The following is a 113,684-nucleotide window of genomic DNA, read 5'->3' as shown; positions in this document are numbered from 1 at the left end:
GACTTCCCCGACCCGGTGACCATCACCCTCCCCAAGGGCCAGACGCCCGCCTTCGCGCTCGCGCTGGAGGCCCTCGGGGACGGCAGCGCCACCGTCGGCGTCGTCAAGGACGCGGGCGACGACCCCGACGTCACCCACGGCGCCCTCGTCCGCGCCACCGTGCGGCCCCTGCCCGCCGGTGCGGGCGTCGTCTTCCGCGCCGGGCCCGGCGTCGGCACCGTCACCCTGCCGGGGCTGCCGCTGGACGTCGGCGAACCGGCCGTCAACCCCGTGCCGCGCCGCATGATGCGCGAGCACGTCGCGCTCGTCGCCGACCGCCACGGCGGAACCGGCGACGTGGAGATCACCCTTTCCATCGACAACGGCGAGGAGATCGCCCGCTCCACCTGGAACGGCCGGCTCGGCATCCTCGGCGGCCTGTCGATCCTCGGCACCACCGGGATCGTCGTCCCCTACTCCTGCTCCGCCTGGATCGACTCCATCCGGCGCGGCGTCGACGTCGCCCGCGCCGCGGGCCGCACCCACGTCGCGGGCTGCACCGGCTCGACGTCCGAGAAGACCGTCGTCGCCGAGTACGGCCTGCCCGGCGACGCCCTGCTGGACATGGGCGACTTCGCGGGCGCCGTCCTCAAGTACGTCCGCCGCCACCCCGTGCCCCGGCTCACCCTCTGCGGCGGCTTCGCCAAACTCTCCAAGCTCGCCGCGGGCCACCTGGACCTCCACTCCGGCCGCTCGCAGGTCGACAAGGGCTTCCTCGCCGACCTCGCCCGCCGGGGCGGCGCGTCCCCGGAGCTGGCCGAGGCCGTCGCCACCGCCAACACCGGCCTCGCCGCCCTCCAACTCTGCACCGCCGCCGGTGTCCCCCTCGGCGACCTCGTCGCCGCCGAGGCCCGCGACCAGGCCCTCGCCGTCCTGCGCGGCGCCCCGGTCACCGTCGACGTCCTGTGCGTCGACCGCGCCGGCACCATCGTCGGCCGCACCCCCGACTGACCCCCGCGCCGCGCCGGGCCCTCCGCGCTCCCCCGCGCCCCGCCCGTGCGCCCGTGCCTCCGCCGAGTCCTCTTGCCGGACGCGATCCGCACTGCCACGGTGTCGCCCATGGATTCCTCACAGTTCGACGGATTAGTCCGGAAGGGACCGGTGGACACCCTTCCGATCCCGGACGCGGCGCGGCAGCTCGAAGCCGTCGCCCGCTACGTCACCCAGGCCCAGGAGGACCTGACCGAGCGGGAGAAGGACGGCGACTCGCCCGCGCTCGACCCCGAGCAGGCCCTCTCCTTCGCCCAGACGGCCAGAGCGATCTCGCTGACGGACGCCCACGGCGACACCGTCGCCGTCGTGGTCTCCCCCGCCGTGCTCGCCGTGCTGGAGGACGCCCTCGGCCTGCTCCAGGGGCGGCTGGACGAGGAGCAGGGCACAGCGGCCCCCCTGACCACCGACGAGCTGCGCGACCAGCTCGACGGACGGATGTCCTCGTGAGCACCCGCGTGGAGTGGGAGCGCACCGCGCGGAACGCCCTCAACCGGTACGCGAAAGACGATCAGGCCGGCGTGGACCAGGTCCTCGACAGCGTCGACCTCCTCGCCCGGGACCCCCAGCCCTCCGGTGCTCTGGACTGCGGAGGGGGCAAGTACCGCATACACGTCGGCCGTTACCGCGTCTGGTACACGATCAAGCAGCAGAAGCCCGTCGTCATCGCCGTCGACGTGGTCGGGCGCGTGCGCTGACCGCCACGCGGCGCGGAGACGGCCTGAGAGCGGCCTGCCTGGCGGCGGTCAGTCGGCGCAGCGGTCGCGGTCGGCGGAGTAGAGGTGGCTGTCGCGGAACTGGGTGGCCGCGAGCGTCCGGCCGACGATGATCACGGCCGTCCGCACGATCCCCGCGTCCCGCACCTGCTCCGCGATGTCGGCGAGCGTGCCGCGCAGGACGAGCTCGTCGGGCCGGCTGGCCATCGCGACGACGGCCGCCGGGCAGTCCGCGCCGTAGTGCGGCGTCAGCTCCGCGACGACCCGGTCCGCGTAGCGCGCGGCCAGGTGCAGGACGAGCAGGGCCCCGCTGCGTCCCAGCGTCGCCAGGTCCTCGCGCTCCGGCATCGCCGTGGCCTGCTGGGCGACGCGGGTGAGGATCACCGTCTGGCCGACCGTCGGCACGGTCAGCTCCCGCTTCAGCGCGGCGGCCGCCGCCGCGAACGCCGGGACGCCCGGCACCACCTCGTACGGCACCCCGGCCGCGTCCAGCCGCCGCATCTGCTCGGCGACCGCGCTGAACACCGACGGGTCGCCCGAGTGCAGCCGCGCGACGTCCAGCCCCTCCGCGTGGGCCCGGACCAGCTCGGCGGTGATCTCGTCCAGGTTCAGCCGCGCGGTGTCCACCAGACGGGCCCCCGGCGGGCACTCGGCCAGCAGCTCCGGCGGCACCAGGCTGCCCGCGTACAGGCAGACCCGGCACGCGGCGAGCGTCCGCGCACCGCGCAGGGTGATGAGGTCGGCGGCGCCGGGCCCGGCGCCGATGAAGTACACGGTCATGCGGGGAGGTCTCCTGACGGGCGAGGGGGCTTGACGACGGCCCACTGGGTGACGGGCATGGCCTGCCGCCAGCCGGTGAAGCCGCCGACGGGCACGGCGTGGGCGACGGCCAGCCGGACGAGGTCGCCGCCGTGCCGCCGGTACCGCTCGGCGAGCAGCGCCTCGGACTCCAGCGTCACGGTGTTGGCGACCAGCCGGCCGCCCGCCGGGAGGGCGTCCCAGCAGGCGTCGAGCAGCCCCGGCGTCGTGAGCCCGCCGCCGACGAAGACGGCGTCCGGCACCGGCAGTCCGGCCAGCGCCCCCGGCGCCGTCCCCCGGACGACGCGCAGCCCGGGCACGCCGAGTCGTTCCGCGTTCCGGGCCATGCGGCCGGCCCGCTCCGCGTCCCGTTCCACCGCCACCGCGCGGCACGACGGGTGAGTCCGCATCCACTCGACGCCGATCGAGCCGGACCCCCCGCCCACGTCCCACAGCAGCTCTCCCGGCGCCGGGGCGAGGGCGCCCAGCGTGGCGGCCCGCACGTGCCGCTTGGTGAGCTGGCCGTCGCTCTCGTACGCCTCGTCCGGCAGCCCGGGGACGGCGCCGAGCCGGGGGGTCACGCCGTCCCACCGGCACTCCACGCCCACGACGTTCAGCGCGTCGCCGGCCGGGTGCGGCCACGCCTGTGCCGTCCCCTCCACGCGGCGCTCCTCCGCGCCGCCCAGCCGCTCCAGGACGTACATCCGGCTGGGCCCGAAGCCCCGGTCCCGCAGCAGCTCCGCCACCTCGGCGGGCGTCCCCGCGCCGGCGCTGAGCACGAGCACCCGGCGGCCGTCGTGCAGCGCGGCCGCCAGCCGCGCCACCGGCCGTCCGACAGCGGTGACGACCTCCGTGTCCTCCACCGGCCACCCCAGCCGGGCGCACGCGTGGGCGACGGACGAGGGGTGCGGCAGCACCCGCAGCCGCTCCGCGCCCAGTTCCTCGGTCAGCGCCCGCCCGATGCCGTAGAAAAGGGGATCCCCGCTGGCCAGCACGGCGACGCGGCGGTCCGCGTGTGCGGCGAGCACCCCCGTCACGGCGGGTCGCAGCGGCGAGGGCCACGCGACGCGCTCCGCCCCGCACTCCGCCGGCAGCAGCCCGAGCTGCCGCGCGCCGCCGACGACGACCTCGGCCTCGCGCAGCGCGGCCCGCGCCGCGCCGGTCAGCCCGTCCCATCCGTCGGCCCCGATCCCCACGACCGTCACCCCGGACGGTGCCGGACGTGCGGGGAGTGCGCTGCTCACAGCCGTTGCCTTCGGTCTCGGATCGGGGACCCCCGCACTCTACTGACCCCCCACCCGCACCCCGACGACCAGGTCGTTCAGCACCCCCCGAGCCCGGTGGACGTCCGGCGTCAGGCGGGGTGGGTGGGGGTGCGTTCGGCGGTGTTGCGGACGACGCAGAACTCGTTGCCCTCCGGATCGTGGAGGACGGCCCAGCCGGAGCCGTCGGTGCGACGGCGGTCGTCGGCGAGGGTGGCGCCGAGGGTCAGGACGCGTGTGATCTCGGCGTCGCGCGTCGAGCCTGCGGCGGCCTCGATGTCCAGGTGGAGGCGGTTCTTGACCGTCTTCCCCTCGGGGACGGTCAGGAACAGCAGCGTCGCCCCGTCGCACCTGACGGTCGCCTCGGGGTCGCCGGGGTGGTCGTCGTCGGCGAGGGTGCCGCCGAGGACCTCGGCCCAGAAGACGGCCAGCCGGTACGGGTCGCGGGAGTCGACGGTGACGGAGTGCACGCGAGAGGTCATGCGGACACTCTCACCGTCCCCGCGACGGCCTGTCCACGGGAATACGCGGACCTCAGTCCTTGAACTCCGCCGGGCCGCGGTCCATGCGGAAGACGCCGTCCGCGTAGAGGACCGGGCGGTTCTCGGAGTGGCGACGGCTGTACTTCTCGACCTGCGAGATGCGCACGCCCGAGGGGTCGGTGAAGTCGACCAGGGCGATGGCCACCCAGTAGGCGTTGGCGTTCCTGGAGTAGAGCGGGACGGTGACCGTGGAGCCGCGCCCGTCGCTGACGACGGCCTTCGCGCCGAAGCTCCGGAAGCTGCCCACCCCGTTGCCCAGCGCGCTGTAGGCACAGATCAGCACGTAGCCCTGGGTGTCGGGGCGGCGGATGCGGACCGTCTCCTGGCCGGGCTCCTGGGCGTCGCCGTCCAACTGCAGGTGGGGCGGGTGGTCGAGGCCGCCGAGGTGGTTCCAGTAGACGGCGCCGTGGGCCGGGTCGTCGTGCACGGCGTCCTCGGCCGCGAGGCGCTCGTCGTCCGTCAGGCTCGGGCGGACCGCTGCGGCGGGGACGAACAGGGCGTACAGGTCGAGGTCGGCGGCACGACGGCCCCGGGTGCCGCCGTCCCACCGGAGCTCGGCGGTGACGAGGACGTTGGGGTCGCGCTTGTCTAGGCTGATGGTGGCCGCGCCCGCCTTGGTCAGCTCGACCTTGCCCAGCGGCACCGGCGCGGCAGGGGCGGCAGCGGCGGGCGGGGCGGCGGGGGCGGGGGCGGCGGGGCGCTCCTCGTCGTCCACGACGATGCCGAAGTCGGTCGCCAGGCCGGCCAGCCCGTTCGCGTACCCCTGCCCCAGCGCCCGGACCTTCCATCCGCCGTCGCGCCGGTAGAACTCGACGAGCAGCAGCACCGTCTCCCCCGCCGTCAGGGGCTGCGGGGCGAACGTGAGGCCGTCCGCTCCGCACTCCACGGTGACGCTCGGGGTGGAGGCGGCGTCGAAGACGGCGCCGGGCGCGTCGACGTCGACGCTTGCCACGCAGACGACGCTCCGCACGTCACCGGGGATGCGGGCGAGGTCGGCCTCCACGGTGCGTTCCCGCACCCGGACGCCGTCCTGTTCGGGGTGGTTGAAGAAGACGAGGTCCGTGTCGGCCCGGACCTTGCCGTCGGCGGTCAGCAGGACGGCGGACACGTCGACGGACGCCTCGGTGTGGACGTGAGCCGTCGCCCGGCTGCCGTTCAGCGCCCTGTTGCCGCCCTTGCCGAGGGTGTCGCTCACCACTGTCACGAACCGTGCTCCTCATGCCACTTGACCGGAAAGCCCCAGTCTGCCCGCGCCGCCGGACGGGCGGAAGGGCCAGGGCCGGGGCCAGAGTCGGGGACGGGTCGGAGCCCGGAGGTTAGGCGGCGGGCGTTCCGGATACACGTTCACCCGTCCGTGGCCGGTCGTAGGGCGTGCATCGTCCGTGGGGAGTTGTGCGTGCTCGATCTGCTGGCCGGTCCGTGGCCCCTTGGCCAGAGCATCGCCCTGTTCGTCCTGGCCGGCGGCCTGACGGTCGTCGGCAGCGTCCGGCTGGCCGGGATCGGTGACGTGCTGGCGGACCGCACGGGGCAGGGCGAGGCCCTGTTCGGCGCGGTGTTCTTCGGCCTGGTGACCTCCCTCTCCGGCATCGTGATGACGGCGGTCACCGCCGCGAACGACCAGCCGCAGCTGGCCTACAGCAACGCCGTGGGCGGGATCGCGGCACAGACCCTGGCCGTCGCCGTCGCGGACGCCGCCTATCGCCGCGTCAACCTGGAGCACGCGGCGGCCTCGATGTCGAACGTGCTCTTCGGCAGCCTGCTGATCGCGCTGCTCGGCGTCTCCCTCATGGCGTCGTTCAGCCCCGACGTCTCGCTGCTGGGCGTGCACCCCGCCTCCCCGGTCATCGTGGCGTTCTACTGGGGCGGCCTGCGCCTCGTGCACGACCGCAGCCGCACGCGCCCGATGTGGGAGGCCGTGCACACGCGCGAGACGGTGCGGGACGTGCCGGACGAGACCGACACCGGCGGACGGCGGACCGGGGCGCTGTGGGCGGACTTCGCCCTCGCCGCCGCCCTCGTCGTGGTCGCCGGGTGGGTGGTCGCGCGGGCGGCCGGGACCCTCGTGGAGAGCACCGGGCTCCAGGCGGGCTTCGTGGGCGCCGCGTTCATGGGCGTCGTCAACGCGCTGCCGGAGACGGTCACCGCCGTGGCGGCCGTTCGGCGCGGGGCCCTCACCCTCGCCGTCGCGGCGATCATCGGGGGCAACTGCCTCGACGCGCTCAACCTCGTCGTCGGCGACCTGGCCTACCGGGGCGGCTCGCTCTACCACGCGGCCGGATCCGACCAGTTGTTCCTCACCGCCGGCGCGCTGGTGATGACGACGGTCCTGCTCGGCGGCCTGCTGGTGCGGCAGAAGCGCGGGTGGTGGCGGCTCGGCTTCGACGGTGTCCTGCTGATCCTCGTCTACGTGACGATCATCGCCACGCTGGCCTTCTGAAGGGGGCTGACGCCCGCCTGGGCGGGTACGCCGTGGTCCGGGCGGGACGATCGGCCCGGTCACCCGGACGTCCGCCGCCGGGCGCCCCGGAGGGCGGCACCGACGGCGGACGTCGCGCGGGGGATCAGAGGTCGAACTCGCTCGGCGGCAGCTCCAGCGTGTGGCACGCCTCGCGGACGACGGCCTGCTCGTCCTTGTCGAAGTTGCCGTCGGCACCGCCGATGACGATGCCGATCTGGATGACGGCGCGGGCCTCCACCGGCTTCTTCTTCACCTTGCCGATGTCCTGCAGCACGGCGATCTTGCCGAAGTCGAAGTCGGCGGTGAGCTTGTCGACGTACGCGTCGAACCGGCGGCGCAGTTCGTCGGCCGGGAAGTTCCGCAGCGTGTCGTTGCTCGTGATGAGCGACGCCACGCGCTGCCGCTCCGCCGGGTCGACGGAGCCGTCGGCCGCCGCGACGAGGGCGCACATCGCCATGCTCGCGTCCCGGAAGCCCCCGCTCTTCAGCTCGTTCTTCTTGGACTCCAGCTGACCCTGCATCTGCTGGGCGGATTCCTTGAGGCGGTCCCACAGTGCCATGGTGGTTCGGTTTCCCTTCGTCTGCGGATGTGCGGGACGGCCCGGCGGTGGTGCCGGGCGGTGGTGCCGGGCGGTGGTGCCGGGCGGTGGTGCCGGACGGGCGGGCTCAGCCCTCGTCCTCGTCGCCCTCGAAGGCGTCGCCGATCTCGTCGACGACCTCGGCGGCGACCATCCCGCCGACGACACCGACCGCGAGCCCGGCCGCTCCCGCCGCGATGGCCGTGCCCATGCCGGGCCCGGAGCGCCCGTGTTCGCCGTGGTGCTCGTCCTTGTACGCGTGACCACCGTACGGGTCGCCGTGCCCGCCGAAGTGGCCTCCGTACGGCGCGCCGTGGCCCGCGTGGGACGCGCGGGCGTCCACGAGGGTGCGCACCCAGGCGTCGACCTCGGCCGCCCAGTCCCGCTGCTCGACGCCCTCGTGCGGCACGGTGTGCCGGTTCAGCGCGTCGCCGCCGCCGAACTGCCCGAACAGGCCGGAGCCGCGCTTGTCGGCCTCCAGGATCACCTCCAGGCCGGCGGGCGAGGCCAGGAACGTCACCTCCAGCTCGTTCAGCGCCCCGGCGTACTGCGGCGCCGGGCTGAGCTCGATCTCCTGGTAGAAGGGCAGCTGCTGGCCGGTGCCGTGGATGTGGCCCAGCTCCAGGTCGGCGGAGGCGAAGCCGAAGCCGAGCTGACCGAGCGCCTCCAGGACCGCCGCCTGCGCGGGCAGGGGCGCGACGGCCAGCGCGTCCAGGTCGCCCTTGTCCTTGGCGCCGGACACCTCCAGCTCCGTCCGCACGCCGAGGACGACGCCGAGCGGCTGGCCGTGGAGCTCCGTGACCGGCGTCTCCCACGGCAGCGTGACCGCGAAGGGGACGGTCTGCTCGGCGCCCTCGGCGAGCCGGAACCCGCCTCCGACCGAGACCCGGTCGAACGCGACCGTGCCCTCGGCCTCGCCGTCCTCGTGCTCCGCCTCGACGCGGGCGACGAGTTCGAGGGTGATCTGCTCGATGTCGTAGTCCGCGTTGCCGCCCTTGAGGCGCACCTCACCGCGCAGGGTTCCGCCGGGCAGGGCCGCCACCGGCTCGAGCACCGTGTCGACCGTGGGCGCACCCACGCCGAGCGACCCGAGTAGCCGCTTGAAAACCATGGGAACAGTCCGCTCCTTCTTCTCTCACTACCTCACGACGCACACGGTGTGCGTCGCACTGATGACGGTAAGTACATGTTCCCGGGTGTGACGCGGCCCACGCGGGGCCGCGCCTTCCCGGTGCTCAACGGCCGCCCTTGAGGCGTTCCACGGCGGCGACGCCCGCGGCGGCGAGACCGACCTGGATGGCCAGTTCGATCCAGTCGATTCCGTCGGTGTCGGCCACGCCCACGGCGGCGGCGACGGCCGTACCGACGAGCGCCGCCACGACGCCGACCGCGATCGTCAGCAGCACGCCGATGCGCTGGCGGCCGGGCAGGACCAGGCGTCCGAGCACGCCGATGACGACACCGATGATGAGCGCGGTGATGATTCCCGAGATCTCCATGACCGTCCTTCCTGTACGCGTTCCCCGGTCCGTCTACCCCGTCGGCGGCGTTTGTCCCGGCCCCCGTTCACGTCGCCGCCGCCGCGGGCGCCCCGCCGGTGCCGGCGCCGGCACCGGCGTCACTGCGGGTGGGTGAGCCGGGCGATCAGGTCGTCCAGGCTCACCAGGCCCAGCAGCCGCCCCTGTTCGTCGCGGATGACGGCCAGCGTGGCGCGGCGCTGGCGCAGCACCTCGATCGCCCGGGCGACCGTGTCCTGCGGGCCGACCTCGGGCACCGGACGGGCGAGGCCGCGGGCCGTGCGGCTGCGCGCCCCGGCGCGGGCCACGATCGCGTCCCGGGCGTGGACGGAGCCGAGCACCCGGTCCCCGTCGCGGACCAGGAGGCGCGTGCGGTCGTGCGCGGACGCGGTGGCGAGGACGGCGTCGGCGTCGGCGTCGGCCGGGACGGCGTCGATCCGGTCGGCCGGGACCATCAGCGTCCCGACGCGCTCCTGGGGGGCGGTCAGGCTCCGCTTGAGCAGGCCGGAGTCGTCCTGGCTGATGAGGCCGAGACGCTGGGACTCGGTGATCAGGTGCGCCAGCTGCTCCCGGTTGTGGACGGACGTCAGCTCCTCGCGCGGCGTCACCCGGCACAGCCTCACCAGACCGTTGCTGATCTTGTTCAGCACCCAGATGAGCGGCCGGACGAGCAGCGTGACCCCGCGGAAGGCCGGAGCCAGCAGCATCGCGGAGCTCTCCGGGTGGGCGATGGCCCAGGACTTGGGCGCCATCTCACCGATCACCATGTGGAGGAAGACGACGATGGCCATCGCGAAGACGAAGGCGATGCCGTACGACAGCCCGCCGGGCAGGCCCCACGATTCCAGCAGCGGCTCGACGCGGTGGGAGATCGCCGGCTTGGAGATGCTGCCGAGGCCCAGCGTGCAGACGGTGATGCCGAGCTGGGCGCCCGCGAGCATCAACGACAGCTCCTGCATGCCCGCCAGCGCCGCCTTCGCCCCCCGTCGGCCCTGGTCGGCGTAGTGCTCCATGCGGTGGTGCTTCGCGGCGACGAGGGCGAACTCGGCGGCCACGAAGAAGCCGCTGGCGATGAGCAGCAGGACGGTGACGAACACGGCGGTCAGCGGACTCATGCGCGCTCCCCCTCGTCCTGCGTCGCGTCCACCCGGGTCAGCCGGAGGCGCTCGGGCACGTGCCGGTCCAGGGACAGCACGTCGACGACGGCCGCACCGCCGGTGGACAGCTCCACCGTCACGCGGTCGCCGATCGTCGGGAACCGGCCGAGCCGGTCGATGACCAGGCCGCCCACCGTCTCGTAGTCCTCGGCCTCGGGGAGGTGGACGCCGGTGGCCTCGGCCACCTCGTCCGGCCGACGGCCCGCGTCGACGATCCAGCCGTCCCCCTCCGCGAAGGCGGTGAACTCCGGCCGGTCCGACTCGTCGGCGATCTCACCGACGAGCTCCTCGGCGATGTCCTCGTAGGTGATGATTCCGGCCAGCCCTCCGTGTTCGTCGAGCACGACGGCGAACTCCTCGTTGCGGTCGCGCATCTGGGACACGGCGTCCGGGAGGGGCTGCGTGTCGGGCAGCAGCAGGGCCGGGCGGGCGAGGGCGCCCGCCGTCGTCCCGGCGAGCGCGTCGGCGTCCCGGCGCATCAGTTCCCGCACCCCGACCACGCCGACGACGTCGTCCGGACGGTCCCCGAGCACCGGGTAGTTGCTGTGCCCGTAGCGGGCGATCAGCTCCACCACCTCCGTCGCCGGGGCCCCGGCCGCGATGAACGCGGTGTTGACGCGGGGCACCATGACGGCCCCGGTGTTGCGGTCGCCGAACTCCAGGGCGTGGTCGATCAGGAGAGCGGTGTGCTGCGGCAGGTGGCCCTGCTCGTGCGCGGCCTCTATGAGGTGGCCCAGCTCCTCCAGCGTGGCCCCGTGGTGCAGTTCCTCCACCGGCTCGATGCCGATCCGGCGCAGCAGCCGGTTGGCGGCGCTGTCGAAGACCCGGATCGCCGGTCCGGCCACCTTCAGGTACCCCAGGGTGGAGACGGCGAGCGACTTGGCCAGCCGGTCCGGGACCGCCAGCGCCAGGTTCTTCGGGGCCAGTTCTCCGACGACCATCTGCAGCGCTGTGGCCAGCACGAACGCCGTCACCAGCGCGATGCCTCCCACCGCCGCGTCCGGCACGCCGATGCCGGTGAGCACCGGACGCAGCAGCTCGGCCATGGCCGGTTCGGCGAGGAAGCCGACGACCAGGCCCGTGACGGTGATGCCGAGTTGAGCCCCCGACAGCATGAACGACAACCGGCTGAGCACCCGCACGGCGCGGGCGGCGCGCTTGTCACCGGCCGCCGCCTCGCGTTCCAGGGCCAGCCGGTCGGCGGCCACGTAGGCGAACTCCTGGGCCACGAAGTAGCCGGTGCCGAAGGTGAGGACGACGACGGCGAGGAGGCCGAGCCACGCGCTCACGGCTCACCGCCCCCACGCTTCGGTGCGCGGCGGCAGGCCGGGACGGGCCGTCGCCGAGGTCGGGGAGACAAGAAGGGGCTCCTACGGTCGGGCGGTGGTCGCTGGTGCGGCAGCCGCACTTCCTGGAAATCTACAGCACTGTAGAAGTTGACGGGGAGGGCCGCCCTGCGCCCGGCTACGCTGCACCGATGGTAGGCGCGGGTCCACCGCGCGGAAGGGGTGCGAGGTGACCGACCACCGACAACCGGCCCGGCGTCGCGGCCAGGGCGAACTGGAGGCACAGGTCCTCCTCGCCCTGCGGCAGGCCCCCGGCCCCGTGACGGCGGCCTGGGTGCGGGAACGACTGGGCGGCGACCTCGCCTACACCACCGTCCTCACCATCCTCACCCGGCTGCTGGCCAAGAACGCCGTCAGCCGCGAACGTATGAGCAGGGCGTTCCTGTGGACCTCCACCGCTGACGAGGCCGGGCTCGCCGCCCTGCGCATGCGCCGCCTCCTCGACGGCGAGGCCGACCGGGAAGCCGTCCTGGCCAGCTTCGTGACGTCCCTGACGCCCGAGGACGAACGCGTCGTCCGCGAACTGCTGAACGAGGCGGGCCAGGACCGGGACGGCTGACCGTGGGCCTCTTCGTCTTCCTCCCCCTCGTCCTGCCGCTGACCGCGTGGCCGATCGCACGCCTCGCCGAGCAGCACCTGCACCCCCGGCGTGCCACCCGGCTGCTCGCCTGGCTCAGCGCCGTCATGGCGGTCTGCAGCACCCTCTCCCTCGCCCTCATCATGGTCGTCGGCACCGCGCAGCTGCCGCACAACCCGCTGCCCGACGGCTGGTCCGACCCGGAGGTGCGCGAAGCCGTCCCCTACGACGACGTGGCCGGGACGGCGGCCATCCCGGCCCTCACAGCCGTCACCGTGCTCGGCACGGCGACCCTGTGGCGTCACCACCGGGTCCGGCGCCGCGCCGCACAGGCCCTGGACCACCTGCCCCGGCGGCCCGTCGCCGTCGTCCGCGACGCGCGGCCCTACGCCTACGCGCTCCCGGGCAGGCCGGACCGCGTCGTCGCCTCCACCGGGATGCTCGCCCGTCTCGACTCCGCCGAGCGGCGCGCGCTGTTCGCGCACGAACGCGTCCACCTCACCGCACGCCACCACCGCTACCTCCTCACCACCCGGCTCGCCGCCCGGGCCAACCCCTTCCTCCGACCCCTGCACCACGCCGTCGCGTTCGGAGCCGAGCGCTGGGCCGACGAGGAGGCGGCCCGACTCCTCGGTGACCGCCGCCTCATGGCCCGCGCCGTGGGCAAGGCCGCGCTGGCCGGCCACCGGACCCCGAGCCCCACGATCGCCGGTCTCGCCGCCCCGGGCCCGGTGCCCCGTCGCATCGCCGCCCTGCTCGAACCGCCCCCCGCACCGTCCGCCTGGCCCGCGCTGTGGACCGCCACGGGGCTGGCCGCCTGGACCGCCGCCGCGGGCACCACCGTCTCCGCCCTGGCGTCCGCCAACTCCGCGTTCGCCCTGATCACCCTCCTCCACGCCGCCACGCCGCTGTAGCGGTGCGGCGTTCTACAGGACGGCGAGCACGGTGGCCAGCGCGAGCAGCGCACCGCCGACGAGGACGCAGTCGACGGCCCACCCGATGAGCGCGTACTTGCGCCGCGCCGTGCGAGTCAGCCGGTCCAGCCGGGCGAGCTGCCGCACGGGGTCGTGCGCCGTGGCGAGGAGGTGGTCCGTGGTGAGCTGCGCCGTGTTGCGGGGGCGGACGGCCCGCAGCAGCAGGACGGCGGCCACGGCCAGCACCGCCACCGCGCACCCACCGGTCACCCGGACCGCGACGTCCCCCGGCACCTCCTTCGCGGCACCCGCGACGACCGCGAGCAACGCTCCGTCGAGGGCCAGCAGCAGGCTCGCCTTGGTGTCGGCCCGGGCGAAGAGCTGCTGCACGTCGTCCAACGCCCGCAGGTGCGCGGCGGCGTCCGGCGCGGGCGTGGGGGGTGTCGGGGCGGCGGGCGTGGGCGTGGGCTCAGTGGTCACCGCTCAACCTCCTTCGGGACGTGCCGCGTCCGGTACCACGGACACGGGCGCAGGGGTCACCGGTTCGCCCGCCGACCGCCGGCGTCACGGCCCCGCCGGGGGTCACAGCGTCCGGCGCATACAGACGCGGGGCCACCGGTCCAGTCCGTGCGCCGCCTCCCGCGCCCGGATCTCCCGCAGCCCCGGGGAGAGCTCCCCGTCGTCCAGGCGCCCGAACCCGCACCGCTCGTAGTAGGGCGCGTTCCACGGCACCTCCGCGAACGTGGTCAGCGTCAGCGCGGGCGCCCCGACGGCCCGGGCCTCACCGGCCAGATGCTCCAGCAGACCCCGCCCGACACCGCGCCGCGCCCAGGCCGGGTGGACCGACACCTGCTCGACGTGGAGGTTCCCGTCAACGCGGTCCGCGAGCGCGTAGGCGACCGGCCGATCCGTGCCGTCGACCGCGACCCAGGCCGCCCCGGCCCGGCGGTAGCGGTCCAACTCCGCGACGGCCAGCGGCTCGTCGTCGGCGATCTCGGCCATGCCGATGTCCCGGAAGCACCGCCCCGCGGCCCTCTCGATGTCCCGCAGCAACTCCAGCTCCCCCCGCCGCACACCCCGCACCCGCATACCCCCATGATGCGCTACGCGAAAATTCCCGGGCTCGGACCGCTAAGCACGTGACGCCAGTGAGTGTTTGCCGACTTGCCGAGCGCATGATGGTTGGGCTAGGAAATTATCTCAATTGGCTCGGTAAGCTGTGGGTTGTGGTGGGGATCGTTGAGCGGCTGGTGCCGGATGAGTTGTGGGAGTTGTTCCAGCGGGTGGTGCCGGAGGCGCCTTCGCGGCCGCAGGGTGGTGGTCGGCGCCGCCACGGTGACCGGGAGGTGCTGGCCGCGATCGTGTTCGTGGCGACCTCGGGGTGCACGTGGCAGCAGTTGCCCGCGGCGTCGTTCGGGCCTTCCGGGGCCACGGCCCACCGCCGGTTCGCCGAGTGGACGAAGGCCCGGGTGTGGGCCAAGCTGCACCGCCTGGTCCTGGATGAACTCGGCTCCCGGGGTGAGCTGGACTGGTCGAGGTGCGCGATCGACTCGGTGAACATGCGGGCCCTGAAAAGGGGGACCTGACAGGTCCGAATCCTTTCGACCGGGGCAAGTACGGGTCGAAGATCCACCTGATCACCGAGCGGACGGGTCTGCCCATCTCCGTCGGGATCTCCGGCGCCAACGTCCCCGACAGCCAGGCTCTGATCCCCCTCGTGAGGGGGATACCGCCCATCCGGTCTCGCTGAGGCCGCCGTCGACGCAAGCCCGGCAAGCTTCACGCTGACAAGGGCTACGACTACCGCAACCTGCGGAAATGGCTGTCCCGGCGTGGCATCCGACACCGCATCGCCCGCAAGGGTGTCGATGCCTCACATCGCCTGGGCCAGCACCGCTGGACCATCGAACGCACCATTGCCTGGCTCGCCGACTGCCGCCGACTACACCGCCGATACGAACACAAGGCCGACCACTTCCTCGCCTTCACCAGCATCGTCTGCACGCTCATCTGCTACCGCAGACTCGCCAAATGAGACAAGCTCTAAGGGATGGATGGTCGGGTGGCCCGGAGGGGGCTCATCTCCGGGCCACCCGACCGCTGTAGTGTCAGGCCAACGGGCAGGTACCACAATCAGGTTGGAACAGGCTCAGCGTGCAGGGCGATAATTGGACAGTCGGGTGGGATTGCAAAGTGGGGGGGCGACGCGCGTGCATCTGAGCCGGATGGAAGTCAAAGGTCTGCGCGCGAGCGCCGAGTCGGAGATCGTCTGCGATCTTCCCGGCCGGTTCAGTGTTTTGATCGGCGCGAACGGTGTCGGGAAGACTACCGTCACTGATGCCCTGTACTTGGCTCATCCCAGCCGTTTCCCCAGCCTGCCGCGCCCTAGTGCTACTGCGCTGGGCGGCGGTGAACGCAGCATCACGGTCCAGTACTCCCTGGACTGTGACCCTGACGCCGAAGGGGCCCTGGGACGCCAGCTCCACGCCATCCACCACGGTTCGCCCGGCACTGTCGTGCAGCGCTGGAGTACGAATTTGACCCGAAGTCTGGGCAGCATCCAGGCGCAGGCAGGTCAGCGCCAGGGACCACTGGACACGCTCGACCCCTTCAAGATCCTTTACCTGCCCGCGTGGCGTCACCCGCTGGATGAGCTCGCCAGACGTGAGGTCCGCATCTTGATCGAATTGCTGCGTGCTCAGCAGGAGCGCCTGAACGGGCAGCGCAGTTTGGTATCGCTGCGGGCGCGGGCGTCGCAACTCCTAGAAGGGCTGGCCAAGGACGGCATCATCGAAGCCGTTGAGGAGCGTATCGGCGCACACCTCTCGGCGATGACGGCGGGCGTGGGTCGGCAGTGGTCCTATGTTCGCGGGCAGGTCATCAACGACAACTACCTAGCGCGCGTTCTGGAGCTGATGCTCGCGGTGATCGAGGGCCGGGCTCAGGCACGCCCATTGGAGGTATCCGGCCTGGGCTACGTTAACCTCCTCCACGTCGCCGTCACGCTGGCCGCAATCCCCGACCCCGCCAAGCGCGCCACAGGCATGCCCGACGGCCCGGGTATGGGGATTGCGCCCGGGCCTGGTGACGTGGAGGAGGCTGCGCGTCAGGCTCACGAGCAGCTCGTGCAGGCGCAGGCCGAGGCCGAGTCCGCAGAAGACTCCTTCTTCCCGCCAGATCCTTTCCATGCCACCGTGGTCATTGAGGAGCCCGAGGCTCACCTGCACCCGCAGCTTCAGCATGCACTAGTCCGCTACTTGCGGGGCGTCACCGCTCGGCGACCAGAACTGCAGATCGTCCTGTCCAGCCACGCCACCGACGTCATAGCGTCCTGCCGCCCAGAGCATATCGTCGTGTTGCGCCGGACTAGCGACGGACGCCGGGTGTGCCGCCCCATCGCCGCCTTGCCGATGGTCGAGCGCGACAAGACGCTGCGCATGACGCGGCTCCATCTAGACACCAGCCGCTCCGCCGCATTGTTCGCTGAACGTCTGGTCCTGGTCGAGGGTGTCACCGAGGTGGCCGTAGTGCGCGAGTTCGCCCGTGCCTGGGCCGCTCAGGACGCAGACAAGCAAGCGTTCGTCGAAGCCCTGAGCGTCGTGCCCATGGGCACCAAAGTCGGAGCGTGGGCAGTGCGGTTGCTCGCGACTAAGGGCGCGGAGTTGTGCACCAAGATCGCCGTCCTGCGCGACAGCGACCTGGCCTTCGACGCAGTCCCCGCTGACCCGACTTGGATCACCGCTCATGACCCCGATGTAGCCCAGGCGTTTATCAGTCACCCCACGCTTGAGCCAGCCATCACCGCAGGCAACGAAAAGCTGATCGCCGATGCCTTGGCCGACTTGTCCCTGCCCGTACCGGAGCCACTGGATCCCGAGTCAGTCCATGCCCTGTTTCGCAGCGCTCGCAAGGCCACGGACGGAAAGGGCGCCACACCCGCTGGCGCGGGGGCCAAGCGCAAGGCGGAGTTCGCGCTCGCACTCGCCCAACAACTCGCCGACGCCAACGAAGCAATGATCAACCCGGTCGTCCCAGACCATCTGCAGGCAATGTTCGACTTCTTGTACCCGGTGCCACCTGCCACCACCAAGCCGGACGACCGTCCCCAGCCGAGTGGGGACGACAGCGACGTACCAGGTAAGTCCGACGAGTCGGGCGACGTTCTGCCTCCTACTGCTAACCCCCGGTTCGGTCCGGAACTCGACGTCACCAGCTGGGGCGAGCACCGTGGCTGAGGCTGCTCTGGAGCGGCTGACCCCCGAACAGCTCATCGCCGCTGGCACACCCCTCCCACGCCTTTACATTGAAGCCGCCCCCGGCTCCGGAAAAACCACAGTGTCCGCACACCGCTTCGGCGTGCAGCGCTTCGCCCTGGCAAGCGACCCGCGCGCGGTGGTCGCAGTCAGCTTCACTCGCTCCGCCACCGCGGAACTGCGCGCACGCGTCCGTGCCACCTGGGGCCGCGCCGCGATCAATCCACCGCACCGCATCGTCACCCTGGACACCGTCGTCTACGACCTGCTCGCCCATCTCCTGCACAACAACAAGCTCCACTGGCCCGGCGGCCACACCGACCTTGAGGTCCTGGATACCTGGAAGGCCCACTACCCGACCCGCTATACGGCCCGGGAGCCGGTCCTCACACTCGAAGGTCGCCAGATCGTCACTGCCCATACCTACGGCCATACCAAGGACAACCACCCAGTCCAGCCTGACTTTGACGCCGCCGTGCACGACGGCCAATGCACCCACGACAACGTCCGCGCGATCCTCGAACAGGCCCTGGACGAAACGGACATCACGAGCTGCCTCATCGACTACCTCGCCACCACCACGCGAGCCCTGATCGTCGACGAGATCTTCGACGCCAACAGCCTCGACCTGGCCGTAGTCAAACTCGCAGCACAAGCTGGGCTGCACATCACCGTCGTCGGCGATCCCTGGCAAGCCCTGTACGGCTTCCGAGGCGCCCGCCCCGACCTCGTACCCACCCTCGTGGAGCGCGCCGAGATGGCCACCCTCCAGCTGACCACGTCCTTCCGCTGGCGCACGCCCGACCAAGAACACCTCGCCACGGCCCTGCGCCGAAGCGAACCCATCACGGTGCCCGGCGCCGCGATGGACGGTGTCGATGTTGTCCTAGCCCGCGAATGGAAGCCCCTGTGGGATACGCACCCCCGCGTACTACCCCTCGCCTTCCGATCCGCCAGCGGCAACACCCAGGAGGCCGCCTCCACCCTGTTGCTCGACCGGCTCACTCGCAGCGCCTTCGGCGAGCACGCCACCTACGCGGCCGACGCGGCCGCCACGCTACGCCTAGGCTTTGAAGCTCGCGCCCGACTAGAACCCCGCCTAGACGCAGTTCTCGCGCGGCTCACCGACAGCGACGACCTGCCTGCCACGCTCGCGTACCTCACGGCACAAATCGCAACTGAGTCGTCCGCCAAAATCCCCCGGAGGCACCGCGACCACATCAATCGCCTCCAACAGTTGCGCACCCGCCTCCTCCGCCCCTTAGACGACCTCGTTCTCGGTCTGACCACGCATCAGGCCAAGGGACGTGAGTGGGACACCGTCGCTGTGCGACTCGAGGACAGCGATACACGAGCCCTACGCTGCGGCCTGGACCGGGACAACGAAGACCACCGCAAGCTCTACGTGGCACTCACCCGCGCTCGCTGCCGATCACTCGCCATGTGACGAGGGAGTCGCGAGTGCCCGATGGACGACGGCCCGATGCGCGGTCCACCGCCGGGACCATGCTGCTGTTGCTTAGGCTCTGGATGTCGTCGTCGACGCCATCACGGGATGGGAGCCTGACGGTTCAGCACGGATACGAGCCCGGTGCATGCACGTCATCGGACCCATGCTGAAGAACGTTGGTGACGCGCTCTGGCGCCCCGGGCCGGAGACGAGCGAAGAGAACAGAGACTGCTTGAACGAGGGACCCCAGGCCGCAAGTGAGATAGAAGATCACGAAGGGTCCGCCGCACCGCCACACGTGATGCCTCGGTGTCTGGCCTCGGGCCAGAGCGCGGAGAGGGTCCTGTCCAGCTGAACTCTATTAGAAGCGAGCCAACCCCTCCATAGCGGTCTTCAGAGAACCTGGTGACACTCGCGCTCACGCAAAGCGGCCGATGACGACGGAGCGCCTCAACCAGAAGAAACTGTCTGAGGCGCTCCGGTGCAGGTCAGACGAGGTTCCCCTCCCTGCTTCGAGTAGGCCGTGTGGGACTCGAACCCACAACCAATGGATTAAAAGTCCACTGCTCTGCCAATTGAGCTAACGGCCCGGGGTGTGCTGGGTCGAGCATAGCCGGGCGGGGGCCGGAGGGCCGAGTGGGTATCGGGGCCCGGGCGCGTGGGTGTCGCCCGGGCCCCCGACGCGTCAGCCGTTCTGCTTCCAGCGGGGCTTGTCGGTGCGGCGGCCGAAGGAGCGGCTGCCGGTGCTGGGGGCGGCGCGGTGGTCGTCGCGACGGCCGTAGGGGCGGCGGTCGTCGGAGCGACGGTCGCGGTTGAACGGACGGTCGTCGTAGCGACGGTCGTCGCGGCGGTAGCCGCCGCGGTCGTCCGAGCGGCGGTCGCGGTTGAAGCCGCCGCCGCGGTGGCCGCCGCGGTCGTCGGAACGTCGGTCGTCGGAACGTCGGTCGTCGGAGCGACGGTCGCGGTTGAACGGACGGTCGTCCCGGCGGAAGCCGCCGCGGTCGTCGGAGCGGCGGTCGTCGCGGCGGTCCCGGTCGCGGTTGAAGCCGCCCCGGTCGTCGCGGCGGTCGCGGTTGAAGCCGCCACCCCGGTGGCCGCCGCGGTCGTCGCGGCGCGGGTAGTTGCCGCCCTCGCGCTTGCGGTCCTCGCGCTGCTGGGCCGCCTTGCGCTCCTGCTCGGCGGCACGGGCCGCTGCGGCCTTGACGGCGCGCTCGGCCTCCTCGACGGCCGCGCGGTCCATCTCCTCGGTGAGCCGGGCGACGGCCTCGTCGGCGTCGGCGCCCCGGTCGCGGGCGGCACGGGCGGTCAGGCGGCCGGCCTCGTCGCGCAGTTCCTGGGCGCGCCGCTTGGCCTCGTCGAGCTTGCGGGAGAGGTTGGCGACGTCGCGGTCGGCCTGGCGGGCGGAGTTCGCGGCGGCCTCGGCCTGGACCTCGCTGAGGGAGCGGGCCCCGGTGATGGCTGCCACGTCGTCGTCGAAGACGTCACCGCGGCCGATGAGGTGCCGGGAGGCGTCGACGCCGGCGTCCTCCATCAGGCGGAACGTCTGCCGCCGCTGGTGCGGCAGGGCCAGGGAGACGACGGTGCCGGACTGACCGGCGCGGGCGGTGCGGCCCGAGCGGTGCAGGTAGTCCTTGTGGTCCCCGGCCGGGTCGACGTTGAGGACGAGGTCGATGCCGTCGACGTGGATGCCGCGCGCGGCGACGTCGGTGGCGACGAGGACGTTGACGTGCCCGTCCTTGAAGTCGGCCAGCGTGCGGGTGCGGGCGCCCTGGGTCATGCCGCCGTGCAGGGCGTCGGCGCGCACGCCGGACTCGCGGAGCTGCTCGGCGACGCGGTCGGCCCCCATCTGGGTGCGGACGAACGCGATCGTGCGGCCCTTGCGGGCGGCGATGGCGGCGGTGACGGGTGCCTTGTCCTGCGGCTTCACGATGAGGATGTGGTGCGTCATCGTCGTGACCGCGCCCTGGGCCGCGTCGACCTCGTGGCTGACGGGGTCGACGAGGTAGCGCTTGACGAGGGTGTCGATCTCGCGCTCCAGCGTGGCGGAGAACAGCATGCGCTGACCGCCCTCGGGAACGAGGTCGAGGATCTCGGTGACCTCGGGCAGGAAGCCGAGGTCGGCCATCTGGTCGGCCTCGTCGAGGACGGCGACCTCGACGTCGTCGAGCGAGCAGGCGCCCCGGTTGATCAGGTCGCGCAGTCGGCCGGGGGTGGCGACGAGGACGTCGACGCCGCGCTCCAGCGCGCCGATCTGGTTGCCCATGGAGGTGCCGCCGCAGACGACCTTCAGCTTGAGGCCGAGCACGTCGCCGTAGGGCTGGAGGGCGTCGGAGACCTGCATGGCGAGCTCACGCGTCGGCGTCATGATGACGGCGCGCGGGCGGTGCCGGGCGGTGCGGCCCCCGGCGAGCCGGGCGAGCGTCGGGAGGCCGAAGCTCAGCGTCTTGCCGGAGCCGGTGCGGCCACGGCCGAGGATGTCCTTGCCGGCCAGGGCGTCCGGGATGGTCGCGGCCTGGATGGGGAAGGGGCTGGTGACGCCGTTCTGCGCGAGCTTGCGCACGACGTTGTCGGGGAGACCGAGGGCGCCGAAGGTCGTCGTGGGCTCGTCCGCGACGGCGTCCGCGGCCTCGGCGTCGACGGCCAGGGCGTCGACGGGGGCGTCGGCCTGCGCGTCGACGGGGGTGTCGACCGCGACGTCCGCCACGGTCTCGGGGGAACGCTCGACGTCGTCCGTGAGAACGGAGACGGTTTCGGGCGTGGAAACAGACATGCTGATGCGAACCTTCCGGAGTTCATCGGCACGCGCCACAAACTTCCGTGAATTCGCAACAGGACCGCCTTATGCGGTCAAGCCCACGGCTAAGCAACGGAACGCGCCACGCGGCGCGCTTCAATTGGGCGCCGGGTCAAATGGGATCAAACGATCTACCACCATACGCACCTCCCCGTGCATCGTGCAAACTCCCCGCCGGGGTCGGGGCTGTGGGCTCGCCCACTCCGTCCCCTACTCCGCACGCCCTACTCCTCAGGCGCCTCGCCCCCGCCGCCGGACGGCCCCGGGGACGTGGTCGGCGGCTCGGGCTCCGGGGTCGTTTCCGGATCGGACGGCGACGGCGTGGGCGTCGGGTCGGGTTCGGGGTCGTCGTCGCCCGGCGGCTCCGGCCGCCCGGGGCCCCCGCCCGGGTCGTCGGAGGGTTCCTCGGCGCCGGGCCCGGGGGGCGGGTCGGCGGGTTCCGGGGCACGGTCCGGGTCCTCGCCGGGGCCGGGCTCCTCGGCCGCGTCGTTCCGCTCCTCCGCGTCGTCGGCCCCCGACGAGGGCGTGTCCTCCGCCGCCGCCTCGGACCGCCGCCCGTCCGGCCCGACCGGGGCCCGGGGGCCGCCCTCCGGGGCGCCGTCCTCCGCCGAGCCGGACGGCGAGGGGGCGGAGGTGTGGCCGGCCGGTTGGGGGACGGGCGGGCCCGGGTCCCCGCCCACCGTCATGCACCCGGCCACGCCGAGCAGGCCGAGCGCCACGAGCCCGGTCCGCACGGTGGGGACGAGACGGGACACGCAGGGGCGCACGGCGCTCAGCACCGGCGTACGGGGGCGGTCTTCCGGCGTACCGGGGCGAGCGGCGGGAGCAGGGCGCACGGTCGGACTCCTCCGAGGGCGGGCGGGCCGGGCGGGCCGGCGACGGACTCCCCAGGGCGGCTCCGGGCGGGCCGGCGACGGGGCGGGCCTCCTGCCCAACTCCGTTGTCCGCGTCAAGGACACGCCCCCGCCGCACCGCCGCCCCGGCTCACCCCACCCCGGCGCGCACCACGGAGAGCCCGAGCGCCACCGCGCCCAGGCCGACCACCGTCGTCCCCAGCACGTTCGCCACGGCCGGGCCCGGCCGTCCCCGCTCCACGAGGCGCAGGCACTCGTAGGAGAACGTCGAGTAGGTGGTGAGCGCACCGCACAGCCCGGTGCCGATCCACGTCTGGGCCGCCGTGCCGAGCCCGCCGCCGCGCACCGCGCCCGTCAGCACCCCGAGGAGCAGGCACCCGGCGACGTTGACGGTGAAGGTCCCCCAGGGGAAGTCGGACGGGTGCCGGGACTGCACCGCGCGATCGACGAGGTACCGCAGCGGCGCGCCCACGGCGGCCCCGGCCGCCACCAGCAGCCACGTCACCCGGCCGCCCTCCCTCCGCCGAGGACGCGCCGCCCCAGGGTGACGCCCGCCCACACCGCCGCCAGCGAGAGCAGCAGCGTCCCGGCGAGGTAGGCCAGCGCCGTCCCGGGCGCACCGGCGTCGAACAGCAACGTGCCGTCGAGGGCGTAGGCGGAGAAGCTGGTGAAGCCGCCCAGCACGCCGACGCCCAGGAAGGGCCGCAGCAGGGGGTGCGCGTCCCGCGCCGCGATCCACGCCATCAGCAGGCCGAGGAGCGCGCATCCCACGACGTTCACGCCGAGGAGCGCTGCCGGGAACTCCCCGGACCCGGCGGGCCACCACCGCACGGCCGCGTAGCGGGCGAGGCCGCCCGCCGCGCCGCCCAGCGCGATCGCGGCCAGCACCGCCCGGCGACGCCCCCCGGCCGTCTCGGCCCGGTCGGCCGGGACGTGCAGGTCCACGTCCGGGTCGACGGCCCCCGCCACGCTCCAGGCGTCATCCGGGCCGCCGCGGCCCTCCGCCGTCTCGCGGCTCACCCGTAGCCCAGCGCGTGGAGCCGCTCGTCGTCGATCCCGAAGTGGTGCGCGATCTCGTGCACCACGGTGATCTCGACCTCCTCGACGACCAGCTCCCGCCCGCCGCCCTCCCGCTCACACAGCCGCAGCGTGGGGCCCATGTAGATCGAGATGCGGTCCGGCAGGACGCCCGCGTACCACTCGCCCCGCTCGGTCAGCGGCGTGCCCTCGTACAGGCCGAGCAGTTCGGGATCGTCGGGGGACGGCTCGTCCTCGACGAAGACGGCCACGTTGTCCATCAGCCGGGTCAGCTCGGGCGGAACCCGGTCGAGCGCCTCGGCGACCAGCTCCTCGAACTCCTCGCGCGTCATCTCCACCACCGGGCCATTGTCGGTCACGCGGGGCCGGGGCCGCATACTCGGTCACCGGCTGGGCACATGCCGAACATGGCCCGTGCCCCGCTCAGGTCGTTCGGCGCCGCCGTCCGCAGCTTCGGCAAGGCCGTCGGACGCCGCGGAACCGCCGCCCGCGCCCTGCTCCGCCGTCCCGACCGCCCCGGCGCCCCCGGGCAGCCCGCCCGGCGCCCGCTCCGGCGCGCCCCGGAGCGTCACGCGGGCGTCCTCCCCGAACTGGCCCGCGAGCGCCGCGCCCGCCCGTGGCTGCGCGCCCTCGGTCTGACCGCCGTGACCGTCCTCGGCGCCTGGCTCGGCCTCCTCACCGTGGGCAACGTGCACAAGCCCGTCGGCCCGATGGACACCACGATGACGCTGCGCCCGTCGATCGAGGGCGGCACCCGCATCAACGTGGCACCGCTCGGCGCGCTGGAGCTGGAGAGCCACACGGCACCCTTGCGGCTCGACGTGGACGTGACCCGGCTGGACCCGGAACGCGTCGGCTTCCTCGTGGACCGTCCGGAGACCATCGACGGGCTCCAGGACCGCGTCACGGCGGACGTCGAGTCCGGCACCCGCGACCTGGCCGTACGCTCCTCCCTGGCCGTCGTCCTGGGGGCGACGACCCTGGGCCTGGCCGTCTACCGCAGGCCCCGGCGCGCGCTGGCCGCCGGCGGCCTCGCCCTGGCGCTGCTGGCCGCCTCCGCCGGGACCGCCGCCGCCACCTGGAACCCGAAGGCCGTCCTGGAACCCAAGTTCTCCGGCCTCCTCGCGGGCGCCCCCAGCCTGGTCGGCAACGCGCGCAGCATCGCGTCCGACTTCGACGTCTACCAGAAGGAGCTGGCCCGGCTCGTCACGAACGTCACCAAGCTCTACAACGCCGTCTCCACGCTCCCCACCTACGCGCCCGACCCCTCGACGATCCGGGTCCTGCACGTCTCGGACCTCCACCTCAACCCGGCGTCGTGGTCGATCATCGAGTCCCTCGTCGACCAGTACGAGATCGACGTCGTCATCGACAGCGGCGACACCATGGACCACGGCACCGCCGCCGAGAACTCCTTCCTGGACCCGGCCGCCGAGCTCGGCGCCCCCTTCGTCTGGGTGCGCGGCAACCACGACTCGCTGACCACGCAGCAGTACCTGCGGGAGATGGACAACGTGCACGTCCTCGACAACGGCGAGCCCGTCGACGTCGCGGGGCTGCGCATCGCCGGGATGGGCGACCCCCAGTTCACACCCGACCGCTCCGTCATCGCCGCCGGCGACCCCGCCGAACGGGCCTCGGGCCGCGCCCTGGCCGAGATCCTGCGCCTGCACGCCGAGGCAGGACGTCCGGCGGACATCGCCGTGGCCCACAACCCCGTCCTGGCCGAGGAGATCGACGGAGCCGTCCCGCTCGCCCTCGCCGGGCACACGCACAACCGCAAGCAGCACGACCTGCCGCGCGGCACCCGGCTCATGGTCGAGGGCTCCACCGGCGGCGACGGCCTGCGCGCGGTCGAGGGCGAGGCACCGGCGGACGTCCAGGCCTCCGTCCTCTACCTCAACCAGGACACCCGCCGTCTCCAGGCGTGGGACGAGATCACGCTCGGGGGGCTCGGGCTGACGTCCGCCGAGGTCCGCCGACACTACGTCGACGACCCGCTCGCCGAACCGTCCGACGCCCCCTCGGCCCAGCCGTCCCCGACCGGCTCCGCACCGTCCGGCACCGCCACCCCGGAGGACCCGCCCTCGCCGCCCGCCCGCGAACCCGCGTCCACCGCCACCCCGAACTGACCGGCCCGGCCGCCACCGGCGCCACCACCGGAAATCCGTTTTGGCGAACCGTCGCGGTATCCCATATGCTTCTCACGTCCCCGACGCGCTGACGAAGCGCCCAGGTGGGCCATCAGCCCTCATCGTCTAGTGGCCCAGGACGCCGCCCTTTCAAGGCGGTAGCACGGGTTCGAATCCCGTTGGGGGCACGCACCACCCGTGCGGAATCCGTTCCGCACACGCTTGGTCCTGTGGAGCAGTTTGGAGTGCTCGCCACCCTGTCAAGGTGGAGGCCGCGGGTTCAAATCCCGTCAGGACCGCTGCAGCCCCTCGGGGTTGCGTGGCTGGGTAGCTCAGTTGGTACGAGCGTCCGCCTGAAAAGCGGAAGGTCGCCGGTTCGACCCCGGCCCCAGCCACCAGAGCAGGAACGTCCCGGATGACGGCATGCCGTCATCCGGGACGTTTTCGTTGCATACTCCCTGTGAAGAACAGCTTCCGGCGACAATCGCCCCTCAGAGGCATCCGGTGCTGACGTGTCAGCACCGGATGGCTGAGTCCCGCTTCTCCCGCGTGCGACACCCCTCGCCCGACGTTCTCGCACCCTTGCGGCCAGAACACCCGCCCGACGGACCCAGCGACGGGGGGCCACCGGTCCATCAGAGGGCAGCCTCGCCGACGGGGCGACGCCTGCGGCTCACCTCCTCCGTGCCGCCGCTCGTGCCTGCACTGATCCCGTCCGGTATCGCGGTCATATCTGATACCAGCGCGGTATCATGCCTGCATGGCGATGACGCTCCGACTCCCCGACGACCTCGACGCCAAGCTCACCGCGCGCGCCGAGCGCACCGGCCGCAGCAAGCAGGCGCTTGCCATCGAGGCGATCCGCGACGCCGAAGCCCGCGCCGAACTCAACGTGCACGAGATCCTGGCCGAGCTGACGGACACCGACTCGGAGATCCTGGATTACCTGAAGTGAGCGAAGCCCGCTACGTCCAACTCGACGAGATCCTGGTGATCGCAGCCAAGATCAACGGCAACGAACACAGCGTGCGTGACCTCGGCCTGCTCGTCTCGGCCATCGAGCGGCCACGCACCAACGTGTTCGGCGCCGTGCTGTACCCCACCCTCCACGAGAAGGCGGCAGCGCTACTGCATGCCATCGCCCGCAACCACGCGCTGATCGACGGCAACAAGCGCACCGCCTGGATCGCCATGCGCTTCTTCCTGCGCGTCAACGGCCTGCCCGCCGGGCATCCGGTCCCGCCGGCCGAGGAGGCGGGCCCGTTCGTCGAGGCCATCGCCCAAGACCATCTCGACGTGCCCGTGATCGCCAAGCGGCTCATGGAGTGGTTCCCGGTCCAGTAGATTCCGGACATCTCAGCGGTGACGACCGCCCGCTCTCCGCGCTGACACGTCAGCACGACGGGCGGCCCGACCGGAAGGGCCCGAAGAAGAGCCGCCCGGCACGGGGAAGAGGCGTTGGGCGACTCCGTGGCCTTGTCCATCCGCACTCCGCACCTTTGATTCCAAGGGCGCAAGCGAAACGAGGTGCGTGGTTGGCGACCTTGAAGGCCGTACGGCGCGCGGAACGGCGGGTGTGACTCCCCTCACCGGCTGAGATGCCCTTCGACGGCCGGGGCGACACTGGATGCAGGCGCCTTCGATTGCAAGGCGGCTGGTCGGGTCGCCGTCGCGGCGACACCGGGCCCGGTGGTGAGCGCAGGGAGGCACTGCGTGCCACCTTCGGGACGTCCGCGGGCGCCGCCGGGACCGAGGTATGGCACGCGGGGACGGGTAACGTGGCTCCACCAACGACCTGAACCCGCGTCAGAAGGGTCGCGGGTCTCCCGCGGGGCTCGCGAACGTCGGGCCGGGACAGGGAGGTTGGCTGTGGCCGATCCGAAGGACGAGGACGGCCGCGACAGGTGGAAGGAGCTCAAGGCACGGCTCCAGTGGCTGACCTTGGGCTGGGCGGTCTTCCGGATGATCCGGGAGATCCTCTCCCACCTGTGACCAGGGAGCCCCGGCTCTGCGGCCGAGGCTCCCGTCGCTGTGGGGAACCTCGCCCCTGTCGGTTGCCACACTCCGGGGGTGGGGTTCTCCGCGTGCGCGTCCCGACTCGGTCGGCACACACACCATGGGCCCCCGGGCCAGCGTGTGTCCCACGGGAGCGGTGGGTCCCATACTGCCCGGTCCGTGAGGACGGGTCGAGCGTTCACCGACTGTGGACGGGCGGAGCGTGCGCCGGATGTCCCCTCCGTCCCGGCCGGACGACCCCGCGCGTGACGTACGACACGGCCGCAGCGCCGGTTCGGGAGCCGGGCGGCGCCGTGCCGTGCCGTGCGGCGGTTGTCGGTGGGCGGGCCTAGGGTCGTCGAAACGGGTCTCGGAGGGAGCGTGCGATGGTGCGGCGGTCGCGGAACAAGGAGACGGTGGAGCGGTACCTGGACGGCTTCCGCCGCAACGACCACGCCCGGATCCTGTCCTGCCTGACCGACGACATCGAGTGGACCGTCTTCGGGGCCTTCCAACTGACCGGGAAGCAGGCGTACGCGGAGGCCATCGAGGGGCCCGGGTTCGTCGGTCCGCCGCGTCTCGACGTCGTGCGGATGGTCGAGGAGGGCGACGTGGTGATGGCTGAGCTGACGGGCGTGGTCCCCGGGGAGGGCGGCGCGGAGGCGCGGCTGTCCATGGCGGAGGTCTTCGTCATGCGGGACGGGCTGATCGCCGAACGGCGGGCCTGGGTGGTCGGACTGGAGGAGAACGACTTCCGCTGACCGGCCCCGTCGCCGGCCCGGCCCGGCCCGGCGACGGTAATGCGCTCGCCGGTTCCGGGCGGCGGGTGGGATGCTTGGGGGCGTATGTCTGCTGCGCCTGCCCTCACCCTGCCCGCCCTGCTGGAGCGGGTCTCCGAACTGATGCCGCGCGACGAGCGGCGGCTGGGCCGCCGTCTCGACGGTGTTCGGCGTGTCCGCAAGCCGGAGGCGAGGGAGGCCGTGCTGGCCGAGATCGCCGCCGAGGTGGAGCGGGCGGAGGCCCGGATCGCCGCCCGGCGCGCGGCCGTGCCCCGGATCAGCTACCCGGAGGCGCTGCCCGTCAGCCAGAAGAAGGACGAGATCCTGGCCGCCGTCCGGGACCACCAGGTGGTGATCGTCGCGGGCGAGACGGGCTCGGGCAAGACCACGCAGATCCCGAAGATCTGCCTGGAGCTGGGCCGGGGCGTCAAGGGGCTGATCGGGCACACGCAGCCGCGCCGGATCGCGGCGCGCACCGTCGCCGAGCGGGTGGCGGACGAGCTGGGGACGTCGCTCGGCGAGGCCGTGGGCTGGAAGGTGCGGTTCACCGACCAGGTGAAGGACACCACGCTCGTCAAGCTGATGACGGACGGCATCCTGCTGGCGGAGATCCAGACCGACCGGGAGCTGCGCCAGTACGACACGATCATCATCGACGAGGCGCACGAGCGCAGCCTCAACATCGACTTCCTGCTGGGGTACCTGGCGCAGCTGCTGCCCCGGCGCCCGGACCTCAAGGTGGTCATCACCTCCGCGACGATCGACCCGGAGCGGTTCTCCCGGCACTTCGGCCGCTTCGCGACCGTGTCGGCCGGCCCGCGCGCCGAAGCGGGCGGGGAGGCCGGGGACGGCGCCGGGCCGGGCGCCCCGATCGTCGAGGTCAGCGGGCGGACGTACCCGGTGGAGGTGCGGTACCGGCCGTTGCTGGAGGAGGACGGCGAGGAGGGCGACCGCGACCAGGTCACGGCGATCTGCGACGCGGTGGACGAGCTCCAGGCCGAGGGGCCGGGCGACATCCTGGTCTTCCTGTCCGGGGAGCGCGAGATCCGCGACACGGCGGACGCGCTCGTCAAGAAGAGACTGCGGTCCACCGAGGTGCTGCCGCTGTACGCGCGGCTCTCGCACGCCGAGCAGCACCGCGTGTTCCAGGCGCACTCCGGTCGGCGCATCGTGCTGGCCACGAACGTGGCGGAGACGTCGCTGACGGTGCCGGGCATCAAGTACGTGATCGACCCGGGCACCGCCCGCATCTCCCGCTACAGCCACCGCACGAAGGTGCAGCGGCTGCCGATCGAGCGCATCTCGCAGGCCAGCGCCAACCAGCGCAAGGGGCGCTGCGGGCGGACCTCGGACGGCATCTGCGTCCGGCTGTACTCGGAGGAGGACTTCCTCTCCCGGCCGGAGTTCACGGACGCGGAGATCCTGCGGACGAACCTGGCGTCCGTGATCCTCCAGATGACGGCGGCCGGGCTCGGCGACATCGCGCGCTTCCCGTTCATCGACCCGCCGGACCAGCGCAGCGTCAAGGCGGGCGTGCAGCTCCTGGAGGAGCTGGGGGCGCTGGACACGGCGGAGAAGGATCCGCGCAAGCGGCTGACGGAGACGGGCCGGAAGCTGGCGCAGCTGCCGGTCGACCCCCGGCTGGCCCGCATGGTGCTGGAGGCGGACCGCAACGGCTGCGTGCGCGAGGTCATGGTGATCGCGGCGGCGCTGTCCATCCAGGACCCGCGCGAACGGCCCGCGGACAAGCAGCAGCAGGCGGACCAGCACCACGCGCGTTTCCGGGACGAGACGAGTGACTTCCTCGCCTTCCTCAACCTGTGGAACTACGTGCGGGAGCAGCAGCGGGAGCTGTCCTCGTCGGCGTTCCGCCGGATGTGCAAGGCGGAGTTCCTGAACTACCTGCGCATACGGGAGTGGCAGGACATCTACGCGCAGCTGCGGCAGGTGGCGAAGACGCTCGGCGTCACGATCGGGGAGGCGGAGGCGTCGCCGGACGCCGTCCACCGCTCGCTGCTGGCCGGTCTGCTGTCGCACGTCGGGCTGAAGGACACCGGCGGGGAGAACGGCAGGGCGGCGGCGCGGGGGAACGAGTACCTGGGGGCGCGGAGCGCGAAGTTCGCCCTGTTCCCGGGCTCGGCGCTGTTCAAGAAGGCGCCGCGGTGGGTGATGTCGGCGGAGCTGGTGGAGACGTCGCGGCTGTGGGCCCGCGTCAACGCCAAGATCGATCCCGACTGGATCGAGCCGCTGGCGCAGCACCTGGTGAAGCGCACCTACAGCGAGCCGCACTGGGAGCAGAAGCAGGCGGCGGTGATGGCGTACGAGAAGGTGACGCTGTACGGCGTCCCGGTCGTCGCGCAGCGGAAGGTCAACTACGGCCGGATCGACCCGGAGACGTGCCGCGACCTGTTCATCCGCAACGCCCTCGTCGAGGGGGACTGGCGTACGCACCACCAGTTCTTCCACGACAACCGCAAGCTGCTCGGCGAGGTGGAGGAGCTGGAGCACCGCGCCCGGCGCCGGGACATCCTCGTCGACGACGAGACGCTCTACGACTTCTACGACCAGCGCGTCCCCGACCACGTCGTCTCCGGCGCGCACTTCGACTCCTGGTGGAAGCACCGGCGGCGCGAGGATCCGGACCTGCTGAGTTTCGAGAAGTCGATGCTCATGAACGAGCGGGCCGGGGCCGTCACCAAGGACGACTACCCGGACGTGTGGCGGCAGGGCGGGCTGCGGCTGAAGGTGACCTACCAGTTCGAGCCGGGGACGGACGCGGACGGCGTCACGGTCCACGTGCCGCTGCAGGTGCTCAACCAGGTGCGGCCCGAGGGCTTCGACTGGCAGATCCCGGGGCTGCGGCGCGACGTCGTCACGGAGCTGATCCGCTCCCTGCCCAAGCCGATCCGGCGCAACTGCGTGCCGGCGCCGAACTTCGCCGAGCGCTTCCTCGCCGGGTACGCGACGCTGGCGGACGTGCCGCTGGACGAGCCGCTCGCCGCCGTGCTGGGCAGAGCGCTGCACCGGATGACGGGCGTGCCCGTGGCGCAGGACGACTTCGACTGGGCCAAGGTCCCCGCCCACCTGCGGGTCACCTTCCGGGTGGTGGACGAACGCGGCCGGCCGGTGCGGGGCAAGGCCGCGGCGGAGGCCGAGGACAAGGATCTGGAGGCGCTCCGGCTGCGGTTCAGGCCGCAGGCGCGGGAGGCGCTCTCGCGGGCCTTCGAGGCCTCGGCGGGTCAGGGCGGGCGCGGCGGCCGCCGGGGCCGCGGCGACGCCGGGACGGGCCCGCGGGACGCCGGTGGCCACGGCGAGCGGGCGGCCGGACCGGAGGCCGGGACGCAGCCGCGCAGCGGGCTGACGGCCTGGACCATCGGCACGCTGGAGCGCACCTTCGAGACCAGGCGGGCCGGGCAGCCGGTCAAGGCCTTCCCGGCGCTCGTGGACGACGGCGCCTCGGTGTCCGTGCGGCTCTTCGACACCGAGGCCGAGCAGCAGGAGGCCATGTGGCGCGGCACGCGTCGGCTGATCCGGCTGAACCTGCCCTCGGATCCCGGGAAGTTCGCCCAGTCGAAGCTGACGAACCAGCAGAAGCTGGCGCTGGCCGCGTCCCCGCACGGCAGCGTCCAGGCCCTGTTCGAGGACTGCGTGAGCGCGGCGACGGACCTGCTCGTCGCCGCGCACGGCGGCCCCGCCTGGGACGAGGAGGGCTTCCGCAAGCTGTTCGACGCGGTGCGCACGGACGTCGTGGACGCGACGCTGAAGACGGTGCGGCAGGTGCAGGAGGTGCTGATCGCCTGGCAGTCGTGCGAACGCCGCATGAAGTCGCCGCCGTTGGCGCGCAGCGCGACGTTGCTGCCGTCGCTGGCGGACGTCCGGGAGCAGCTGGCCGCGCTGATGTGCCCGGGCTTCGTGACCGCGCACGGCGCCCGGCGGCTGCCGGACCTGCTGCGGTACCTCACGGCCGTCGACCGGCGGCTCCAGCAGTTGCCGACGCACGCGGAACGGGACCGCAGCCGCATGGCGAAGGTCAGGGAGATGCAGGACGAGTACGCGTGGCTGCTGGAGCAGTTCCCGGCGGGACGGCCGGTGCCGGCGTCGGCACGCGAGATCCGCTGGATGATCGAGGAACTGCGGGTCAGCTACTTCGCCCACGCGCTGGGAACGGCGTACCCGGTCTCGGACAAGCGGATCGTGAAGGCGGTGGACGCGGCCGCTCCGTAGGGCGCGGCCGGGCGTCCCCGCTCAGGGCCCACACCGGCCGCGGGCGGTCCCGTACGGGGGCGGGGGACGACGGATTCGCACAGGTGGGCCACGCTGCTGTACAGTCTGGTCTCGCGCCGGTCGAGCAGATCGGCGCGATGGTCCTGTGGAGCAGTTTGGAGTGCTCGCCACCCTGTCAAGGTGGAGGCCGCGGGTTCAAATCCCGTCAGGACCGCTGGAGTCGAAGGGCCCGGATCTCGCCAGAGATCCGGGCCCTTTCTCGTGGCCGGAACACGGTCCGCGACGCAGGCGGGGACGCGGGCGGAGGGTGCGGGCGGGAACGCGAGCGGGGCCATGCCGTCTTGACGCCGCTACGGAGCGCGAGTACCCCTGCTACAACGAAGGGGGGCGCCCATGGGATCGGTGGAGCGCGGACGGCGCCGGGAGACGGCCGCCCTGCTGCGGGCCCATCTGTCCGCCGCCGCGCACCTGTCGCTGAACGCCCGCTACCGCCACGTGACGCGGCGCTGCCCGGTCTGCCACCGGTTGCTGCTCCTGGCCCAGGAGGAGGCCGGTGAACGCCCGTCGGGCGGTGCCGAGCGGCCCTCCCGGTCGACGGGTGACGAAAGTCCCGGGACGTCGTGACGAAAGCCCGCTCCGGCGGGTCCCCCGAGGTGGGAGGGTGGTCGTGGGCAGGCGGCCGTACGGGCGGACGGAACACCGAAGTCCCATTACCGCACAGTACGTTGGGGCGGCAAGAACACGTTCGTGTGACGGGAGTCACCGAAATGGGTGGTGAGAACGGGGACTTTATACCACCCCTACACGCGATCAATTTAATATGTGCAATTGCACGAAGCCTTCAACCAACCCTTCGTGTGCCCGCGCCGGGCAGCGGCACACTCCCCTGACGGGCCCGGTCCGGGCAGCCACCGAGCCGGCGCGAGCCCACCCGGGGGCGGGCACCGGTCCGACCCCGAGGGCGTCGCGGGGATGATCGAGGGGAAGGCAACTGCCCGCACAACGCGAATCGCGCCGGACCCGGCGGAGTCCGACGCGATCGTCGACGAGCATGACCAGGCGCCGCAGCGCGGCGTCCTGACGTGTTTCGTGGGGGCGGTACGCCACCGGGAGTCATCCCGGTACGTCCGTTATGCGGTTGTTCAGACCTCGCTGCGCTGCTGCGGGATACCCGCGAGCAGTGCGCGCACCTCCGCCTCACGGTAGCGGCGGTGACCACCGAGCGTGCGGATCGACGTGAGCTTGCCCGCCTTTGCCCAGCGCGTGACCGTCTTCGGGTCGACGCGGAACATGGTGGCGACCTCAGCCGGGGTCAGCAGCGGCTCGGCATCAGGGGTGCGAGCGGTCATGAGCGGCCTCCTCGGGAGAACCGAACCATCACGGTTCTTTCCTCTAAATTCTGCACCTTGGCCCGCGTTGCCCGAAATGGCGCACGCGGGACGAGTCGGTTATAGGACGAACGGCTTGTCCTCGGCACTACAACTACACCATCGGTCCAGCCACGTCGGCCAAACTGACGGAATTGCCCTCTCCGGGGCGCAACCTCGACGGATGACGATGGACCGCCCTATAACGGGCGGTCACGGCCGTGTGACAATACGTCACAATCCCAGACGAGGTGGCACCAACGTGAACAAGCGGTGCGGTACCGAAGTATCCGAAGTGTCCGCCCCCAGGAGGACGGAAGGAGACCGTCCGGACTCCTTGTCCTATTTTGACACGAGGAGTGGGCTTGCGGGCAAGGGGCTCTTTACGCACACTTGCGTGCCATCCGTCACGCTTGAGCCCATTGACCCGGTTCGGGACCAAGGTCCCGGTACCCTACCGTCACGCACCCGCACGGCGGGAGTCCCGACGGGGGCCGGGGACGCCCGTCAGCTCGCGAACTGCCGCTCCTGCACCGCACGCCACCGATCGGTGAGCACCTCGAAGCACTCACCCGCGCGCTCGGTGTCACCCTCCCGCAGGGCGGCGATCCCCTCGGCCGCGTCCGCCGCCGAGTGGTCGGCCGCGAGGTCGTCCTCGGAGATCGTATGCACCAGCCCGCCGTAGTCCAGCTCAACGAGTGAACGGGGATGGAACTCCTCCAGCCACCGCCCCACATCTACCAGGCCGTCGACGAGCGGCCCCTCCTGCACCTCCGTGCGCAGCGTCCGCAGGGAGCGCGCGAGCCGGCGCCGGGCCTGCACCATGGGCGTCCGGTAGCGCAGCATGACCGCCCCGTCGCCCTCGCCGGCCCCGTCACCAGGACTGTCACGGTCGCCGTCGCCGCCCGGCTTGCGGTACTCCCGCTCCTCGTCCGAGAAGAGCAGGAACCACCGGACCGGGACGTGCCAGAGCGCGGAGCGCAGCCACGGGCGGGCGTCCGGGTTCCGCTCCCGCCAGCTCTCGTAGTCGGCCTCGGCCTGTCGGCGGACGACGGACGGCAGCGCGGCCTCCAGCAGCGGTGCCGGCAGCTCCCGGTCGGCCTCGGCCAGGGCGAGCCAGGCGCGCAGCCGCGTCCGCCACGGGCAGACGCACACCACCCCGCCGATCTCGGCGACGAACGCGTCGCCGCTCTCCTGCTCGGGGACGGCGAGCGGTGGCACGGGCAGCAGGCCGGCCAGGGCCCGACGCAGCTCGTCCTGGGCACCGGGGCGGCGCTCCGTGCGGGCGTACCGCGCCCAGTGGGTGCGCTCCGGCTCGGGGAAGGCGGCCAGCGGCTCGTACACGCGCAGATACGCCGTGTACGGCACGGGAACACCGGGGGTCGGGCCCACGCTCGCCCCTCCTCTCGACGCGCTCGGCGGCCCGCTCAGGGGCCGGTACCGCAGGTCCGCGGGACGTGCCCGCGGGACATAGTGGCACTCCCCATGATCGGACGACTCCACACTCCACCGCGAGGTCGTACTCTGCTGCCCACAGGCCCTCCCCACCCACAGGAGGGCGTCCACCGCGACTACAGGAGTCACCACCGTGACTGACGTACGTAGCGCCGCCGTCAACGTCGACGGCGTGCACGGAACACCGACCGACGCCGTGCTGGCCGGGCTCTTCCGCTCGGAGCTGGGTGGTCACGAGCAGGTCGTGTTCTGCCAGGACCCGGCGAGCGGCCTCAAGGCCGTCATCGCCCTCCACTCCACCGCGCTCGGTCCGGCGCTCGGCGGCACCCGGTTCCACGCCTACGAGGGCGAGGACTTCCCCGAGGCGGCCGCCGCGCAGGACGCCCTCGACCTCGCGCGGGGCATGTCGTACAAGAACGCGCTCGCGGGCCTCGACCACGGCGGCGGCAAGGCCGTCATCATCGGTGACCCGGAGAGGATCAAGAGCGAGGAGCTCCTGCTCGCCTACGGGCGCTTCGTCGCCTCGCTCGGCGGGCGCTACGTGACCGCGTGCGACGTCGGCACGTACGTGCGCGACATGGACGTCGTCGCCCGGGAGTGCCGCTGGACGACGGGCCGCTCCCCCGAGCACGGCGGTGCGGGCGACTCCTCGGTGCTGACCGCCTTCGGCGTCTTCCAGGGCATGCGGGCCAGCGCGCAGCACCGCTGGGGCGCGCCGACGCTGCGCGGCCGGACGGTGGGCGTCGCGGGCGTCGGCAAGGTGGGCCACCACCTCGTGGAGCACCTGCTGGCGGACGGCGCCGAGGTCGTGGTCACCGACGTGCGGGAGGAGGCGGTCGAGCGGGTGCGCACCGCCCACCCGGAGGTCACGGCGGTGGCCGACGCCGACGCCCTGGTCCGCCTGCCGGGGCTGGACGTGTACGCCCCGTGCGCCCTCGGGGGCGCCCTGAACGACGCGACGGTGCCGGAGCTGACGGCCACGGTCGTCTGCGGCGCCGCGAACAACCAGCTCGCCCACCCGGGGGTGGAGAAGGACCTCGCGGACCGTGGCGTGCTCTACGCGCCGGACTACGTCGTGAACGCGGGCGGCGTGATCCAGGTCGCCGACGAGCTGCACGGGTTCGACTTCGCGCGCGCGAAGGCGAAGGCGGAGCGGATCTTCGACACGACCCTGGAGATCTTCCGGAGGGCCGACACCGAGGGGGTGCCGCCGGCCGTCGCGGCCGACCGCATCGCCGAACAGCGGATCTCGGCCGGGACGCGCCTGCCGGGCGCGGTGGGCTGAGGCGGGAGACCCGCCCGGCGTCGCCGCCGTCACGGTGGGTGACGGGTGGTGGGGGAGATTTCTCTCACCACCCCCCGGCGGGTCTTCCGCTCGGGGGACGGTAAAATACCTTCTGACCAGCGAAGCATCGGTCACCGGGCGTGCCGGGGACCTGCCCGGTCGCGCGGACGGCGTACCGTACGGGCGCGGAAGCAGGTACCGTTGAAGCTCTAAGAGCCGGTCTCTCCACCGAGAGTCCGCTCTCCACCATGAACGCGTGTCAAGACTCTGGGGCCGTCGAGCCCCGTCGTTGAGGGGGTCGAGCCATGGGGCGCGGCCGGGCCAAGGCCAAGCAGACGAAGGTCGCCCGCCAGCTGAAGTACAACAGCGGCGGGACGGATCTCTCGCGTCTGGCCGAAGAGCTGGGTGCAACGCCGGCGCAGCAGCCGCCGAACGGTGAGCCGTTCGAGGACGACGAGGAAGACGACCCGTACGCACGGTACGCCGACCTCTACAACGCCGACGACGAGGACGAGGAGTCCCAGCGGGACGACTCGCCCCAGCGTCGCCGCGCGTGACGTTCGCCGGTTCCGCCGGAACAATCGCTGGACGAGCGCCGCGCAGGGCGTAAAGGATTTCCGCCTGTGAAGGGCCCCACCTGTGGTGGGGCCCTCAGGCATGCGCGGAGCACGCCCCCGGGGCGCGGGCGGCCCGGGCGGGGCCGCGCCCTCCGGCAGGCCCTCCGCCGGAGCGGTCGGGGCGCGCAGGAGAGCGCGGTGGGTACGGCGTCTGACCGGTCAGGCAGGCCAGGCGGGTCGGCCAGGCGGGTCAGACGGCGTAGTCACCGGTGAGGGTGACGGCGGCGGCCGCCGCGTCACCCGTCGAACCGGCGTCCGGGTCACGGTCGGTGATCTCCCCCGCCACCCAGGCGTCCACACCCCGGTCGGCGAGCGTGGTGAGCGCCGCGTCGGCGGCCTCGCGCGCCACGACGGCCACCATGCCGACGCCCATGTTCAGCGTCTTCTCCAGCTCCGCGCGGGTGACCCCGCCGACCCGGCCCACCGCGTCGAACACCGGGCCCGGCGCCCAGGTGGCGCGGTCCAGCGTCGCGTGCAGGTGGTCCGGCACGACGCGGGCCAGGTTCCCGGCCAGGCCGCCGCCGGTGATGTGCGCGAAGGCGTGCACCTCGGTGGTGCGGGTGAGGGCGAGGCAGTCCAGGGAGTAGATGCGGGTGGGCTCCAGCAGCTCCTCGCCCAGCGTCCGGCCGAACTCCGGCACGTCGCGGTCGAGCGCCCAGCCGGCCCGCTCCAGGAAGACGTGCCGCACCAGGGAGTACCCGTTCGAGTGAAGTCCGGAGGAGGCCATGCCGATGACGACGTCACCCGGACGGATGCGCTCGGCGCCCAGCAGCCGGTCGGCCTCCACGACGCCGGTGGCCGCACCGGCGACGTCGTACTCCTCCGGGCCCAGCAGCCCGGGGTGCTCGGCCGTCTCGCCGCCGACCAGGGCGCAGCCCGCCAGGACGCAGCCCTCGGCGATGCCCTTGACGATGGCCGAGACCCGCTCGGGCACGACCTTGCCCACGCAGATGTAGTCGGTGAGGAACAGCGGCTCCGCGCCGCACACCACGATGTCGTCCACGACCATCGCGACGAGGTCCTGGCCGATGGTGTCGTGCACGCCCATCCGCTGGGCGACGGCCACCTTCGTGCCGACGCCGTCCGTGGCCGAGGCGAGCAGCGGACGCTCGTAGCGCCCCAGCGCCGAGGCGTCGAACAGTCCGGCGAATCCGCCGAGGCCGCCGAGCGACTCCGGACGCTGGGCCTTGCGGACCCACTCCTTCATCAGGTCGACGGCGCGGTCGCCGGCCTCGATGTCCACGCCCGCGGTCTTGTAGGAAACGGGTTCGTGGGAAGCAGCGTCAGTCATGTCTCTCCCGTGGCGGGGCGCCGTGGTGCGGCGGTGGTCGGCCGGATCGGACGTCAGGGGCGGCGCAGCGCGTCGGCGCCGCCGGGCCCGGTCAACAGGGTCTGCACGCCGTCGGCGTCGGGACGCGCGGTGGTGTCGGCGTCGGACTCCAGGAAGTGCTTGCCCAGCAGCTCCGGGTCCGGCAGGTCCATGGGGTACTCGCCGTCGAAGCAGGCGCGGCAGAGGTTCGGCTTGGCGATCTTCGTCGCCTCGATCATGCCGTCGATGGAGATGTAGGAGAGCGAGTCGGCCCCGAGGGAGGTGCCGATCTCGTCGACGGTGAGCCCGTTGGCGATCAGCTCGGCCCGGGTGGCGAAGTCGATGCCGAAGAAGCACGGCCACTTGATCGGCGGCGACGAGATGCGGACGTGCACCTCGGCGGCGCCCGCCTCGCGCAGCATCCGCACCAGGGCCCGCTGGGTGTTGCCGCGCACGATCGAGTCGTCGACGACGACGAGCCGCTTGCCGCGGATGACCTCCTTCAGCGGGTTCAGCTTGAGCCGGATACCGAGCTGCCGGATGGTCTGCGACGGCTGGATGAACGTGCGTCCGACGTAGGAGTTCTTCACCAGGCCCGCGCCGAACGGGATGCCGCTCGCCTCCGCGTAGCCGATCGCGGCCGGGGTGCCGGACTCCGGGGTCGCTATGACGAGATCGGCCTCGGCCGGGGCCTCGGCGGCCAGCCGGCGACCCATCTCGACACGCGACAGGTAGACGTTGCGGCCTGCGATGTCGGTGTCGGGCCGGGCCAGGTAGACGTACTCGAAGACGCAGCCCTTCGGCCTGGCCTCGGCGAACCGGCTGCTGCGCAGACCGTCCTCGTCGACCGCGATCAGCTCACCGGGCTCGATCTCGCGGATGAACGACGCGCCGCAGATGTCCAGCGCGGCCGTCTCGCTGGCGACGACCCAGCCGCGCTCCAGCCGGCCCAGCACCAGCGGGCGGATGCCCTGCGGGTCGCGGGCGGCGTAGAGGGTGTGCTCGTCCATGAAGACGAAGGAGAAGGCGCCCTGGACGTGGGGCAGCACGCGCGGTGCCGCCTCCTCGACGGTGAGCGGCTTGCCGTCCTCGTCGGTCTGCCCGGCCAGCAGCGCGGTGACGAGGTCGGTGTCGTTGGTGGCCGCGACCTGGTTGGCCCGGCCGCTCCGGCGGCCGTCGGCGAGCGCGGCGACCATCTCGGCCAGCTCGGCGGTGTTCACCAGGTTGCCGTTGTGGCCGAGCGCGATCGACCCGTGGCCGGTGGCGCGGAAGGTGGGCTGCGCGTTCTCCCACACCGAGGCGCCGGTCGTCGAGTAGCGGGCGTGGCCGACGGCGATGTGGCCGCGCAGCGAGCCCAGCGACGTCTCGTCGAACACCTGGGAGACCAGGCCCATGTCCTTGAAGACCAGGATCTGCGAGCCGTTGCTCACCGCGATGCCGGCGGACTCCTGACCTCGGTGCTGCAGCGCGTACAGCCCGAAATAGGAGAGCTTGGCGACCTCTTCACCGGGGGCCCAGACGCCGAAGACGCCGCAGGCGTCCTGCGGACCTTTCTCGCCGGGAAGAAGATCGTGATTGAGTCGTCCATCACCACGTGCCACGCCGCCGAGTCTAGACGCGGCGGCCGGATACGCCGAACCGGGGAACCGGCGCGCAGCCGCTGACCAGGCCGGGAGGGTTTTCCTACGAGACGGACGTCACGGCGGCGTCAGCGATTCGCACGAGCACAGGGGCCGGGGCGGGCCCGGGCCGGGTCGGGGCGGGCCGTCAGCGCATCACGGGCAGGTGCGCGGAGAGGTCGGCACGGGCCCCCGTCGCCGTCACCGCGTGCGCGCTCACCGCGCGGTCCCACGCCAGCCGGCCGGTCGCCAGCCGCACCCAGGTCAGCGAGTCCGTCTCGACGACGTTGGGCGGAGTGCCCCGGGTGTGCCGCGGGCCCTCCGCGCACTGCACGACCGCGAAGGGCGGCACCCGCATCTCGACGGCGCCGCCCGGTGCCACGGCCGCCAGGGCGTCGGCGAGCACCCGGACGGTGGCGGCGAGCGCGTAGCGGTCCAGCGTGACGGGGGCGGCGAGGGCGCGGGCCAGGTCGTCGGAGTGGACGATCAGCTCGACGAGCCGGGTGACGGCGAAGTCCAGCGCCCGCATGGCCCCGAAGCGGTGCGGGAGCAGGACGTCGTCGCGGACGGCCATCTCCAGCACCGGCTCCAGCTCCTCGGTGGCCGCGTCGATCAGGGCGGCCGGGTCCCCGGCGCCGGCGGCGTCCTCCCGGGTGCGGGCGTCCAGCAGCTCGGAGATCCCCGCGGTGGAGGTGACCCAGGCCGTCAGCCCGGCCTGCGCCCGGTCGGCCTTCGGCGCCGGCTCGGCCAGCAGGCGCGGCACGGCGTCGATCTGGCCGGCGAGGTGCACCAGCAGGTGCCGGACGTCCCAGCCGGGGAGCGCGGTGGGCCGCGTCAGCTGGTCGCGGCTGACGCGGTGGGCGGCGGCGCGGACCGTCTCGGCCTGCGCGGCGAGCGCGTTGCGGACCCGGAGCGGATCGTAGGCGCGGGGCTTGCGGGAGGCTGCTGGCGGCATGGGGGGAGCGTAGCGGCCGGGCCCCCGCACTCCTCGCCTCCGTAGGCAGCACGGGTGGCGTGTGCCAGGATTCCGGCATGGCTGGCATCGCTGATCGGTATCTCGCGGACGACGAGGAGCTGGTGCACCTGACGCGCCAGCACTGGATGGAGACGGTGAGCGAGTTCGTGCTGCTCTGCCTGATCTGGTGCGGCGCGGGGCTGCTGCTGTGGGCCGTCCCGCAGGACGCCGGGTGGAGCGGTGGCGCGTCGCTCGTCGTGCTCGGGGCGGCGGCCGTCGCGTCGCTGTGGTGGGCCCTGGTGCCACTGCTGCGGTGGCGGTTCACCGTGTACATCCTCACCACGAAGCGGATCTACAAGCGGTCGGGCTTCCTGACGAAGCGCGGCCGGAGCATCCCGCTGGTGCGGGTGAACGACGTGTCGTTCCGGGCGCACCTGTGGCAGCGGCTGCTGGGGTACGGGACGCTGACCATCCAGTCGGCCTCCGAGCAGGGCGTGATGACGCTGCGGCACGTGCCGGACCCGGAGAGTCTGAAGGCGCTGATCTACCAGCAGGTGGACGAGGAGCAGCGGGGCGACGGCGTCCTGCGGTGATCGGCCGCCGGGCCGCGCCGCCCCGGGGACGCGCCCGGAACGCTGACGGGGCCCGGCGCGGGAGGGTCTCCTCCCGCGCCGGGCCCCGCTGCCGTGTGCCGTCGGGCCGGTGCCGTCGGGGTCAGGCGGCCGTCAGGCGAACAGACCGGGGATCGTCGCCTCCCACACCGAGCGCAGCTCGCTCAGCGGCAGGGAGAACTGGCCCTGGAGCTCGACCGCGTCGCCGTCGACCACGCCGATCCGGGTGGCGGGCAGGCCGCGTGCGCCGCACATGTCCGTGAACCGCAGCTCCTCGCTGCGCGGCACGGAGACGACGGCCCGGCCCTGCGACTCGGAGAACAGGAACACGAACGGGTCCAGCCCGTCGGGCGTGACGAGCCGGGCCCCGGCGCCGCCGCGCAGGCAGGACTCGACGACCGCCTGGACGAGGCCGCCGTCGCTCAGGTCGTGCGCGGCGTCGATCATGCCGTCCCGCGAGGCGGAGATCAGGATCTCCGCGAGCAGCCGCTCCCGCTCCAGGTCGACGGCCGGGGGCCGGCCGCCGAGGTGGTCGTGGACGACCTGGGACCAGGCCGAGCCGCCGAGCTCCTCGCGGGTGTCCCCCAGCAGGTAGAGGAGCTGGCCCTCCTCGGCGAACGCCATCGGGGTGCGCCGGGTGACGTCGTCGATGACGCCGAGGACGCCGACGACCGGCGTCGGGTGGATGGCGACGTCACCGGTCTGGTTGTAGAGCGAGACGTTGCCGCCGGTCACGGGGGTGCCGAGGACCTGGCAGGCGTCGGCCAGGCCCCGGCAGGCCTCGGCGAACTGCCACATGCCCGCCGGGTCCTCCGGCGAGGGGAAGTTCAGGCAGTCGGTGACGGCGAGCGGCTTCGCGCCGGTCGCGGCGACGTTGCGGTAGGACTCGGCGAGGGCCAGCTGGGCGCCCGCGTACGGGTCGAGCTTGGCGTAGCGGCCGTTGCCGTCGGTGGAGACGGCGACGCCGAGGTTGGTCTCCTCGTCGACGCGGATCATGCCGCTGTCCTCGGGCTGTGCCAGGACGGTGTTGCCGAGCACGTACTTGTCGTACTGCGCGGTGATCCACGACTTGTCGGCCTGGTTCGGTGAGCCGACGAGGCGCAGGACCTGCGCGCGCAGCGCGTCGCCGTCCTGCGGGCGGGCGAGCGCCTCGGCGGCGTCCGCCTGGAGGGCGTCGAGCCACTCGGGGCGGGCCATCGGGCGCTCGTAGACCGGGCCGTCGTGCGCGACGGTGCGCGGCGGGACGTCGACGATCTGCTCGCCGTGCCAGAAGATCTCCAGCCGGTCGCCGTCGGTGACCTCGCCGATGACGGTCGCGGTGACGTCCCACTTCTCGCAGATGGCGAGGAAGCGGTTCACCTTCGACGGCTCCACGACGGCGCACATGCGCTCCTGCGACTCGCTCATGAGGATCTCCTCGGGCGAGAGGGTCGCGTCGCGCAGCGGCACGTCGTCCAGCTCGACGCGCATGCCGCCGGTGCCGTTGGAGGCCAGCTCGGAGGTGGCGCAGGAGAGCCCGGCCGCGCCGAGGTCCTGGATGCCGACGACCAGCTCCTCGGCGAACGCCTCGAGGGTGCACTCGATGAGCAGCTTCTCCTGGAAGGGGTCGCCGACCTGCACGGCGGGCCGCTTCGAGGGCTTCGTCGAGTCGAAGGTCTCGGAGGCGAGGATCGACGCGCCGCCGATGCCGTCGCCGCCGGTGCGGGCGCCGTAGAGGATGACCTTGTTGCCGACGCCGCTGGCCTTGGCGAGGTGGATGTCCTCGTGCTTCATCACGCCGACGCACAGCGCGTTCACCAGCGGGTTGCCCTGGTAGCAGGCGTCGAAGACGACCTCGCCGCCGATGTTGGGCAGGCCCAGGCAGTTGCCGTAGCCGCCGATGCCCGCGACGACGCCGGGCAGCACACGGCGGGTGTCGGGGTGGTCGGCGGCGCCGAAGCGCAGCGGGTCCATCACCGCGACCGGGCGGGCGCCCATGGCGATGATGTCCCGCACGATGCCGCCGATGCCGGTGGCCGCGCCCTGGTAGGGCTCGACGTAGGACGGGTGGTTGTGCGACTCGACCTTGAAGGTGACGGCGTAGCCCTGGCCGACGTCGACGACGCCCGCCTGCTCGCCGATGCCGACGAGCATGGCCTCGGACGCGGGCGCCTTCTCGCCGAACTGCTTCAGGTGGACCTTGCTGCTCTTGTACGAGCAGTGCTCGGACCACATCACCGAGTACATGGCGAGCTCGGCGCCGGTGGGGCGGCGGCCGAGGATCTCGCGGATCTGCTCGTACTCGTTCTCCTTCAGCCCCAGCTCGGCCCAGGGCTGGGGGGCGTCCGGGGTTCCGGCCGCGTGCTTGACGGTGTCGAGGGTCATCAGGCGTTCACCAGCTGCTTGAGTACGGAGGTGAAGAAGGGCAGCCCCTCGGTCGTCGGCCCGGTGAGGGTCTCGACGGCGTGCTCGGGGTGCGGCATGAGGCCGACGACGTTGCCGGCGGCGTTGGTGATCCCGGCGATGTCGCGGCGGGAGCCGTTGGGGTTGCCGTCCAGGTAGCGGACGACGACGCGGCCCTCGGCCTCCAGCTCGTCCAGCGTGCGCTCGTCGGCGACGTAACCGCCCTCACCGTTCTTCAGCGGGACGGTGATCTCCTGGCCCGCGCGGTAGTCACGGGTCCAGGCGGTGTCGGCGTTCTCGACGGTGAGCCGCTGGTCGCGACAGACGAAGTGCAGGTGGTCGTTGCGGGTGAGGGCGCCGGGCAGCAGGTGCGACTCGCAGAGCACCTGGAAGCCGTTGCAGATGCCGAGGACGGGCATTCCGGCCCGGGCCTGCTCGATGACCGTCCCCATGACGGGCGAGAAGCGGGCGATGGCGCCGCAGCGCAGGTAGTCGCCGTAGGAGAAGCCGCCCGGCAGGACGACCGCGTCGACCTGCCGCAGGTCGGTGTCCCGGTGCCACAGCTTGACGGGCTCGCCACCCGCGATGCGGACGGCGCGCAGCGCGTCGGCGTCGTCGAGGGAGCCGGGGAACGTCACGACTCCGATCCGCGTGGTCATGCCGGGGCTCCTTCCTGGGCCCCGGCAGCCTCGACGCGGACGGTGAAGTCCTCGATGACGGTGTTGGCCAGGAACGTCTCGGCCATCTCGCGGACGCGGGCGAGCGCGGCGTCGTCCACCGGCCCCTCCACGTCCAGCTCGAAACGCTTCCCCTGACGGACGTCCTTGATGCCCTCGAAACCCAGCCGCGGCAGCGCGCGCTGCACGGCCTGACCCTGGGGGTCGAGGATCTCCGGCTTGAGCATGACGTCGACTACGACGCGAGCCACAGGTACTCCTGGTGGTGTTGATCTTGGCTGCCCGGTGCCGCGTCCCGCCGGGGGCCTGGGTGAGCCCCTCGGTTCCTGCGCGACCGCAGCTTCAGCGTACCGGGCGAGAAATTCTACGCGGGTAGATATCATCCGTCATTTATCACGTTCACATCTCGGGGGCCAGAAACCCTGCACGAAACGACGGGAAAAACGTAGGGTCCGATAGCGGCATGACACGCGGAGGAAATTACGCGGGCTTCACCATGCAATGATGGCCGCTGTAGAAAGGAATACGCGGCGTCCGCTCGCCCGTGATCCCCCGCGTCGCCGCACGTCAGATTGGGTTTGCCGACCCACTGAGGCAGGGATCCTCCCGAAAGGACCGATATCCGTGGCACAGCGCGTTGTGGTCACACTCTCCGACGATCTGGAAGGCGGGGAAGCCGTCGAGACCGTCACGTTCGGACTCGACGGGAAGACGTACGAGATCGATCTCAGCACGGCAAACGCCAAAAAGCTGCGTGGTGCGCTGGCCCCCTATGTGCGGGCCGGCCGGAAGCGGGCACGGACGGGGAAGACGTTTCGGCACACGGCACTCGCCCCCGACCCGCAGACGGTCCGCGCCTGGGCGCAGTCCAACGGGTACGACGTCCCGGCCCGCGGCAGGATCCCGAAGAAGGTCTACGAGGCGTTCAGCTCCGCGAGTTGAGCCTCCACGCGGCGGCCCGGGGAAGCGCCCGCCCCGGCGGGCGCCGGCCCCCCTCCGGCAACCGGGTGCGACGGAGGCCCTCTTGCCGACCCTGGGCGGAACGCCGCCCACCGCTCCGCCCGGCGCCGACTTGCATCCGCCCCCGGGTGATCGGCTAGAGTCTGGAACACGCCGCGAGGGCGGGCCGGAAACGGTCCGACATCGCAGGTCACGCGGGTGTAGCTCAGTAGTAGAGCGCCCTCTTTCCAAGAGGGAGGCGCAGTGTGCAATCCCTGTCACCCGCTCCGCGTACTCAACCGGTCCTCGCGATCGGGTAGAGTATCTGTTGCGCCACTCGGTGAGAGCCGGGTGGAAGCGTGCGGACGTAGCTCAGTTGGTAGAGCGCAACCTTGCCAAGGTTGAGGTCGCGAGTTCGAGCCTCGTCGTCCGCTCCATCGAGAAGGCCCCGCCCTCCCAGAGGTCGGGGCCTTCCGCATCTTCTCGTTTCCCTCTCAAGCCCTCCCCTCCCCCGGTGGGCGCGGGCGGGCTGACATTTGTCATCCCGCCCGATGACAGCCCGCACTGCTCGCCGCCCCCGCCGCAGGAGAGGCTTCGGGTATGCGGCATCAGGAACAAGCGATCGAGGTGAGCGGGCTGTGGCGGCGCTACGGCCCGAAGGGTGAGGGCGGTTTCGACGCCGTCCGCGGACTGGACTTCACCGTGGCGCGCGGCGAACTCTTCGCGCTGCTCGGCACGAACGGCGCGGGCAAGACGTCCACCGTCGAACTGCTGGAGGGGCTGGAGCGACCGAGCCGCGGCACCGTCCGGGTGCTCGGCCACGATCCGTACGGCGAGCGACGGGCGGTCCGTCCGCGCATCGGCATCATGCTCCAGGAGGGCGGCTTCCCCGCCGACCTGAGCGTCCGCGAGACCGCCCGCATGTGGGCGGGCATCACCACCGACCCCCGCGACATCGGCGAGACCCTGGACCTGGTCGGCCTCGGGCGGCGCGAGAAGGTGCGGATCAAGCAGCTGTCCGGCGGCGAGCGGCGGCGCCTGGACCTGGCCCTGGCCCTGCTCGGCCACCCCGAGGTGCTGTTCCTGGACGAACCCACGACGGGGATGGACCCGGAGGGACGCCAGGACACCTGGCGACTGGTGCGCGAACTGCGTGCCCGGGGCACGACGGTGGTGCTGACGACGCACTACCTGGAGGAGGCCGAGGAGCTGGCCGACCGGCTGGCGATCATGCGCGAGGGACGCATCGTCGTCGCGGGCACCCCCGCCGAGGTCACGGCGGCGCGGCCGTCCCGCATCCGCTTCGACCTGCCGGAGGGCGTGCTGCCCGCGCGGCTGCCCCTGTCGGTGCCGGCCGCCGTCGACGGACGCCGCGTCGAGGTGCGCACCGACCGGCTGCAGGAGGCGCTGACCGAACTCCTGCTGTGGGCCCGCCGCGAGGAGCTGACGCTGGAAGGACTCGACGCCAGGTCGGCGACGTTGGAGGAGGCGTTTCTGGAGATCGCCCGCGGTGGCCCGGGGGCCGACGCACCGGGCGGGCACGAGCACGCGGAGGTGGCGGCATGAACACGGTGGTCATGACACGGATGCGGGCGCTGGGCCGGGCCGAGATGACCCTACTGCTGCGCAACCGCACGGCGCTCTTCACGGCGATGCTGATGCCGCTGCTCTTCGTCCTCTTCACGCGCATGTCGGTGACGGAGGAGGCGCTGGACGCCACGGGGTTCAGCGTCGGCGGGCTCGTCCTGTCGGCCGGGCTGGGCATCGTCCTCGTCCTCGTCGTCTACTCCAACCTCGTCGCCTCGTTCGTGGCCCGCCGCCAGGAGTTGACGCTGAAGCGGCTGCGCACCGGGGAGCCCTCAGGCGCGGAGATCCTCGGGGGCACGGCGCTGCCCTCGGTCGCGATCGGCCTCACGCAGTGCGCGGTACTCGTCGTCGCCGGGGTGCTGGCGCTGGACGTGCGGGCACCGGCGCGGGTGGACGTGCTGCTCGCCGGACTGCTGGTGGGCGTGGTCATGATGACGGCACTGGCCGCCGCGACCTCGGCGTTCACCAAGAGCACGGAGAGCGCGCAGCTGACCGTCCTGCCGCTGATGATGCTCTCCCTCATCGGCTCGGGGCTGATGGTGCCGCTGGAGATGCTGCCCGACGGCCTCGCGGCGGTCGCCCGGCTGCTGCCGCTCAGCCCGGTCATGGAGCTGGTCCGGCACGGCTGGCTCGGGGAGGGCGACGGCGTGGACGTGCTGCGGGCCCTCGGCCTGTCGGTGGTCTGGTGCGCGCTGGCGGTGTTTGCTGTACGGCGGTGGTTCCGCTGGGAGCCGCGCCGCTGAGCGGCGCCGGGGCCGACGGTCGCGGGCGGTCGCAGGGGACGCGAGACGATGCCGGCGATGCGGGCAGTTGCGGGCGATGAGAACGGGAAGAGGCGGATGGGCACGGTGTCGCCGAGGGTGCTGACGGCCTGGTGGGACCGGCGCAGCGATCCGGCCCGGATCGAGCTGTACACCCGCTGGACGTTCCACTTCTTCTTCGTCTGCGAGGCGTTCGGCTTCGCGCCGACGGCCGTGCTCGCGGCCTCCGTCCTGTGGGCGAAGGGCGTGCTGGCGGGCACGGTCGTCGTCCACGCGGTCCTCGGCGCGGTGGCCACGTCCCGCGCGCTGGACTGGGCGCTCGGCCGCCGCGACCGTCCCACCGGGCTCCTCGCCACCCAGGGCGTGCTGGCCGTGCTCGTGGGGACGGCGTCGATGGTGCTGCACGGCATCGGTCGGCAACCGGACTTCGGGGTGGCGATGACGCTGTGCGGCGGCCTCCTGGCGTTCGCGGCGACACCGCTCGTCATCAACCTGCGCCGGGCCCGGCAGGTCCTGTGGCTGGTGTGCGGGGCGACGGCGCTGGCGGCCGGCCTGGCGCTGGCGGTCACGGGCGCGCTCCGTGGGCTCGTCGCGGCGGCGGTCTTCACCCTGCTGCTGACCGGTGCCATGGCGTTCACCGGGCGCTTCTCGGCCTGGCTGCTGGGCGCGGTGCTGGAACTGGACGCCGCCCGCGAGACGCAGGCGCGGCTCGCGGTCGCGGAGGAGCGCCTGCGCTTCGGACGGGACCTGCACGACGTGCTCGGGCGCAACCTGTCCGTCATCGCGCTCAAGAGCGAGCTGGCCGCGCAGCTGGCGCAGCGCGGGTCGGCCGCGGCGGTGGAGCAGATGGCCGAGGTGCAGCGCATCGCGCGGGAGTCGCAGCGGGAGATGCGGGACGTCGTGCGCGGCTACCGCGAGGCCGGGCTCGACGCCGAACTGGCGGGGGCGCGCGGGGTGCTGGAGGCCGCCGGGATCAGCTGCCGTATCGACACCGGCCGGGAGGCCCGGCTGCCGCAGCCGGTGCAGTCGGCGCTGGCCTGGGTCGTCCGGGAGGGAACGACGAACGTCCTGCGGCACGCGGACGCCGCGCAGTGCACCATCACGCTGCGGGCCGGGACCGGCCGCACGGTGCTGACCATGGAGAACGACGGGGTGCGGCACCGGCCGCAGGCGCGGACGACGGGCGTCGGCACGGGCCTGCCGGGGCTGCGCGAACGGCTGGGCCCGCTGCACGGGACGCTGACCGCCGGGTCCGTCGCCGACGGGCGGTTCCGGCTCACCGCCGAGCTCCCCACGCACGACACGGCGTGGGACGACGAAGGGTGCCGATGACGATCCGGGTCCTGCTCGCCGACGACGAGCACCTCATCCGTGGCGCGTTGGCCGCGCTGCTCGCCCTGGAGGACGACCTGACGGTCGTGGCCGAGGCGGCGTCGGGCCCCGAGGCCCTGGCCATGGCCCGCGCGCACGCGCCGGACGTGGCGGTCCTCGACCTCCAGATGCCGGGGACGGACGGCGTCGCCGTCGCCGAGGCCCTGCGCACGGACCTGCCCGGCTGCACGACGATGATCGTCACCGGGCACGGTCGGCCGGGGCATCTCAAGCGGGCGCTCGCGGCGGGCGTGCGCGGCTTCCTGCCCAAGACGGTGTCGGCGCAGCGGCTCGCGGAGATCATCCGCAGCGTGCACGGCGGCGACCGGTACGTGGACCCGGAACTGGCCGCCGACGCCATCAGTTCCGGCGACTCCCCGCTGACCGCCCGCGAGGCGGAGCTGCTGGAGCTGGCCGCCGACGGTGCTCCGATCGCCGACATCGCCCGGCGCGCGGCCCTGGCCCAGGGCACCGTCCGCAACTACCTCTCCTCGGCGGCGGCCAAGCTGGGGGCGGAGAACCGGCACGCGGCGGTGCGCGCGGCCCGGGAGCGCGGCTGGGTGTGAGACGGCGGACGTCCGGCGGGGCGGACGTCCGGCGGGGCGGGGGCGGCCGTGCGGGACACGGTGGGTGCCGGCGCGGGTGTGGCATATACTCGGCTGCGCGCCGCAGGGCGCAGTGCGGACGTAGCTCAGTTGGTAGAGCGCAACCTTGCCAAGGTTGAGGTCGCGAGTTCGAGCCTCGTCGTCCGCTCCGCAGGGTGCAGGGCCCCGGCATCGCCGGGGCCCTGCGTCGTGTCGGCACCCCGCCCGCTCCCCCCGCGTCCCGGGGCGGCCGGAGCGGAAATCCGGCCGCACCTGGGCCGGAGCCTTCGCGGTGATCGCCGGGCGCACTACGCTGGCCGGACGACGCCGTCCGCCGCTCCGGGAGTCAAGTTGGCCTGTGATCTCTGGCTGGTTCCGCTCGTCGACGTGCTGTGCCACAGTCCCGACAACCCGTTGGCCGAGGAGATCGCCGCCTACGACAAGGCCCTGCACCAGGCGGGCCTGCCCCCGGTGCCCGTGCACGGCTACATGCCCGGCCTGTCCGGGGACGTCGCGCCCGTGGCCGGGTTCGACTACGACGCCCTGCACTTCCTGCGCCGTGCCTACCTGCTGCACCTGCACGGCCTCCAGGTGACGCCGGTGGACTCACTGGGCAGCGACTACGAGCAGCTGCTGGAGATGTTCGAGGCGACCGCCAAACAGTCGCACCTCGTGTGGCACTACGACCACGCGGGCGCGTACGTCCCGCTGGACTTCGCGGCGCCGCTGACGGGCGGCGAGCTGATGGAGTCGGGCGGGCCGCTGGGGTCCAGCCACGGGCTGCTGCGGGAACTGCACGCCGTGGCGCCCGTGCTCGGGATCGACCCGGACAACCCGCCGCCCGCCCCGCCGCCGCCCGCCGGGCCGACGGAGCTGAGCGAGCCCGCCGCCGCTCCCCCGCCCGAGCTCGCGGAGGGGCCGTTCGCCCGGGAGCGGCACGTGTGGCTCGGTCTGCACGCCGCCACGACGCGCAGTCTGGCGCAGGGGTCGATGATCGTCTTTTCCTGACGCCCCGGGGCACCGGGCCGGCGAGTCACCGGGCCGGCGGGCTATCGGGGATTCTCGGGTGGCCGCTGCCGGGGCATGTTGGGTCGGGCCCCGGGCGGCGGGACGGAGAAGCGGGCGAAGCCGCCCGGTGTGCTCGGCTCGTGCCGGGCGGAGGACCAGTGTGCCGGGGGCGCGTGCCGGTCCGGGCGCGGCACCGGGCCGGCGCGGAACCGCTCCATCCACTCGGCGGTCTCGTCCCGCACCAGCTCCGTCAGGTCCTCGCTGAAGCGCCGGAGGAGGGCCAGGCAGCGATCGGCCGCCTCACCCGCCGTGCCCTCGGCCGGGCCGAGCACCTCCCGGACGGCCTCGGCCGCCCAGTCGTACTGGAGGGTCTCCAGGCGACGTTGGACGGCCTGGGCGGTGGCGACGTCCCGCATCCAGCCCGCCGTACAGCCGAACCAGCGGTCGGCGCCGAAGCACACGGCCGCGCCGATCAGAGACAGGAGACCCCAGGCGGCGCTCTCCGGCCGGACGCCGGTGAGCTCCAGGGCGGGCAGGACCGCTCCGCCGACGACGCCGAGCGCCGTCCCGGCCCGCAACAGGCGCGCGCCCCGCCGCTTCCACGCCCGGTCCGCCAGGTACCAGGCGACGACGTCGAGCGCGCGCTGCTCCACCCAAGGGAACAGCTCGTCGAGCCGCTCGGCCGGCTCCCCCCAGTCCCCCGGCGGGAAGGTGCGCCCGAGCAGGTCGCCCCGGCCCTCCCGCCCGCCACCCCCGGGCTCCTTCTCCGGCTGACTCACCCGCCACTCCCAACCACAGGCCGCTCTCGCACCTCACCAAGCACTCCTTCCTACCGTCTGGCGCACGGCCGTTCAGGCGCATTTCCCTCGGTTTCGGCGCCGAAGGGGCCTCCGGTCAGGTAAGGCGTCCCCACGTCACTCACCCGAACGAGTGGGTGACGCACGGCCGCCGACCTTGCCGTCGCCGTGGTCGCCGTCGCAGCCGTCGCAGCCGTCGTGTTCCTGTGGTGTCCGTCACCGCGCTCGGACGGCCCCCGGTGGACACGTTCGGCCCACCGGCCGGTCACCGCATAGGCTTCGGTGCGTGAAGGTCCTCGTCATCGGCGGCGGCGCCCGCGAACACGCCCTGTGCCGCTCCCTCTCCCTCGACCCTGACGTCACCGCGCTGCACTGCGCTCCCGGCAACGCGGGGATCGCCGAGGTGGCGACCCTGCACGCGGTGGACCCCCTCGACGGCACGGCCGTCGCCGAACTGGCCGGTGCCCTCGGGCTCGGCGGCGGCGACCTCGTGGTCGTCGGCCCGGAGGCCCCGCTCGTCGCCGGAGTGGCCGACGCCGTCCGCGCCCGTGGCGTCCCCGCCTTCGGCCCGTCCGCCGAGGCGGCCCGGCTGGAGGGGTCCAAGGCGTTCGCGAAGGACGTCATGGCCGCGGCCGGCGTCCCGACGGCCCGCGCGTACGTCTGCACGACCGAGCCGGAGGTCGACGAGGCGCTGGACGCCTTCGGCCCCCCGTACGTGGTGAAGGACGACGGGCTCGCCGCCGGCAAGGGCGTCGTCGTCACCGGCGACCTGGCCGCCGCGCGCGCCCACGCGCTCTCCTGCGAGCGGGTCGTCATCGAGGAGTTCCTCGACGGCCCGGAGGTGTCGCTGTTCGCGGTGACCGACGGCGAGACCGTCGTGCCGCTGCGGCCCGCCCAGGACTTCAAGCGGGCCCACGACGCCGACGAGGGCCCCAACACCGGCGGCATGGGGGCCTACGCGCCGCTGCCGTGGGCCGACCCGAAGCTGGTGGACGAGGTCGTCGACACCGTCCTCCAGCCCACCGTGGACGAACTGCGCCGCAGGGGGACCCCGTTCGCCGGGCTGCTGTACGCGGGGCTCGCGGTGACGTCGCGCGGCGTGCGGGTCATCGAGTTCAACGCCCGCTTCGGCGACCCGGAGACGCAGGCCGTGCTGGCGCTGCTCCGGACACCGCTCGCGGCCCTGCTGCACGCCGCCGCGACCGGTGAGCTGGCCGCCTTCCCGCCGCTGCGCTGGACCGAGGGCGCCGCCGTCACCGTCGTGGTCGCGGCCAAGGATTACCCGGCCGCGCCGCGCACCGGTGACCCGGTCGAGGGCCTGGACGAGGTGGCCGCCGAGGACGCCCCGGACGCCTACGTGCTGCACGCGGGGACCAAGCGCTCCGACGACGGCCGGATCGTGAGCGCGGGCGGCCGTGTGCTGTCCGTGACGGCCACGGGGCCGGACCTCACCGTGGCGCGCGAGCGTGCCTACCGCGCCGTGCGCCGGATCTCCCTGGACGGCTCGCACCACCGCACCGACATCGCCCGCGCGGCCGCCGAGGACGCCCGGGCCGCCGGGCCCGTCGGCTGACGCCTGCGGGCCACGTCCCGGGCCACCTGTGGGCCGCCTGTGGGTCCCTGGGGGAGTACCGCCGGTAACGGAACCAATCGGGGCACCTACGGCAGCGGGCCGTCCGCAAGAGCTCTACCCAAAGCCATTCCATCGAGTGACCGTCGCCCGTGACCCGCTGACGGGCGGGCACCGGCCGCACTAGGGTTCCGCGCGGCGGGCACGGCGTGACGTGCGGCACCGACGGGCCCTCGGCCCGCCGTCGTCGCAGGTCACGCCACGTCCGCGCCCGTCTCGACGCGGTGCCCGGGCGGCACCGGGGGGTGGTCGGTCAACTGGCCCACCGCACATTGCGGTGTCGGTGCCCGGTGCCACAGTGGGTGGATGTTCGGAAATGCGGCAGCAGGTCGTCCCGGCAGGGGGTGAGCGGTCCATGGCAGGAGTTGCAGCGGGCGGTGCACGGTCGGCGCGGGAGCACGCACTGGCCGTCCTGCGGGTGCGGGGAGCGGCCTTCGCGGCCGTGCTCCTGCCCGGTGCCGTGGCCGTCGTTCTGCTCACCGCCGTCGGCACCGGCCACCTCGACGGCGTCTGGGCGGCGCTGCGGCTGCCCGCCGTCCTGCTGGCCGTCGCGGTGGCGGGGGCGGGGGCGGCCGTCACGGCCGTCATCGCCCGGGCCCGCACGGCGGTCTCCCCCACGGTGCCGGTCGAGGAGCGGGCCGCCCCGGACCTCTACCGGATGGTGCGGGAGCTGGCCGGGGAGCTCGACGTCCCCGTGCCCTCCGGGGTCGCCCTGACGCCCGACTGTGACTGCTGGCTGGAGGAGCACGGCCGGGCCGGCTCCACGCCCCCCGTCCTCGTCGTCGGCTCGCCGTTCCTGTGGTGGATGCGCGTGGCGGAGCTGCGGGCCCTGCTCGCGCCCGTCGTCGCCGGCACGGGCCCGGCGGCCCACCCCGACATCGCGGCGGCCCGCCGCTTCGTCCGGGCGCTGGACGCGGCGGCCGTCCGACCGCGCGTCGGCCGCCTCGCCCGGCTGCTGCTCCGCGCGTCCGGCGGGCACGCGGCGGAGATGGAGCGGCTGGTGGCCGCCGCCGTGGCGGCCCGAGCGGCGGACGTCGAGCGCGGGCCGCGGCTGCGCGCCCAGGAGCAGGTGGGTCTGGCCTACGCGGGCTGGGACCGGCTGCTGACGCGGGTGGCGCTGCCCGCCTGGCGGGCCGGGCGCTGGCCCTCCCGGCTGGACGTGGGCGTCGTCTCGGCGCTGACGGAGCTGTCCCGGCGCGACCGGCTGGCGGAGGGCTTCACCTCGCGGCTCGGCGAGCGTCCCGCGTGCGACCTGCTGGAGGATCCGGGCGAGGTCGACGAGCGGGTGTCGCTGCTCGCCGCCCGCCTCTTCTACGGCGCCCCGCCGCCGGAGGGGCCCGCCTGGTCCCCGGTGGACTGGCCGGCGTATCCGCGCGAGGTCGTGGACCCCATCTGGCGCACCGAGGCGGCCCGGCTGTTCCGCGCGCTCGACGCCACGGAGAGCCCCGAGTCGGCGCGGCGGGCGCCGAGCGTGGTCCCGGCGGAGCGCCCCGGCCCCGGTGGCCTCGCACCCCGGACCGGCCGGGATGAGCGTTCGGGTTCGGCCGGGCGCGGCGCGGGGGCGACGCTGGAGCGGGTCATGGACCGGCTGGCCGGGGAGGAGTCCCGTGGCGTGGTCGCCGCCCGGATCACCGCGGACGCCGCGCGGGACGAGCGGCGCGCCCCGCCCCCCGTCCCGGCGGGCCTGATACCGGACGTCACCGGGGACACCGGGCCGCTCGGGCTGCCCGCGCCGACCGAGCGCGGCACCCGTGAGCTGCTGGCCGACCACATCACCGCCGTGGTCTGCTGCGCCGCCGTCGACGGCGGGAGCGGCGCGCCGGGGCTGGACTGGCTGGACGGCCCCGCCCTCCTCGTCGAGGGGGAGCGTCGCACGGATCTGCGGCAGCCGGTGCTGGCCCTGGCCGAGGAGGGGGACGCGGGCCCCCTGCGGGACTGGCTGACGGCGGCGGGTCTGCGCCCCGACCGGCCCGTGCGGCTGGCCTGAGCCCCGGCGGTGGCGCCCGCGCGGTCACCGTGCGGCGGGGCCGGGTGCATCGGCGGCCACGGTGCCGGGACGACGCCAATCGCGACGAACAGTGACGGATCCGCTGCTCCATGTGATGTGCTGTAGAGGCGGAGAACGGAGGGCGGCGGTGGCGATCGAGCAGATTCGGCGCTGGGAGTCGGGGGCGCTCGCCCACGCGGTGACGGACCCCTTCGGGCAGGGCCCGCTGCCGTGGCTGCGGGGCAGCGAACACTACTTCGACAACGGCAGGGTGGTGCCCTGGTACGTCGACAGCACGACGCTGGCCGCCGACGGGCGCATTTTGCCGGCCCCGCGCGGCGGCGGTGGCCGGGCGACGCACACGGCCGACGACGTGGGCTGTCAGATCAAGGGTTTCGCCTCGACGGGCTCGGTGGCGCCCGGGGAGTCCATCGACTTCCGCGTCACCGTCAACCCGCCCCAGCCGTTCGGCGTCGACGTGTACCGCATCGGCCACTACGGCGGTGCGGGCGCCACGAAGATCACCACCAGCCCGCGCCTGTCGGGCACCGTCCAGCCCGGGCCGCTGGTCGCCGAGCGCACCGTCTCGTGCCACCACTGGTGGCTGTCCTGGCGGCTGCCCGTCCCGTCGGACTGGAGCACGGGCGCGCACGTCGCCGTCCTGACCACGGCGGACGGCCACCGTTCGCACATCCCGTTCACCGTGCGCGACACCCGGGCCGCCGACCTGCTGCTGGTCCTCCCCGACATCACCTGGCAGGCGTACAACCTCTTTCCGGAGGACGGCCGCACCGGGGCGAGCCTCTACCACGCCTGGGACGAGCACGGGCGGCTCGTGGGCGAGAAGGAGGCGGCCGTCACCGTCAGCTTCGACCGCCCCTACGCCGGGGCGGGGCTACCGCTGCACGTGGGGCACTCCTACGACTTCATCCGGTGGGCCGAGCGCTACGGCTACGACCTGGCCTACGCCGAGGCCCGGGACCTGCACGCCGGCCGCGTCGACCCGGCGCGGTACCGGGGCGTCGTCTTCGCCGGGCACGACGAGTACTGGACGGTGCCGATGCGCCGGGCCGTGGAGCGGGCCCGCGACCACGGGACGTCCCTGGTGTTCCTCTCGGCGAACACGATGTACTGGCAGGTCGAGTTGGGGCACCTGCCGTCGGGCGAGCCGGACCGGCTGCTGAGCTGCCGCAAGCGCCGGGGGCCCGGCCGCTCGTGGCTGTGGCGGGAGCAGGGCGAGCCCGAGCAGGCGCTGCTGGGCATCCAGTACGCCGGCCAGGTCGCCGCGCCCGCCCCGCTGATCGTGCGCAACGCGGAGCACTGGCTGTGGGAGGGGACGGAGGCCGCCGAGGGTGACGAGCTGCCCGGTCTGGTCGCGGGTGAGGCGGACCGCTACTTCCCCCGCGCCCCGCTGCCGTCCCACACGGGGCGCATCCTGCTGGCGCACTCCCCCTACCGGGACTGCGGAGGAGCCCGCCGCCACCAGGAGACGTCGCTGTACCGGGCGCCCGGCGGCGCCCTCGTCTTCAGTTCCGGCACCTTCGCCTGGACGCCCGCCCTGGACCGCCCCGGCCACGTGGACGCCCGCGTCCAGCGTGCGACGGCGAACCTTCTGGACCGCATCTGCAAGCACGGCTGACGCCCGCCCGGTGCCGGGTCCGGCCACCCGTCCGCCGTGTGCGTCCCCGGCCGGGGAGCCGCCGAACGCCCCCCTGCGCGCCGGGGCGGGCAGGGTGCGGGAGAATCGGGGGGTCGTCGCACTCTCCATGGAGGACCGGTGTCCGGATTCGTCGAGAAGCCCCAGCCCGTCGCGGTACCGGGTTTGGAGCATCTGCACACCGGCAAGGTGCGTGACCTCTACCGCGACGCGGACGGCCACCTCGTCATGGTCGCCAGCGACCGGCTGTCGGCGTACGACTGGGTGCTGCCGACGGAGATCCCCGACAAGGGACGCGTGCTCACCCAGCTCTCCCTGTGGTGGTTCGAACAGCTGGCCGACCTGGTGCCGAACCACCTGGTCTCCACGGACGTCCCGGCGGGCGCGCCGGCGGACTGGGCCGGGCGCGTCATGGTGTGCCGGGCGCTGACGATGGTGCCCGTGGAGTGCGTGGCGCGCGGCTACCTGACGGGGTCGGGGCTGGTCGAGTACACCGCCTCCCGCACCGTCTGCGGGCTGGCCCTGCCGGAGGGCCTGGTCGACGGCTCCGAGCTGCCCGCGCCGCTGTTCACGCCGGCCACCAAGGCCGACGTGGGCGAGCACGACGAGAACGTGTCGTACGAGGAGGTCGCGCGCCGCGTGGGGGCCGAGACGGCCGCCGAGCTGCGTCAGCTGACCCTCGCCGTCTACGGGCGGGGTCGGGACACGGCACGGGAGCGCGGCATCATCCTGGCCGACACGAAGTTCGAGTTCGGCCACACCGCCGAGGGCGAGCTGGTGCTGGCCGACGAGGTCCTGACGCCGGACTCCTCGCGCTTCTGGCCGGCCGACCGATGGGAGCCGGGCCGCGCGCAGCCGTCGTACGACAAGCAGTTCGTGCGGGACTGGCTGACGTCCGACGCCTCCGGGTGGGACCGCCGGAGCGAGCAGCCGCCCCCGCCGCTCCCGCCGGAGGTCGTGGAGCGGACGCGGGCCAAGTACGTCGAGGCGTACGAACACCTCACCGGCCTGCCCTGGACGTAGGGTGTGTTCCGAACGGGCGCGTCAGCCGCAGGCCAGGGCGCGTCCCAGGGCGAGGGCGTGCGCGTTGTACGCGGTGATGACGCGCTCGGCGCCCGCCACGTCGCCCTGTTCGATGGCGGCGACGAGCTCCAGGTGTCCGGCCCACAGCAGCCCCCGCAGGTCCTCGCCCCGCGCCCGCAGCAGCGGCACGGTGAAGACCCAGCACTGGACGCGCAGCCGGTCCAGGAACTCCGAGACGTACGGGTTGCCGACGAACTCGCCCAGCTCGCGCCAGAACCGCAGGTCGTAGCCGATCAGGACGTCGAGGTCCCCGGCCACGGCGGCGCGGCGGGCGGCCTCGGCGCGGCGCCGGACCGACGCCAGGGCCTGCGGCGTCCGCTCGAGCCCCCCGGCGAACGCGACCGTGCGGAAGATGCCCTCGATCACCAGCGTGCGGGCCTCCACCATCGCCGTGAAGTCGGCGAGGGTGATCTCCTGGACGCGGAAGCCCCGGTGGTGGTCGGCGTCGAGCAGCCCCTGCGCGGCGAGGTCGACGAGCGCCTCCCGCACGGGGGTGGCGGAGACCCCGTACTGCTCGGCGATCTCCTTGACGGTGAACGGCCGGCCCGCCGGGAGCCGCCCGGCCAGCACCTCGTCGCGGAGGGCTTCCGCGAGCTGCTGGCGCAGGGTGCTGCGGGTGATGGGCGCGGACGGCATGGCGGACACCCTACGCGGCGGGGGTCGCCCCCGCCGTGGTGTGGGCGTCGGCGGCGGCGAGGGCCTCGTCGAGGATCGCCAGCCCCTCCTCGACCTCGGCGGCGTCGATGGTGCAGGGCGGCACGACGTGCAGCCGGTTGCCCGCCACGAGGGGCCACAGCCCGCGCCGTTTGCAGGCGGCGGCGAGCTCGGCCGTCGGCCGGCCCTCGTCGCCCCGGGGCTGGTAGGGGACGAGCGGCTCGCGGGTCTCGCGGTCGCGCACCAGTTCCAGGGCCCAGAAGACGCCCGTTCCGCGCACCTCCCCGATCGAGGGGTGCCGCTCCGCGAGCGTGCGCAGGCCGGGCCCGAGCACGGTCTCGCCGATGTGGGCGGCGTGCTCGACGATGCCCTCCTCGGCCATGGCGCCGAGCGTGGCGACGGCGGCGGCACAGGCCAGGGGATGGCCGGAGTAGGTGAGCCCGCCGGGGTAGGGCCGGTCGTCGAAATCGGCGGCGATGGCGGCGGAGATCGCGACGCCGCCGAGCGGGACGTAGCCGGAGTTGACGCCCTTGGCGAAGGTGACCAGGTCGGGGGCGGCGTCCTGGTCGAGGTAGTGGTCGAGCGCGAACCAGCGGCCGGCGCGGCCGAAGCCCGCCATGACCTCGTCGAGGATCATCACGATGCCGTACCGGTCGCAGAGCGCACGGACGCCGGGGAGGTAGCCGGGCGGCGGGAGCAGGATGCCGGAGCCGCCGGGGATCGTCTCCAGGACGACGGCGGCGACGGTGTCCGGGCCCTCCAGGACGATCGTCTCCTCCAGGTGGGCCAGCGCCCGTTCGCACTCCTCGCGCTCGGTGGTGGCGTGGAAGGAGGAGCGGTACAGGTAGGGGCCGCGGAAGTGGACGACGCCGGCCGTACCGGTGTCGCTGGCCCAGCGGCGCGGGTCGCCGGTGAGGTTGATCGCGGTGCCGGTGGCGCCGTGGTAGGAGCGATAGGCGCTGAGCAGCTTGGGGCGGCCGGTGTGGAGCCGTGCCATGCGGACGGCGTTCTCCACAGCCTCGGCGCCGCCGTTGGTGAAGAAGATCTTGTCCAGGTCGCCGGGGGTGCGCTCGGCGACGAGCCGGGCGGCCTCGGAGCGGACGTCGACGGCGAAGCCGGGGGCGACCGTGCACAGGTTCGCGGCCTGCTCCTGGATGGCGGCGACGACCTTGGGGTGCTGGTGGCCGATGTTGGCGTTGACGAGCTGGGAGGCGAAGTCCAGGTAGCGGTTGTCGTCGTAGTCCCAGAAGAAGGAGCCGGCCGCGCGCCGCACGGGGAGCGGGTCGAGGTGGGCCTGGGCGGACCAGGAGTGGAAGACGTGGGCCCGGTCCGCCGCCTTGACGGCCGCCTGGTCGGCGCGCTCGATGCTCATGGTCCGGGTCCCTCGCTGCTCGCCCGTCACGGTGTCAGGAGGTTCAGGGTAGCGGCCGCGCGGTGGGCGGTGCCCGGGCCGGGGACGCACGTCGCCGCCACCGGTGGGGTGGCGGCGACGGAGGAGGCGGCGGGGGAGCGCGGTGGGGGCCGGGACGTCCCGCGCCGGTCAGCTCTTGATGGTGGCGAAGGCGACGATATTCGCGTCATACCCGTCCTTCTTCGTCCAGGTGCCACCGCAGGTGATCAGGCGCAGCTGGGCCGTCTTGGTGGGTCCGTAGACCCGGGCGTTGGGGAAGTCGTCCTTGGCGTACTGCTCGACGGAGTCGACCGCGAAGGTCACCGAGGAGCCGTCCTCGCGCTCGACGACGACCTCGGCGCCCGGCTTCAGCGAGCCGATCCGCGCGAAGGCGGCCGGCCCCTTCACGCTGTCCAGGTGTCCGACGAGCAGGGCGGGGCCCTGCTGGCCGGGTGAGGGGCCGCCGCGCCACCAGGCGGCCCGGTCCGCGTCGTCCTTCTCGGGTACGGGAGGGGTGCCGTCCGGCTCGGCGTCCGCGCCGAAGACCTCGATGTCCGCGTCGAGCTGCGGGAGGTACAGCCGGGTCGGCGCGGACCGGGGCATGACGAACGGCTCGGCCTCGGGCGGCTCGGTGTCCACGGCGTCGGGACGCGAGACCCCCTCGGCGACCATGGTGAGCCCCGCGCCGCGGTCGTCCCGCTCCGCGCCGCGCTCGGCGGGAACGGCCGCGCACAGGGCTCCTGCCACGAGCACGGTCACGGCGGCGGCCACCGTCTCCAGACGGCGACCGCGCGCCGCGATCCGCTGCTGACGAGTCGTCATGGATATCCGGGGTATCCGGGGGCGGCTCACGCCTGGTCCCCGCCGGCCCGGCGGCGCCAGATCAGGAAGTACCCGGCGGCACCGGTGACGGCGAGGCCACCGGCGACGGCGGCGGCCGTCGTGGTGTTCGGGACGGCGGACTCCGAGCCGGCCGCGAGGCCGCCGAGGCCGGCGTTCGCGGCACCGCCGACGCCACCGGTGAAGGTGAACGTGCCGGTGAGCCGCTCGTGGTTCTTGCAGTAGCCGGTGACCTCGTACTTCTTGCCCGGCGTCAGGCCCTCGTGCATGACCTTGGCCGTGGCGAAGACCCGGTGGTGGCGGTCGTCGTGGCGCGGGTCGCCACCGGTGTTCTTGCCGTCGTCGTGGTGGCGGCCGTCGTGGTGCCGGTCGTGGTGGCGGTCGTGGTGCCGGCCGGTGTGGGCCTGGCTGGTCTCGAAGGCGTCCGAGGCGACGGTGCCGTGGCCGCCGTCCCGGCACAGCGCCTTGACCTCGACGACGGTGCCGGGACCGCCGGACGACGGGTGGAGCTTCAGACCGCCGTGGCCGCTGTCACCGCCGGCGAAGGCCGGAGCGGCCATCCCGACGACGATCACCGCGGACGCGGCGGCGGTGGCGAGAGAACGCATCTTCTGCATGAGGAGCGTGACCTCCGGTCAGCTGGCGCGCGTGCCGGGGCTGTTCCCCGGCGGCTGCCGCGCGCCTCGGTCCCCATGCCAGCAGCGCCCCGGGCGCGCCGCACTTCGGGTACCGCCCGGCGGGTGCCGCCTTGGGCCAACGGAGGGCGGGTCGCCCCGGCCGTCCACCCGGACGTCCCCCGGGTGAGCGGCGTCGCGGGCGCGACCCGCCGGGCCGACGTCCCGTCAGGTCATCTCCAGGTCGCGGCGCCGGAAGCCGGCCAGCCCGACGGCGAGCAGCGCCGCGGCGACGAGGGTCAGCACGAGCAGTGGCGTCCAGGCGACGGACTCGGCGGGCAGCCGGGGCACGTGCCCGAAGGGCGAGAGCCGGGTCGTCCACTCCGGGAGCTGGAGGATCGGGCCCAGGTAGTCGACGACGAACGCCCCCAGGGGCAGCGCCCAGGCCAGCGCCGTCGCGCGCGGCAGCCATCCGTAGAGCACGGCGGCGACCCCGACGGTCACCCACAGCGCGGGCGCGTACGCCAGCGCGGCGGCCGTCAGCTCGGGGACGAGTGCGGCGTCGTCCGTCGTCGCGGCGCCCAGAGCGCCGAACCCGAGCCCCGACAGCGCCATCACCGCCGTGCTCCCCACGAGGGCGACGGCGAGGTGGCTCCCCATCCACCGGCCGCGCGACAGCGCGGTGGCGAGCAGCGGTTCGGCGCGGCGCCCGGTCTCCTCGGCGCGCGGACGGGCGGCGGCGAGCACCGCGTAGACGGCCGCCACCACGGCGAGGACGATCATGACCATGGCGGCGAAGGACTCGGCGACGCTCGCGCCGCCCAGCGCCGCGAGGGCGTCCTCCAGGGCGGCCACGTCCCCCACCATCTCCTCGGCGTCCCCCAGCACCGACCCGTAGGCGACGCCGAGCACGAACAGGGCCACGGCGAAGCCGAACAGCAGCCCCCGGTGGAGCCGCCAGGCGAAGCCGAGGGGGTGGGTGAGCACGGCGCTCGCCCGCGCGGGCCCGCCGCGCGCCGGACGCAGCCCGGCGCCCAGGTCGCGGCGGGCGGCGAGCCGCACGGCGAGGGCGGTCGCCGCGACGGCGACGGCCAGGGACAGCAGCAACGGCCACCAGCGGTCGTCGACGTAGACGTAGGTGCGCTGCGCCCAGCCGATCGGCGAGAGCCAGGACAGCGCGTCGGTCCCGACGTCCCCGGCGGCGCGCAGGATGTAGGCGAGGCCGAGCACGGCGAACGCCATACCCGAGGCGCCGCGCGCGTGCGGGGTGATCTGCGCCGTCACGGCGGCGACCGCCGCGAAGACGAGGCCGACGGCCGCGTGCGCGCTCCCGTAGAGGAGGGAGCCGCCCCAGCCGATGTCGGGGATGCCCGCCCCGGTGAGGGCGACGGCCAGGCCGAGGGCGAGCACGACGTTGGCCAGGACGGCCGTCGACAGCGCGGCGGCGAGCGGCGCGTAGCGCCCGACGGCGGCGGACCGCACCAGCTCGGCGCGGCCGGTCTCCTCCTCGGCGCGGGTGTGCCGGGTGACGGTGAGGATGCTGAACAGGGCCACGAGCACGGCCGTGAATCCCAGCATCTGGTGGGCGAGCATCGCCCCGTAGGTGTAGTCGCTCAGGAAGTGCTCGGGCCCGGACATGGCGAGCGCGGCGGGGCTGCTGTTGGCCTGCCGGGCGCTCTGCCGGGCCTCCTCCGTCGCGTAGAGGTCGGGAAAGCTCCCGGCGGTGGACGACGTGCCCAGGACCAGGGCGACGATCCACACCGGGAGCCGCACGCGGTCGCGGCGCAGGGCGAAGCGCAGCAGCGTGCCGGTGCCGGTGAGCGGGCCGGCGCGGCCGGGGTCGCGGTCGGACGTGCGGCGGGCGGCGGGCGGTGCGGTGGCGGCGTTCACCGGGCGGCCTCCGTCGTGCTGTCCGAGCCGCCGGGGCCGTCCGGGCCGTCGGGGCCGTCGCTGCCGTTGGTGCCGCCCGTCGCGTCCCCGTAGTGACGCAGCATCAGCTCCTCCAGCGTGGGTGGGTGGCTGACGAGGCTGCGCACCCCGGCCCGGGCGAGCAGCCGCACGACGTCGTCCAGCCGGGCCCCGTCGACGGCGCAGTGCACTCGGCCGTTCTCGGTGCGCAGGTCGTGGACGCCGTCGAGCGCGTCGAGCCCGTCGACCGGGCGCTCGGTCTCCGCCTCCACCGTGGTGCGCGTGAGGTGCCGCAGCTCGGTCAGCGACCCGGACTGCACGACGCGGCCCAGCCGCACGATGCTGACGCGGTCGCACAGCTTCTCCACCTGGGCGAGGATGTGACTCGACAGCAGGACGGTGCGGCCCGCGGCCTTCGCCTCGCCGATGACGCCCTGGAAGACCACTTCCATCAGCGGGTCGAGCCCGGCGGTGGGTTCGTCGAGCAGGAGCAGCTCGGCGTCGGAGGCGAGCGCGGCGACGATGGCCACCTTCTGCCGGTTCCCCTTGGAGTAGCTGCGGCCCTTCTTCGTGGGGTCGAGGTCGAAGCGTTCGATCAGTTCGTCGCGGCGGCGCCGGTCGAGGCCGCCGCGCAGCCGGGCCAGCAGGTCGATGGCCTCACCGCCGGTGAGGTTGGGCCACAGCTCGACGTCGCCGGGGACGTAGGCCAGTCTGCGGTGGAGGGCCACCGCGTCGCGCCAGGGGTCGCGGCCGAGCAGCCGGGCCGCGCCGGAGTCCGCGCGCAGCAGGCCGAGCAGGACGCGGAGCGTCGTCGACTTGCCGGCGCCGTTGGGTCCGAGGAATCCGTGCACCTCGCCGTCGGCCACCGTGAGGTCGAGACCGTCGAGCGCGCGGGTGCGGCCGAAGGACTTGACCAGGCCCGAGACGGAGATCGCGTTCGTCATAAAACGGACGCTACGCTTGTTTCACACCTTTGCGAAGTCAGGAGAACGTCAAAACCGTCCTTCGCCCGCACCCGCGTTCACCTGCGAGGATGATCCGCGTGTCCCCCAACGCACCGAAGCAGCCGGCCGACCCGGCGATCCTCGAATACCCGGCCCCGGTGGCCGCGTTCGTCGAGCGGCTGGCGGGCGACCTGACCGACGCCGGGATGCAGCGCATGGCCGCCCGCGTCTTCGCGTGCCTCCTCGCCTCCGAACAGGGCGCGCTCGGCTCCGCCGAGCTCGGGGAACGGCTGCGCATCTCCCCCGCCGCGATCTCCGGCGCCGTCCGCTACCTCGCTCCCCTGCACCTCGTGACGCGGGAACGCGTGCCCGGGTCACGCCGCGAGCGGTACCGCGTGCACGCGGGCGTCTGGTACGAGTCCATGACCAACCGCGAGGCACTGCTCAACCGCTGGCTCACCACCTTCGACCACGGCCGCGCCGTGCTCGGACCGGACTCGGCGGCCGGCCGGCGCATCGGCGAAAGCGCCGCGTTCCTCAGGTTCTTCCAGTCCGAGCTGGTGGGGATCATGGAGCGCTGGCGGGAGTACGAGGAGCGGGGGGAGGGCGGCCCCGGGCCGCGCCCGTCAGGACAGGGGCAGGGTCAGCCGCAGGGCTGACGGCGACACCGTCCACGTCCGGGTGCGGAACTCCGGGCCCGACACCGTGACGGCCCGCGCCCGCGCCCGCACCGGCGGCACCGCCCCGGCCGCCCGGGGGGCGTCCGCCGGGAGCACCACCACCTCGGCCAACCCGCCGCCCGCCCCGCCGGGACCCGTCCGCACCGAGACCTCCGCCACCGGGCTGCCCGGATCGGCCAGCACCACGCCGTCGGCCTCCACCCGCAGCCGGGGCAGCGGCAGCGCGCCGCCGCGCAGCCCCGGCCACACACGGGCGGCGCAGCGTCCGAGCGGGCCCAGCACCGAGGCCGAGGCGGCCGGCACCGGACGTCGCCGGAGCCCGCCCGCCGGGGCCGCCGGAATGCGCACGCCACCCAGCAGCACCGCCCCCGCCTCGTCGACCAGCAGGTCCACCGCCCGGTCCACTCCGGCCAGCACCGCGCGCGCCGCGGTGACGGCGTCCAGCGGCAGCCCCATGCCCTCCGCCAGCTTCACCGCGCCGGGCGGGCCCACCGGAACGACGCCCAGCGCGACGGCCTGCGCCCCGGTGCCCTCGCGGTGCAGCTGCTCCACCGCGCACAGCAGGGCGGTGTCGTCACCGACGAGGACCGGACGGCGGCGCCCCCGCCGCCCCACCACCCGGCCGATCTCCTCCCGGGTCCGGGGCAGGCACACCTTGACGCCGCCCGGCCCGGCGCTCAGGACGTCCCTGGCGATGCGGACGGACTCCCCGTCGATGTGCCGGGCAGCCGGATCGACGACCACGAGCAGGTCTGGAGCCGACACGTTCGTCCTTCCTCAGGTAATCTCTCGGTGCAAGAGCCCCTGCCGCTGTTGCGTCAGGGGCTTCGACTATCCGGGGCACCGGTTCACGGCTCTTGGTGGTGGCGCGTGCGCCGCACGTCGCGCAACGACGCGTGACGCGGCGGCGCCGAAGCGGTTCGCCCACCATTCCGCACGATGGACATGCCCCGCCCGAAAGGGGTGTACGCCTGTGCCCGCGCTCGTGCTGCTCGGTGCTCAGTGGGGTGACGAAGGGAAGGGAAAGGCCACCGACCTGCTCGGCGGCTCGGTCGACTACGTCGTCCGGTTCCAGGGCGGGAACAACGCCGGCCACACGGTCGTCGTCGGGGACCAGAAATACGCCCTGCACCTGCTGCCTTCCGGCATCCTCTCCCCGGGCTGCACCCCGGTCATCGGTAACGGCGTCGTCGTCGACCCCGCCGTGCTCCTCGCGGAGCTGCGCGGTCTCCAGGACCGCGGCGTCGACACCTCCAAGCTGCTGCTCAGCGGCAACGCCCACCTGATCACGCCGTACCACACGGAGATCGACAAGGTCACCGAGCGCTTCCTCGGCAAGCGCAAGATCGGCACCACCGGGCGGGGCATCGGCCCGACCTACGCGGACAAGATCAACCGCGTCGGCATCCGGGTGCAGGACCTGTTCGACGAGTCGATCCTGCGGCAGAAGGTCGAGGCCGCGCTCGACTTCAAGAACCAGGTGCTCGCCAAGCTCTACAACCGCCGGTCGGTCAGCATCGACCAGGTCGTCGAGGAGCTGCTGGGCTACGCCGACCAGCTCTCCGGGTTCGTGTGCGACACCACGCTCGTGCTGAACAACGCCATCGACGACGGCAAGGTCGTCCTCTTCGAAGGCGGCCAGGGCACTCTGCTGGACGTCGACCACGGCACCTACCCCTTCGTGACGTCCTCCAACCCGACGGCGGGCGGTGCCTGCACCGGTGCCGGCGTCGGCCCGACCCGCATCAGTCGCGTCATCGGCATCCTCAAGGCCTACACAACGCGCGTGGGCGCCGGCCCGTTCCCGACGGAGCTGCTGGACGAGGACGGCGAGAAGCTGCGCACCATCGGCGGCGAGAAGGGCGTCACCACCGGCCGCGACCGCCGCTGCGGCTGGTTCGACGCGGTGATCGCCCGCTACGCGACCCGGGTCAACGGCCTGACCGACTTCTTCCTCACCAAGCTCGACGTGCTCACCGGCTGGGAGGAGATCCCGGTGTGCGTCGCCTACGAGGTCGAGGGCCGGCGCGTCACCGAGCTGCCGTACAGCCAGAGCGACTTCCACCACGCGAAGCCGGTCTACGAGTACCTGCCCGGCTGGTCCGAGGACATCACACAGGCCAAGTCCTTCGCCGACCTGCCGAAGAACGCGCAGGGGTACGTGAAGGCGCTGGAGGAGATGTCCGGCGCGCCGATCTCCGCGATCGGTGTCGGCCCCGGCCGGGACGAGACCATCCAGGTCCGGTCCTTCCTGGACTGAGGTCCCGCTCCACCATCGGCACCCGAGGCCCGTACGGCACGCCGTGCGGGCCTCGCGCACGCCGTGCGGACGGACCCTCTACGGGCGGCGGATCACGTCCAGCAGCACGCCGAACGCGGGCCGCGTCGGGTGGAAGGCCGCGTAGTGCCCCACTCCGGGCAGCAGGTGCAGCCGGGCCCCCCAGTCGGCGGCGTAGCGGCGGGACAGCTCGATGGGCACGTCCCGGTCCGCCGTGCCGTGCACCAGCTCCACCGGCACCCGGGGCAGCAGCCGCATCGGGTCGGCCTCCGCGAGCAGCGGACCGACCCGTTCCGGGCCGCCCAGCAGCTCGGCGACGGCGCCCTCGCTCAGCCCCAGGTCGTGCGCGCGCGAGAGGTCCGCGACGGGCGCGACGGCGACCACCCGGTCCGCCGCCCGCTCCCGCCGGGCCGCCGCGCACAGCGCCAGGTGCCCGCCCGCCGAGTGGCCGACCAGCGCCTTCGGCGGCCCGCCCAGGTGGTCCAGGGCCGCGTCCACGTCCTCGAAGGTCGCGGGCCAGCCGCCGTCGCCGCCGACCCTGCGGTACTCCACCAGCTCCACCGCGAAGCCGCGCTCCGCGAGGGCGGCGGCGAACGGCGTCAGGTAGCCGCGGTCGTACCGCTCCCGCCAGAAGCCGCCGTGCAGGACCGTGACGCGCGGCCCGGTGCGGCGCCCGTAGAAGTCGACGACCTGCGAGGGGTGGTCCCCGTAGCGCTCGGACGCGTCGGGCGGGACCGGGGGGAGCCCCATGAGGTCCCGCTCCTCGGCCTCGCTCACCGCGGCACCCCCGACACCTCGGCCAGCGTCCGCGCCGCCCGCTCGACGTCGGCGAACGACGTGTACAGCGGTGTGAACCCGAAGCGCAGCACACCCGGCCGCCGGAAGTCGCCGACGACGCCCCGGGCGATGAGCCGGGCCATGACGTCCTCCGCGTCCGGGCACTCCAGGGCGATCTGGCTCCCCCGCCGCTCGTGCGCGGCCGGGGTCACCAGCCGCACCCGCCCCGGCGGGAGGTAGGCGTCCACGGCCCGCAGGAAGAAGTCGGTCAGGGCCAGGGACTTGGCGCGCACCTCGGCGACGTCCACGCCGTCCCACACACTCAGCGCCGCCTCCAGCGCCAGCATGGACAGCAGGTCGGGCGTCCCGACCCGGCCCCGGGAGACGCCCTCGGCCGGGGCGTACTCCGGCACCATCCCGAACGGGTCGCGGTGGCCGTGCCAGCCCGGCAGCGGCGAGTCGAACGCCGCCTGGTGCCGGTGCGCGACGTAGAGGTACGCGGGCGCGCCCGGCCCCCCGTTCAGGTACTTGTAGGTGCAGCCGACGGCGAAGTCGACGCCGTGCGCGTCCAGGCCCACCGGCAGAGCGCCCGCGCTGTGGCACAGGTCCGCGACGACGAGGGCCCCGACCGCGTGCGCCGCCGCCGTGACACCGGGCAGGTCGTGCAGCTCGCCGGTGCGGTAGTCCACGTGATTGACCAGCAGGGCGGCCGTGCGCGGCCCGACGGCCTCCGCCATCTCCCCCATCGGCAGGGGGCGCACCGCCGCGCCCGTCATCCGCGCCGCCGACTGCGCGATGTAGCCGTCCGTAGGGAACGTCGCCGAGTCCACCAGGATCTCGTCCCGGCCGGACCCGGCCCGCCGGACGGCGCCGACGACCGCCTTGAAGATGTTCACCGACGTCGAGTCGCCCACGACGATCTGGCCCGGTGCGGCGCCGACGAGCGGGGCGATCAGGTCGCCGACCCGCTCGGGCGTCTCCCACCAGCCCGACTCCGTCCACGAGCGGATGCGCAGCTCGCCCCACTCCCGCGCCACGACGTCGGCCAGTCGGCCGGGCACGGCGCGCGGCAGTGCCCCGAGCGAGTTGCCGTCCAGGTAGACGGCGCCCTCGGGGTGCGCGGGGTCGTCGAGGACGAACAGGTCCCGCAGCTTCGCCAGCGGATCGGCGGTGTCCCGCCGCGCGGCCTCGGCCCGCAGCTCCTCCGCCACGGCGCTCGGCTCGATCGTGCCCCGCACGGCGCTCCCCTTCGACTCCCCCGTCCCGGCTTCCTCAGACATGGCTGCGCGCGCTCCACAGCTCCGGGAACACGCTCTTCGTCGTCCGCTTCTCCAGCCACGCGACCCCGGCGGAGCCACCCGTGCCGACCTTGGAGCCCATCGCGCGGCGAGTCGCGACCAGGTGGTCGTTGCGCCAGCGCCACACCAGCTCCGCGACCTCCGTCAGCGCCTCCCCGAGCCGGGCGGCCGGGGCCTCCGGATCACCGGAGTAGATCCGCGCCCAGGCGGCCTCCACCTGCGGGGACGGCTCGTACCTGCCGCTCACGTCGCGGTTCAGCACCTCGGCCGGGATGTCCTCGCCCTGCCGGGAGAGGTAGTGCAGCACCTCGTCGTACAGGCTCGGCTCGTGGAGGGCCTTCTCCAGCTCGTCGTGGACCCGGGGCGCGCCCCGGTGCGGGACGAGCATGGACGCCGACTTGTCCCCCAACAGGAACTCCAGCCGCCGGTACATCGCCGACTGGAAGCCGGAGCCCTCGCCCAGGGCCGCCCGGTAGGAGTTGAACTGCGCGGGGGTCAGGTGCGCCAGCGGCTCCCACGAGGCGTTCAGCGACTGGAGCTCGTACGTCGAGCGCCGCAGGGCGTCCAGGGCCGTCCGCAGGTCGTCCTCGCGCAACGCGCGGGCGGCCGTCTCCCACTCGTGGACGAGCACCGTGAACCACAGCTCCATGACCTGGGTCGTCACCAGGAACACCATCTCACCGGGATCGTCCGTGAACGGCTTCTGGAGGTGGGTGAGGACGTCGGCCTGTACGTAGTCCTCGTACGGCGTCGTACCTGCGAAGTCCAGGTTCGGGGTCTCGGGGCTTTCGGTCATCGAAGGTCTCCTCGCACATCCACCCGGGGTCACCGGGCCTGCGGCGATCATCTCCGGACGGCGGGGCGACGGCAAGGGCGGGGCTCAGGGCACACTGGGGGGCATGGCCATTCACGAGAACCTGCTCGGGGGTCCGCCCCCGACCCACCTGCCCGACGACCCGGGGCCGCGCGAGGCGCTGGCCGCCGGCACCGCGCCCGCGGACGTCGCCGCGCAGTACCCCGCTTCCTCCCTCGCCTGGGCGCAGCTCGCCGACGAGGCGTACGAGGGCGGGCGGGTCGTCGAGTCGTACGCGTACGCCCGCACCGGGTACCACCGCGGCCTCGACTCGCTCCGCCGCAGCGGCTGGAAGGGCCACGGCCCGGTGCCCTTCGAGCACGAGCCGAACCGCGGGTTCCTCCGCGCCCTGCACGCCCTGGCCCGCGCCGCGCAGGCCATCGGGGAGCAGGAGGAGTACGAGCGCTGCACGGCGTTCCTGGCCGAGAGCAGCCCCACCGCCGCCGAGACGCTGACGTAGGACGTCCCGACACCACTCGGTCGGCCACCCCGGCCCGGAAACGGGCTCGGGGCCCGGCGGATCGCCGGGCCCCGAGGGTGGTCACGCGTCAGGCGAGCTTCGTACCCGTCGAGCGCAGGTTCGCGCAGGCCAACTGCACGCGCTCGGCCATGGAGGCCTCGGCCAGCTTGCCCCAGGTGCGCGGGTCGTAGGTCTTCTTGTTGCCGACCTCGCCGTCCACCTTCAGCACGCCGTCGTAGTTGCGGAACATGTGGTCCGCGACGGGCCGCGTGAACGCGTACTGGGTGTCGGTGTCGAGGTTCATCTTGACGACGCCGTTCTCCAGCGCGGTCGCGATCTCCTGCTCGGTGGAGCCGGAGCCGCCGTGGAAGACGAAGTCGAAGGGGTTCTGCCGGCCGTACTTGGCGGCCACGCCCTCCTGGAGGTCCTTCAGCAGCTCGGGGCGGAGCACCACGTTGCCGGGCTTGTAGACGCCGTGCACGTTGCCGAACGAGGCGGCCAGCAGGTAGCGGCCCTTCTCGCCCAGGCCCAGGGCCTCGGCGGTGCGCAGGGCGTCGTCCACGGTGGTGTAGAGCTCGTCGTTGATCTCGTGGGTGACGCCGTCCTCCTCGCCGCCGGTCGGGGTGATCTCGACCTCAAGGATGATCTTGGCGGCGGCGGCCACGGCCAGCAGCTCCTGCCCGATGGCCAGGTTGTCCGCCAGCGTCTCGGCCGAACCGTCCCACATGTGCGACTGGAACAGCGGGTTACGCCCGGCGGCGACGCGCTCGCGGGAGACCTCCAGCAGCGGCCGGACGTAGCCGTCCAGCTTGTCCTTCGGGCAGTGGTCGGTGTGCAGGGCGATGTTCACCGGGTACTTCTCGGCGACGACGTGCGCGAACTCGGCCAGGGCGACCGCGCCCGTCACCATGTCCTTGCTGTACTGGCCGCCGAGGAACTCCGCGCCACCGGTGGAGATCTGGACGATGCCGTCGCTCTCGGCCTCGGCGAACCCGCGCAGGGCCGCGTGCAGGGTCTGGGTGGAGGTGACGTTGATGGCCGGGTAGGCGAACTTGCCGGCCTTCGCCCGGTCGAGCATCTCGTTGTAGATCTCGGGGGTTGCGATGGGCATTCTGTCCGCTCCTTGGGAGTGTGCGGGTGTTCGAGGGGTTCCCTGACCGTGGGCGACTCCGTCGTCGGACCCATCTTCCCAGACGTCGACCCCGGCTCCGGAGGGGCCGTCCGAACGGCAGCGCGTCGGTGGGGGCGTCGGTGGGGCGTCCCGGAGGCGGAGGTTTCACGTGAAACCTCCGCCTCCGTACGTTCAGCCGTTCAGCTCAGGCCCAGATCCTCACTGCGGTAGGCCTGGTAGTACGGCAGCCCGGTCTCCTCGATCGCCGCCGCGGCACCGCGCTCGACGATCACCGCGACCCCGACGACCTCGGCTCCGGCCTCCTTCAGCGCCTCGACGGCGGTGAGCACCGAGCCGCCCGTGGTGGAGGTGTCCTCCACGGCCAGCACCCGGCGGCCGGCCACGTCCGGTCCTTCGACGCGGCGCTGGAGGCCGTGCGCCTTGCCCGTCTTGCGCACGACGAAGGCGTCCAGCCTCCGCCCCCGGGCGGCGGCGGCGTGCAGCATGGCCGTCGCCACCGGGTCGGCGCCGAGGGTGAGGCCGCCCACCGCGTCGTAGTCCAGGTCGGCGGTGAGATCGAGCATGACCTGACCGACCAGCGGGGCCGTCTCGCCGTCCAGGGTGATCCGGCGCAGGTCGACGTAGTAGTCGGCCTCCTTCCCGGAGGAGAGGATCACCTTGCCGTGCACCACGGCCTTGTCCTTGATCTGCTGCAGCAGCGCAGCGCACGCGTCGGTCATGGCCCCGAGCCTATCCAGCGTCCCGCGCGTCCCCGGCGCCCAGCCCGCGCCAGGCCCAGGTGGTGCTGATCTCCAGCGGCTCGATGGGCGTCACGAACCTGGGGTGGGTGTTCAGTCCGTTCGGCGGCCCCGACTGCGGTTCGACGCACACCGCGGCCTCCTGCTCGTCGTAGACCACGAGCCACTCCGCCCGGCTGGTGACCGACAGCTCCAGCTCATCGGGCCAGGTGAGCGTCACGTCGACGCCGTCGGGCATACCGAAGCAGTCGTCCCACGGTCCCGGCCGGGGCGGGATACGACGCCCGGTGGGCAGGTGGTCGGGGCCGCGCTCCTCCTGCCAGGCGGGGCGGAAGTCCACCCGGACGTCGGAACCGCCCCGCCCGAGGTTCCGCCGCCACCAGGGGTGCCAGCCGGCCTGTGCGGGGAAGGAGTCCGACGCCGTCTCCACGCCGAGGGTGAGAGTGAGGGAGGTGCCGTCCTCCGCCAACTCGACGAGCTGCGTCACCGTGCCCGGCCAGGGCCACGGTGCGCCGAGCCGCCAGGTGAACGCGGCCGTGCGCCCGTCGGCCCGGACGGTGCGCCAGCGGCCGTCGCGGGCGAACCCGTGGATGGCGTGCGGCGGTTTGTTGAGGGGTAGTCGGTAGGTCTCGGCTCCGCTGCGAAACCGGCCCCGGTCGGTGCGTCCGCAGAACGGGGCCATGACGAAGGCGCCGTGGCCCTCGCCGGGAAGCAGCAGTTCGGTGCCGGCGACGCGCAACGAGGCGATCCGGCACCCCTGTTCGGGCTCGACGGTCACCTCGGTGTCACCGGCTGCGAGCCGGACCGTCGTGGTCTGGGTTGTCACCCTGCCGAGCGTAGGCGCTGAGCGAGGTGCGCTGTGCTCAGCGCCGCCGCCGCAGGACGCGCCCGACCAGCACGGCGGAGGCCACGGCGAGCGCGGCGGCGGGTGCGGCCCAGCGCAGGGCCGCCGTCGCGCCTACGGTCTCCGGCGCGGGCACGGGAGCGTACCGGCCACGCGGCGGGGCGTGGTCGACCTCCTCCGCGCTGCGGCCGATCATCGTGCGCCGGGCGTGGGCGGCCTCGGCGGGGGCGCTCTCCCCGGCCCGACGCCCCTCCGCGGCGGCCGGGGCCTGCGGCTCCTCGTCCGCCGACGGGTCCAGGGACGGCGGCGGGACCTCCGTCTCGAAGACGGACGCGCCCGGCTCGACCTCCTCGGACTCCGGCGCCCCGGTCTGCGGCGCCCCGGTCTGCGGCGCCCCGGTCTGCGGCACCCCGGACTCCGGCTCGGCCGGGGCGTCCCGCTCCGGCGACGGGCCGGGGACCGGTCCGTCGGCCGACTCGGGAGCCGGGATGCCGGGGATGACGCGCTGGTTGTCGTCGGTCGGCGGGTCGGCCGCGAGACTCTGCGCCAGCGCCTCGGCGAACCGTTCCAGCAGACGCCGCCCGGCGGCGGCCCGCTGCTTCGCCTCGGCCTCGTTGAGCCGCCCCTTGCTGCGCACCGACCCCGCGCACACCAGCACCGTGCCCTCGGCGTCCCCCTGCCCGTCCCCGACGGCGCGCGGCGTGAGCGTCACCTCGGCGTGGGCGGACCCCTGGCCGCGCGCCTCGTCGCCCTCACCCGTGACGCGGAAGCCGTCCTCCCGCACGGAGACGGTCAGCGCACCCCGGTAGGTGATGGTGGAGCCGCCGATGCGGAGCCGCAGCCGGCCGGACACCGTGCCGTCGGCGTCCGCCTGCCCGTCCACGGCGTCGAGCTGGACACCCGGCACACAGCGCGCGACGCGCTCGGCCTCGGCCAGCGCCGCCCGGACGGACCCGACGGGAAACGGGACGTACACCTCGTGCTCCATGGGGCGGAGCCTACCCGCGCGGACCGCCGGACAGGCCGAGCCGAACGGATCGTCGTCGCCCGTGGCCGCCGCCGGATCCGTACGGGGCCGGGCCCGCCGTCAGCCGCCGTACCGCGGGTGGAGCAGCGTCGAGGGCGCCAGGCCGGTGCGGCGCTGCCGCTCGGCGGTGGCCGCCGCGTGGGCGAGATCGCCCGCGTCGAACGCCGTCGGGCGCGGCCCCCCGGCGTCCAGCCGCAGCGGCGGGGCGGCTCCGGGCGAGGCGAGCAGGAAGCCCCAGTCCGCCGGGTGCCCGGCGGGCGCGTCGGCCCGCGGGGCCCGGTCGGTACCGGCGGGGAACACCGAGGCCCGCCCGTCGACGGCGTACGGCACAGGACGCAGCCCGGCCGCCCGCAGCGTGGCCTCCACCGTCCAGAAGACGCGCCCGGCCCCGCTCACCGAACCGGCGTGCACGGCGAACCGACCGTCCGGGGACAGCGCACGGGCGAGCAGCCCGTAGAACTCCTGCGAGTACAGCCGCGCGCTCTCCGCCGGGCGGGGGTCCGGCAGGCCGGAGACGATCACGTCGTACGGCGGCTCACCGAGCCGGGCGCGGGCACGCAGCCACTCGAAGGCGTCGGCCGTCACCACCCGGGCCCGGGGATCGGTGAACGCCCGCTCGTTCAGGGCGCTGAGCCTCGAGTCGGTCCGGGCGAGCGCGAGCACCTCCGGGTCGATGTCGACGACGGTCACCTCCGCGACGTCCGGGTACCGCAGCACCTCACGCAGGGCGAGGCCGTCTCCCCCGCCCAGGACCAGGACGCGGGCGTGCGGACCGGCGGCCATGGCGGGATGGACGAGGGCCTGGTGATAGCGGGCCTCATCGGCGCCGCACACCCGCAACCGTCCGTCCAGGTACAGCTCCAGGCCGCACGGGCCGTGCGCGGCGCTCGCGTGCCGCCCGCTCCCCCGCGCGTCGGTGAGCACGATCTCCTGCACGTCGCTGTGGACCGCGACCCGCACCGAGCCCCCGTAGACCGCCCGACGCGCGGCATCCTCGAACGGGCCCGCGCCCACCGCCCCCGTACCGAGGAGCGAGAGCACCGCCGTGAAGACGAGCAGCAGCCCGGCCCGCTGCCGGGGGGCGAGGTCGTGCCGGAACAGCCACAGGACGAGCGACCCACCCGCCAGCACGTTGACGACGCCGACGAGCAGCGCGCCCGTCAACTGCCCGAAGACCGGCAGGAGAAGGAACGGGAAGGCCAGCCCGCCCACCAGGGCCCCCACGTAGTCGGCGGCGAACAGGTCGGCGACGGCGCCGCCCGCGTCCTGTGCCCGGATGCGCTGGATCAGCGTCATCAGCAGCGGCATCTCCGCACCGATGAGCACCCCGATGGCCAGGGAGAACGCGACGAGGACCGGCCCGGAGGCCCCGAACCAGGCGAACGCCGCGTACAGGGCCATCACCGAACCGCCGCCCACCAGCGCGAGCAAGCACTCGATCAGCCCGAAACAGGCGACGGCGCGGCACCGCAGCCGCTTGGCCAGCAGGGAGCCCACGCCCATCGCGAAGACCATCACCGAGAGCACGATGGAGGCCTGCGTCACCGAGTCCCCGGTGAGGTACGACGCCATGGCCACGAGCGCCAGCTCGTACACCAGCCCGCAGGCGGCACAGACGAAGACGGCGCACAGGACGAGGAAGCGGCCCAGCCCCGGCCGCACGGGCAGCCGCAGGGGGATCTCCTCCGGCGCCGGCCGCGACCCGTCCGGCTGCACCGCCCGTCCGGACACGGGCTGGTCGATCATGGTGGGAACGCTACGTGACGCCAAACCTGCACAACGTCACCCACAGGAGTGCAATCCGCGGCCCGGATGCTCCTGTGGTTGTCAGGCCAGCGCCGTCTCCCGGTCGTGCACGGCCACCCGGGTACGGGTGGCGACGAGCCGCCCTTCCTGCGGGTAGGCGTGCCAGGTCCGCCAGCACACCTGCTGCCCCAGCCGCTGCACGAGCAGCGCGGTGAACGCGTGCGGGTCGCCCGGGAACGTCCCGGCCAGCCCGTTGGGATGGTCGGCGACGAGCGCCAGCAGCTCCTGCGCCCGTCCGGCGAAGGCGCCGCGCGACAGCGTCTCGACCCGGGTGGCGAACTCGTAGTCCCAGCTCCCCAGCCGCTTGGAGATGCCGAGGGGCAGGGGGCTGCGGCTGCCCGGCATGCAGGCCACCGTCTCCGAGCAGCTGCCGCTGTCGTCCTCCAGCAGCACCTGGTGGGAGGCGCCCAACAGCCGCAACTGCACGGTGGAGCCGTGAAGACGAAGATCGAGGGTGGCAAGCGCCGGCAGCGGCTCGCGGCCGAGCGCCCAGGCGAGGTCGCCGGCGCGGGTGTCGGTGTAGGCGGTCTTGAGCGTCGTGAGCATGGATCGGCTCCGCAAGCACGTGTGGAGAGATGGACCGGTTGAGGGTGGGCCGGCCACCGTTCGGGATGCACCTCGGGTTGTTCCAGAGTTCGCCGGCTCGTGCCCTTACGGGCTCCTGATACGACGTCACCGAATCACGTTGAACACCAAGTCCACAGTGGTTTTACCCAACTTCGGGACATTTCCATACCCGAGAGGGCGATGGTGGTCACGTGTTCAACAGGCCCGCTCATTTCCCTCGGCATATGCCCTGCCCGCACCGCCGCTCCCCGTCCGGGCCCGCCCGCACCCCCGTCGGGCGGCCCCGGCCCGGCCCCCGTCAGTCGCCCCCGCCGCCCCCGCCGTCACCCCCACCACCGCAGCCTCCCCCGCCGTCACCCCAGCCGCCCCAGCCCCCGCCGGAGCCGTCCGCGTGGGACCCGCCGGAGCCCCCCGAGCCGCCGCGCCCGCTCGCGGTCCTCCGACGCCCCGCACTTCCCGTCCGCACCGAACTCGCGGCGATCGCCGCCACCAGACACGCCAGCCCGAACACCACCACGACGACGAGCACTGCGGTCATGGCGCCCCCTCCCGAACTGCCCCGCCCCCCGACGGAGCAGGCCGTGCCCCGGACATGCCCCCACCGCTCGCGCGCCAAAGCAGACTTGAGCAACTCCAGAGCTTGCGCACCCGCCGGGGCGATCCGCGAGGATGCCCGTCATGGGACGACCACCGCTGAACCCCCGCCTGGCCGAGTTCGGAACCACGATCTTCGCCGAGATGTCCGCACTGGCCCAGCGCACCGGGGCCATCAACCTCGGCCAGGGCTTCCCCGACACTGACGGGCCCGAGGAGATCCGCGAGGCCGCCGTCCGCGCCCTGCGCGAAGGGCGGGGCAACCAGTACCCGCCGGGCCCCGGCGTCCCGGAGCTGCGCACCGCCGTCAGCGAGCACCAGCGGCGCTTCTACGGCCTGCACGTCGATCCGGACACGGAGGTGCTCGTCACCGCGGGGGCCACCGAAGCCATCGCCGCCGCCCTGCTCGCCCTGGTCGAGCCGGGGGACGAGGTCGTCGCGCTGGAGCCGTACTACGACTCGTACGCCGCCTGCATCGCCATGGCCGGCGGCACCCGCGTGCCCGTCACCCTGCGCCCGGACGGACCCGACGGCGGCTTCCGGCTCGACCTGGACGAGCTGCGCGCCGCCGTCACCGACCGCACCCGCCTCCTGCTCCTCAACACCCCGCACAACCCCACGGGCACCGTCCTCACCCGCGCCGAACTGGCCGCCGTCGCCGAACTGGCCTGTGAACGCGACCTGCTGGTGGTCACCGACGAGGTCTACGAGCACCTGGTCTTCGAGGGCGAGCACGTGCCGATCGCCTCGTTCCCCGGCATGCACGACCGCACGGTCACCATCTCCAGCGGCGGCAAGACGTTCTCCCTCACCGGTTGGAAGGTCGGCTGGGCCACCGCCTGCCCCGAGCTGCTGACGGCCGTGCGGACGGCGAAGCAGTACCTGACCTTCGTCTCGGCCGGCCCGTTCCAGTACGCGATCGCCGAGGCGCTGGCGCTCCCCGACGCCTACTTCACCTCCCTCCGCGAGGATCTCCGCGCCAAGCGCGACCTCCTCGCCGCCGGACTCGCCGACGCGGGGTTCACCGTGCACCGGCCGCACGGCACGTACTTCATCACCACCGACATCCGCCCGCTCGGGGAGAGCGACGGCTTCGCGTTCTGCCGGAGCCTGCCGGAGCGCTGCGGCGTCGTCGCGGTGCCCAACGCCGTCTTCTACGACGATCCGGAGGCCGGCCGCAGCCACGTCCGCTTCGCCTTCTGCAAGCGGGAGGCGGTCCTGCGCGAGGCGACCGACCGCCTCCGCCACCTCACCCCCTGACCACCCCGGCCCCCACCGCCTCGCCCGCGAACGCACGGGGCCCGGACGTGGCGCGGCCCCGGACGGTGGGCGTCCGGGGCCGGTCGGGGGTGGGCCGGGGACGTCAGTCCTCGGCGTCCTCCGGGCCCTCGGGGCCGGACTCGGCGTCCTTCTCCAGGCCGAGCGACTCCACGAGCCACTTGTCGAACTCGATCGACGCCCGCACCCAGCTGACGGTGCTGGAGACGAAGTGCTCCAGGGACACGCCGGTGCCGATCAGCATCTGTGCCTCGCCGATGAGGCGGACGGTGCCGTCGTCGTGGGTGTGCGTGTAGAGCTTCGGCCACAGGGTGCGGCGGTTCCAGTCGTCGATCGACTCGAGGATCTTGACCTTGTCGTCGATCGAGTGCGGCCGGTCGTAGAACGTACGGACCGAGAAGACCCGCTGCTCCTTCTCGCCACGGAACATGAAGTACGTGCGGAACTCCTCCCACGGCGCCGCGAGGTCACCCTCGTCGTCGACGACGTACTTCAGCTCCATCTGGTCGAGCAGCTGCTTGACCAGGTCCTGGTCCGGGACGATCGGTCCCGCCGGGCCCCCCTGCGGCTGCTGAGGCTGCTGGCCCCCGAAATTCGGAATCGAGGACGGGTCGATGCTCACGTAGGTGTTCCCTTCGTACGGCTCCGGCCATCCTCCCTCACGACGGCCCGGTCCCCGCAACCCCGACCGGCCGCGTCCGGTGGGGACGCCGGGAAGGGCGCTCCGGCCGGGGCACTGCGGCTTCAGCCGGTGACCGGTCCGACCGTCAGACCGTCCCCGGCGACGTCGACCCGGACGGTGTCCCCGTCGCGCACCTCGCCGCCCAGAATCTCCCGGGCCAGCTGGTCGCCGATCGCGGTCTGCACCAGGCGGCGCAGGGGCCGGGCGCCGTACGCCGGGTCGTTGCCCTCGACCGCCAGCCAGTGCCGCGCGGCCTCGGTGACCTCCAGCGTAAGCCTGCGGTCGGCCAGCCGCCGCTGGAGCGCGTCGATCTGGAGCTGCGCGATCCGCTCCAGTTCGTCCCCACTGAGCGCCGCGAAGACGACCAGGTCGTCGAGGCGGTTCAGGAACTCCGGACGGAACGCGGCGCGCACCGCCGCCAGCACCTTCTCGCGCTGCTCCTCGGGCTTGGCCAGGGGGTCCATGAGGTGCTGGCTGCCGAGGTTGGAGGTGAGGATGAGGATGGTGTTGCGGAAGTCCACCGTGCGGCCCTGGCCGTCGGTGAGCCGTCCGTCGTCCAGCACCTGGAGGAGGATGTCGAAGACCTCGTGGTGCGCCTTCTCCACCTCGTCCAGCAGCACGACGGTGTACGGGCGGCGGCGCACCGCCTCCGTCAGCTGGCCGCCCTCCTCGTACCCGACGTAGCCGGGCGGCGCGCCGACGAGCCGGGCCACCGAGTGCTTCTCGCTGTACTCGCTCATGTCGATGCGGACCATGGCGCGCTCGTCGTCGAAGAGGAAGTCGGCGAGGGCCTTCGCCAGCTCCGTCTTACCGACGCCGGTGGGGCCCAGGAAGAGGAACGAGCCGGTGGGACGGTCGGGGTCGGCGATGCCCGCCCGGGTGCGGCGGACGGCGTCCGACACGGCCCGCACGGCCTCGCCCTGCCCGATCAGGCGGCGGCCCAGCTCCTCCTCCATGCGCAGCAGCTTCTGCGTCTCGCCCTCCAGCAGCCGCCCGGCCGGGATGCCCGTCCAGGAGGCGACGACGTCGGCGATGTCGTCCGGACCGACCTCCTCCTTCACCATCGTGCCCTGTGCGGCGGCGGCGGACTCCTGCTCCGCCTCGGCCCGAGCGGCCTCCTCCAGCTGGCGTTCGACGGCCGGGATCTCGCCGTAGAGCAGCTTGGAGGCGGTGTCGAAGTCGCCGTCGCGCTCGGCCCGCTCGGCCTGGCCGCGCAGCTCGTCGAGCCGCTCCTTCAGCTCACCGAGGGCGTTGAGCGCCTGCTTCTCCTTCTCCCAGCGGGCGGTGAGGCCGCGCAGCTCCTCCTCGCGGTCGGCGAGGGCGCGGCGCAGCGTCTCCAGCCGCTCGACGGAGGCCGGGTCGGACTCGCCGGACAGGGCCAGCTCCTCCATCCGCATCCGGTCCACGGAGCGCTGGAGTTCGTCGATCTCGACGGGCGAGGAGTCGATCTCCATGCGCAGCCGGGAGGCGGCCTCGTCCACCAGGTCGATGGCCTTGTCGGGCAGGAAGCGGGAGGTGATGTAGCGGTCGGACAGGGTGGCGGCGGCCACCAGGGCGCTGTCGGCGATCTGCACCTTGTGGTGCGCCTCGTAGCGGCCCTTGAGACCGCGCAGGATCGCGACGGAGTCCGCCACGGTGGGCTCGGCGACCAGCACCTGCTGGAAGCGCCGCTCCAGCGCCGGGTCCTTCTCGATGCGCTCCCGGTACTCGTCCAGCGTCGTCGCGCCGACCATGCGCAGCTCGCCCCGGGCCAGCATGGGCTTGAGCATGTTGCCCGCGTCCATCGCCGAGTCCCCGCCGGCGCCGGCGCCGACGACCGTGTGCAGCTCGTCGATGAACGTGACGATCTGCCCCTCGCTGTCCTTGATCTCCGCGAGGACGGTCTTCAGCCGCTCCTCGAACTCACCCCGGTACTTGGCCCCGGCCACCATGGCGCCGAGGTCCAGGGCGACGAGGCGCTTGCCGCGCAGCGACTCCGGTACGTCGCCCTTCACGATGCGCTGGGCCAGGCCCTCGACGACGGCCGTCTTGCCGACGCCGGGCTCGCCGATGAGCACCGGGTTGTTCTTCGTCCGGCGGGAGAGGACCTGGACGACGCGGCGGATCTCCTGGTCCCGCCCGATGACCGGGTCCAGCTTGCCGTCGCGGGCGGCGGCCGTGAGGTCGGTGCCGAACTTCTCCAGGGCCTTGTAGGTGCCCTCCGGGTCCGCCGTGGTGACCCGACGCCCGCCGCGCGCCTCGGCGAAGGCCGCCAGGAGCTTCTTGTCGTTCGCGCCCTGCCCCTTGAGCAGCTCGCCGGCCTGCCCGCCCTTGGCGGCGGTGCCGATCAGCAGGTGCTCGGTGGACACGTACTGGTCGCCCAGGTCCTTCGCGCGCTGGGCCGCGTCCGCGACGACGGCCAGCAGCTCGCGGTTCGGCTGCGGCTTCGCCACGGTCGATCCCTGGACGACGGGCAGCGCGCCGAGGAGCCGCTCCGCGCCGCTCCGCAGGGCGGCCTGGTCGGCGTCGACCGAGGCCAGGAGGTCCTGGATGTTCTCGTTGTCCTCACCCGCCAGCAGAGCGAGCAGCAGGTGGGCGGGGGTGATGTCGGTGTGCCCGTCCGTGAGGGCACGGTTGCCGGCCGCGCTGATCGCTTCCCGGCTCCTGTTCGTCAGCTCGGCGTCCACGTTCGGCGTCTCCTCCTCGGTACCACACAGCAGATGCTGACCCTGATGGGTACAGGGTACACAAAGTTGAGCCGTATCCACTCAACGAAAATCCCTCGTCCCCTGCCCTCGCCCGTTCGGGTGAAGCCGCTGGTCGGCGGCACCGGGCGGGGCCGGCCTCCGGCCAGACTGGCTCCGACCACGCGAAGGGGGACCCACGACGGTTATGGCCAGCACGCCGAAGCCGACACCGACGCCGACGCCGACGCAGGACGAGTTCCTCCTGGAGAGCTTCCTGGCCCTGGAGACCCCCGAGGGCTTCAAGGCCGAGCTCATCGAGGGGGACATCGTCGTGACTCCACCGCCCGACGGCGATCACGAGGACCACCTGTCCGTGCTGAACCGGCAGGTGTTCCGACTCTCCCGGACGGAGATGCAGGCCTCGGGGAACAAGGGGCTGATCCTGTCGCGCGGTGGGCTGTGCCCGAAGAACCGGGCCATTCCCGACGCGACCTTCGCGCCGCGCGGGCTGCGGCTGTTCCGTGGCGCGGAGCCGTGGATGCCGTGTGAGGGGGTCGCGATGGTCGCCGAGGTCACGAGCCGGAAGCCGCTGGGTGACCGGGCGGCGAAGCGGCACTGCTACGCGCGCGGTGGCATCCCCCTGTACCTCCTGGTGGACCGGGAGCAGGGGCGGGTCACCCTGCTGAGCGAGCCCGCCGGGGACGACTACACGCGCACCGTCTCCGTGGCCTTCGGCAAGCCCGTGCCGCTGCCGGAGCCGTTCGCGTTCGAGCTGGACACCGCCGACCTCCTCTGAGGCGCCCGCGGCGACCGCATACGCTGCGGGTATGGCAGTCGATCCGCGGGAGCCGGGCCCCGAGTACCGGGAGTTCTGGCAGGAACACCACCTGTGCACCTTCACCTCCCTGCGACCGGACGGCACGCCGCACGTCGTGCCCGTCGGCGTCACGTGGGAGCCGGAGACGGGGGCGGCCCGGATCATCACGAACCGGCACAGCCGCAAGGTGGCCAACGTCCGCGCGGCCGGGGCGGCGGGGGCGCGGGTGGCGGTGTGCCAGTTCGCCAGGGGCCGCTGGGCCACGCTGGAGGGCACGGCGGTCGTCAGGACGGAGCCCGACGTCGTCGCGGACGCCGTCCGCCGGTACGCCGAGCGGTACGGGCGCACCCCCAAGCCCAACCCCGACCGCGTCGTCATCGAGATCGCCGTCGACCGCGCCATGGGGCGGCCCGGGCGGACCCCGGGACGTGCGCCCGGCTGACGCGCGCCCTCACGCCGCCGCGGCCTCGGCGAACAGCGCCCGGCCCGCCCCCGCCGGGTAGGGCCGCCCGAGGACGCGCCCGTCCTCGCTGCCGACCGACATCACGCCGACCACCGTGCCGGACTGCGTCGCGGCGTCGTAGTGCTGGAGCCAGGGCCCGCCGCTGGCGCCCCGGCTGAGGCGGCACGGGGCGAGGAGCAGCCCGCCGACGTTCGCCGCGTGCGCGGTGCGCGCCGTCAGCAGCTCGGCCCGGCCCGAGCAGTGCGCGAGCGTCGCGCCGTCGAAGGGGGCGGCGGCCGGGTAGCCCATCGGCAGCACCGGGGCCGCCGGGTCGACGGGCGCGTAGTCGAGCGCGTTGGCGCCGTAGGTGTCCTGGATGGTCCGGCCGTCGCGGCGCTCGACGGTCACGAACGCGTAGTCGTGCGGAAGGATGTCCTCCAGCCGCCGGTTGACGTCCCACCCGGGCGGGGTGTGGAACGAGACGACCTTCCAGCCCGTCTCCATGACGCCCCCGGCCGCCGCGTCCTGGGCCGGGACGGGCCCGCCCCGGCCCGGTCCGTCGCCTTCGTGCCCGGGCGCGAACCAGGCGCGGTGCGGCCGCTGGGGGTGCCGGGGCGAGGTCAGGCAGTGCGCGGCGGTCGCTATGACGCTGCCGCTCGGCGAGTCCACTATCGCGCCGGAGCAGACCCCCACCCGTCCGTCGCCCAACTGCGTCACGAGCTTGCCGACCGTGGCGACGCCGCCGCCGGCCCAGGGATCGCCCTGGGCGGCGGCGGTGCGGGTGGGGAGCTCCGGCGGGCCGGTGGTCCCGGCCACGGCGATGGTGGCGAAGACGGTGGCCAGCGCGGCGGTCGCCGTGCGTATGTGCTCCATCACCACACCGTGCGCGGCCGCCCGTCCCCCGGCCACCGCGCTGCGCCCGTCCGGGTGAACGGGCCGCTCGCTCCCGACCCCGGTGCCGCAGCCGTGGGTCCGGGCGCCCGGACGGTGCCCGGCCTGCCCGAACGCTGCCCGCACCATGCGGAACGCGGGCTTCCGTGGTGACGCGTCCCAAGGGGGGACGCTCACTCCTGTGCGTAGACGCGGACCCGCGCCGGGGCGGATGCTCCCCTCGAACTTACGCAACCGTAAGGTCGCTTTCAGGCCGCATCCACCTTGGGAGTGTCAGTGCAGTCACCCCGGTCCCGGCGCCGCCGCCTCGCGTCCCCCCTCGTCCTCATGGCCACCGCGGCGGCCCTCACCCTCTCCGCCACGCCCGCGCACGCGGAGTCGGAACGCCCCGCCTTCTACGAGCCGCCGGCCACGCTCCCGGCGCACAACGGCGACGTCATCCGCTCCGAGTCCAGCGTCTTCTACCTGGACCCGTTCCAGCTCCTCAAGGCCGACGCCGACGTCAACCGCGTCATGTACCGGACGACGGACGGGGAGGGCGAGCCCCTCGCCGTCACCGGCACCGTGCTCACCCCGAAGAAGGACTGGTCCGGTGGCGGCGAGCGGCCGCTGGTCAGCTACGCCGTCGGCACGCAGGGCCTCGGCGACCACTGCGCCCCGTCCCGCCAGCTCGCCGCCGGGAGCGAGTACGAGGGTCTGTTCATCAAGGGCCTGCTCCTGCGCGGCTACGCCGTCGTCGTCACCGATTACGAGGGGCTCGGCACCCCCGGCGAACACACCTACATGAACCGCGCGGTGTCCGGTCAGGCCGTGCTGGACGCCGCCCGGGCCGCCCAGCGGCTCCCCGAGGCCGGGATCGCCGACGACGGCCCCGTCGCGATCACCGGCTACTCGCAGGGCGGCGGCGCCGCCGCTGCCGCCGCCGAGCTGGCGCCCTCCTACGCGCCCGAGCTGGACCTCAAGGGCGTCGCGGCGGGCGCCGTACCGGCCGACCTGAACGCCGTCGCGGACACCATCGACGGCTCCCTGTACGCCGGGTTCCTCGGCTACTCGGTGGCCGGCCTCGCCGCCGGTCACGACATCGACACCGAGCCCTACCTCAACGAGAAGGGGGAGGCGTTCCTGGAGGAGTCGCGGCGGTACTGCACGATCGAGGCCGTCGCCCGGCACGCCTTCACCCGCAGCGCCACCCTCACCGAGAGCGGTGAGCCCCTCTCGGAGTACCTGAAGGAACCGCTGTGGAAGGCCGTCATCGACGAGCAGCGGATCGGCGAGCGCACCCCGGACGTGCCGACGCTGGTCACGCACAGCCTCCTCGACGACGTCATCCCGTACCGGGTCGGCAAGAACCTGGCGGCCGACTGGTGCGCCGGGGGCGCGACCGTCGAGTTCTCCTGGAACCTCGGCCCGACGCACGTCGGCGGAGCCATCGCCGGCTACCCGAAGGTGTTCACCTGGCTGGGTGACCGCTTCGAGGACGAGCGACCCCGCTCGACCTGCTGACCACCCCGCCGCCCCGGCCGCGAGGACGTGCCGGGTGGGAGCCGCCGCCGGCCCCCGCCCGGCGCCCGGTCGCGTCCCGCCCGCCCGGCGGCCGGACGACCGGGTGACCGTGCGGTCACCCGAACCGGTCGCCGCAAGGAACGTGCCACCCCGGCGGGTGCGGAGGATGATGGGAGGCGGACACCGGTCGCTGGCGACGGCGCCCCGCCCCGGTCGGCGACGGTGTGCGTGGCCCGGTGGGCGGAAGGAGGGCCGGATGAGTGCTGAGGGCTTCGTCCACGCCGGTTCGGCGGGGCAGGTCAAGCGGTCACGCCCTCAGGGCCGCACCCCGGTGACCCGCTCGGACAGCGGCGGGCTGCTGGACGTCCTCGGCGTGGCCGCCATCGTCATCGACGTGCGCGGCCGCATCGTCTTCTGGAGCCCTCAGGCCGAGGCCCTGCTGGGCTACCCGGCGCAGGAGGCGCTGGGCCAGTACGCCGCGCGGCTGCTCGTGCCGGAGGAGCAGTTCGACTTCGTCCTGCGGCTCTTCGCCGACGTGATGGCCGACGAGGAGGGGAGCTGGGAAGGCAGCTTCCCGGTGCGCCACAAGGACGGCGAGCTGCGCCTGCTGGAGTTCCGCAACATGCGGCTGCTGGACGACCTCGGGGACCCGTACGCGCTGGTCCTGGCCACCGACCGGTCGATCCTGCGCCGCGTGGAACGCGACCTCGCGCTCTCCGTGCGGCTGGTCGAGCAGTCCCCCATCGGGCTCGCGATCATGGACACCGACCTGCGGTACGTCACCGTCAACCCGGCCCTGGAGCGGATCAACGGGCTGCCCGCCGACAAGCACATCGGCCGCCGGGTGCGCGACACCCTGCCGTTTCTGGACGCCCAGACGATCGAGGCGTCCATGCGGCACGTCCTCGCCACCGGGACCCCGCTGCTCGACCAGTACACGATCGGGCGAACGTCGGAGGATCCGCAGCACGAGCACGCCTGGTCCGTCTCCTTCCACCGGCTGGAGGACGCCACCGGGCACGTCCTCGGGCTCGCGACCTCGGTCGTCGACGTCACCGACCGGCACCGGGCCGCCCTGGAGGCCGACCGGGCCCGGCACCGGCTGGCCGTCGTCGCCGACGCCTCCATCCGGATCGGGACGACCCTCGACCTGGAGACGACCGCGCGCGAGCTGGCCGACGTCGCCGTGCCCGAACTGGCCGACATCGCCGCCGTCGACGTGCTGGACTCCGTGCTGGAAGGCCGGCGCGGCACCACGGACCCGCGCGGCCCGGCCGTCTTCCGCGCCCTCGCCGTCAACGCCGGCTACCCCACGGAGGCCATCCGCGCCGCCGACCCGCCCGGCCAGCTGGCCCGCTACGACGCCGACCGGCTCGTCACCCAGTGCGTGCGCACCGGACGTCCGATGCTCGTCGCCCACGTGGAGGAGGCCGACCTGCGCGGCATAGCCCGCGACCCGGAGTCGGCCGCGCTGCTCGCCCGCGCCGGCGTCCACTCCTACCTCGCCGTGCCCCTCATCGCCCGGGGCGAGGTGCTCGGTGCCCTCGACCTCAAGCGGGCCCGCAACCCACTGCCGTTCGACCAGGACGACGTCGCCCTCGCCTCAGAACTGGCCAACCGCGCGGCCGTCTGCATCGACAACGCCCGCTGGTACGAGCGGCAGCGCAACACCGCGCTCACCCTCCAGCGCAGCCTCCTGCCGCAGCATCCGCCGCCGCTCACCGGCCTGGACGTCGCCTCCCGCTACCAGCCGGCCGGTGCGGCGAGCGAGGTCGGCGGCGACTGGTTCGACACCCTGCCGCTCAGCGGCGGGAAGACCGCGCTCATCGTGGGGGACGTCATGGGCAGCGGCATCAACGCCGCCACCACCATGGGGCGGCTGCGCACCGCGACCCAGACCCTCGCCGAGCTCGACCTCGACCCGGCCGAGCTCCTGCGCCACCTCGACAAGATCACCGCAGGGCTCGACAACTACATCGCCACCTGCGCCTACGTCCTGTACGACCCGCACCGCAGCGAGCTGTGCATCGCCAACGCCGGCCACCTCCCGCCCGTCCTCGTCCGGCGCGGCCAGGAGCCGGAGCTGCTCGACGTCCCCACCGGCACGCCACTGGGTGTCGGCGGGGTCGGCGGCGTCGCGTTCCGCAGCATGTCGGTCCCGGTGGGCCCCGGCGACCAGCTCGTCCTCTACACCGACGGCCTGGTCGAACGGCGCGACGAGGACATCGACATGGGACTGGGCAAACTGCTGGGCCTGCTCGACGGCCCCGAGCGCGAGCTGGAGCAGACCTGCGACCGGCTGCTGCGCAACCTGCGCGGCACCGGACTGCACGAGGACCACGACGACGCCGCCCTCCTCGTGGCCCGCATCCGGCCGCCGGAGCCGCGCTGAGCGCGTGCGGACGTCAGTCGCTGCGGCGGGGACGCCAGACGACCAGGGCGCTGGACTGCTGCACGTCCTCGTAGCGCACGAGATCCCGCCGGTAGGAGGCGTGGACCTGCGCCTCACGCTGGCGCATCGCGACCGCCGCGCCCTCCACGGCCTGCTGGAGCTCGGCCACGCGCGACTGCAACGCGGCGACCTGGTTCTCCAACTCGATGATGCGCTTGATGCCGGCCAGGTTGATGCCCTCGACCTGGCTGAGCCGCTGCACCTCGCGCAGCTGCTCGATGTCGCGCGCCGAGTACCGGCGCCCGCGCCCGGCCGTGCGGTCGGGGGAGACCAGGCCGAGGCGGTCGTACTGGCGGAGTGTCTGCGGGTGCAGCCCGGACAGCTGGGCGGCGACCGAGATGACGTAGACCGGCGACTCGTCGGTCAGCTCGTACGGGGAACCGCCCCCGCGGAAGCGGGAACCGGCGTTGTTCCTGCGTGCATCTCGGCCGTCCACCTCAGTCTCCCTTCGCGGCCTTGAACAGCGCCGCCCGTGGGTCCTCCCCCGCCGTCGCGTCGCGGAAGGACTCCAGGGCCTCCTTGGCCTTCTTGCCCAACTCCTTCGGCACCGTCACCTCGACGGTCACCAGCAGGTCCCCGCGCGTGCCGTCCTTGCGCGTGGCTCCCTTGCCCCGGGCCCGCAGGGTGCGCCCGGCGGGCGTCCCGGGCGGCAGCTTCAACGTCACCGGCGGCCCGCCGAGCGTCGGGACGCTGATCTCCGCGCCGAGGGCGGCCTCCGCGAAGGTGACGGGCACGGTGACCGTCAGGTTGTCGCCGCGCCGCCCGAACACGGGGTGCGCGTCGACGTGGACGACGACGTACAGGTCGCCGTTGGGACCGCCGCGCTCACCGGGGGCGCCCTTGCCGCGCAGCCGGATGCGCTGGCCGTCCGACACCCCGGCCGGGATGCGGACCTGCATGGTGCGGGAGCTCGTCGCCCGCCCGCTGCCCCGGCACACCTCGCACGGGTTCTCCGCGATCAGGCCGCGGCCCTTGCAGTCCAGGCACGGGTCGGTGAGCGAGAAGCCGCCACCGCCGCCCCGGCTGACCTGCCCCGTCCCCACGCACGTCGGACACACCCGTGGTGTGCCGTTCTTGTCGCCGGTGCCCGAACACGCCTTGCAGGCGGCGCTGCTGGACATGCGCAGCGGCACCGTGGCGCCGTCCACGGCCTCGGTGAAGCTGAGCGTCACCTCCGACTCGACGTCCTGGCCGCGCCGCGGCTGGGTGCGTGTCGTGGTCCCGCCCCGGTTGAACAGGCCGCCGAAGACGTCGCCGATACCGCCCCCGAAGCCGCCGCCGGGGCTGCCCTGGGTACCGCCGAAGAGGTCCCCCAGGTCGAAGTTGAAGTTGCCGCCGCCCGCCCCGGGGCCGGGACGGAAGCCGCCGCTGCCCAGCAGGGCCCGCGCCTCGTCGTACTCCTTGCGGGACTTGGCGTCGGACAGGACCTCGTTGGCCTCGCCGACCTCCTTGAACCGCTCCTCGGCCTTGACGTCGCCCTTGTTGGCGTCCGGATGGTACTCGCGGGCGAGCTTGCGGTAGGCCTTCTTGATCTCCGCCTCGGTGGCGTCCTTGGGGACACCGAGGACCTTGTAGAGGTCCTTCTCCAGCACTTCCCTGCTGAGGTTCATGCGCGGCGTCCCTCCTTCCCTCGTCCTGCCACGCCCCGGGCGGGCCGCGCACGGCGGCCCGCCCGGCGGCGCTCGTCCGCGTCAGCCCTGCTCCGGGCCACCGTTCTCCTCGTCCGTCGCCGGCTTCTCGTCGCCCTGCTCGCCCTTGGCCTCGGTGTCCGAGGCCGACTGCGCGCTTCCGGGCTGGGGCTCGGCGACACCGACCCGCGCGGGGCGGATCGTGCGCTCGCCGATGCGATACCCCGGCTGCAGGATCTGCACGCACGTGGTCTCGGAGACGTCCGGCGAGTACGCGTGCATCAGCGCCTCGTGCACCGTCGGGTCGAAGGGCTCGCCCTCCTTGCCGAACTGGTGGAGGCCCATCTTGGCCACCACCGTCTCCAGCGACTCGGCCACCGACTTGAAGCCGCCGACCAGCTCGCCGTGGTCCCGGGCCCGCCCGATGTCGTCGAGCACCGGGAGCAGCTCGGTGAGGAGGTTGGCCACCGCGATCTCCTTGACGGCGATGCGGTCGCGCTCCACCCGGCGCCGGTAGTTGGCGAACTCCGCCTGCAGCCGCTGGAGGTCCTGGGTGCGCTCGCCGAGCGCCGTCCTGGCCTGGTCCAGCTGCGCGGTGAGCGCCACTTCCTGGAGCTCCTTGGAGTCCCCGGCCCCGGCCGCCGGGCCCGCCTCGTCGGCGGGACCGGCGCCCTGGGCGGCAGCCTCATCGGGTGATGCGGAGGCGTCGGCGGGGACGTCGGGCTTCTCGTTGTCGAAGCCCGGGGTCTCCTCCGTCACGCCGCACCTCCCTTTCGGTCGGTCTTCTCGTCGTCCACGATCTCGGCGTCGACGACGTCGTCGTCCCCGCCCTGCGCTTGGCCGGCCTCACCCTGGGCGCCGCCGGCGGCCTGCTGGGCCTGGGCGTCGGCGTACAGGGCCTGACCGAGCTTCTGGCTCGTCGCGGCGACCTTCTCGGTGGCCTCGCGGATCGCTGCGGTGTCCTCGCCCTTCAGCTTCTCCTTGAGGTCGCTGACGGCCTCCTCGACCTCACCCTTGGTGTCGGCCGGGACCTTGTCCTCGTTCTCCTGGAGGAACTTCTCGGTCGTGTAGACGAGCTGCTCCGCCTGGTTCCGCGTCTCGGCGGCCTCGCGGCGCTTGGAGTCCTCCTCCGCGTACTGCTCGGCGTCCCGCATCATGCGCTCGATGTCGTCCTTCGGCAGCGCGGAGCCACCGGTGACGGTCATGCGCTGCTCCTTGCCGGTACCGAGGTCCTTGGCGGAGACGTGCATGATGCCGTTGGCGTCGATGTCGAAGGTGACCTCGACCTGCGGCACACCGCGCGGGGCCGGCGGCAGGCCGGTCAGCTCGAACATCCCGAGCTTCTTGTTGTACGCCGCGATCTCGCGCTCGCCCTGGTAGACCTGGATCTGCACCGACGGCTGGTTGTCCTCGGCCGTGGTGAAGATCTCCGAGCGCTTCGTCGGGATCGTGGTGTTGCGCTCGATGAGCTTCGTCATGATGCCGCCCTTGGTCTCGATGCCGAGGGACAGCGGGGTGACGTCGAGCAGCAGGACGTCCTTGACCTCGCCCTTGAGGACACCGGCCTGGAGCGAGGCGCCGATGGCGACGACCTCGTCCGGGTTGACGCCCTTGTTGGCCTCCTTGCCGCCGGTCAGCTCCTTGACGAGCTCGGCGACGGCCGGCATCCGCGTCGAACCGCCGACCAGCACGACGTGGTCGATCTGGTTGAGCTGGATGCCCGCGTCCTTGATGACGTTGTGGAACGGGGTCTTGCAGCGGTCCAGCAGGTCCTGCGTGAGCTGCTGGAACTGCGCCCGCGTCAGCTTCTCGTCGAGGTGCAGCGGACCCTCGGCGGAGGCGGTGATGTAGGGCAGGTTGATCGTGGTCTCGGTGGACGAGGACAGCTCGATCTTGGCCTTCTCGGCCGCCTCGCGCAGGCGCTGGAGCGCCATCTTGTCCTTGGAGAGGTCCACGCCGTGACCGGACTGGAACTGCTTGACCAGGTAGTCGACGACGCGCTGGTCCCAGTCGTCACCACCGAGGTGGTTGTCACCGTTGGTGGCCTTCACCTCGACCACGCCGTCGCCGATCTCGAGCAGCGAGACGTCGAAGGTGCCGCCGCCGAGGTCGAAGACCAGGATCGTCTGGTCTTCCTTCTCCATGCCGTAGGCGAGCGCCGCGGCCGTCGGCTCGTTGACGATGCGCAGGACGTTGAGGCCCGCGATCTCACCGGCCTCCTTGGTGGCCTGACGCTCGTGGTCGTTGAAGTAGGCCGGGACGGTGATGACGGCGTCGGTGACCTTCTCGCCCAGGTACGCCTCGGCGTCCCGCTTCAGCTTCTGCAGCACGAACGCGCTGATCTGCTGCGGGTTGAAGTCCTTGCCGTCCAGGTTGATCTTCCAGTCGGTGCCCATGTGGCGCTTGACCGACCGGATCGTCCGGTCCACGTTGGTGACGGCCTGGCGCTTGGCGACCTCGCCGACCAGCACCTCGCCGTTCTTCGCGAAGGCGACGACGGACGGCGTGGTCCTGGCGCCCTCCGCGTTGGTGATGACGGTGGGCTCACCGCCTTCGAGGACACTGACGACGGAGTTCGTCGTACCCAGGTCGATGCCGACCGCACGTGCCATTTCGGAATCTCCTCCAGCTAAGCCTTGAGTGGAACTCACTCAAGAGTGCATGACGGCCGCACCGATGTCAACGGAGCTGAGTCCGGCCGACTCAAGTCGCTTGCCGAGGCATGACGCACCGCTGACAAAACTGCAGGTCAGCGCACCAGCAGAGCAACCATCAACAGATCCCGCACCCAGCACATGACTCCGACAGACAGGCCGACCGACCCACCCCGGCCGCCCACCCCGCCAGGCCCCGCGCAGACAAGCGGGTGAACCGATCGTCGTCTCATCTGCTTATGACTGCGGCGGGCTGAATTATGTCGCGATTATCCCGTTCCGCGCTTTAACGATCACGCTCCGAGGACAGGGCAGCCAGTGATCGGTGAACCCCCTTCGCGACAGGAGAGACGGAGATGGTGTCCGGTGCGTGCTGATCGGCCTCGCCCCCGGCGCATCGCGCTGCCCACCTGCCTGGCCGCCGCGGCACTCGCCGCCGCCCTCGCGGGCGGGCCCGCGACCGCCACCCCGCACCGTCCGCCCGCCGCCCACCACCCGGCGGCGGGCGACCCCGCCGGGACCCGGCCGCTCCGCTCGACCGAGGCCGCCGTGGCGGAGGCCGCCCGCGTCTCCCGCAAGGCCGACCGCGTCACGAAGCGGTACGAACGCGCCAAGGCCGCCGCCGAGCGGCAACGCAAGGCCGTCGACCGGCTGAGCGACCGGCTGGACCGCAAGCGCGCGGAGTACGACGTCCTGCGGCGCGCCGTGGGTGCCGCAGCGGCCAGCCAGTACCGCAACGGAACGTTCCTGCCCGGGGCCCAGGTCGTCGTGGCCGACTCGCCGGAGGAGTTCCTGGCGACCTCGGGCTACCTGGCCCGCAACAACCGGGCCGTGGTGCGGCTCGCGCGCTCCGCGAAGGAGGTACGGGCCGAGCTGGCGCGGGAGAAGGAGGAGGCCGACCGCGCGCTGGAGCGACTCCAGGCCGAAGAGGCACGCCGGCACCGGCTGAAGCACCAGGTGGACGCCGCACTGGAGCGCGCCCAGGAGCGCGCGACCCGACTGCGGGCCCGTGCCGAGCGTCGACGCGCCCCCGAACGTCCGGCCCCCGCCTCGCGCAGCGCCTGGGTCGCCCCCGTCGCGTCGTACGTCCTGACCGCCGGATACGCGGCCCGGGGCGGTCTGTGGTCCAGCGGCCACACGGGGCAGGACTTCGCGGTGCGGACCGGCACCCCGGTCCGGGCCGTGGGCGGCGGCACCGTCGTACGGGCGGGCTACGGCGGCCCCTACGGCAACGAGGTCGTCCTCGCCCACGGGAACGGCTACTGGACGCACTACGCCCACCTGTCGGTGATCCAGGTCGGCGTCGGCCAGCGGGTGCAGGCGGGCCAGCAGATCGCGCTCTCCGGCTCCACGGGCAATTCCAGCGGCCCCCACCTGCACTTCGAGGTCCGGAGCTCACCGGCACAGGGCTCCAGCGTCAGCCCCGTGCCCTGGCTGCGGGCGCGGGGCGTGGTGATCTGAGGGCCGACCCGGCGCCGACGGCCGCCCGGGCGGGTTAGCCGACCCTCAGCGACGCAGATCACCGCAGAGGGCGGTACAGCGCGGGACGGATTGTGGATAGTCTCGTACGGACTGACTAAGTTACTAACTAGTACGTACGTGTGCACCGGCTGGGCCCGCTCGCCCCGCCGACGCCGCTACCGCCTCCGCAGGCCCGAGGAGCCCCCATGCAACTCGCCGCGATCGTCGTCTCGCTGGCCCTCAGCGTCGTCGGCATTGCGCTGCTCGCGCGAGCCGTCGCCCAGTTCGTGCGGTTCTTCAAGCTCGGGCAGCCCGCCCCGGCCGGCGCCCGCGCGAACGACCCGTGGCAGCGCTCGGTCACGCTGGTCAGGGAGTTCCTGGGCCATACCCGGATGAACAGGTGGGGCGTCGTCGGTGTCGCGCACTGGTTCGTCGCGATCGGCTTCCTCACCCTTCCGCCCACGATCATCGCCGCCTACGGGCAGCTGTTCGTGCCGGACTGGACGCTGCCGGTGCTCGGCGGCTGGCTGCCCTACGAGCTGTACATCGAGTTCATCGGCGTCGCCACGACGCTGGGCATCGCCGTGCTCATGGTGATCCGGCTGCTGAACCTGCCCTCGCGGGCGGGCCGCAAGTCCCGCTTCACCGGCTCGACGGCCTGGCAGGCGTACTTCGTCGAGTACGTCATCTTCACCATCGGTCTGGCGATCTACGTGCTGCGCGGCCTGGAGGGCGCGCTGCACCACGCCTCGTGGGGGCTGGAGAACTTCGCCTCCTACGCGGTGACGGCCGCGGTGGACGGGCTCAGCACCGGCACGGTGGAGAACCTGGTCTACCTGTTCGCGATGATCAAGCTCGGCACGACGATGATCTGGATGATCACCGTCAGCACGAACATCGACATGAGCATCGCCTGGCACCGGTTCCTGGCCTTCCCCAACATCTGGTTCAAGCGCGACGCGCGCGGCGGCACCGCCCTGGGCGAGCTGCAGCCGATGACGTCCGGTGGCAAGCCGATCGACTTCGAGACGGTCTTCGACGAGGAGGGCGGCGAGGAGACCCAGTTCGGCGTCTCCCAGGTCGAGCACTTCTCCTGGAAGGGCCTGCTGGACTTCTCCACCTGCACCGAGTGCGGCCGCTGCCAGTCCCAGTGCCCCGCCTGGAACACCGGCAAGCCGCTGTCACCGAAGCTGCTGATCATGTCCCTGCGGGACCACTCGCACGCCAAGGCGCCCTACCTGCTCGCGGGTGGCGGCAAGAACGCCGAGGGCGAGGAGCAGGCCACCGCGGAGCAGCTCAAGGACGTTCCGGCCGCCGCGCTGGCCGAGGCCGAGCGTCCGCTGATCGGGACGCTGGAGGAGAACGGCGTCATCGACCCGGACGTGCTGTGGTCCTGCACCACCTGCGGCGCCTGCGTCGAACAGTGCCCCGTCGACATCGAGCACGTCGACCACATCGTCGACATGCGCCGCTACCAGGTCATGATCGAGTCCGCGTTCCCGTCAGAGGCGGGCACGATGCTCAAGAACCTGGAGAAGAAGGGCAACCCCTGGGGCCTGGCCAAGAAGCAGCGCCTGGAATGGACCAAGGAGGTCGATTTCGAGGTGCCGGTCGTCGGGAAGACGATCGAGGACCTGACCGAGGTCGAGTACCTGTACTGGGTCGGCTGCGCCGGCGCCCTGGAGGACCGCGCCAAGAAGACCACCAAGGCCTTCGCCGAACTCCTCCACATGGCGGGTGTGAAGTTCGCGATCATGGGCGGCGACGAGAAGTGCACCGGCGACTCCCCCCGCCGCCTCGGCAACGAGTTCCTCTTCCAGCAGCTGGGTGAGGAGAACGTCGCGACGCTGAACGCGGCGTTCGGTGAGGACGACGAAGACGAGTCGACCAGGCTCCCGGCGTCGAAGAAGAAGATCGTGGCGACGTGTCCGCACTGCTTCAACACGATCGCCAACGAGTACCCCCAGCTGGGCGGCCACTACGAGGTCATCCACCACACCCAACTGCTCCAGCACCTCATCGACGACGGCAAACTCGTCCCCGTCACACCGGTAGAGGGTCTGATCACCTACCACGACCCCTGCTACCTCGGCCGCCACAACCAGGTCTACACCCCGCCCCGCGAGATCATCGGCAAGGTCCCCGGCCTGCGCAACGAGGAAATGCACCGCCACAAGGAACGCGGCTTCTGCTGCGGCGCCGGCGGCGCCCGCATGTGGATGGAAGAGCGCATCGGCAAACGCATCAACAACGAACGCGTCGACGAAGCCCTCTCCCTCAACCCCGACATCGTCTCCACCGCCTGCCCCTTCTGCCTCGTCATGCTCACCGACTCCGTCAACGGCAAGAAGAACGACGGCGAGGCCAAGGAATCCATCCAGGTCGTCGACGTCGCCCAACTCCTCCTGGAGTCCGTGAAGACGCCGACCGACGGACCGGAGGACGGCGGGGAGGCCGACGCGGACGCCGGTGAACCCGCACCCGAGCCGCAGCCGGCCCGCTGACGCCGACGCCCCGACGTCCTGACACCGGAACGGCCGGTCCCGCACCTCGCGGGACCGGCCGTTCCGCGTCGACGGCCCGGCTCCCGGCGCGCGGGCGATCTTCCGCGTAGGGTGCCGGTGAGGGCCCCGGGGCCTCTCCCCCACACGCCGCCCACCGTCCCGGGCCCGGGGAGACGTCATGCAACTCGCCGCGATCATCGTCACGCTGAGCCTCACCGCGGTCGGTCTGGCACTCATCACGCGTGCCGTCGTCCAGATCGTCCGGATCATGAAGCTCGGCGGTCCCGTGCCGGCCGGGCTGCGCACCGACGATCCGAAGGCCCGTACCGCCACGCTGGTCAGGGAGTTCCTGGGCCACACCCGCATGAACAAGTGGGGCGTGATCGGCGTCGCGCACTGGTTCGTCGCGATCGGCTTCCTCACGCTGCCGCCGACCATCATCAACGCCTACGGGCAGCTCTTCCAGGCGGACTGGACGCTCCCCGTCCTCGGTGGCTGGCTGCCGTACGAGATGTACATCGAGTTCATCGGTCTCATGACGACGCTGGGCATCGCCGTGCTCATGGTCATCCGGCTGCTGAACCTGCCCTCGCGGGCGGGCCGCAAGTCCCGCTTCACCGGCTCGACGGCCTGGCAGGCGTACTTCGTCGAGTACGTCATCTTCGTCATCGGGCTGGCGATCCTGATGCTGCGCGGACTCGAAGGCGCGCTGCACGGCGTCGACCACTACGAGCCGGCGTACTTCGTCTCGTACCCGCTCGTCGCCGCCTTCAGCGGCCTGGAGCTCAGCACCCTCCAGAACCTCGTCTACTTCTGGGCCATGATCAAGCTCGGCACGACGATGATCTGGATGATCACGGTCGGCCTCAACATCAGCATGGGCATCGCCTGGCACCGGTTCCTGGCCTTCCCCAACATCTGGTTCAAGCGGAACGCCCGTGGCGGGGACGCCCTGGGCGCCCTGCTGCCGATGTCGTCCGGTGGCAAGCCGATCGACTTCGAGACGGTCTTCGACGAGGAGGGCGGTGAGGAGACCCAGTTCGGCGTCTCCCAGGTCGAGCACTTCTCCTGGAAGGGCCTGCTGGACTTCTCCACCTGCACCGAGTGCGGCCGCTGCCAGTCCCAGTGCCCCGCCTGGAACACCGGCAAGCCGCTCTCCCCCAAGCTGCTCGTCCTGTCCCTGCGGGACCACGCCTACGCCAAGGCCCCCTACCTGCTGGCGGGCGGCGGCAAGAACGCCGAGGGCGAGGAGCGGGGAACGTCCGAGCAACTGGCCGACGTTCCGGCCGCCGCGTTGGCGGAGGCCGAGCGTCCGCTGATCGGGACGCTGGAGGAGAACGGCGTCATCGACCCGGACGTGCTGTGGTCCTGCACCACCTGCGGCGCCTGCGTCGAACAGTGCCCCGTCGACATCGAGCACGTCGACCACATCGTCGACATGCGCCGCTACCAGGTCATGATCGAGTCGGCGTTCCCGTCAGAGGCGGGCACGATGCTCAAGAACCTGGAGAAGAAGGGCAACCCCTGGGGCCTGGCCAAGAAGCAGCGGCTGGAATGGACGAGAGAGCTTGAGCGGGAGGCGGGCTTCGAGGTGCCGGTCGTCGGGAAGACGATCGAGGACCTGACCGAGGTCGAGTACCTGTACTGGGTCGGCTGCGCCGGCGCCCTGGAGGACCGCGCCAAGAAGACCACCAAGGCCTTCGCCGAACTCCTCCACATCGCGGGTGTGAAGTTCGCGATCATGGGCGGCGACGAGAAGTGCACCGGCGACTCCCCCCGCCGCCTCGGCAACGAGTTCCTCTTCCAGCAACTCGGCGAGGAGAACATCGCCACCCTCGACGCGGCCTTCGGCGATCTCCCCCGGGGCCGGAGGAAGATCGTGGCGACGTGTCCGCACTGCTTCAACACGATCGCCAACGAGTACCCCCAGCTGGGCGGCCACTACGAGGTCATCCACCACACCCAACTGCTCCAGCACCTCATCGACGACGGCAAACTCGTCCCCGTCACACCGGTAGAGGGTCTGATCACCTACCACGACCCCTGCTACCTCGGCCGCCACAACCAGGTCTACACCCCGCCCCGCGAGATCATCGGCAAGGTCCCCGGCCTGCGCAACGAGGAAATGCACCGCCACAAGGAACGCGGCTTCTGCTGCGGCGCCGGCGGCGCCCGCATGTGGATGGAAGAGCGCATCGGCAAACGCATCAACAACGAACGCGTCGACGAAGCCCTCTCCCTCAACCCCGACATCGTCTCCACCGCCTGCCCCTTCTGCCTCGTCATGCTCACCGACTCCGTCAACGGCAAGAAGAACGACGGCGAGGCCAAGGAATCCATCCAGGTCGTCGACGTCGCCCAACTCCTCCTGCGGGCGGTCGTCAGGGAAACCGAGCCGACGTCGGGGACCACGGAGCCTGCCTGACGGGCAAGGAAGCAGCCAAGCCCCCGCCCCCGGTCAAGTTCAGTCCAGTTCTGATCAATTTCAGTCAGCTGCTGCGAGTTTCAAGACGCTATGTGCACCGGTCTGTTGGGCAGGGGGTGGCCACCCCTAGCCTCTGCCCTATGCCCGTTGACATGGCGGCTCCCTCCCGCCCCGGACGGCCGGAACAGCAGTTGCTCAAGCAGCGGTTCACGGCCCGCACGCTGCCTCAGCTGAGGGTCGGCGTCGAGGTCTGCGCCGCCTCGGCCGGGCTCACCGAACCCCGCCGGGGCGACTTCGTCCTCGCCGTGGACGAGGTGCTGACCAACGCCGTCGAGCACGCGGGCGGCCACGGCACGCTGGTCCTGCGGCGCGTCGGGCACGAGTTGGAGGCCCAGGTCAGCGACGCGGGCCCCGGCTTCACCGCCGACGTCATCCCCGAACTGCTGCCCGGCCTCGACGGCTGTGCCGACGGCCGCGGGCTCTGGCTGGCCCGCCTCACGACGGACCGGCTCAGCATCACCGCGGCCGACCCGGACGCCGTCGGCGCCGGCACCGTCGTCACGCTGGCCGTCACGCTGCCCACTCCCGCGACGACGCCCCACCCCTGACCCGCCCCCGCCCCTTAGGGCGCGCACCTACGGGATGTACCGAACCCGCCACAAGCAGCGCCGATACCCGGCCCTCGCGCTCCGCCCGCGCACCGGACGCGGTACGTTCGAGAGCGTGGCTGGATTCAGGATGGGACGCGGCCGGGACGCGCGCAACGCACAGCAGGGGCAGCAACCGCCTCACCACGGGCACCCCCCGCAGACGCCCTACGGGCAGGGCCGGGCGGGGCACGGGCAGCAACCGGTGACGTGGGGGCAGCCCGCTCAGCCGGGCGCGGGTCAGGGCGGACCGTACGGTTCCGGTCCGCAGCACCCGACGGCGCCCGGTCACGCCCCGCAGGGGCAGGGTGGCGGGCCGGCCTACGGCGAGCCGGAGTACCTCGGCGCTCCCGGTCTTGCGGACCCGTACGCCAACAACCCGGGCCACACGCGTCAGTTCAGCATCCACGACGAGATGGACGGCGCGGCGGGGCCGGACTACGGCGGCGGCTCCACGTACGCCGCAGGCCGCACCGGGCCCCCGCCCGGCCCCCGCCTGCACTGGAAGCAGCTGCTGTCCGGCATCGTCCTGCGGCCCAACGCGACCTTCTGGCAGATGCGCGACCACGCCGTGTGGGGCACGGCGATCGCGGTCACCTTCCTCTACGGGCTGCTCGCCGTCTTCGGACTCGACGAAGCGCGGGAGGAGGTGCTCAAGGCTCCGCTCGGGAGCGCGATCCCCTTCGTGCTCATCACGGGCCTCGCCGTCGTCCTCTCCGGACTCGTGCTCGGCTCGGTGACGCACACGCTGGCCCGTCAGTTCGGGGGCGACGGCACGTGGGCCCCGACGGTCGGCATGGCGATGCTGATCGCCTCGCTCACCGACGCGCCCCGGCTGCTGTTCGCCTTCTTCCTCGGCGGCGACGCGACGTTCGTCCAGGTCGTCGGGTGGCTCACCTGGGCCGCCGCCGCCGCGCTGTTCACCTCCATGGTCAGCCGCTCGCACGACCTGCCGTGGACGAAGGCGCTGGGCGCGTCCGCGATCCAGCTCCTGGCCCTGCTCTTCCTGATGAAGCTCGGCACGCTCTAACCCTCCGACCCTCCGGCCCCCGATCACGCCCGCTCGCCGGGTCCGTCGGCGGGCCGCAGGGAGAGGCGCGCCTCGACGGCGTCGGCGGTGACCGCCGTACGGGCGCCGAGGGCCGCGAGCAGCCGACGGGCTCCGTGGTTGTCCGGCGTCGTGGAGGCGACGACGCCGGACCGGCCCGCAGCGCGGGCCTCCTCCACCAGCAGCCGGAACGCGGCCTCGCCCACCCCCGTCCGGCGGACCGAACGGCCGAGCCACAGCCCGGCCTCCGCCTCCTGGCCGCCGGGCGGAACGGGGCAGAGCCGCGCGGCACCGACCACCCGCACGCCCCGCCCCTCCGGGTCCGCACCGGGTGCACCGCTCAGGAGCACCGCGTACGTCGTCTCCACCGGGTCCGCCGCGAGGCCGTGCGCCCGGCCCCGGTGGAAGCGCAGAAACGCCTCCCGCCGCGCGTCGGTCCAGCCGGGCGGGCCGGGCACGGGCGGCATGACCTCCTCCGGATCGGCGTCGGCCACCGCCGCCTCCAGCAGGGCGGACAGGAGCGCCGCGTCGAGCGGCCGCAGCTGGACGTCTCCTCGCATGCCCGTAGCCTGCCCCACGCGCACGGCCCGCCGCACCGGGTTTCAGGCTCCGCGCAGCGCCTCCGCGAGCCGGACGGCCGCCGTGCCGATGCCGCGCGGCGTCGGCGGCGTGAAGGGCCGGTGCAGGTCCTCCTCCCGGTAGCGGCGGCAGTCGCGGTGCCACACGTGGATGCCGGAGAGCCAGTTCTCCAGGTCCCGCACGTAGGCGTCCAGCCCCGCACGCTGTTCCTCGCCGAGGTCGAAGTCGTCGCAGACCACGGGGAGCTGCGTGCGCACGATGTGCTGGAACTGGCTCATCCTGCCGCGCATGAGGTCGTCGATGATGCGCAGACCGTCCGTGTAGTCGCAGTCGAAGAAGTTCTGCACGACGAGGATGCCGTTGTGCACCTCGCCCTCGACCTCGATCTCCTTCTGGTAGGAGAAGACGTCGTTGAGCAGCATCGCGTAGTCCGCCGCGGAGTTCTCCAGCGACCGGACGACGCCGCTGCGGTACACCTCGTCGGGCACGCTCAGCCCCCGGCGCAGCCGGCACAGGCTCATCGTCATGTCGGAGCCGAAGGTGAAGCGGCGCATCTCCAGGTAGTCGACGGGGTCGGGCACGCGGTTCTGCGCCTGGTTGGCCAGCTCCCACAGCCAGCTGTCCGTCATGTCCTCGACCGACGTGCGGAACCGCCGCCGCGCCGTCGGCGTCATCGGCCCGGCCGTGCGGGCCCACAGGTCGGCCAGCCCCCGCTCGAGCGCGTTCACCGGGGTCTGTACGGTGGCGGAGGCGGGGTCGTCCAGCGGCATGAACAGCCGCAACCGGTCCGTGGCGGCCTTCGCCCCGACGAGGTCGCGCGGGGCGCCGAAGACGACGGGGTAGTAGTCGTCGCCGTAGGTGCCCCAGGCCAGCCAGTCCGAGGAGAGGTTGAGCTCCTCGGGCGAGGAGTCCGGACCGATGCCCGCCGCGCACAGCGGGAGGTCGATGTCGCGCAGCCGCTTGTGGTCCCAGACGCCGGAGGTCGGGTAGCCGGGCTGTGGCTCCAGGATGCCCATTCGGTCCGCCCACTCGACGACGTGCTCGCGGGCCTGGTCGAGGTGGGGGCTGAGCCGGGCCGGGAACGGGATGTCGAACTCCGGCAGCCGGGACGGCCCCACCCGCTGGAACGGCACGTGGGTGAAGGTCCGCGCCCGCGCCCGCTCCGCACGCCGCGTCGTCAGCCGGACGTCGGCGGCCGAGGTGCCGAGCCCCCTCGGGCCGAGGAACAGCCGGCCGCTCCCCGCCCCGTCCCCGGCGCCGTTCATGTAGCGGCTGGAGCGCATGTGCCACTCGTGCCCGCCCGACTGCCAGTCCTGCAGCCCCTTCACGTACGCCGCCACGTCCGCGCACTGCCCGGGCGTCAGGCCGTGCTCGGCGCAGAGCGCGGGCAGTTCGGTGAGCGCGGTGTTCTCGAACTGCTGGATGCGGGACGTCAGCAGGTCGTTGACGGCCTCGGCGGCCTCCTGCGTCGAGCAGTTCAGGAAGTGCTCCAGGACGAGCACGCCGTTGCTGAGTTCCCCCTCCTCCCGCGTCTCCCGCTCGTAGGAGAACAGGTCGTTGCGCAGGTGGACGCCGTCGGAGAACGCGTCCCGCAGCACCCGCAGCGGGCGCGACGCGGCGACGGCGTCCGGCACCTCGGCGCGCGCCGCGTACTCCACGAGACCCGCCGACCACGGCGCGCCGCCGACCTTGCGGCGCATCTCGATGTACTCCACCGGGTTCGGCACCCGGCCGATGTTGATGTTGGACAGCTCCCACAGCGACTCGTTGAGCAGGTTCTCGGTGCTCTCCGCGAACCGGGCCCGCCACTCCAGGGACATCGCGGGCACCGTCCGCTCCCACAGGTCGGCGAGGCCCGCCTCCACCGGGTTCGTCGGCTCGGGCATGCCGACGGACCGGTCCATCGGCATGAACGCCGGCAGCCGGTCGAGGTACGCCTTCCCGCCCGCCCGGTCCTGGGAGCGCTTGAAGCACTCCAGGAAGTGGTCGTCGAAGAAGAAGACCCACACGTACCAGTCGGTGATGAGCGACAGCGCGGGGCCGTCGGCGTCGGGGTGCGTGTAGGCGCAGAGCAGGGCGTAGTCGTGGGCGTCGAGGTCGCTCTGCTCCCAGATACCCGACCCTTCCAGCATCCCCATCCGGCGGGCCCACTCCGAGGCGTGCGCACGCGCCTCCTCCACGTGGGGATTCAGCCGCGCGGGGTACGGCGTGTAGAAATCGGGCAGGACGAACGGCTGTGACACGGAACCCTCTCCCGGCGGTCAGCGCAACCCGGACGGCCCAGCCCTACCCCGTGGGTCCCGCGCAATCCGCCGGCCCGGGCAAACCACCGCTACGGGTGAATTCCGCTCCAGGGCAACGGAGTTGGCCTCAGGCGTCGAGCACCTGGCCCGCCCGGCGCACCACCGGCGGTTCCGTCGACCACGGGAAGTTGATCCACGCGTCGGTCCGCTTCCACACGTACTCGCAGCGCACCAGCGACTGCGGCTTCTCGTAGATCACCGCGCTGCGGACGTCCGCGACGTGCCCCGCGCAGAAGTCGTGGATCAGCTTCAGCGTCTTGCCCGTGTCCGCGACGTCGTCCGCGATGAGGACGCGCTTGTCGGAGAAGTCGACGGCGTTCGGCACCGGCGCCAGCATCACCGGCATCGGCAGCGTCGTCCCCACGCCGGTGTAGAACTCGACGTTGACCAGGTGCAGGTTCTTGCAGTCCAGCGCGTAGGCGAGCGCCCCCGCGACGAACACCCCGCCGCGCGCCACCGACAGCACGACGTCCGGCTCGAACCCGTCGTCGGCGACGCTCTGCGCCAGCTCCCGGACCGCGACCCCGAACCGCTCGTACGTCAGCTCCTCACGCTCGTCGCTCATACCTGCGTCCGGTCGAAGTTCAGATAGGAGCGCGACGGCGTCGGGCCGCGCTGGTTCTGGTACCGCGAGCCGTACCGGGCCGCGCCGTACGGGTGCTCCGCGGGCGACGACAGACGGAACATGCAGAGCTGGCCGATCTTCATCCCCGGCCACAGCTTGATCGGCAGGGTGGCGACGTTGCTCAGCTCCAGCGTCACGTGCCCGGAGAAACCCGGGTCGATGAACCCCGCCGTCGAGTGCGTCAGCAGCCCGAGACGTCCGAGCGAGCTCTTCCCCTCCAGCCGCGACGCGATGTCGTCCGGCAGCGTCACGACCTCGAAGGTGGACGCCAGCACGAACTCGCCGGGATGCAGGATGAACGGCTCGTCCCCCTCCGGCTCCACCAGCCGCGTCAGGTCCGGCTGCTCGACCGCCGGGTCGATGTGGGGGTAGCGGTGGTTCTCGAACACCCGGAAGTAGCGGTCCAGCCGGACGTCGATGCTCGACGGCTGCACGAGCGCCGCGTCGTACGGCTCGATCCGCACCCGGCCCGTGTCGATCTCGGTCCGGATGTCCTTGTCTGAGAGAAGCACCCCCCGAGGGTACGCGCACGGGCGGGACCAGGCGCAATCACCCCCGGACCCGCCCGCGCGCCCGGCTCAGTGCCGGTGACCGCCCTTCACCGGGACGGCCTGCCGCAGCCGCGCACAGCGCGGACACCGCAGCAGCCGACCCGGCCCGATCCGCTCGCTGCCGAGCTGCTGCATCGGGAACGTGCTGGTGCTGAACACATGGCCTTCGGCACAGCGCACGACGGTGGACTCCATCGTTCCCTCTCCCCAAGTACGTGGACGACGCGAGGACGAAGGCCACCATAGGGGACGAAACGGGCCACGCGACGACCGCCGCACCCGGCCCCACCGTACGCCCCAACTCCCCCTCCCCGAACCCCACCCGCGCCCCCGACCACGACCGCCCCGACCACGACGAAGGACCCCGCGGCCTGTGCGCCGGGGGTCCGGGATGAGGTACAGTGTCCCGCGATGAGCAAGCCGCCCAGGACGGTCTCGACCGACGTCCCCACCGGGTGGCCTCGCTTCTCGCGGGCGTAGTTTAATGGTAGAACATGAGCTTCCCAAGCTTATAGCGCGGGTTCGATTCCCGTCGCCCGCTCCACTTGAGGCCCCAGGTCAGCGACCTGGGGCTTTGCCGTGCCCGGAGAACCTTTCTGGCGACTCCACCGGCCGCCCACGCCGGGCGAACCGGTCCGAGGCCAAGCGCCGAACCGGCGGACACGGCCGGACGAAGATGCCCTTGCCGTGCTGCGAGGAAACCAGCCCCTCACTGGCAACATCGACAGCCCGTTGCGGACGGTCATCCGGGACACCCCGAAGTGCTCAACCAACCCCGACTCGGACGGCAGTTTCGCGCCCTCGAGCCGGGCAGGCCGGAAGGAGGAGCCGACACGGAACTCCTTTGGAGGTCTAGCTGAGAAGGTGAGCTCCGTTGCTACGGTGAGTGGGCCTAGCCAGCCGAGAAGACGGGGCCCGACGTACGTGAGCAGTGCCGAGCGTCCCCACTCCGTGAGCGTCGCCGGGGTAATCGTGGACGACGGCGGTCGCGCCCTGCTGATCAAGCGCCGGGACAACGGCCGCTGGGAGCCGCCCGGCGGCATAGTGGAACCCGGCGAAAGCCTCCCCGACGCCCTCCAGCGCGAGGTCCTCGAAGAGACCGGCATCAAGATCGCCCAACCGGCGACCCTCACCGGCGTCTACAAGAACATGCGGGCCTTGGTGGTCTCCCTCGTCTTCCGCTGCGAGGCCATCGACGGTCACCCCACCACCGGTGAGGAGACCAAGGCACTGCGCTGGGTCACGCGCGAGAAAGTCTCCGAGCTTGCCAACGAGGCGTACGCGATCCGCGTCCTGGACGCACTCGACCCGACATCGCCGCCAGCAGTCCGCGCCCACGACGGAACGACACTCGTCTAGCACACACCCACGGCCCACATCGGCCACCAGCACAAGTACGCCACGTCTGGGAACTCCCCCACCCGGGCTCCCCGAAGAAGTCGGCCGAACCCGCCGTTGGACCCGCGACGTCCCGCGCGGTTGCCCCTGTGCCGACGAAGCCGCGCTCATCGTCACCGAGCTGGGCGCCAACGCCGTCACCCACACCACCGGCCCCGCGTTCCGGGTCACCATCACACGCGCCGATCAGGCCGTGTCCGTAGCCGTCACCGGCGCGGGCAACATCACAACAAGCCCCCGCGTCCCCCATGCCGACGAGTCCAGTACCCACGACCGCGGCCTCCACATCGCCGCCCTACTCGCCGCGGACCTCGCGAACACCTGAGACTGGCGCGGCCACACCATCACCACAGCCGAAGCCACCGAACAGGCCACCGCATGCTGACCATCCACTGCCAAGCCACCGCCCACCCCCACTCGGGAGCCCGCCCACTCCTCCTCGCCACCGACCTCACCCGCAACCCCCGCCTCGCCCTGCGATGGCTCCGCACCCGCGTCCACCACATCGCCACCCAACTCGACCCGCCCTACGCACACCCCTTACGCCACTGGCTCACCGACGAAGCCGCACACGAACACGCTCTCTCCCTCCTGGCACACGGCACCCCCTACACCCTCACCACCTACGACGACGAAACCCGCTACCACCTCCACGCGGAGCCCACCCGATGACCCGCCAACCCCCACTCACCACAGCCGGCACCTGGAGTAAATGCGGTACGCCACGGTCAACAAGATTGGCTGAAGGTCGAGTTGTCGGGCATCTCACCAGGCATCGAAGCAGCAGGTCAGCGGCCCGACGCCCCAGCCTCTCTCCTGAAGCGGTGCTCTCGCGCTGGCCCACCGCAAACCGGGCTTCGTCATCTCGCGGACCACACTCGGCTCCTCGGACCAATGGGCGCCCGCACCACAACAGGCGGTGAACCACGGTCAGCACCGATAGACGATCAAGCAGCCCGGAGGGGCTGAAGCGTCCATATGTGCAGATCAGCGCGTGAGTCGAGCCCAACGTCCGACCATTCCCAAGCTTGTAGCGGGGGTTCGACTTTCGTCGCCCGCTCCATGGTGAAGGCCCAGGTCAGCGACCTGGGCCTTACTCGTTGTCCGTGCCGGCTCGCGCGTCGCGTGTCCGGTGAGTCCTCGTGGTCGTTCTCAGGCCTCACCGGCGCCCTCTGCTGCTACAGGGGCTCATCCGCCGCACCACGAGGACACCGGGCTAGGGGTGACTGCGCGCGAGGGGTGCGGGGCTTCCCTGCTTCGGCACGGACCCCGCATGTGCTCCTGACACGGCGTGTGGCACTCCCGGACGCCGGACCACCCGTCGGCACAGTCTGGCCACCGCGACGTAGAAGCGGTCCGGGAGGAAGACGGCGTCCGCGATGATCATCACGCCGGAGAACAAGGGCAGCCCCATGAGAACGGCGATGCCGATGTGCATGCCCAGCAGCATGGTCAGCACCGGGTACTTGAGCCTGCCGAACAACACGAACGGGAAGGCCACCTGAAGCAGCACGGTCAGGTAGCCGACGACCGCGATGGCGACGGCATGTCCGTCCACCCAGTGGGAGAGGGCGGGCCAGGGCTGGAAGAGCTCTAGGTTCAACACGTAGTGCAGCGCGGTTCCGGCCCCCCAAGTGCCGCCCTGCACCTTGTACAGTCCGGCCGAGCCGTAGACGAAGCAGACCTGGAGGCCGATCACGAGGAGCCCGCAGTTGTGCAGCGTGGTCACCAAGGTCTGCCGCGCTGCGCCTAGTTGCGGTGGCAGCCGGGGCCGCCACCGGCCCGTCGAGCCTCCGGCGGAGCTGGTGCGGAGTCTCCGGGCGTCCAGGGACCACCGGCGGCCGGAGGCGGTCAGGACGAGATAGAGCGCCATCAGAAGAACGAGGTTGTCGCCTCCGTCCGTCATGAAGATCGCCCGTGCGTGGAACGAGCTCACCACGACGGCGAAGAGGACGGACACGGCACGCGTCCGCCAGCCCAGCGCGAACAGCGCGCAGACGACGAGCGCCGCCGCATAGCAGCACTCGAAGTAGATCCGGCTGTCAGACAATGTCAGGACACTGAACCAGCCCGTCTGGTCGAAGAGCTGCCGTGCCAACGCCGGCGTCCATGGTGAACCGGGGCCCCACATCTCGTCGCGGTGCGGGAACTCGCGCAACAGGAAGACCAGGTAGAGGAGGCCGTACCCGATGCGCAGGACCGACACCGCGTAGAGGGACAGGGGACGCTCGGTGAGCAGCGCCCACGCGCGTCGTCCCGGGACGGAGAGCCAAGCACTCGGACGGGTCAAGCGCGGCTCCTCGCCCGACGCGCCCGACGCCGCGTGGGAACGCATCGGGTCATTACCTGTCGGAGCCATCGGAGGCCACCTTCCACCAGGGCAGAAGCCGTGTGTCGGCTCTCGCGGCAGCGGCACGGCGGTCACTGGCCGCGGTGCCCTGAGCAGCAATGGGCAAGGTGACCACCCGGAGCTGGATGTTCTCGAACGGCTTGCCGTTCAGATCGGCCATGCGGTCGGCAGCGATGTTGCGCAGATACTGCTGCATCATCACGGCTCGTTCGGAGCGTGAGACATCGTCACCTCCGTGGAGTTCGGCGTAGGACGTCCAGGACCGCCGCAGGAGGTTCTGCGAGGTGTGACTCGGAAAGGAGTTGTGCTCGATGGCGGATTCGTCCACGGCGGTCAGGTCGGTCCAGGGGCTGACCTGGACGGACCCGTCCTGAGCCGTGTGTGCGGTACGCGCGGAGATCGTCCGGTTGACGGAATCCGGGTCAGGCGCGAACAGTCGCCAGTTCTGTTCGAAGAGGGGAAAGATCCAGGCATTCACCTGTTGGCCGTAGCGCTGGGAGACGATATTCGCGGGCGCCACATGCAGGAATACCAGGACGATGTGCATGAGGGCCGTGACCAGGCAGAGGGCCACGGCGGTGTGCAGTGCTCCTATCCCCACTCTTTGCGCTCGGCGTGACGTGGTTGCCTCGCCATCCGCGACCTCCGGGCCGAGGGCCCGTCCCTGTGGCTGCCCGTGCTCCGATGCGACTTCACCCAGCACTGCCCCGCCTTGTTCTTCTTGTCGTCCAGTTCGTGGAAGCGCGCGCGGCGGGCCCTGAGGGAGGGCCCGCCGCGCGCGGTCAGTCGGCAACGCGCTGGCCGCGCCGCCGACTAGCCTTCGTAGCTACCCGGCCCCTGCGGCTTGTCGCCGTAGCCGCCGTGCTCCGGGCCGTGGCCGCCGTGCTCCGGGCCGTGGTCGGGACCGTGACCGCCGTGGCCCGGGCCGTGGTCGGGACCGTGCTCCGGACCGTGACCGCCGTGGTCAGGGCCGTGGCCCGGACCGTGACCGCCGTGGTCATCGGGCTTGTCGCCGTGGCCGCCACCCGTGTTGCCGCCGCAGTGGCCGCCGCCCGTGTGGCCGCCGTGGCCGCCGCCGTGACCCCCGCCTGTGTGACCACCCTTGCCACCGCCCGTGGTGTTGCCGGCCACGTTCCCGGCGGTGTTCCCGACGGTGCTGCCCGCCGTGGCCCCGGCGGTGGTGCCGCCCTTGCCACCGCCCGTGGTGTTGCCGGCGATGTTCCCGGCGGTGTTTCCGACCGTGCCACCCGAAGCACCGCCGGTGGTGCCACCGGTCAGAACTCCGCCCAGCACGCCACCCAGCACTCCACTCGTGCCGCCGGTGGTGCCACCGGTGGTGCCACCGGTCAGGACTCCGCCCAGCACGCCGCCCACAGCGCCTCCGGTGGTGCCCGTCGTGGTGCCGTTCGTGGTGCCGTTCGTGGTGCCGTTCGTGGTGCCGTTCGTGGTGCCGTTCGTGGTGCCGTTCGTCGTGCCATTCGTGGTGCCGCCGTTGCAGGTGGCACGGGTGATGCGGTTGGTGTCCAGGGTGACCGAGCCGTTACGGGCCAGTGCCCGGCCGTCGATGCTCGCTCCGGTGGTGGCGGTGATCGAGGTCAGGGCCAGGATGTTGCCCACGAAGGTCGAGTTGGTGCCGAGCGTGGCCGAACTCCCGATCTGCCAGTACACGTTGCACGCCTGCGCGCCGTTGATGAGGGAGACGCTACTGGCGGAGGCCGTCGTCAGGGCTGAGCCGACCTGGAAGACCCAGACCGCGTTGGGGTCGCCCTGGGCGTCGAGCGTGAGGGTTCCGGTCAGGCCCAGGTCCGAGGAGGCGGTGTAGACGCCCGGTACCAGCGTCAGCCCGCCGGCATCCGGCGGAAGCGCCCCGTCCGTCGCTTGGCCTGCGGCGTCGTTGTACGCGACCACCAGGTCGGACTTGGCCTGGAGCGCGACGGCGTCCGCGGAGTGGAAGACCCCGTCCACGACTCCCGGCGGGAACCCGCTGATGGCTGTACCGGGGCTGACACCGACGTCACCGGTGATCACGGACGGGCCGGTGTTGGTGACCGACTCACCGGCGAGAACGGCGAAACTCTCTGCCGTACCCAGCGGTACGGGAGTGGCGATGGCGAATGCCTGAGACGGCGCCACGGCCACCAGCACAGCGGCGACGGTCGCGCTGAGAACTGCCGCGATCCAGGACGTAATCGTGCACCGTTGTGCGGCGCCAGGAGATCTGAACTTCATCAGGAACCGGTTTTTCTGTGCGAGGCGTCGACTCCCGAGCCGTTCACGGTTTCCCGGAAGCCCTCATGTGGTCACCATCACATTACGCACCAAATACCCTATAAACCCGAATTAGCAGGGCAAGTTGCGGTTCCTTTTTGAATACTGATTAAAGATCATATGCTTAATTTGTGCGTGGCACGCCTTTGAGGGCTGTTCCGGTGTCACTCGTTCAGCGCCGTGTTCACCCGCACGGCCGGGGTGAGCGCACCGGAGGTCACCATGAACGCCGTGAGGAAGGCGCCGACCGTCGTCGTGCGGCGTGCCGACCTGTCCGTCTTCTTCGTGATCGGCGGAGTGGCAGGACCTCAAGGAGGGCGCCGAGCCCGCCGAGCGGTTCGACAACCACTGCGTCGACGGTCCGGTTCGGCGGCCCTGCTGTTCGGCGGCCCTGCGGCCCGCCGGTCACAGGGGCGTGGAGAGGGGACTGGTACCGGCCACGGCCACGGTGGCGGTGCGGTGGGGGTCGGTCCACTCCAGGAGGGGGAGGTCGTCGCGGCCCGCCTTGAGCCGGGCCTCCCGGCGGACCCAGAGGCGCAGGAGTTCCGGTCCGGGGTCGGGGTGGGCGGTGGCGGCGCGGAGGTCGGCGGCGGGGAGGACGCGGGCGAGCATCCGCAGGGGGCCTGGGCGGCGGGTCGAGGGCTCGACGTCGATGCCGACCGGGCCCGGTCCGACGGCTGCCGCGACCAGCCCGTCGGCGTGGCTCAGGCTGACGCCGAGGCCCGGGTGGCCGGGCAGGTACGGGCGGCCGTGGCCGTCGCGTCCGCAGGTGGGGCAGTGCTGGGACGGGCTCAGCTCGTGCGGGGGCCGGCCGGTGACGTGGGCGGCGCACAGGCGCAGCAGCAGGCGTGCCGCCATGACGTCGTCGCGGCGGCGGGGCAGCCGGACGCGGGCCAGGCGGGCCTGCTCCTCGGGGGTGAGCAGGCCCGCGTCGGCCGCCGGGTGGGCCAGGACCTCGGCCGTGGTCGCCACGACGGCCACCGTGCCGGAGCCAACGGGGGTGCCGGAGCCACCGGGGTCGCCGGGGCCGCCTGCGAGGGCCGGCGACGGGGTGGCGGTCATGGCCGGAGCGCTACGCCGTCGCCGCCTCGGAGGCACCCAGGAAGCGCTCCCGGATGCGGTCCAGGGTGCGGAAGTCGTCGATGGTGATCGTCTGGAGGTCGATGGTCCGGCCGGAGAGGGACTCCAGCAGGTCGATGAATTCCAGGAAGTCCATGGAGTCGATGAGGCGGGCCTCGATGAGGTCCTCGTCGGGGGCGATGGGGCCGTCGAGGCCGGGGTTGCGCTCGTACAGCCACGCGGTGATGCGTTCCATGGTGCCGTGCCGCTCCTTGTCGGTGCCGGGTCTTCGGGGGCGGGATTTCGGGGGCTTCGGGGCGGGAGAAGGGCTCAGGGCAGGGCGTCGCGCAGCCGGTCGCGGGCCCGCTCGGGGGTGCCGTGGGCGAGGATCATGGCGTGGACCCAGCGCTCGACGCCGAAGGCGACGCACGCGCTGTGGGCGGGGCCCGCCGGGCCCGCGCTGATGTCCAGGCGCTCGCCGAAGAAGTTGCGGTGCCGGTTGACGGAGGCGATGGCGGTCCCGTCCGGGGCGCTGAACTCGTGCTTGACCGGGTCCAGGGCCATCAGCCGGGCGCGGGAGCCGCCCCGGTCGTAGAAGGGGTCGTCGGCGGCGGCCCGGGTGAGGGACAGGCCGAGACGCTCGGCGAGTTCGCCGATGAACTCCGCTCCCTGTTCCAGGTGTTCGGCCGCGCCCTCGCGGGTGCCGAGGTACAGCACCTCGCGCATGTGGAAGCCCCACAGGCGGCGGAGCCCGTCGTAGTGGGTCTCGTTGCGGAAGCACCGTCCGGACGCCGAGAGCCGCGTCCCGTCCGCGCCGACGTCCGCGCCTTCCAGGGAGAGCAGCAGCCCGTAGCAGGTGGCGGACGGCAGCAGGTATCCGCTGGGCCGCAGCGGCAGCTCCGTCGGGGGCTCGCCGGCGGCCATGCCGTCGAGGGCTTCGGGGTGGAAGCGGCCTGCGGAGACGCCGAGGTGGGGGAAGTTGCGGAAGTAGTCGAGCCGGGTGAGGCCCTCGGCGGGGAGCAGCGGGGGGCCGAGCACCTCGGGGGCGGCGAGCCGGGTGGCGAGGCCGGTGAGGAGGTCGTCGAGGCCGCGCAACAGGGCGGTGTGGACCGGGTCCAGGGTGACCAGGCCCGCGCCGGGGCTCCGCAGGCCGGGGACGGGTGCGTCCGTGGTGCTGGGGGTGCTCATGGAACCGCTCCCGAGGGCGTCGGCCGGGTGGGCAGGAGGAGGCGTACCGCGACGTTTCGGAGACTAGTCAGCGGCCCGTCCTCTTGTCTAGACCAAATGGACCAGACCAATTTGCGCCCGAGGCCCGGCACGAACGGAAGGGGCGTACGGGTTCATCCGGTCGTCACCGAACGGCACTTGACACGGGCTATGGTCTGGACCAATTGTGCTGAGGCATCCGCTTGGAGGGTTCCGCATGACGACATCCGCTCCACCCCGCCGCCCCCGGCGTCCGTTCCTCCACCGAGCCGCCTCGGACACCCCGTACTTCAGCGCGGACGGGGAGAGCTACCTCGCGCAGACCACGCTGCGGGAGCTGCGCAAGACCCGGCCGCTGCGGGTGCTGTCCGAGGAGGACTTCACCCACTGGCAGACCTACGGGTACGTCATCGTGCGGGAGGCGATACCGGCCGCTGCGGCGCGCCGTCTGCTGGACTTCACCTGGGACTTCTCCGGCCTGGACCCCGAGCGTCCGGACACCTGGCACGAGGACCGGCCGTTCCGCTCCGAGCTGGACCGCCAGTTGCACATCTACGGCTTCGTCGAGGCCTACCACCACCAGCTCCTGTGGGACAGCCGCCAGACGCAGCGGGTGTACGACGCCTTCGTGGACGTCTGGGACTGCGAGGAGCTGTGGGTCACCCTCGACCGGCTCAACCTCAACCCGCCCAACACCGGCAACCGGGACCGCGCCCTGATCGAGCCCACGGAGCAGGGCTTCGACATCGAG

Annotated in this window: 104 protein-coding genes, 9 tRNA genes and 2 pseudogenes (2 of these 115 only partly in view); 53 read left to right on the top strand and 62 right to left on the bottom strand. The window is 72.7% G+C overall.

The features are described from left to right. The 3 genes from V6D49_RS14145 to V6D49_RS14135 all read left to right on the top strand — a co-directional run. A protein-coding gene (locus tag V6D49_RS14145; RefSeq protein WP_340560009.1) for a cobalt-precorrin-5B (C(1))-methyltransferase crosses the window boundary here: on the top strand, window positions 1-990 show its 3' portion. 123 nt of this gene lie to the left of the window's left edge; the window shows 990 of its 1,113 coding nt (coding positions 124-1,113); the start codon falls outside the window, past its left edge; it ends in the stop codon at window positions 988-990. A gap of 108 nt (window positions 991-1,098) precedes the next feature. Continuing rightward, entirely contained in the window at window positions 1,099-1,479 is a 381-nt protein-coding gene (locus tag V6D49_RS14140; RefSeq protein WP_340560007.1) for a hypothetical protein, read from the top strand. Next, window positions 1,476-1,727, top strand: a complete 252-nt coding sequence (locus V6D49_RS14135) for a type II toxin-antitoxin system RelE family toxin (protein WP_340560006.1) — start codon at window positions 1,476-1,478, stop codon at window positions 1,725-1,727. The genes V6D49_RS14140 and V6D49_RS14135 overlap by 4 nt, the downstream gene beginning before the upstream one ends. 48 nt (window positions 1,728-1,775) lie before the next feature. On the opposite strand, the gene cobM is transcribed toward V6D49_RS14135, so the two are convergent. From cobM to V6D49_RS14115, 4 genes are all read right to left on the bottom strand, one after another. Further along, the gene (cobM, locus tag V6D49_RS14130) at window positions 1,776-2,525 is read right to left on the bottom strand and encodes a precorrin-4 C(11)-methyltransferase (protein ID WP_340560004.1); all 750 of its coding nucleotides are present in this window, start codon (window positions 2,523-2,525) and stop codon (window positions 1,776-1,778) included. Next, entirely contained in the window at window positions 2,522-3,787 is a 1,266-nt protein-coding gene (cbiE, locus tag V6D49_RS14125) for a precorrin-6y C5,15-methyltransferase (decarboxylating) subunit CbiE (RefSeq protein ID WP_340560003.1), read from the bottom strand. The genes cobM and cbiE overlap by 4 nt, the downstream gene beginning before the upstream one ends. A 110-nt stretch (window positions 3,788-3,897) precedes the next feature. Then, window positions 3,898-4,287 carry a VOC family protein gene (locus V6D49_RS14120; RefSeq protein WP_340560001.1) on the bottom strand — a complete coding sequence of 130 codons (390 nt, stop codon included), beginning with the start codon at window positions 4,285-4,287 and terminating at the stop codon, window positions 3,898-3,900. Between the two features lie 52 nt (window positions 4,288-4,339). Continuing rightward, entirely contained in the window at window positions 4,340-5,551 is a 1,212-nt protein-coding gene (locus tag V6D49_RS14115) for a TerD family protein (RefSeq protein WP_340559999.1), read from the bottom strand. A gap of 201 nt (window positions 5,552-5,752) precedes the next feature. Between V6D49_RS14115 and V6D49_RS14110 the strand changes: the two genes are divergently transcribed. Beyond that, entirely contained in the window at window positions 5,753-6,784 is a 1,032-nt protein-coding gene (locus V6D49_RS14110; RefSeq protein ID WP_340563997.1) for a sodium:calcium antiporter, read from the top strand. Between the two features lie 124 nt (window positions 6,785-6,908). On the opposite strand, the gene V6D49_RS14105 is transcribed toward V6D49_RS14110, so the two are convergent. The 5 genes from V6D49_RS14105 to V6D49_RS14085 form a co-directional block, all read right to left on the bottom strand. Continuing rightward, window positions 6,909-7,364 (bottom strand): tellurite resistance TerB family protein, encoded by a 456-nt coding sequence (locus V6D49_RS14105; RefSeq protein ID WP_340559998.1) that lies wholly within the window; start codon window positions 7,362-7,364, stop codon window positions 6,909-6,911. 106 nt (window positions 7,365-7,470) lie between these two features. After that, window positions 7,471-8,493 carry a sporulation protein gene (locus tag V6D49_RS14100; RefSeq protein WP_340559997.1) on the bottom strand — a complete coding sequence of 341 codons (1,023 nt, stop codon included), beginning with the start codon at window positions 8,491-8,493 and terminating at the stop codon, window positions 7,471-7,473. Between the two features lie 124 nt (window positions 8,494-8,617). Then, on the bottom strand, window positions 8,618-8,881 hold the full coding sequence (locus V6D49_RS14095) for a GlsB/YeaQ/YmgE family stress response membrane protein (RefSeq protein ID WP_340559996.1): 264 nt from the start codon (window positions 8,879-8,881) through the stop codon (window positions 8,618-8,620). Between the two features lie 119 nt (window positions 8,882-9,000). Further along, the gene (locus V6D49_RS14090) at window positions 9,001-10,014 is read right to left on the bottom strand and encodes a hemolysin family protein (protein ID WP_340559994.1); all 1,014 of its coding nucleotides are present in this window, start codon (window positions 10,012-10,014) and stop codon (window positions 9,001-9,003) included. Beyond that, on the bottom strand, window positions 10,011-11,345 hold the full coding sequence (locus V6D49_RS14085; RefSeq protein WP_340559992.1) for a hemolysin family protein: 1,335 nt from the start codon (window positions 11,343-11,345) through the stop codon (window positions 10,011-10,013). Before V6D49_RS14085 ends, V6D49_RS14090 begins: the two co-directional genes overlap by 4 nt. A 226-nt stretch (window positions 11,346-11,571) precedes the next feature. Here V6D49_RS14085 and V6D49_RS14080 point away from each other — a divergent pair, with 226 nt between their 5' ends. Together V6D49_RS14080 and V6D49_RS14075 are read left to right on the top strand one after the other, a co-directional pair. Beyond that, window positions 11,572-11,961 carry a BlaI/MecI/CopY family transcriptional regulator gene (locus tag V6D49_RS14080; RefSeq protein WP_340559990.1) on the top strand — a complete coding sequence of 130 codons (390 nt, stop codon included), beginning with the start codon at window positions 11,572-11,574 and terminating at the stop codon, window positions 11,959-11,961. 2 nt (window positions 11,962-11,963) lie between these two features. Then, the gene (locus tag V6D49_RS14075; RefSeq protein ID WP_340559989.1) at window positions 11,964-12,893 is read left to right on the top strand and encodes a M56 family metallopeptidase; all 930 of its coding nucleotides are present in this window, start codon (window positions 11,964-11,966) and stop codon (window positions 12,891-12,893) included. A gap of 12 nt (window positions 12,894-12,905) precedes the next feature. On the opposite strand, the gene V6D49_RS14070 is transcribed toward V6D49_RS14075, so the two are convergent. Both V6D49_RS14070 and V6D49_RS14065 read right to left on the bottom strand, forming a co-directional pair. Further along, window positions 12,906-13,373, bottom strand: a complete 468-nt coding sequence (locus tag V6D49_RS14070; protein ID WP_340559988.1) for an integral membrane plasmid transfer protein — start codon at window positions 13,371-13,373, stop codon at window positions 12,906-12,908. A 102-nt stretch (window positions 13,374-13,475) separates the two neighbouring features. Next, window positions 13,476-13,982 carry a GNAT family N-acetyltransferase gene (locus V6D49_RS14065; RefSeq protein ID WP_340559987.1) on the bottom strand — a complete coding sequence of 169 codons (507 nt, stop codon included), beginning with the start codon at window positions 13,980-13,982 and terminating at the stop codon, window positions 13,476-13,478. 146 nt (window positions 13,983-14,128) lie between these two features. On the opposite strand from V6D49_RS14065, the pseudogene V6D49_RS14060 reads away from it, so the two are divergent. The 3 genes and pseudogenes from V6D49_RS14060 (at window position 14,129) to V6D49_RS14050 (ending at window position 18,593) form a co-directional block, all read left to right on the top strand. Then, window positions 14,129-14,928 (top strand): annotated as a pseudogene (locus tag V6D49_RS14060) (IS5 family transposase). Window positions 14,929-15,103: 175 nt separating this feature from the next. Further along, on the top strand, window positions 15,104-17,128 hold the full coding sequence (locus V6D49_RS14055; protein ID WP_340559985.1) for an ATP-dependent nuclease: 2,025 nt from the start codon (window positions 15,104-15,106) through the stop codon (window positions 17,126-17,128). Further along, complete coding sequence (locus V6D49_RS14050) at window positions 17,121-18,593, top strand: UvrD-helicase domain-containing protein (protein ID WP_340559983.1); 1,473 nt, start codon at window positions 17,121-17,123, stop codon at window positions 18,591-18,593. Before V6D49_RS14055 ends, V6D49_RS14050 begins: the two co-directional genes overlap by 8 nt. A gap of 520 nt (window positions 18,594-19,113) precedes the next feature. Here V6D49_RS14050 and V6D49_RS14045 read toward each other — a convergent pair. From V6D49_RS14045 to V6D49_RS14020, 6 genes are all read right to left on the bottom strand, one after another. Further along, a tRNA-Lys gene (locus V6D49_RS14045) sits at window positions 19,114-19,186 on the bottom strand. 95 nt (window positions 19,187-19,281) lie between these two features. Then, a complete protein-coding gene (locus tag V6D49_RS14040) occupies window positions 19,282-21,366 on the bottom strand; it encodes a DEAD/DEAH box helicase (RefSeq protein ID WP_340559981.1) in 2,085 nt (694 codons plus the stop codon). A 248-nt stretch (window positions 21,367-21,614) separates the two neighbouring features. Beyond that, window positions 21,615-22,226, bottom strand: coding sequence for a hypothetical protein (locus V6D49_RS14035; protein ID WP_340559979.1), 612 nt, complete (start codon window positions 22,224-22,226; stop codon window positions 21,615-21,617). Window positions 22,227-22,374: 148 nt separating this feature from the next. Then, on the bottom strand, window positions 22,375-22,749 hold the full coding sequence (gene crcB, locus V6D49_RS14030; RefSeq protein ID WP_340559977.1) for a fluoride efflux transporter CrcB: 375 nt from the start codon (window positions 22,747-22,749) through the stop codon (window positions 22,375-22,377). Continuing rightward, window positions 22,746-23,264, bottom strand: a complete 519-nt coding sequence (locus V6D49_RS14025) for a fluoride efflux transporter FluC (protein WP_340559976.1) — start codon at window positions 23,262-23,264, stop codon at window positions 22,746-22,748. Before V6D49_RS14025 ends, crcB begins: the two co-directional genes overlap by 4 nt. Next, window positions 23,261-23,614: a metallopeptidase family protein gene (locus V6D49_RS14020; protein WP_340563994.1), complete on the bottom strand. Its 354-nt coding sequence runs from the start codon at window positions 23,612-23,614 to the stop codon at window positions 23,261-23,263. Before V6D49_RS14020 ends, V6D49_RS14025 begins: the two co-directional genes overlap by 4 nt. Window positions 23,615-23,689: 75 nt before the next feature. On the opposite strand from V6D49_RS14020, the gene V6D49_RS14015 reads away from it, so the two are divergent. From V6D49_RS14015 to V6D49_RS13965, 11 genes are all read left to right on the top strand, one after another. Continuing rightward, window positions 23,690-25,414 (top strand): metallophosphoesterase family protein, encoded by a 1,725-nt coding sequence (locus tag V6D49_RS14015; protein WP_340559974.1) that lies wholly within the window; start codon window positions 23,690-23,692, stop codon window positions 25,412-25,414. A 115-nt stretch (window positions 25,415-25,529) separates the two neighbouring features. Then, a tRNA-Glu gene (locus V6D49_RS14010) sits at window positions 25,530-25,602 on the top strand. A gap of 36 nt (window positions 25,603-25,638) precedes the next feature. Further along, window positions 25,639-25,713, top strand: a tRNA-Asp gene (locus V6D49_RS14005). Between the two features lie 22 nt (window positions 25,714-25,735). Then, a tRNA-Phe gene (locus V6D49_RS14000) sits at window positions 25,736-25,812 on the top strand. A 362-nt stretch (window positions 25,813-26,174) separates the two neighbouring features. After that, window positions 26,175-26,369: a ribbon-helix-helix protein, CopG family gene (locus V6D49_RS13995; protein WP_340559973.1), complete on the top strand. Its 195-nt coding sequence runs from the start codon at window positions 26,175-26,177 to the stop codon at window positions 26,367-26,369. After that, window positions 26,366-26,758, top strand: coding sequence for a type II toxin-antitoxin system death-on-curing family toxin (locus tag V6D49_RS13990; RefSeq protein WP_340559970.1), 393 nt, complete (start codon window positions 26,366-26,368; stop codon window positions 26,756-26,758). The genes V6D49_RS13995 and V6D49_RS13990 overlap by 4 nt, the downstream gene beginning before the upstream one ends. Window positions 26,759-27,283: 525 nt before the next feature. Next, window positions 27,284-27,406 (top strand): hypothetical protein, encoded by a 123-nt coding sequence (locus V6D49_RS13985; RefSeq protein WP_340559968.1) that lies wholly within the window; start codon window positions 27,284-27,286, stop codon window positions 27,404-27,406. Between the two features lie 389 nt (window positions 27,407-27,795). Then, window positions 27,796-28,170, top strand: coding sequence for a nuclear transport factor 2 family protein (locus V6D49_RS13980; protein ID WP_340559966.1), 375 nt, complete (start codon window positions 27,796-27,798; stop codon window positions 28,168-28,170). Between the two features lie 84 nt (window positions 28,171-28,254). Beyond that, a complete protein-coding gene (hrpA, locus tag V6D49_RS13975) occupies window positions 28,255-32,412 on the top strand; it encodes an ATP-dependent RNA helicase HrpA (RefSeq protein WP_340559964.1) in 4,158 nt (1,385 codons plus the stop codon). Window positions 32,413-32,551: 139 nt separating this feature from the next. Next, window positions 32,552-32,626 (top strand) — tRNA-Asp (locus V6D49_RS13970). 179 nt (window positions 32,627-32,805) lie between these two features. Continuing rightward, window positions 32,806-33,036, top strand: a complete 231-nt coding sequence (locus V6D49_RS13965) for a DUF6274 family protein (protein ID WP_340559962.1) — start codon at window positions 32,806-32,808, stop codon at window positions 33,034-33,036. 518 nt (window positions 33,037-33,554) lie between these two features. Here the strand turns inward: V6D49_RS13965 and bldC are convergent. After that, on the bottom strand, window positions 33,555-33,761 hold the full coding sequence (gene bldC / locus V6D49_RS13960; RefSeq protein WP_027749187.1) for a developmental transcriptional regulator BldC: 207 nt from the start codon (window positions 33,759-33,761) through the stop codon (window positions 33,555-33,557). Between the two features lie 525 nt (window positions 33,762-34,286). Then, window positions 34,287-35,171: a hypothetical protein gene (locus tag V6D49_RS13955; protein WP_340559960.1), complete on the bottom strand. Its 885-nt coding sequence runs from the start codon at window positions 35,169-35,171 to the stop codon at window positions 34,287-34,289. Window positions 35,172-35,367: 196 nt separating this feature from the next. Between V6D49_RS13955 and V6D49_RS13950 the strand changes: the two genes are divergently transcribed. Both V6D49_RS13950 and V6D49_RS13945 read left to right on the top strand, forming a co-directional pair. Further along, complete coding sequence (locus tag V6D49_RS13950) at window positions 35,368-36,519, top strand: Leu/Phe/Val dehydrogenase (RefSeq protein ID WP_445330523.1); 1,152 nt, start codon at window positions 35,368-35,370, stop codon at window positions 36,517-36,519. A 305-nt stretch (window positions 36,520-36,824) separates the two neighbouring features. Then, window positions 36,825-37,076, top strand: coding sequence for a DUF3073 domain-containing protein (locus tag V6D49_RS13945; protein ID WP_191209215.1), 252 nt, complete (start codon window positions 36,825-36,827; stop codon window positions 37,074-37,076). A 250-nt stretch (window positions 37,077-37,326) separates the two neighbouring features. Here the strand turns inward: V6D49_RS13945 and purM are convergent, their stop codons facing one another. The 3 genes from purM to V6D49_RS13930 form a co-directional block, all read right to left on the bottom strand. Beyond that, the gene (purM, locus tag V6D49_RS13940; protein WP_340559959.1) at window positions 37,327-38,427 is read right to left on the bottom strand and encodes a phosphoribosylformylglycinamidine cyclo-ligase; all 1,101 of its coding nucleotides are present in this window, start codon (window positions 38,425-38,427) and stop codon (window positions 37,327-37,329) included. Window positions 38,428-38,480: 53 nt separating this feature from the next. After that, entirely contained in the window at window positions 38,481-40,046 is a 1,566-nt protein-coding gene (gene purF, locus V6D49_RS13935; protein ID WP_340559957.1) for an amidophosphoribosyltransferase, read from the bottom strand. 166 nt (window positions 40,047-40,212) lie between these two features. Continuing rightward, window positions 40,213-41,019: a sterol carrier family protein gene (locus V6D49_RS13930; protein WP_340559955.1), complete on the bottom strand. Its 807-nt coding sequence runs from the start codon at window positions 41,017-41,019 to the stop codon at window positions 40,213-40,215. Window positions 41,020-41,096: 77 nt separating this feature from the next. Between V6D49_RS13930 and V6D49_RS13925 the strand changes: the two genes are divergently transcribed. Then, complete coding sequence (locus V6D49_RS13925; RefSeq protein WP_340559953.1) at window positions 41,097-41,612, top strand: PH domain-containing protein; 516 nt, start codon at window positions 41,097-41,099, stop codon at window positions 41,610-41,612. A 132-nt stretch (window positions 41,613-41,744) separates the two neighbouring features. Here V6D49_RS13925 and purL read toward each other — a convergent pair whose 3' ends face one another. The 3 genes from purL to purS are packed head-to-tail and all read right to left on the bottom strand — an operon-like array spanning window position 41,745 to window position 44,940. Continuing rightward, the gene (gene purL, locus V6D49_RS13920; protein ID WP_340559952.1) at window positions 41,745-43,994 is read right to left on the bottom strand and encodes a phosphoribosylformylglycinamidine synthase subunit PurL; all 2,250 of its coding nucleotides are present in this window, start codon (window positions 43,992-43,994) and stop codon (window positions 41,745-41,747) included. Further along, window positions 43,994-44,671 carry a phosphoribosylformylglycinamidine synthase subunit PurQ gene (purQ, locus tag V6D49_RS13915; RefSeq protein ID WP_340559951.1) on the bottom strand — a complete coding sequence of 226 codons (678 nt, stop codon included), beginning with the start codon at window positions 44,669-44,671 and terminating at the stop codon, window positions 43,994-43,996. Before purQ ends, purL begins: the two co-directional genes overlap by 1 nt. After that, complete coding sequence (gene purS / locus V6D49_RS13910; RefSeq protein WP_340559950.1) at window positions 44,668-44,940, bottom strand: phosphoribosylformylglycinamidine synthase subunit PurS; 273 nt, start codon at window positions 44,938-44,940, stop codon at window positions 44,668-44,670. Before purS ends, purQ begins: the two co-directional genes overlap by 4 nt. 373 nt (window positions 44,941-45,313) lie before the next feature. Between purS and V6D49_RS13905 the strand changes: the two genes are divergently transcribed. The 9 genes from V6D49_RS13905 to V6D49_RS13865 all read left to right on the top strand — a co-directional run bounded on the left by V6D49_RS13905 (window position 45,314) and on the right by V6D49_RS13865 (window position 50,939). Then, on the top strand, window positions 45,314-45,631 hold the full coding sequence (locus V6D49_RS13905) for a histone-like nucleoid-structuring protein Lsr2 (protein WP_340559949.1): 318 nt from the start codon (window positions 45,314-45,316) through the stop codon (window positions 45,629-45,631). Window positions 45,632-45,843: 212 nt separating this feature from the next. Further along, a tRNA-Gly gene (locus V6D49_RS13900) sits at window positions 45,844-45,915 on the top strand. Window positions 45,916-45,989: 74 nt separating this feature from the next. Then, window positions 45,990-46,065 (top strand) — tRNA-Gly (locus V6D49_RS13895). A 163-nt stretch (window positions 46,066-46,228) separates the two neighbouring features. After that, a complete protein-coding gene (locus tag V6D49_RS13890) occupies window positions 46,229-47,194 on the top strand; it encodes an ABC transporter ATP-binding protein (protein WP_340559947.1) in 966 nt (321 codons plus the stop codon). Next, entirely contained in the window at window positions 47,191-47,958 is a 768-nt protein-coding gene (locus V6D49_RS13885; RefSeq protein ID WP_340559946.1) for an ABC transporter permease, read from the top strand. Before V6D49_RS13890 ends, V6D49_RS13885 begins: the two co-directional genes overlap by 4 nt. Before the next feature lie 96 nt (window positions 47,959-48,054). Then, the gene (locus tag V6D49_RS13880; protein WP_340559944.1) at window positions 48,055-49,308 is read left to right on the top strand and encodes a sensor histidine kinase; all 1,254 of its coding nucleotides are present in this window, start codon (window positions 48,055-48,057) and stop codon (window positions 49,306-49,308) included. Continuing rightward, a complete protein-coding gene (locus tag V6D49_RS13875) occupies window positions 49,305-49,913 on the top strand; it encodes a response regulator transcription factor (RefSeq protein WP_340559942.1) in 609 nt (202 codons plus the stop codon). The genes V6D49_RS13880 and V6D49_RS13875 overlap by 4 nt, the downstream gene beginning before the upstream one ends. 114 nt (window positions 49,914-50,027) lie before the next feature. Next, window positions 50,028-50,100: transfer RNA gene (locus V6D49_RS13870), tRNA-Gly, on the top strand. A 182-nt stretch (window positions 50,101-50,282) separates the two neighbouring features. Continuing rightward, entirely contained in the window at window positions 50,283-50,939 is a 657-nt protein-coding gene (locus V6D49_RS13865; RefSeq protein ID WP_340559941.1) for a hypothetical protein, read from the top strand. A gap of 41 nt (window positions 50,940-50,980) precedes the next feature. On the opposite strand, the gene V6D49_RS13860 is transcribed toward V6D49_RS13865, so the two are convergent. Next, window positions 50,981-51,718, bottom strand: a complete 738-nt coding sequence (locus V6D49_RS13860; protein ID WP_340559940.1) for an SLATT domain-containing protein — start codon at window positions 51,716-51,718, stop codon at window positions 50,981-50,983. A 304-nt stretch (window positions 51,719-52,022) separates the two neighbouring features. Here V6D49_RS13860 and purD point away from each other — a divergent pair, with 304 nt between their 5' ends. From purD to V6D49_RS13840, 4 genes are all read left to right on the top strand, one after another. Beyond that, a complete protein-coding gene (purD, locus tag V6D49_RS13855) occupies window positions 52,023-53,309 on the top strand; it encodes a phosphoribosylamine--glycine ligase (protein WP_340559938.1) in 1,287 nt (428 codons plus the stop codon). A 412-nt stretch (window positions 53,310-53,721) separates the two neighbouring features. Then, window positions 53,722-55,353 (top strand): hypothetical protein, encoded by a 1,632-nt coding sequence (locus V6D49_RS13850; RefSeq protein WP_340559936.1) that lies wholly within the window; start codon window positions 53,722-53,724, stop codon window positions 55,351-55,353. 148 nt (window positions 55,354-55,501) lie between these two features. Next, on the top strand, window positions 55,502-56,992 hold the full coding sequence (locus V6D49_RS13845) for a N,N-dimethylformamidase beta subunit family domain-containing protein (protein WP_340559935.1): 1,491 nt from the start codon (window positions 55,502-55,504) through the stop codon (window positions 56,990-56,992). Window positions 56,993-57,130: 138 nt separating this feature from the next. Beyond that, window positions 57,131-58,033 (top strand): phosphoribosylaminoimidazolesuccinocarboxamide synthase, encoded by a 903-nt coding sequence (locus tag V6D49_RS13840; protein ID WP_340559933.1) that lies wholly within the window; start codon window positions 57,131-57,133, stop codon window positions 58,031-58,033. Window positions 58,034-58,054: 21 nt separating this feature from the next. Here the strand turns inward: V6D49_RS13840 and V6D49_RS13835 are convergent, their stop codons facing one another. The 6 genes from V6D49_RS13835 to V6D49_RS13810 all read right to left on the bottom strand — a co-directional run bounded on the left by V6D49_RS13835 (window position 58,055) and on the right by V6D49_RS13810 (window position 64,443). Next, window positions 58,055-58,729, bottom strand: coding sequence for a GntR family transcriptional regulator (locus V6D49_RS13835; protein WP_340559932.1), 675 nt, complete (start codon window positions 58,727-58,729; stop codon window positions 58,055-58,057). A gap of 10 nt (window positions 58,730-58,739) precedes the next feature. After that, window positions 58,740-60,119, bottom strand: coding sequence for an aspartate aminotransferase family protein (locus V6D49_RS13830; RefSeq protein ID WP_340559930.1), 1,380 nt, complete (start codon window positions 60,117-60,119; stop codon window positions 58,740-58,742). A gap of 168 nt (window positions 60,120-60,287) precedes the next feature. Then, a complete protein-coding gene (locus V6D49_RS13825) occupies window positions 60,288-60,959 on the bottom strand; it encodes a class F sortase (RefSeq protein ID WP_340559928.1) in 672 nt (223 codons plus the stop codon). 26 nt (window positions 60,960-60,985) lie between these two features. Beyond that, a complete protein-coding gene (locus V6D49_RS13820; protein ID WP_340559927.1) occupies window positions 60,986-61,594 on the bottom strand; it encodes a hypothetical protein in 609 nt (202 codons plus the stop codon). Window positions 61,595-61,819: 225 nt separating this feature from the next. Further along, on the bottom strand, window positions 61,820-63,481 hold the full coding sequence (locus V6D49_RS13815) for an ABC transporter permease (RefSeq protein ID WP_445330522.1): 1,662 nt from the start codon (window positions 63,479-63,481) through the stop codon (window positions 61,820-61,822). Then, entirely contained in the window at window positions 63,478-64,443 is a 966-nt protein-coding gene (locus V6D49_RS13810; RefSeq protein WP_340559925.1) for an ABC transporter ATP-binding protein, read from the bottom strand. The genes V6D49_RS13815 and V6D49_RS13810 overlap by 4 nt, the downstream gene beginning before the upstream one ends. Before the next feature lie 89 nt (window positions 64,444-64,532). Here V6D49_RS13810 and V6D49_RS13805 point away from each other — a divergent pair, with 89 nt between their 5' ends. Continuing rightward, a complete protein-coding gene (locus tag V6D49_RS13805) occupies window positions 64,533-65,102 on the top strand; it encodes a GbsR/MarR family transcriptional regulator (RefSeq protein WP_340559923.1) in 570 nt (189 codons plus the stop codon). Here V6D49_RS13805 and V6D49_RS13800 read toward each other — a convergent pair. Continuing rightward, window positions 65,070-65,888 (bottom strand): diacylglycerol kinase, encoded by an 819-nt coding sequence (locus V6D49_RS13800; protein ID WP_340559921.1) that lies wholly within the window; start codon window positions 65,886-65,888, stop codon window positions 65,070-65,072. The two genes, V6D49_RS13805 and V6D49_RS13800, sit on opposite strands and share 33 nt — an antisense overlap. 208 nt (window positions 65,889-66,096) lie before the next feature. Between V6D49_RS13800 and V6D49_RS13795 the strand changes: the two genes are divergently transcribed. Continuing rightward, a complete protein-coding gene (locus V6D49_RS13795; protein WP_340559920.1) occupies window positions 66,097-67,383 on the top strand; it encodes an adenylosuccinate synthase in 1,287 nt (428 codons plus the stop codon). A 78-nt stretch (window positions 67,384-67,461) separates the two neighbouring features. On the opposite strand, the gene V6D49_RS13790 is transcribed toward V6D49_RS13795, so the two are convergent. The 3 genes from V6D49_RS13790 to V6D49_RS13780 are packed head-to-tail and all read right to left on the bottom strand — an operon-like array spanning window position 67,462 to window position 70,272. Beyond that, on the bottom strand, window positions 67,462-68,151 hold the full coding sequence (locus V6D49_RS13790) for an alpha/beta hydrolase family protein (RefSeq protein WP_340563985.1): 690 nt from the start codon (window positions 68,149-68,151) through the stop codon (window positions 67,462-67,464). A 23-nt stretch (window positions 68,152-68,174) separates the two neighbouring features. Next, entirely contained in the window at window positions 68,175-69,458 is a 1,284-nt protein-coding gene (gene kynU, locus V6D49_RS13785; protein ID WP_445330521.1) for a kynureninase, read from the bottom strand. Further along, a complete protein-coding gene (locus V6D49_RS13780; RefSeq protein WP_340559919.1) occupies window positions 69,451-70,272 on the bottom strand; it encodes a tryptophan 2,3-dioxygenase family protein in 822 nt (273 codons plus the stop codon). Before V6D49_RS13780 ends, kynU begins: the two co-directional genes overlap by 8 nt. Before the next feature lie 103 nt (window positions 70,273-70,375). On the opposite strand from V6D49_RS13780, the gene V6D49_RS13775 reads away from it, so the two are divergent. Then, complete coding sequence (locus V6D49_RS13775) at window positions 70,376-70,789, top strand: DUF3151 domain-containing protein (protein WP_340559918.1); 414 nt, start codon at window positions 70,376-70,378, stop codon at window positions 70,787-70,789. 88 nt (window positions 70,790-70,877) lie between these two features. Here V6D49_RS13775 and fbaA read toward each other — a convergent pair whose 3' ends face one another. The 7 genes from fbaA to V6D49_RS13740 all read right to left on the bottom strand — a co-directional run bounded on the left by fbaA (window position 70,878) and on the right by V6D49_RS13740 (window position 77,440). Next, entirely contained in the window at window positions 70,878-71,900 is a 1,023-nt protein-coding gene (fbaA, locus tag V6D49_RS13770) for a class II fructose-bisphosphate aldolase (RefSeq protein ID WP_340559917.1), read from the bottom strand. A 200-nt stretch (window positions 71,901-72,100) separates the two neighbouring features. Beyond that, window positions 72,101-72,640, bottom strand: a complete 540-nt coding sequence (gene pyrE / locus V6D49_RS13765) for an orotate phosphoribosyltransferase (RefSeq protein ID WP_340559916.1) — start codon at window positions 72,638-72,640, stop codon at window positions 72,101-72,103. Window positions 72,641-72,650: 10 nt separating this feature from the next. After that, the gene (locus V6D49_RS13760; protein WP_340559914.1) at window positions 72,651-73,484 is read right to left on the bottom strand and encodes an aldose epimerase family protein; all 834 of its coding nucleotides are present in this window, start codon (window positions 73,482-73,484) and stop codon (window positions 72,651-72,653) included. Between the two features lie 37 nt (window positions 73,485-73,521). Next, window positions 73,522-74,490 carry a hypothetical protein gene (locus tag V6D49_RS13755; protein WP_340559913.1) on the bottom strand — a complete coding sequence of 323 codons (969 nt, stop codon included), beginning with the start codon at window positions 74,488-74,490 and terminating at the stop codon, window positions 73,522-73,524. 99 nt (window positions 74,491-74,589) lie between these two features. Then, a complete protein-coding gene (locus tag V6D49_RS13750; protein WP_340559912.1) occupies window positions 74,590-76,275 on the bottom strand; it encodes a polyamine aminopropyltransferase in 1,686 nt (561 codons plus the stop codon). Between the two features lie 81 nt (window positions 76,276-76,356). After that, window positions 76,357-76,881 (bottom strand): DUF2617 family protein, encoded by a 525-nt coding sequence (locus V6D49_RS13745; protein WP_340559910.1) that lies wholly within the window; start codon window positions 76,879-76,881, stop codon window positions 76,357-76,359. A 319-nt stretch (window positions 76,882-77,200) separates the two neighbouring features. Then, window positions 77,201-77,440 (bottom strand): hypothetical protein, encoded by a 240-nt coding sequence (locus tag V6D49_RS13740; protein WP_340559908.1) that lies wholly within the window; start codon window positions 77,438-77,440, stop codon window positions 77,201-77,203. Window positions 77,441-77,580: 140 nt separating this feature from the next. Between V6D49_RS13740 and V6D49_RS13735 the strand changes: the two genes are divergently transcribed. Beyond that, on the top strand, window positions 77,581-78,756 hold the full coding sequence (locus tag V6D49_RS13735; RefSeq protein ID WP_340559906.1) for a pyridoxal phosphate-dependent aminotransferase: 1,176 nt from the start codon (window positions 77,581-77,583) through the stop codon (window positions 78,754-78,756). A gap of 103 nt (window positions 78,757-78,859) precedes the next feature. Here V6D49_RS13735 and V6D49_RS13730 read toward each other — a convergent pair whose 3' ends face one another. After that, window positions 78,860-79,396, bottom strand: a complete 537-nt coding sequence (locus V6D49_RS13730; protein ID WP_340559905.1) for a YbjN domain-containing protein — start codon at window positions 79,394-79,396, stop codon at window positions 78,860-78,862. Window positions 79,397-79,518: 122 nt separating this feature from the next. Further along, the gene (clpB, locus tag V6D49_RS13725; protein ID WP_340559903.1) at window positions 79,519-82,122 is read right to left on the bottom strand and encodes an ATP-dependent chaperone ClpB; all 2,604 of its coding nucleotides are present in this window, start codon (window positions 82,120-82,122) and stop codon (window positions 79,519-79,521) included. 205 nt (window positions 82,123-82,327) lie between these two features. On the opposite strand from clpB, the gene V6D49_RS13720 reads away from it, so the two are divergent. Further along, window positions 82,328-82,918 (top strand): Uma2 family endonuclease, encoded by a 591-nt coding sequence (locus V6D49_RS13720; protein ID WP_340559901.1) that lies wholly within the window; start codon window positions 82,328-82,330, stop codon window positions 82,916-82,918. Window positions 82,919-82,949: 31 nt separating this feature from the next. After that, a complete protein-coding gene (locus V6D49_RS13715) occupies window positions 82,950-83,381 on the top strand; it encodes a pyridoxamine 5'-phosphate oxidase family protein (RefSeq protein WP_340559899.1) in 432 nt (143 codons plus the stop codon). Between the two features lie 9 nt (window positions 83,382-83,390). Here the strand turns inward: V6D49_RS13715 and V6D49_RS13710 are convergent, their stop codons facing one another. Next, entirely contained in the window at window positions 83,391-84,254 is an 864-nt protein-coding gene (locus V6D49_RS13710) for a trypsin-like serine peptidase (RefSeq protein WP_340559897.1), read from the bottom strand. A gap of 294 nt (window positions 84,255-84,548) precedes the next feature. On the opposite strand from V6D49_RS13710, the gene V6D49_RS13705 reads away from it, so the two are divergent. Further along, window positions 84,549-85,775 (top strand): lipase family protein, encoded by a 1,227-nt coding sequence (locus V6D49_RS13705; protein ID WP_340559895.1) that lies wholly within the window; start codon window positions 84,549-84,551, stop codon window positions 85,773-85,775. A gap of 256 nt (window positions 85,776-86,031) precedes the next feature. Beyond that, on the top strand, window positions 86,032-88,167 hold the full coding sequence (locus V6D49_RS13700; protein ID WP_340559893.1) for a SpoIIE family protein phosphatase: 2,136 nt from the start codon (window positions 86,032-86,034) through the stop codon (window positions 88,165-88,167). A 13-nt stretch (window positions 88,168-88,180) separates the two neighbouring features. On the opposite strand, the gene V6D49_RS13695 is transcribed toward V6D49_RS13700, so the two are convergent. The 4 genes from V6D49_RS13695 to dnaK form a co-directional block, all read right to left on the bottom strand. After that, entirely contained in the window at window positions 88,181-88,663 is a 483-nt protein-coding gene (locus V6D49_RS13695; protein WP_340559892.1) for a heat shock protein transcriptional repressor HspR, read from the bottom strand. 1 nt (window position 88,664) lies between these two features. Continuing rightward, entirely contained in the window at window positions 88,665-89,837 is a 1,173-nt protein-coding gene (gene dnaJ / locus V6D49_RS13690; RefSeq protein WP_340559890.1) for a molecular chaperone DnaJ, read from the bottom strand. A gap of 81 nt (window positions 89,838-89,918) precedes the next feature. Then, entirely contained in the window at window positions 89,919-90,614 is a 696-nt protein-coding gene (grpE, locus tag V6D49_RS13685; protein ID WP_340559888.1) for a nucleotide exchange factor GrpE, read from the bottom strand. Next, window positions 90,611-92,467 carry a molecular chaperone DnaK gene (dnaK, locus tag V6D49_RS13680; protein ID WP_340559887.1) on the bottom strand — a complete coding sequence of 619 codons (1,857 nt, stop codon included), beginning with the start codon at window positions 92,465-92,467 and terminating at the stop codon, window positions 90,611-90,613. The genes grpE and dnaK overlap by 4 nt, the downstream gene beginning before the upstream one ends. A 408-nt stretch (window positions 92,468-92,875) precedes the next feature. On the opposite strand from dnaK, the gene V6D49_RS13675 reads away from it, so the two are divergent. The 5 genes from V6D49_RS13675 to V6D49_RS13655 all read left to right on the top strand — a co-directional run bounded on the left by V6D49_RS13675 (window position 92,876) and on the right by V6D49_RS13655 (window position 100,576). Then, entirely contained in the window at window positions 92,876-93,970 is a 1,095-nt protein-coding gene (locus V6D49_RS13675; protein ID WP_340559886.1) for a M23 family metallopeptidase, read from the top strand. A 206-nt stretch (window positions 93,971-94,176) separates the two neighbouring features. Continuing rightward, window positions 94,177-96,474: a (Fe-S)-binding protein gene (locus V6D49_RS13670; protein WP_340559885.1), complete on the top strand. Its 2,298-nt coding sequence runs from the start codon at window positions 94,177-94,179 to the stop codon at window positions 96,472-96,474. 178 nt (window positions 96,475-96,652) lie between these two features. Further along, the gene (locus V6D49_RS13665) at window positions 96,653-98,899 is read left to right on the top strand and encodes a (Fe-S)-binding protein (protein ID WP_340559883.1); all 2,247 of its coding nucleotides are present in this window, start codon (window positions 96,653-96,655) and stop codon (window positions 98,897-98,899) included. Window positions 98,900-99,039: 140 nt separating this feature from the next. Further along, the gene (locus V6D49_RS13660) at window positions 99,040-99,507 is read left to right on the top strand and encodes an ATP-binding protein (RefSeq protein WP_340559881.1); all 468 of its coding nucleotides are present in this window, start codon (window positions 99,040-99,042) and stop codon (window positions 99,505-99,507) included. A 115-nt stretch (window positions 99,508-99,622) separates the two neighbouring features. After that, window positions 99,623-100,576: a Yip1 family protein gene (locus V6D49_RS13655; RefSeq protein WP_340559879.1), complete on the top strand. Its 954-nt coding sequence runs from the start codon at window positions 99,623-99,625 to the stop codon at window positions 100,574-100,576. Between the two features lie 23 nt (window positions 100,577-100,599). On the opposite strand, the gene V6D49_RS13650 is transcribed toward V6D49_RS13655, so the two are convergent. The 5 genes from V6D49_RS13650 to V6D49_RS13630 all read right to left on the bottom strand — a co-directional run bounded on the left by V6D49_RS13650 (window position 100,600) and on the right by V6D49_RS13630 (window position 104,847). Beyond that, window positions 100,600-101,154 carry a GNAT family N-acetyltransferase gene (locus V6D49_RS13650; RefSeq protein ID WP_340559878.1) on the bottom strand — a complete coding sequence of 185 codons (555 nt, stop codon included), beginning with the start codon at window positions 101,152-101,154 and terminating at the stop codon, window positions 100,600-100,602. A 42-nt stretch (window positions 101,155-101,196) separates the two neighbouring features. Next, window positions 101,197-103,416 (bottom strand): terpene synthase family protein, encoded by a 2,220-nt coding sequence (locus tag V6D49_RS13645; protein ID WP_340559876.1) that lies wholly within the window; start codon window positions 103,414-103,416, stop codon window positions 101,197-101,199. Window positions 103,417-103,543: 127 nt separating this feature from the next. Continuing rightward, complete coding sequence (locus tag V6D49_RS13640) at window positions 103,544-104,041, bottom strand: phosphoribosyltransferase (protein ID WP_340559875.1); 498 nt, start codon at window positions 104,039-104,041, stop codon at window positions 103,544-103,546. Further along, entirely contained in the window at window positions 104,038-104,613 is a 576-nt protein-coding gene (gene dcd / locus V6D49_RS13635; protein WP_340559874.1) for a dCTP deaminase, read from the bottom strand. Before dcd ends, V6D49_RS13640 begins: the two co-directional genes overlap by 4 nt. A gap of 66 nt (window positions 104,614-104,679) precedes the next feature. Then, window positions 104,680-104,847: a hypothetical protein gene (locus V6D49_RS13630; RefSeq protein WP_191212202.1), complete on the bottom strand. Its 168-nt coding sequence runs from the start codon at window positions 104,845-104,847 to the stop codon at window positions 104,680-104,682. A 275-nt stretch (window positions 104,848-105,122) separates the two neighbouring features. Here V6D49_RS13630 and V6D49_RS13625 point away from each other — a divergent pair. After that, a tRNA-Gly gene (locus V6D49_RS13625) sits at window positions 105,123-105,196 on the top strand. A 68-nt stretch (window positions 105,197-105,264) separates the two neighbouring features. Here V6D49_RS13625 and V6D49_RS13620 read toward each other — a convergent pair. Next, window positions 105,265-105,455: pseudogene (locus tag V6D49_RS13620) on the bottom strand (GntR family transcriptional regulator); the annotation flags it as partial. A gap of 148 nt (window positions 105,456-105,603) precedes the next feature. Between V6D49_RS13620 and V6D49_RS13615 the strand changes: the two are divergent. Then, the gene (locus tag V6D49_RS13615; protein ID WP_340559872.1) at window positions 105,604-106,011 is read left to right on the top strand and encodes an NUDIX hydrolase; all 408 of its coding nucleotides are present in this window, start codon (window positions 105,604-105,606) and stop codon (window positions 106,009-106,011) included. Between the two features lie 417 nt (window positions 106,012-106,428). After that, on the top strand, window positions 106,429-106,722 hold the full coding sequence (locus tag V6D49_RS13610; RefSeq protein ID WP_340559871.1) for a hypothetical protein: 294 nt from the start codon (window positions 106,429-106,431) through the stop codon (window positions 106,720-106,722). Window positions 106,723-107,266: 544 nt separating this feature from the next. Here the strand turns inward: V6D49_RS13610 and V6D49_RS13605 are convergent. From V6D49_RS13605 to V6D49_RS13580, 6 genes are all read right to left on the bottom strand, one after another. After that, window positions 107,267-108,340, bottom strand: a complete 1,074-nt coding sequence (locus tag V6D49_RS13605; protein ID WP_340559869.1) for an HTTM domain-containing protein — start codon at window positions 108,338-108,340, stop codon at window positions 107,267-107,269. 52 nt (window positions 108,341-108,392) lie between these two features. Continuing rightward, window positions 108,393-108,974, bottom strand: a complete 582-nt coding sequence (locus V6D49_RS13600; RefSeq protein WP_340559867.1) for a DUF5819 family protein — start codon at window positions 108,972-108,974, stop codon at window positions 108,393-108,395. 239 nt (window positions 108,975-109,213) lie between these two features. Continuing rightward, window positions 109,214-110,629 carry an ice-binding family protein gene (locus V6D49_RS13595; protein ID WP_340559865.1) on the bottom strand — a complete coding sequence of 472 codons (1,416 nt, stop codon included), beginning with the start codon at window positions 110,627-110,629 and terminating at the stop codon, window positions 109,214-109,216. Between the two features lie 444 nt (window positions 110,630-111,073). Then, complete coding sequence (locus tag V6D49_RS13590) at window positions 111,074-111,730, bottom strand: 4'-phosphopantetheinyl transferase family protein (RefSeq protein ID WP_340559864.1); 657 nt, start codon at window positions 111,728-111,730, stop codon at window positions 111,074-111,076. Window positions 111,731-111,740: 10 nt separating this feature from the next. Continuing rightward, complete coding sequence (locus V6D49_RS13585) at window positions 111,741-111,983, bottom strand: acyl carrier protein (protein WP_340559863.1); 243 nt, start codon at window positions 111,981-111,983, stop codon at window positions 111,741-111,743. A 74-nt stretch (window positions 111,984-112,057) separates the two neighbouring features. Beyond that, on the bottom strand, window positions 112,058-112,915 hold the full coding sequence (locus V6D49_RS13580) for a hypothetical protein (protein ID WP_340559862.1): 858 nt from the start codon (window positions 112,913-112,915) through the stop codon (window positions 112,058-112,060). Window positions 112,916-113,150: 235 nt separating this feature from the next. On the opposite strand from V6D49_RS13580, the gene V6D49_RS13575 reads away from it, so the two are divergent. Next, window positions 113,151-113,684: the start of a phytanoyl-CoA dioxygenase family protein gene (locus tag V6D49_RS13575; RefSeq protein WP_340559861.1), read on the top strand. It continues 585 nt past the right edge of the window; the window shows 534 of its 1,119 coding nt (coding positions 1-534); it begins with the start codon at window positions 113,151-113,153; its stop codon lies off the right edge, out of view.

Origin of the sequence: Streptomyces sp. GSL17-111 (assembly GCF_037911585.1) — a bacterium.
In the GTDB taxonomy this organism is placed as follows: domain Bacteria; phylum Actinomycetota; class Actinomycetes; order Streptomycetales; family Streptomycetaceae; genus Streptomyces.
This window is presented reverse-complemented; position numbering and strand designations above follow the sequence as displayed.

Coding starts and splice junctions, on each gene's coding strand:
- V6D49_RS13670 (WP_340559885.1), top strand. CDS start 94,177: ATGCAACTCGCCGCGATCGTCGTCTCGCTGGCCCTCAGCGTCGTCGGC.
- V6D49_RS14020 (WP_340563994.1), bottom strand. CDS start 23,614: ATGACGCGCGAGGAGTTCGAGGAGCTGGTCGCCGAGGCGCTCGACCGG.
- V6D49_RS14100 (WP_340559997.1), bottom strand. CDS start 8,493: ATGGTTTTCAAGCGGCTACTCGGGTCGCTCGGCGTGGGTGCGCCCACG.
- V6D49_RS13640 (WP_340559875.1), bottom strand. CDS start 104,041: ATGAGCGACGAGCGTGAGGAGCTGACGTACGAGCGGTTCGGGGTCGCG.
- pyrE (WP_340559916.1), bottom strand. CDS start 72,640: ATGACCGACGCGTGCGCTGCGCTGCTGCAGCAGATCAAGGACAAGGCC.
- V6D49_RS13585 (WP_340559863.1), bottom strand. CDS start 111,983: ATGGAACGCATCACCGCGTGGCTGTACGAGCGCAACCCCGGCCTCGAC.
- V6D49_RS13775 (WP_340559918.1), top strand. CDS start 70,376: ATGGCCATTCACGAGAACCTGCTCGGGGGTCCGCCCCCGACCCACCTG.
- kynU (WP_445330521.1), bottom strand. CDS start 69,458: ATGTCTGAGGAAGCCGGGACGGGGGAGTCGAAGGGGAGCGCCGTGCGG.
- V6D49_RS13700 (WP_340559893.1), top strand. CDS start 86,032: ATGAGTGCTGAGGGCTTCGTCCACGCCGGTTCGGCGGGGCAGGTCAAG.
- V6D49_RS13720 (WP_340559901.1), top strand. CDS start 82,328: ATGGCCAGCACGCCGAAGCCGACACCGACGCCGACGCCGACGCAGGAC.
- V6D49_RS13660 (WP_340559881.1), top strand. CDS start 99,040: ATGCCCGTTGACATGGCGGCTCCCTCCCGCCCCGGACGGCCGGAACAG.
- V6D49_RS13780 (WP_340559919.1), bottom strand. CDS start 70,272: ATGACCGAAAGCCCCGAGACCCCGAACCTGGACTTCGCAGGTACGACG.
- V6D49_RS13850 (WP_340559936.1), top strand. CDS start 53,722: ATGGCAGGAGTTGCAGCGGGCGGTGCACGGTCGGCGCGGGAGCACGCA.
- purM (WP_340559959.1), bottom strand. CDS start 38,427: ATGACTGACGCTGCTTCCCACGAACCCGTTTCCTACAAGACCGCGGGC.
- V6D49_RS13790 (WP_340563985.1), bottom strand. CDS start 68,151: ATGGGGCTCCCCCCGGTCCCGCCCGACGCGTCCGAGCGCTACGGGGAC.
- V6D49_RS13925 (WP_340559953.1), top strand. CDS start 41,097: ATGGCTGGCATCGCTGATCGGTATCTCGCGGACGACGAGGAGCTGGTG.
- V6D49_RS13745 (WP_340559910.1), bottom strand. CDS start 76,881: ATGCTCACGACGCTCAAGACCGCCTACACCGACACCCGCGCCGGCGAC.
- V6D49_RS13710 (WP_340559897.1), bottom strand. CDS start 84,254: ATGGAGCACATACGCACGGCGACCGCCGCGCTGGCCACCGTCTTCGCC.
- V6D49_RS13805 (WP_340559923.1), top strand. CDS start 64,533: ATGATCCGCGTGTCCCCCAACGCACCGAAGCAGCCGGCCGACCCGGCG.
- V6D49_RS13610 (WP_340559871.1), top strand. CDS start 106,429: ATGCTGACCATCCACTGCCAAGCCACCGCCCACCCCCACTCGGGAGCC.
- V6D49_RS13835 (WP_340559932.1), bottom strand. CDS start 58,729: ATGCCGTCCGCGCCCATCACCCGCAGCACCCTGCGCCAGCAGCTCGCG.
- V6D49_RS13885 (WP_340559946.1), top strand. CDS start 47,191: ATGAACACGGTGGTCATGACACGGATGCGGGCGCTGGGCCGGGCCGAG.
- V6D49_RS14140 (WP_340560007.1), top strand. CDS start 1,099: ATGGATTCCTCACAGTTCGACGGATTAGTCCGGAAGGGACCGGTGGAC.
- V6D49_RS13875 (WP_340559942.1), top strand. CDS start 49,305: ATGACGATCCGGGTCCTGCTCGCCGACGACGAGCACCTCATCCGTGGC.
- V6D49_RS14105 (WP_340559998.1), bottom strand. CDS start 7,364: ATGGCACTGTGGGACCGCCTCAAGGAATCCGCCCAGCAGATGCAGGGT.
- V6D49_RS13665 (WP_340559883.1), top strand. CDS start 96,653: ATGCAACTCGCCGCGATCATCGTCACGCTGAGCCTCACCGCGGTCGGT.
- V6D49_RS13630 (WP_191212202.1), bottom strand. CDS start 104,847: ATGGAGTCCACCGTCGTGCGCTGTGCCGAAGGCCATGTGTTCAGCACC.
- V6D49_RS13740 (WP_340559908.1), bottom strand. CDS start 77,440: ATGACCGCAGTGCTCGTCGTCGTGGTGGTGTTCGGGCTGGCGTGTCTG.
- fbaA (WP_340559917.1), bottom strand. CDS start 71,900: ATGCCCATCGCAACCCCCGAGATCTACAACGAGATGCTCGACCGGGCG.
- V6D49_RS13755 (WP_340559913.1), bottom strand. CDS start 74,490: ATGGAGCACGAGGTGTACGTCCCGTTTCCCGTCGGGTCCGTCCGGGCG.
- V6D49_RS13995 (WP_340559973.1), top strand. CDS start 26,175: ATGGCGATGACGCTCCGACTCCCCGACGACCTCGACGCCAAGCTCACC.
- V6D49_RS14065 (WP_340559987.1), bottom strand. CDS start 13,982: ATGCGGGTGCGGGGTGTGCGGCGGGGGGAGCTGGAGTTGCTGCGGGAC.
- purQ (WP_340559951.1), bottom strand. CDS start 44,671: ATGACCACGCGGATCGGAGTCGTGACGTTCCCCGGCTCCCTCGACGAC.
- V6D49_RS13715 (WP_340559899.1), top strand. CDS start 82,950: ATGGCAGTCGATCCGCGGGAGCCGGGCCCCGAGTACCGGGAGTTCTGG.
- V6D49_RS13595 (WP_340559865.1), bottom strand. CDS start 110,629: ATGAAGTTCAGATCTCCTGGCGCCGCACAACGGTGCACGATTACGTCC.
- V6D49_RS13945 (WP_191209215.1), top strand. CDS start 36,825: ATGGGGCGCGGCCGGGCCAAGGCCAAGCAGACGAAGGTCGCCCGCCAG.
- dnaK (WP_340559887.1), bottom strand. CDS start 92,467: ATGGCACGTGCGGTCGGCATCGACCTGGGTACGACGAACTCCGTCGTC.
- cobM (WP_340560004.1), bottom strand. CDS start 2,525: ATGACCGTGTACTTCATCGGCGCCGGGCCCGGCGCCGCCGACCTCATC.
- V6D49_RS13810 (WP_340559925.1), bottom strand. CDS start 64,443: ATGACGAACGCGATCTCCGTCTCGGGCCTGGTCAAGTCCTTCGGCCGC.
- V6D49_RS13820 (WP_340559927.1), bottom strand. CDS start 61,594: ATGCAGAAGATGCGTTCTCTCGCCACCGCCGCCGCGTCCGCGGTGATC.
- hrpA (WP_340559964.1), top strand. CDS start 28,255: ATGTCTGCTGCGCCTGCCCTCACCCTGCCCGCCCTGCTGGAGCGGGTC.
- dnaJ (WP_340559890.1), bottom strand. CDS start 89,837: ATGAACCTCAGCAGGGAAGTGCTGGAGAAGGACCTCTACAAGGTCCTC.
- V6D49_RS14095 (WP_340559996.1), bottom strand. CDS start 8,881: ATGGAGATCTCGGGAATCATCACCGCGCTCATCATCGGTGTCGTCATC.
- V6D49_RS13880 (WP_340559944.1), top strand. CDS start 48,055: ATGGGCACGGTGTCGCCGAGGGTGCTGACGGCCTGGTGGGACCGGCGC.
- V6D49_RS13735 (WP_340559906.1), top strand. CDS start 77,581: ATGGGACGACCACCGCTGAACCCCCGCCTGGCCGAGTTCGGAACCACG.
- V6D49_RS13825 (WP_340559928.1), bottom strand. CDS start 60,959: ATGACGACTCGTCAGCAGCGGATCGCGGCGCGCGGTCGCCGTCTGGAG.
- V6D49_RS13650 (WP_340559878.1), bottom strand. CDS start 101,154: ATGCGAGGAGACGTCCAGCTGCGGCCGCTCGACGCGGCGCTCCTGTCC.
- V6D49_RS13750 (WP_340559912.1), bottom strand. CDS start 76,275: ATGATCGACCAGCCCGTGTCCGGACGGGCGGTGCAGCCGGACGGGTCG.
- V6D49_RS13930 (WP_340559955.1), bottom strand. CDS start 41,019: ATGCCGCCAGCAGCCTCCCGCAAGCCCCGCGCCTACGATCCGCTCCGG.
- purL (WP_340559952.1), bottom strand. CDS start 43,994: ATGACCCTCGACACCGTCAAGCACGCGGCCGGAACCCCGGACGCCCCC.
- V6D49_RS14015 (WP_340559974.1), top strand. CDS start 23,690: ATGGCCCGTGCCCCGCTCAGGTCGTTCGGCGCCGCCGTCCGCAGCTTC.
- V6D49_RS13830 (WP_340559930.1), bottom strand. CDS start 60,119: ATGAGCATCGAGCGCGCCGACCAGGCGGCCGTCAAGGCGGCGGACCGG.
- V6D49_RS14090 (WP_340559994.1), bottom strand. CDS start 10,014: ATGAGTCCGCTGACCGCCGTGTTCGTCACCGTCCTGCTGCTCATCGCC.
- V6D49_RS13980 (WP_340559966.1), top strand. CDS start 27,796: ATGGTGCGGCGGTCGCGGAACAAGGAGACGGTGGAGCGGTACCTGGAC.
- V6D49_RS13965 (WP_340559962.1), top strand. CDS start 32,806: ATGGGATCGGTGGAGCGCGGACGGCGCCGGGAGACGGCCGCCCTGCTG.
- V6D49_RS14040 (WP_340559981.1), bottom strand. CDS start 21,366: ATGTCTGTTTCCACGCCCGAAACCGTCTCCGTTCTCACGGACGACGTC.
- V6D49_RS14120 (WP_340560001.1), bottom strand. CDS start 4,287: ATGACCTCTCGCGTGCACTCCGTCACCGTCGACTCCCGCGACCCGTAC.
- V6D49_RS13590 (WP_340559864.1), bottom strand. CDS start 111,730: ATGACCGCCACCCCGTCGCCGGCCCTCGCAGGCGGCCCCGGCGACCCC.
- V6D49_RS13580 (WP_340559862.1), bottom strand. CDS start 112,915: ATGAGCACCCCCAGCACCACGGACGCACCCGTCCCCGGCCTGCGGAGC.
- bldC (WP_027749187.1), bottom strand. CDS start 33,761: ATGACCGCTCGCACCCCTGATGCCGAGCCGCTGCTGACCCCGGCTGAG.
- V6D49_RS13890 (WP_340559947.1), top strand. CDS start 46,229: ATGCGGCATCAGGAACAAGCGATCGAGGTGAGCGGGCTGTGGCGGCGC.